We start from the raw sequence: 115,343 nt of genomic DNA, 5'->3' as shown, positions 1-115,343 counted from the left end.
TTTGATTAAAAGATTTTTTGAATATAGAAACATTATTAACAATATAAGAACCACAACTCAAAGAGAATATTGGCACAACCCTAGATTTATAATAAGAATTAATATCATTTTTTAAATAATATTCAGAAAGATGAACTCCAAACTTAGAAGTTATGTAATAGGGATCACTTGCTAAATTATAGTTAATGCTTGGGTAAAACTGCAAACGGTTACAGTTATCATTTAATGAATCTCTTTCATAACGAGATCTTATCAATCTTACCATATTAAAATCTAGATCAATACCTAGTTTGCCATACAAATCATTATATCTAACAAAAATTTCAGGAAGTCTTTTATAATAAAAATTGGTTTCAATACCATCTACCAATACTTGATAAGAAGATAATTTTACATAAGTATCAAAATTATCACCATGCCAACTTATTTTGCTAATCTGAGATAAATACTTACGTTCATCATTATCGCTATATCTAAAGGATAGATCTCTAAAGAAATAATTATCTGATACTCTTGAGATATCAAAATCTAATGACAGGTTATCCTTTATATAAAAACAGTTTCTAAACTTATAATACCAGCGGTCGAGACCAGTTATCTTATCTTTATATACATAACTACCATTAACAACGCCATAGTAATTATCATTAACATATCTAAACTCGTTTGAAAGGATAAATCCTCTTTGACTTGAAATTCTTTGGTAAATGGTTGCATCACAATAACTAGAAATATTAATATAGTATGGGAGAATAATATCGTAACCATTTCCAGATACCAAACTATAGGTTGGCATTAAAAATCCAGATTTAGGTTCAGGTCTTATTGGAAAACTAATATACGGCATGTAAAGAATAGGTATATTACATAAATATAAACGACCATTAATAAGATTAGCTATGTTCTTATCAAAGTCTAATATCATAGAACTAGACTTTGTATACCATGATTCTTTGTAGTTTTCTACTCCAGAATACACAACATTAAGTAATTTAATTTTTGATTGATTTATTATATCAACTCTATCTGCTTCAGCATAAACATCATTGTAGCATTTCCAAAATCTAACATTTTTTATATATCCATTAACAGGATATATATTTAGAAAAGCATCTGATCCGATTAATGTGCTATTACCTAATCTAATATATACATTACCATCTACATATATGTTACCGTTATCACGATAAAATTTAATATGATTTCCCTTAATAACAGAATCCATTCTGCGTAACTGAGCGTTTCCAACTAGACTAAATGAACCATCTGTATCATCATTAATATGATCCGCAATCAAAAACAATGGTAGATCATCAAACGGTAAATCAAATTTGCTAATAGTTGAAGAAATTTGTAGTTGACCTAAATCATCAGCAAATAAGCGATCAGTCTGCTGTGGAGTTTTTGACAATATTGTCGACGATGTTGCATCAAAAAAAGTTAGCAAACATACAATGCTAGAAGCTAGACTTATAAAAAAACGCACGGATCTTAATAAATTAAAAATATAGATAGTTTAAACAAAAATCATAAATAAAAAGTGCATTATGCATAATTGCTACGATAAAAAAGATCAGCTATAAAAACGCAAAGAACTATTTGGTGGGCTGTGAGTGGCTCGAACACTCGACCTACGGATTAAGAGTCCGCTGCTCTACCAGCTGAGCTAACAGCCCAATTTTAAGCTAGAGTTTTCATTCTACATAATTAATAAAATAGTTTCAATAAATTTTAATTCATTTTGTTTTAAACAATAAGATTCAAATATTATAAAAAATAATTTTTAATGCCTCTTGAATAAAAAAATATAGACCATACATAGTTCATATAGCTGGTATGCAACAGGCTGCCAGTAATTTTTGATTAATATAATTAAATTTAAACAGGAGTTTCTTATGGCTCTACGTCCCTTACACGATCGAGTGATCGTAAAACGTCTGGACAATGAAAGAAAAACTGCTTCTGGTATTGTTATCCCAGAGAGTGCGACAGAAAAACCTGATCAAGGAGAAGTACTCGCTGTCGGTCCAGGTAAAAAAACAGAAGATGGTAAAATTTTACCAGTAGACTTAAAAGTAGGAGACAAAGTATTGTTCGGAAAATATTCTGGACAGTCAGTTAAGGTAGATGGTGAGGAATTGCTAGTAATTAGAGAAGATGAAATTCTTGCTGTAATTAACTAAACCATATTTGTTTAATAAATTTATTTCCGAGGAAGCTAAAATGGCTGCCAAACAGGTTTTATTTGGAGATGACGCACGTGTTCGCATAGTGCGTGGTGTGAATACACTAGCTAATGCTGTAAAAACAACCCTAGGACCAAAGGGTAGAAATGTAGTTATAGAAAGATCTTTTGGTGCTCCAATTGTTACAAAAGATGGAGTATCAGTTGCAAAAGAAATAGAATTAAAAGATAAATTCGAGAATATTGGTGCGCAATTAGTTAAAGATGTTGCCTCTAAAACATCTGATAGTGCTGGTGATGGCACAACAACAGCAACGGTACTAGCCCAATCAATAGTACAAGAAGGATTGAAATATGTTGCTTCTGGTTACAATCCTATAGACTTGAAAAGAGGTATAGATAAAGCAGTTACAGCTGCTGTAGAAGAATTAAAGAAACAATCTAAACAAATAACAACAAATAAAGAAATAGCTCAGGTTGGTTCTATTTCTGCTAATAGTGATGAATCCATTGGTGAAATAATTGCAAAAGCAATGGATAAGGTAGGCAAAGAAGGTGTTATAACTGTCGAAGATGGTAAGTCTTTAGAAAATGAGTTAGATGTAGTAGAAGGCATGCAATTTGACCGTGGATATCTTTCTCCATACTTTATTAATAATGCTGACAAACAAGTTGCAGCATTAGAAAATCCTTATGTTCTAATATATGACAAAAAAATTAGTAATATTCGTGATCTTTTGCCTATCTTAGAACATGTTGCAAAATCTAGCAGGCCACTATTAATCATAGCTGAAGATGTTGAAGGTGAAGCTTTAGCAACTTTAGTAGTAAATAACATTCGTGGAATATTAAAGACAACTGCTGTTAAAGCTCCTGGATTTGGAGATAGAAGAAAAGCAATGTTAGAAGATATTGCTATACTTACTGGTGGTGTTGTAATCTCTGAAGAGACCGGAATGACCTTAGAAAAAGCATCTTTGGATGATTTAGGTCAGGCAAAACGTATAGAAATTGGTAAAGAAAATACCATAATAATAGACGGAGCTGGTGATAGCAAATCCATAGAAACTAGAGTTAAGCAAATTAGAGTACAGATAGAAGAATCTACATCTGACTATGATCGCGAAAAATTACAAGAAAGAGTTGCTAAACTAGCTGGTGGAGTTGCTGTTATACGAGTAGGAGCAGCAACAGAAGTAGAAATGAAAGAAAAGAAAGCAAGAGTAGATGATGCTCTGCATGCTACACGTGCTGCTGTAGAGGAAGGAGTTGTTGCTGGAGGTGGCGTAGCTTTGCTTAGAGCAAAACAAGCTATTGCTAACTTAAAGGGAGACACCCCAGATCAAAATGCAGGTATTAAACTCATTTTGCGTGCAGTTGAGGAACCTCTACGTACTATAGTTAATAATGCTGGAGAAGAAGCTAGCGTTGTGGTAAATAATGTATTAAGTGGTAAAGGCAATTATGGTTATAATGCAGCTACTGGAGAATATACTGATTTAGTTGCACAAGGAGTATTGGATCCAACCAAAGTAACAAGAACAGCCTTACAGAATGCAGCTTCAGTTGCTAGCTTATTACTGACAGCGGAAGCTGCTATTGCCGAGCTAGTTGAAGATAAACCAGCAGCAGCACCTTCTATGCCAGGTGGTATGGGTGGTATGGGTGGTATGGGCGGTATGGGCGGTATGGATTTTTAATTATTAAATAATCTATGCTTTAAATTACTGCTGTTTTGATACTTTATGATGCAATTTTTATTTTTCTAAAAATTGCATCATTTTTTATAAGAAAGCTCCTAAATGATTACTGCAATATATCCAGGAACATTCGATCCTTTAACATTAGGGCACGAGAATATAATTCTAAGAGCATCAAATATATTTGATAAGGTAATAGTTGGTATAGCTCATAGTAGAAAAAAAAATCCTTTTTTTAGTATAGAAGAAAGACTAACTATGGCTAAAAGCATATTAAAAAAACATCCAAATATTGAAGTTGAAAGTTTTAGTGGGCTATTAAAAGACTTTATACGCAATAAAAATGCAAAGTTGATAATAAGAGGATTAAGAACTACCTCAGATTTTGAATATGAATTCCAAATGGCAGGTATGAATCGGCAGCTAATGCCAGATATAGAAACATTTTTTATGACAACTTCCCCTGAGTATCAATATATTTCTGGAAGTATAGTTAGAGAAATAGCTAATTTCGGTGGCGATATTAGTAAATTCGTCTGCCCCTATGTTAATAATTGTTTCCAAGAAAAGAAATAGAATCTATTATTTGAGGCAAACTAAGCACTGAAAATCATAAATTACACTAAACATTAAATAGAAAATTCATTATATCTCCATCCTTCACAATATAATCCTTACCCTCGGAACGAACCTTGCCTGCTTCTTTAGCCTTTAGTTCTCCATTATATTTTATAAAATCATCATAAGAGACAGTTTGTGCTCGTATAAATCCTTTCTCAAAATCTGTATGTATAACACCAGCAGCTCTGCTAGCAGTAGAGCCCATAGGTATAGTCCAAGCACGAACTTCTTTAACTCCAACTGTAAAATAAGTATGAAGCCCAAGAAGAGAAAAAGCAGATCTAATCAATCTATCTAATCCTGGCTCCTGCAATCCCATATCCTTTAAAAAAACCTTTCGATCTTCCTCAGACATATCAGCTATATCTTGCTCTACAGATGCGCATATTGTAACCATCGGAATATTACGCTTTAAGGAAAAATCTTTTAGTTTATCTAATAGAGGATTATTTACAAAACCAGTTTCATTAACATTACCTACGTACATAATAGGTTTTATGGTTAGAAAAGAGAAATTTTTCAATAATGAAAAATCATCAATTGATAAATTCATGTCTCTAAGAGGTCTATTATTATCTAAATGTTTTAAACATCTATTTAATATATGTACTGGTATGTTAGTAGAATTCTTTTGATTTTTAGATAAAATTCTTTCTATGGAACTTAAATCAGCAAGAATTAATTCTGTCTCTATTATTTCTATTTCATTTATCGGATCAATTTTATCACTGTAATGAATAATATCTGGATCATCAAAGCAACGAACTACATTTAATATTGCATCAGTTTCTCTAATGTGAGACAAGAACTGATTTCCAAGACCCTCTCCTTGACTGGCTCCTGATACTAACCCAGCTATATCAACAAATTCTGCTGTTGCATGTATAATCTTTTCTGGATTTACTATTTTAGCTAAATTAATTAAACGAATATCTGGAACCTCAACAATACCAACATTCGGTTCGATAGTACAAAAAGGATAGTTTTCTGCTGCTATCCCAGCTCTTGTTAGAGCATTAAAAAGAGTTGATTTACCGACATTTGGCAGACCAACGATACCGCATTGCAGAGCCATTCAAACTCCTATAACAATTTTATCAAACTCGTAGATTACAATACTTTCTTTTAAATGACAAAAGTAGCAGTCTGGTTTCTTAAAAAGAACCACATAATAATAGCAGGAGCAGCATTAAATATAGAATGCAGCAATATAGAAGGTATTATTCCCTTAGTCAACCTAACCCATCCTAGTACAAGACCAGTACACCATTGAGGCAACACAAGCAAAGGAGCTAAATACCAATTATTAAAATCATAAAAAACAAAATTATAAATATGCAAACTAGCAAATATTATATTAGAGATATGAAATAAAACCGGGAAACAATTATAATTACTAATTACCTGATATCTGCATGATCTAAAAAAATATTTATTAAAAAACATATTAGCAATAGTACAGACAATAATGATGCTGTAAAAAAAACTAGGGCCTGTAAGCAATATAAAGATAAAGAATGGAGCTATCCATATAAAATTAATTGAGCTAAGCATCCAGTATCGAAACAACATTTCTTCTATTATAGGAGCCCAAATAATAGCAGAAAACAAAGGTATATTAGATTCAATCTTATGTTTAGCGCCTATGATATTAGCGACACTGCATGCTGTTGGGCCTAATATAAATATATTTAAAAACCATAACAAACAGGCCCATCGCATCAAGTTACTTATAGAAAAGCTTTTTATGAAATTACTTTCACTGCACAACAAATCTATATCTTTAAACACAACAGAACCAGGATTTCTTATAAAACAAAAGAAATCACGCAATTCTGAAATAAATTTAATGCTCATACATTAATTATTAAAATTTTAACTATTGTCTCAAACATTGTTGTAAAAAATCAAAATCACCTTTTATTAGGCTGTCAATTGATTTTCTAAAACAGTTTATGGAAGATTCAATAGAACATGACTCTTCATAATTTGGCCTGCCAAGGACAAAATCAGAAACATTCTGTCTTAGATTTAATGATCTTGGGTGTCCTATACCAACACGTATTCTCCAAAAATTACTACTAGAGATAGAACATTTAATAGATCGTAACCCATTATGTCCTGCAGAACCACCTCCTTGTTTAAGACGAATATCACCTGGTAAAATATCTAACTCATCATGGACAACTATCAATTGTTCTGGCATTAACTTGTAAAAATTCATTACAGAAGCAACTGAAATGCCAGAGTTATTCATATAAGTGATAGGCTTTAACAAGAATAAAGTACCGAATAACGTCTTTACCTGAGCTATTTGACCAAAGAAAGAGTTTTTGTCGCTAAATTTAACTTGAAAGTCTTTCGCCACACGATCCACAACATCGAACCCTATGTTGTGGCGAGTACCGTTATACTTTTCTCCAGGATTACCTAAGCCTACAAGCAATAATACCTTATAATTACTCATTTATAATAAATGAAATGGTTAAACATTAAAAATTTCTAATGTTTTATCACTCACTTGAATCAGAAGATTCAGGTGAGGTTTCAGATTCTGAAGACCCATCATCACTACTTACAGCAGAAGCAAGCAACGGATTAGTATCTATACCATGAGAATTATAACTAACGCCGTTAGGGAGATTAATATCAGACAAGTGCACGGAATCACCTAAACTGACACCAGATAAATCCACATCTATAAATTGAGGCAAGAGAGCAGGCATACAAGTAATATCAAGTTCCGTCATAACATGCCTAATAATAGCTCCACCAACCTTGACGGCTGGAGAAATATCTTCATTTAGAAAATGTAATGGCACTTTTGTACTGATTTCTTGATTGGATTCAACACGTTGAAAATCAATATGTAGAACTTGTTGCTTGTATGGATGCCATTGAACAGATCTCAATATGACTTGCTCAGTACCCTTGTTATTTATTGTGATTTTTAGTATTGAAGAATGAAATTTTTCCTTTCTTAAAGCATGGTATATTTCATTATGATCCAATTCTATAGTCATCGGTAAAGAACTGCCTCCATAAATTATAGCAGGAACCCTACCTACATGACGCAGGCGGCGGCTCGCACTCGTACCATGCATATCTCTCAATAAAGCATTAATTTCCACAAGGAACTCCAAATAATAATATTACTAATGAATAAAGCATTATGCCGCGACCAACATAATACCGAATAAAAAAAGAGCTAAATTAAAAACAAAGAAGCCAAAGATTCTGCTTTAGAAATTCTAGAAATAGTATCTCCTAAAAGAGAAGCACATGATAATTGCCGTATCTTTTTTGAAAATAAACCCTCTTCAGATAAAGGTATGGTATCTGTAACAACTATTTCATCTAACAATGAATTCTCTATTGACTTGATAGCATTACCTGATAAAACTGGATGAGTACAATAGGCATATACAGATTTTGCACCATGTTCTTTCAATGCTTGAGCTGCTTTACATAGTGTTCCAGCTGTATCAACAATATCATCAACCAATATACAAGATCTACCTTTTACATCACCTATAATATTCATTACCTCAGACACATTAGGAAAAGGTCGGCGTTTATCTATTATAGCTAACTCTACATCTAGATCTTTTGCCAATGCTCTGGCCCTAACTACTCCTCCTATATCTGGAGAAACAATTACTAAATCAGTTAGATTTTTAGTTTTAATATCATTTAAGAGTATAGGACTGGCATAGACATTATCAACTGGAATATCAAAAAAACCTTGAATTTGTTCTGAATGCAGATCCATAGTCAGGACATGATCAACACCAACTATCTGTATCATATCTGCAACTACTTTAGCAGATATAGAAACCCTAGATAGTCTGGATCTACGATCCTGTCTAGCATACCCAAAATATGGAATAACCGCACTAATACGAGAGGCAGAAGAACGCCTTAGTGCATCTACTATTACCATCAATTCCATAAGATTGTCATTAGTTGGGGCACAAGTCGATTGAATAACAAAAATATCTTTACCTCTGACATTTTCATTTATCTCAACCATGACCTCCCCATCTGAAAAACGACCTATTGTCATCTTCCCTAATAAACAATCTAAATGGTTAGCAACGTCCAAAGCTAATTTATCATTGGCAGTGCCAGTGAAGACCATAAAGTTACGTTTCGTCATGATAAGTACACAGTAATCGTTTTAACAATATAACAAAATAAACACCAATAAAAAGTGGCTGGGAAGGAAGGATTCGAACCTTCGAATGCCGGAATCAAAATCCGGTGCCTTAACCAGCTTGGCGACTCCCCAATTTTTACTTCGTAACCCAATACTTCAATGGATGTTCATCAAGACCAACATAAGAACCAGTAAAAAAGAACTTGGCAGGCCGAAAACTTCCACATACCTTGTTTATTATATTACCTATTTTGTTCAATGCCAAAATAGATTGTGAAATATTATCATACTCTATGAAAAAACAAGACCCAGAACCTGACATTTTAAAGGCAAAACCATGTTGTTTAAAAAAAACAACGGTGTTGCAAATATCAGGATATCTAACAAAGACAACATCCTCTAAGTCATTCTTTCCAAATAAGTAGCTAGGACTATCCATAAACTGACACATTGTAACACGTCTAGTATCTCTTTTCAAAATAGAATCTGAAAATATATCTTTAGTGTTTATACTAATACCTGGCTGCATGATAAGGTAATACTTTAATGGCAAATCAATCCTATGCAATATATTGCCTATCCCACTAGCAAAAGCATTATCTCCAAATATGAAAAAAGGAACATCTGCTCCTAGACAACTAGCTAATTTCATTAGTTCCTGCCTATTAAGGCCAGCAGACCATAATTTATTTAACGCAATTAAAGTACTTGCTGCATTACTTGATCCACCACCAAGACCTCCTCCTATAGGAATATTTTTTTCTAGAAAAATATGGGCTCCTTTATTACTTTTTACGTGCATTTTGAGTAATTTTGCAGCTTTTATAACCAAATTATATTCATTCGGAATATTGTTACTAGTCATTTCAAAACTTATGGTTCCATCATTACGCAAATTAAAACTTAAATTATCATGCAAATCTATTAGTCGAAAAACTGTCTGTAACATATGGTAACCATCTAAACGGCGACCAATAACATGCAAAAATATATTTATTTTTGCAGGAGCTTTAACATCATATAAATGGTTCAAATTAATTACCAATAATAAAACTAGTTCTTAACTATTAATTTTATAGTTATAGAACTATTTTCTTGTGTTTTTTGCAGAATTATTTTTCTAGGTCCAAATATATCATAGCTTGACAAATTAACTTCCCACTCAGAAAACATAAAAGAACTTGGTTTATTAAATTTGTCTGTTAGTAATTTTTCAGGAAAATCATTATATGCAAAGGAACCTTTTAGCCATAATCTTAGGCTATTCATAGGTATCTTGTAACCTAAAAATTGAGACACGAGACTATCAACATCTAAAGATTGCAGGTAGAAACCATCCGCGGTTCTTAGCAAGGCATTTTCATGGGAGACTTTAAGATAGACCTCTCTTTTGCCAAAAAAATTTGATAACCCCATTTCATAATATTCGTCGCAATCATTCCAAAAAAATGTACCTTGAAATGCTCTTAATATATTAGAGCTGTTTTTTTCAACTATATAGAAGCTACCAGTTCTTTCAAATACCTTATCGTTTATCAAAGTCTTATGCATACAAGAACTGGATAATAAACATAAAGCAGCCAAAAAAACAGAGTTTGCTGTATAAAATAATCTAGATAACATAATAATCTCATTTTAAACTATTTGGTTCATGCGTGTAGAAACATAGTAATAATAACATTATAGAATGTTAAATTAGATTTATTTACATTTGAATTTAAATAGCTTATAAAATACATAATTTAATTATAAAAAACCAAGTAAACGGTTAACATAGAGAACATATATGCCAGAACTTCCAGAAATAGAGCTACTTAAAAGAGAGATAGAACCCAAAATACAAAATAGAACAGTTTTAGAGTTTAAAATTAGGAATCATAAACTAAGATGGCCTGTGCCTGATCATCTTCCAAAAACTATAGTTAATCAAACCATTTTAAAATGCTCTCGTAGAGGGAAATATTTATTGTTTCATTTTAAGCACGGGGTACAAATAATACATCTAGGAATGTCTGGATCATTACGATTTATAAGAGATGAGTCTCCTGGTAAACATGACCATCTAGAATGGATTTTTAATGAATCAATAATACTAAGAATGAATGATCCTAGAAAATTCGGGGCAGTATTATGGCATGATCTAGAAAATGATGGTAAATTATATGACAATAAAGTTTTTAAAAATCTTGGTTTGGAGCCATTTTCAACAGAACTAACAGATCAGTATCTACACAAGAAACTTTCGAATAAAAAAAAATCTATAAAACAAGTCCTTCTAGATGGACATATTATAGTGGGAGTTGGAAATATATATTCATCAGAAAGTTTATTTAAATCAAGAATAAATCCATTAACACCAGCTTCAGAACTTTCAATGAAGAACTGTTCTGAGATTATTACATCTATACGTGAAGCACTTTGTGATTCAATTGATTCTGGTGGTAGCACTATAAGGAATTATGTCAATACCAATGGGGAAAGTGGTAACTATATGAAAAATTATGCTTCCGTTTATGGAAGAAACGGGTTGCCTTGCAATGTATGCAATTCTAAAATAATAAAAATAAAACAAAACGGTCGTTCCACTTACTATTGCCCCATTTGCCAAAATTTGGACAAAAAACGATCAAGCAACTTAAATATCTAAGATTTTTCCTGGATTCATTATGTTCTGTGGATCTATAGATTCTTTTATCATCCTCATCATTGATAACTCTGAAGCACTCTTGTATTTAGACAATTCATCTACCTTTAGAACTCCTATTCCATGCTCCGCGCTAATCGACCCTCCAAAATTAACCACCATGTTATGCACTATATTATAAATATCATATTGCGAAGATAACAGCTGATATTCACTTTGCCAGCTAGCTTTTGCTATATTATAGTGTAAATTTCCATCTCCAATATGACCAAAAATTATATGCTGCACTCCTGGAAACTCGGTTTGTATTAAACTATTTGTCTCCTTAACAAAGGAAGTAATACTAGATATTGGAATCGAGATATCATGTTTAATTGCTTTTCCAAGCTCTTTCTCTGCTATGGGAATACTTTCTCTCAATAACCATATTTCTTCATTTTGTTTCAGACTATTAGAGACTATAGCATCAATAATTAGATTATTGCTAACAGCGTTTTCTAAAAAACTACTTATCAAATCAACAATTTCATGATCATTGTTGTCATAAGAAATTTCTATTAACACAAACCACGGTGCCTTATAGATGAAATTTTTTGGCAAATCAATTAGTTTCTGCACAAGATCTATGCATAATGCACTCATTAACTCAAATGCTGTTATTTTCACACAAAAAAAACTACGGGAATATGAAAACAAACTCACTGCTTGCTCTAAAGAAGCAACTGAGACTAAGAGAACTTTCTTTCCAAATGGCTTTGGAAATAATTTTAGAGTAGCAGCAGTTATTATGCCCAAGGTTCCTTCGCTTCCAATATAAAGATCACGTAAACTATACCCAGAATTGTCTTTACGTAAACTCCTCAATGCATTAACTATATTTCCTTTTGGATTGACAAATTCTATACCTAACGTCAATTCTCTGATATTCCCATATCTTAAAACCTGAGTGCCTCCTGCGTTAGTGGCTAAATTACCACCTATTGTACAACTACCCTCAGAGGCAAGGCTTAGAGGAAATACTCTGTTATAATCTAGGGCAGCATTTTGAATATCCTTTAGAATACATCCAGCTTCTACCGTTATAGAGTTGTTAATCTCATCGAGATCTATAATTGAGTTCATTCTTGTAGTAGAGAGAACTATAGAGTCACCAGAGGTGTCTGGTGTAGCTCCTCCACATAACCCAGTGTTCCCTCCCTGTGGTACAATCGGCACATTGTAAAAAACACATAAATTAACTACCGCCGCTACATCACTAGATGTTCTAGGAAAAACTACTGCAATTGCATTCCCTTTGTATCGTTTTCGCCAATCTATCAAAAATTTCTGCATTAGGTTACCAGTAAGAACAAATTCATTACCAAGCAACAATTCAATATCTCGTAAGAAGCTCATAGATCAATTCATATTTTTTAGATTAAATAAGAATAAACTAGTATTATCCATGTAGAAATAATATAAAAACAACTAATTTTAAAAAACAAATAACTAATTAATGATCATCACTATAGCCAATAAGTTAATTTTGTCATAAATTTAGACATTATTTTCATAGATATTTTAGAAAAATAAGATAAATCATCTGCACCAGCATTATCAGCAACTTCCTTATGATGTATCTCATCTTCTTGCATTTGCAGAAGAATAGATCTTGATTTGGAATCAAAATGCGGTATTAAGTTTAAGTGTTTTTCCAAATGAGCCTCAACCTGTTTTTCTGTTTCTGACATAAAACCCAAATTTACAGAAGAGCCATAAAAACTGGCTATAAGTCCTAGTAAGAAAGAACTAATATACCAAAATGGACCTAATATACTAGTACGACCATCTAACTCCCTTATTCTCTGTCTACACCATACTAAATGGTCTATTTCTTCTATAGATGCACTTATAAATAAGTCTTTAATATTTTTATCTTTGCAGGCAAAAGCTTGACCCCTGTATAAAGCCTGAGCGCATATCTCACCAACATGGTTTATTCTCATAAGTCTAGACACAAGTAGCTTCTCTTCTTCAGATAATAGATATTCATCATTAATTTTTATAGAAGGATTAGGTCTATGTGACTGAACTTTTCCTGATAATATACTTAATGAAGACTCTAACTCGCAAATAATACTATCAAAAATACTAATTTCACGAAAATTTGTATTATCACTATTGTTTGGTAAAACTTCTTGCATGTGACCACCTTTTTAATAGACATATTTATCTATAATAAATTTCAGATGAGAGTTATTATTACTTTCATATTATTGGATATTAAAATAACAAAAATATATAAATAATATTAACAAATAAAAACACTCTATTACAAAAAATCAATATAATTAGTTTATTCCTCAAAAACAAACAATCCAGAACATATAAATGCAACAATATAAAGAATTTTTAAAACATGTCATTAGCAATGGTACATACAAAACAGATCGAACAAAGACTGGTACCATATCAGTATTTGGCTATCAAATGAGATTCAATCTTTCTAATGGATTCCCATTAATAACGACTAAAAAGCTGCATATTAAAAGCATTATTATAGAATTATTATGGTTTTTAATGGGAGGCAGAAATATAAATTGGCTTAGAGAACATGGTGTAACCATTTGGAATGAATGGGCTGATAGTAATGGTGATTTAGGACCAATATATGGTGTTCAATGGAGATCTTGGCCAACTTCGGATGGCACGAAACATATAGACCAAATATCCAATGTTATACATGAAATAAAGAAAAATCCGAATTCACGCCGATTAATAGTTTCCGCATGGAATGTATCAGAAATAGATAAAATGGCATTACCGCCTTGCCATATATTATTTCAATTCTACATTATTGATAATAAGATATCGTGCCAAGTATATCAAAGAAGTGCTGATATATTTTTAGGAGTCCCTTTTAATATTGCAAGCTATGCCTTACTTGTCAATATGGTAGCACAACAATGCAATCTTGGTTTGGGTGATCTGATATGGACAGGAGGTGATTGCCATATATACAATAATCATTTAACACAAGTAAATGTACAACTTTCACGTGATGTTCTGCCTTTACCCACCTTAATTATAAACAGACAACCAAAATCCATATTTGATTATAAATATGAGGATTTCACGATAATTAACTATAATAGCCATCCACACATAAAAGGAAATGTGGCTGTATAATAAACATTAAGGAAATCATGGAAATAATTATTATAGTTGCCTATTCTGACAACAGAGTAATAGGTAAAAACAATACACTACCATGGAAATTAACAAGTGATTTGAAATCATTCAAAAAACATACCATAAATAACACCATTATTATGGGTAGAAAAACTTGGGATTCATTACCTAAGAAACCATTGCCTGATAGAGAAAATATCGTTATAACAAGAAGAAATATAATAGATTGTGGAGCTCTTACAGCAAAATCTCTTAGTGAAGCTATAAGTTTATGTTCACCTGGTAAGAAAATTTTTGTTATAGGAGGATCTTCAATATATGAGCAATTTCTACCAATAGCATCACGTATATTAGCAACAGAAATACACTCATCGCTAAATGGAGATTCTTTTTTCCCTGAGATACGTTCAGATATTTGGTTAGAAATTGATCGCAAACCACAAATTCCCGAAAATAATTATAACTACGATTTTGTTACATATATAAAACAACCTAAAAATCTTATTGTTTTATAACTAAGCTAAGCAATCAACATAATAATTTTTATTGCCATTTTCATCGGTGTCTATAGTTAGACCATGCATATAATTCTCGAATCCTGGAAATTCATCATTAAAATCACGGACAAATTCCAAATAATTAACTATTGTTTTATTAAAACGTTCTCCTGGAATTAGCAACGGTATTCCTGGAGGATATGGTGTCAGCAATACACCTGTAATACGTCCTTCAAGATCAGATATTTTGACTTTCTCTACTTCACGATGAGCCATTTTGGCAAAAGCTTCTGATGGTTTCATTGCGGGAATCATTTCGCTTAAATACATTTCAGTCGTAAGACGAGCTATATCATACTCGCGATATGTATTATGAATTTGATGGCAAAGATCTCTAATTCCTAAACGCTCGTATTTTCTCTGAGACTTACAGAATCCAGGCAATATACGCCACATTGGTTGATTACGATCATAATCATCTTTAAATTGCTGTAAAGCAGTTAACAAACTATTCCATCGTCCTTTAGTAATACCAATTGTGAATAAAATGAAAAATGAATAAAGTCCTGTTTTTTCTACAACTACTCCATGTTCTGCTAGATACTTTGAGACTAATGAAGCAGGAATCCCAGATTCTCCAAAACTGCCAGAAATGCTCAATCCTGGAGTTACAATTGTAGTTTTTATAGGATCTAACATGTTAAATCCACATGCCAAATCTCCAAAACCATGCCACTGATCATCAGAATACAACATCCAGTCTTCGCGATTTCCTATTCCTTCCTGAGCCATCCTATTCGGACCCCAAACTTTAAACCACCAATCATTTTTTCCAAATTCTGACTCAACCTTACGCATGGCACGTCTAAAATCCATTGCTTCTCTTATGCTTTCTTCTACTAATGCTGTTCCTCCTGGAGGCTCCATCATAGCAGCAGCAACATCGCAAGAAGCTATAATTGCATACTGTGGAGATGTAGAAGTATGCATTAGATATGCTTCATTAAAAGCCGTATGATCAAATTTTCTATCAGCTGGTTCTTGAACAATTATTTGAGATGCTTGAGATATTCCTGCTAATAATTTATGTGTTGAATGCGTAGCAAAAATCATGGAGGTATTACCCCTAGGTCTATTTTCTCCAATAGCATGCATGTCTTGGTAAAAATCATGAAAGGATGCATGTGGTAACCAAGCCTCATCAAAATGAAGAGTATCTACATAACCATCAAGATGCTTTTTTATCATTTCAACATTATAAACAACACCATCGTATGTACTTTGAGTAAGAGTTAATATTCTTGGTTTTTTATTTGCTACTTTTTTTGCCAGCGGGTTCGATAATATCTTTTTATTAATATTATCAGGATTGAATTCATCCAGAGGTATTGGACCTATTATACCAAAGTTATTACGTGTTGGTCTTAAAAAAACAGGAATAGCTCCAGTCATAGTTATAGCATGTAAAATAGACTTGTGACAATTGCGGTCTACTAACACTATGTCATCATTCGCAACATTTGCATGCCAAACAATTTTATTAGACGTTGATGTGCCATTAGTAACAAAGTAACAACGATCAGCATGAAAAATACGTGCAGCGTTAAGCTCAGATTCAGCAACTGGGCCTGTATGATCCAGTAATTGCCCCAATTCATCTACAGCATTACATACATCTGCACGAAGCATGTTTTCACCAAAAAACTGATGGAACATTTGCCCAACAGGACTTTTCAAAAATGCAACTCCACCAGAATGACCTGGACAATGCCAAGAATAAGATCCATCTTGAGCATATTTAACTAACTCTCCGAAAAAAGGTGGAGCCAAAGAAGATACATAGTTATTTGCTTCTCTTATTATATGCCTAGCAACAAACTCCGGAGTATCTTCGAACATATGAATAAAACCGTGCAATTCTCTCAAAATATCATTTGGAATATGCTCAGAGGTTCTAGTTTCTCCATATAAATATATTGGTATATCTGCATTACGAAATCTTAATTCACCAATAAAAGCACGTAATTTTTTTATAATAATGGCAACATCTTCTGGAGAATCAACATCAAATTCCTCGTCATCAATAGATAAGATGAAAGCACTAGCACGACTTTGCTGTTGCGCAAATGAGCTTATGTCTCCGTAACCTGTAACGCCTATAACCTTCACTCCTTGAGCTTCTATAGCCTCGGCTAATGCTCTAATACCAAGACCAGAAACATTCTCAGAACGATAGTCTTCATCAATTATAAAAATAGGAAATAAAAATCTCATGTCTAGCTATCCAATAACAAAGTCACTACAAAAACAAACTAAATGCAAGGAACGGTAACACCATTTTGAAACTGATATTTACCTCCTCTATCTGCATAAGATACTTCACAAGTTTCAGAAGATTCCAAGAAAACCATTTGTGCACAACCCTCTTCAGCATATATCTTCGCTGGTAATGGTGTAGTATTAGAAAATTCTAGTGTAACATGTCCCTCCCACTCTGGTTCCAGAGGTGTAACATTTACTATAATTCCACATCTAGCATAAGTGCTCTTTCCTAGGCATATAGTAAGAACATTACGAGGGATGCGAAAATATTCTACTGTACGTGCTAAAGCAAAAGAATTAGGCGGAATAATACAAACTTCTCCATAAAAATCAACGAATGACTTTTCATCAAAATTCTTAGGATCGACAATAGCATGGTTAATGTTAGTAAAAATCTTAAATTCCTTTGCGCAACGAACGTCATATCCATAACTACTAGTGCCATAACTTACAATGCGGCTATTGTTTATCGCATTAACTTGGTAAGGTTCAAATGGCTCGATCATTCCACCTTCTGCGGCAGAACGAATCCAAATATCACTCTTAATACTCATAATAATTTCACAGTATAATTTTATTTATATATTAAGATAAGAGACTATCATAAAAATTAGCTATATATTGAATTATTCGAAAAATGAACGACAAATAAAAGCTGCTCCATTAACAGACCCTATTTTTATATCAAATGACCAAGAGTGCGATAATCTATAACTTATTCTACCAACTGTTTCAGTGCTAGCCAAAGACTGCTCTATACTCAAATCAACACCATTTGAAAATTTCTTACTGGCAACAACAAATTGTGTAGAAAGCCGATCATATTCATCACGTACTAAACTTCCAACAACTGTTTGACCTGGCAAAAGACTATCAAAACTGCCAACAGAACCATTCTTTATACTTACATCACTTAGACCCAATTGACGATACAATGATTGCCCTCTTCCTAGCAATGCAGTTCCAACAGAATATAATAAAGAAATATCGCTAGCATTATCTTCAGGACCTCGACCCAAAATCAACCATGAAAGTTTCTCAACATCACTAACATCGGGATAAGATACAAGTGTGACGACAGGTTTCTGCAATGTCCCTGAAACTCGTATACCAGATTCAATTAATTCTCCAGATTTTAAAGCTTCAACATCTATTAAGGGATTATCAAGTCTTCCTTGAAAAGTAAGACTACCGTGTTTTACCTTTAGTCTTTTCCCATATGCATCAACAATACCATCATTAGCTTTTAGAGTTCCTATGCCAACTAGACGGCCATCATCTTTCGAAGAAGTTCTAATAGATCCGAATAATCCTGTATTCAGACCTAGTACTGATATACGAAACTTATCACCAAGATCAAACAAAAGATCGATATTTGGTAATAAAAACGAATTATTTGATTGATTTTTTAATATCCCAAAATGCTGAACTATAACATCATCATCTAACGTTGAAGCCCGAAGCATATGATCCAAGTTAACCAAACCATTATCTGCCGTTAATTTACCGCTGAGAAAAAAAGTAGGGAATGCTATATCGATATCTATATTTCCAGAAACTGATGCATAACAATCAGACCTCTGTAGAACTGGAAATTTCTGTATGATTGAAAAAAACTTACCATTTAAGTCTTCTAGATCTAGATAACCATTGCAAAGAATATAACCATCCTTAATATTTCTATTATGCAAAATAGAATTACTATCGTAAGTTTCTTTATTCTTTATGCTATTTGTTGATGGAAAATTTAATTTATCGACTATAAATTTTCTTCCTTCTGAGTGTGATAATAGACAACCATTATCAAGATAAATTCCTTTATCTAACATAAACAATCGAAATTTTTCTATAGAAATGGAGCCATTTGTATTCCATCTCCCGTCTTCAGAACCAATGAAATTTATTATGGAATTTAAAGATCCTCCAATCTCCAGATCATCTCTTAGGAGCTTATTAACTATAGAAAGGTCATTTATATCCATATTTATATCTATGAAGCAATCTTTGTTTATTACAAAATTAATAAGATTATTATTGATACATGAAACTAATGACGCCTTAGCGTCCATAAATCCAATGGAAGAATCTTTCAGTTTCACATCAAGACTTATATCACTATATCTATTTGCTCTAGGCTTTGCTTTCAATAACACATTAAAAATAGGGGCTGAATTAGATATGGAATCTAGTAGAAATTTATCATAAGCGTTGATTTCAATATATCCTTGTAAATTATCAGAAAATGAAATATCCCATTCCCCATACATAGGGAATGCACTAGGTATACCCAATAAGTCTTTACTTAAATATGGCAGGTTAAACTTCATGCCTAAGAGCTTAGCTATATCTGAGAAAATTAAACTATCAGATAGTAAATTTTTAAATTTTGCTTTTGTCTCTAGATTACTGCTACTACCGCTAGACAAGATGTGCTCTAAGACTACTTCCCCATGCTTGTGTGATTTAAAGATCATGCAAAATTTTCCTAATCTCCATGTAAGATTTGAAAAATCAACATCAAGACTTAAATTAATATCCGAATTCTTATTTAAAGAAATTAAAAGATCATCGAAACTAGTGTTAATGTCATGAAGTCTAAAAATCAATAATCTATTAGAATCGTGATTAAACAAAATAGAGAAATATGATGATAAAGAGACATTTTTCCATCTAGCAAAATTACCAATTTTTACTTTATCTAATAATGTATTGAATCTAATTGAATGATTTTTTAATAAACCATTCATATCAATATCCAAATTAATAGAACCAGATAGTTTAGAGCACAAATCAGAAAGATTTGGCATTACAGCATTAATAGCTAAACAGTGTTGTGTTTCGTTGAAAACATTACTTACAAAAAATTTATTATTATTTATACTTAGATTAAGATCCATAGATCTAACAAAAACCTTTGATAAGTAATCTATAAATTTATTATCATTCGAATAATTATCTTTATTTGTAAAATTCATATCTGTTTTAAAAATACCAGATAGTTCTTTATCATTCCATTTACTATTATCTAAAATTTTAGCATCTAAAATTAATCTATAATAATCTTTTTCTAAAATCTCAAAATTAGCATTAGCAACTAAATTTAATAGCAAGGAAGGAACATTATTGTTAAATATCAAACCAAAATCTAAATCTTCTATGTTGCAATCCAGTGAAAAAAAATCACAGAATTCTTTATTTTTTCTTGAAATAGAAAAAAAAGCTCTTCCAGCAGAACTATGGCTATTAATATCTAGAAAACATGATAAAAGAGATAATTTATTACAAATAGAGAATACTGTTGAATTCTCAATAATAAAATCTTTATTACTGGCCTTAATATCAAAACAAACTCTATCTGAATCACCATTAGCTCGTATATTTAAAGAACAATTCATAAATTCTGGTCTAAGTATTTTGCAACTGGAAGGATTTTTTTTAAGGAGAATATCAGCACATGCAGAAAATAAATTATCAGATAATGTTATTTTAAATAATCCACTAACACTAGCATTAAAATGAAGAGAACATAAATCTAATCTTTCTAATACAATCCCTGATGAATTCTTCTCAGTATTAATTCTGGCTAATAAATCATGAGCCGAAACAATAAATTCATCATTTTCATTATATATAGCTGTAGAATCAATACTAAACAAATCAACTTTTAAGAATTTTGGAAATTTAAAATTTATTATATTATTCTTACTAAGATTTTCCTCATTACTCTTAAGATTTAAAACAGTTGAATGAATAGATAATTGACTAGCACGCAAAACTCCTTTAAGCAATGATTCCCATTTTATATGTAGATATAAGTCATTAATATTGCAACTCATACTCTTATTACTAATACTTAAGCTTCCAATCCTCAGACCATTGACAATTGTACCTTGAATATTTGTTGCGCTTCCATTAAACTTACCGGCTATTAATTTTATTACAAAACATGTGCCTTGATGGGATGCTACACACCAGAATGTCAATCCACAGATTATAGCTATTAAAATTGATATAGTAGGCAATAGTACGCCTACCAAATATCTAAAATTATTTTTTAACTTAATCAAAATGCAATTCCTAAAGAAAAATGCAACCGCAGATTTTCATATTTTTGCCCATAAGCAATATCAAAAGACAAAGGACCTGCTGGGGTCTTGATGCGTAAACCTGTACCATAACCAACAGCAAAACTTATATCCTTAAATAAGTTGAATGCATCCCCTAAATCCAAAAAAGCACTAATGCCAAGTTTATCATTCACATAATGGTTATATTCCATACTTAGTATTGTAATAGACAATGCCCCAACTACCGCTGAGCCTCTATGTGCCCCAATACTTTGATAATTATAACCTCTAATAGAATTAGCACCCCCAGCACGAAATCCAAAATCATCTGGTATTTTTACATTTTCACTAGACCAAACTTTTCCTAATTCACAACGAAATGTAAACACATCATTAAATCTAACTGGAAACCATTTCTGAAATTTAATTCTAGTACGAGCATATGGACTTATATTATCTAGAGATACACCTGCCCCTAAACCAACAATCAATAAATTTCCAAAATTAGGATCTAAATTATTATTCAATTCTCTCCTAACTATTTCTACTGTGCCAGTTGCGGAAGGTAATATAAAATCAGAATGCTCTCTTATCTTTATGTGATCATACGCTAACAATGCTCCATAATTTGCCTCATATCTAGCTCCTGTTATATTTATATTTTGTGCCGTGCTATTATATCCATTACTAGAGCGAGCAAAACCTATAGCGAAGCGTGTTATATTTAGTCCATGCAAATCAGAATTATCTAATGAGGCTCCTATAGAATTTTGTTTTCCATATATATCGTGTGGTAAATTAATATCTGCAAAAATTTTTTGTCTTACTCTATCTATACCAAGTCCTGTAGAAAAAATGATTGGTAAACGGAAAGGAACATTCTTGTTGTATAAACCTTCCATTTTAATTCCAGCATTATCGTCTATTCCAATAGAAGACGCTATCTTTTTTGATGGTGACTCAGCCACAACAATGTTCACAGGAAGAACGCATTTACAATCACCACTAAGAACTGAGGATGATTCTATATTTCCTTTTGTCATTTTTCTTATAAAATTGTCTGATACAGCTGGGTCAATAGTAACAAATACTCCATGAAAGAATGTTGTTGAATACAAATGCTGCTGCCAATCATTTAATTTATCCTGATCAAATGCATCACCTTCATGATATTTTACATACCTGTTGAGCAAACTCTCAGGAACTCTATTTAAGCCACTAACATTAAGAGCTCCCATAAGAACCCTAGGACCACTATCTATAACAATAGATAAGTAAGCTTGTGCATTTTCCTGATCTATTGTTGCCTCAGACCTAACGATTTTCGCGAAGAAAAAGTCATGTGATAATAGAGCATTTAGCATTTTGCTTTTCGTATTGCTCCACTCGCGATTAGTGAACTCCATACCAATTTTAAGTGGACAATTATCTATAAGAAGTTGAACTCTTTTCTCAAATTCCTTATCTGTAATACCACCTGTAAATAATATATTTAATTTAGCAATGGTCGTCCTTTTACCGGCAATTATAAATATATTCCATATTTTTTGATCATGTAAACCGTGTTCAATATTTATATCAACGCTCGGTGAAAAATATCCATCTGCTGATAACAAAGATAATACAGAATCAATAACTCTTCTATGATATCTGTCAATTTCTCCAGAATCATTTTCATTTATGCCCTTAAGCACTGATTCAATTGATTTTGTTATAGAAGTCATTAATTCTGATTGAATACCATCGCTCTTAACCAGAATTTTTTGGGAAGATGCTATTGCTAAAAATGATGCAAAAAACATGCTGAGAAACAAAAGCATTAAAGAAGCATTAAAACGATACATTTTGTAGTTGCTAAACTTTTTTAAACATTATTTTAGGGAATTTCATACCATTTTCTTTTGGTAATGACGCTACTGAAATAGATAGGCTTAATGCTATATCTAAATATGACTTAGCTATATCACTCATAGGATCATCTATAACTATAGGAAATCCGGCATCAGATTGCTTGCTAATCCTATAATCCAGAGGAATCATTCCAAGTATCGGTATATTATTTTGTTTAGCAAGACGCTGTCCCCCATATTCTCCAAATATATATTCCTTGTGATTGCATTTCGAGCAAATATGAAATGACATATTTTCCACAATACCTAAAACTGGAATATTAAGTTTTTTAAACATACTTAAGCATCTTCTTACGTCAATCAGAGAAACATCCTGAGGGGTTGTAATAACTATGGATCCAACAATAGGTACCTTTTTTGCTAGAGTAATAGCAATATCACCAGTTCCTGGAGGCATATCTATTATAAGATAATCTAAATTATGCCACTCTGTTTGATTTACTAATTGATCAATAAACTTGGATATAATTGGTCCTCGCCAAATGGCAGGAGATTTGTAATCAAACATAAATCCTATGGAGTTAGCTTGCAAACCATGTCCAACCAAAGGAGCAATATTACCATTATCTAGTATTGTTGGCTTATCAAATATACCTAACATAATAGGTATACTTGGCCCATATACATCTGCATCTAAAATACCTACATTTGCCCCTAAAACTCTCAAAGATAATGCTAAATTAACAGCTAAAGTACTTTTGCCTACACCTCCTTTCCCAGAAGAAACCATAATAATATTCTTAATGGAAGGTAAGGATCGAACATCACCACAAGAAACATGTGCCTCAACATTAAAATTAACATCAATAAATATATCTAAATGATATTCACAAAAATAAGATAAGATTTGCGATTTTAATCTAGATTTAATATTTTCAATTATCTCATTATTGGCATGGTAACCTAATTCTAGTTGTATAATAATTTTAGAATTTTCCGCCCTTATATTATAATTATTATAATTAATGTAATCATTTTTCTTTTCATTTTTTATTTTGTCTAAAAAAAATTTAATTTTCTCTGAAATTGTATTCATATTTATCTAAACCTATAATTATTATGCATAATACACAAAAACATAAAATTCTACGTGTTATAAAGGAATTTATATAAAATGGTTAATATATGTTCATATATTTAAATAATTCTACTTAGTTGATAAATACATAATAAATTATATATTCCAAAAAACATCTAAATAGATATAAAATAAATCATAAAATCTTACCGGGATTTAAATTTCTACTATGCATCGAACTATCTTTGTTACCACAGCGCTTCCTTACTCTAATGGGTCATTTCACATCGGACACATTATGGAGTATATACAGGCTGATATTTGGGTTAGATCAATGAGAATGTCTGGACACAAGGTGTACTTTGTTAGTGCTGATGATGCCCATGGAGCTCCTATAATGCTTAAAGCTGAGGCAATGGGAATAACTCCTAAAGAACTAACAAATATCTATAGCAAAGAAAGACCAATCTATTTAAATGGCTTTCATATAAAATTTGATCACTGGCATTCAACTGATTCAAAAGAAAATACATTACTATCGCATCAAATATACAAAAAACTTAAAGAAAATAATCTTATAGAAAGAAGAATTATTCAACAATTATATGATCCGGTAAAACAAATGTTTCTTGCTGACCGTTATATAAAAGGAACATGCCCAAAGTGTAAGTCTGATAATCAGTATGGTGATTCTTGTGAAGAATGTGGTAGCACATACAATCCTACTGAATTAATTAATCCACATTCCACAATAACTGGGGCAAAACCATTATTAAGGTCATCTGAACATTTGTTTTTTAAATTATCTGACTCTAGATGTATAAATTTTTTAAGAAACTGGATAGAAACTAAGAACATCAACAATAAAAAGAAACTACAAGATGAAGTTATAGCAAAAATAAGTGAGTGGTTAGGAAAAGATGAGAAAAATTCGAAATTAGAGGATTGGGACATATCAAGAGATGCCCCATATTTCGGTATAGAGATTCCAGACTTTAAAGGAAAATATTTTTATGTGTGGTTAGATGCCCCTATAGGTTATTTGTCATCTTTAAAATCATACTGTGAATTGCAAGATATAAACTTCGAAGAATTGCTAGATAAAAATAATTCAGTAGAGCAAGTACATTTCATAGGCAAAGATATCATTTATTTTCACACATTATTCTGGCCTGCTATGCTCCACTTTTCAGATAGAAAAACACCAGACTCTGTTTATGTCCATGGCTTTGTAACTATAGATGGAAAAAAAATGTCCAAGAGCCGAGGAACTGGAATATCTCCATTAAAATATCTAGATCTTGGGTTAAATCCTGAATGGCTAAGATACTATTTCGCGTCAAAACTTAACTCTAGAGTAGAGGACATAGATATAAATAAGGGTGATTTTATCAGTAAAGTAAATAGTGATCTTATTGGTAAATATATAAATATTGCAAGCCGGACTGCTCCTTTTATTACCAATTTTTTTGATGGAAAACTGAATTTTTATAATAAAAACGAATCACTTATAAGTGAAATAAAATTTAAGATAGATTTAATAAGTCAGTTATTTGAAAATCGCGAATATAATAAAGCGATAAGAGAAGTAATGAGCTATGCTGATTATACAAACCAAGTATTTGATATATCAAAACCTTGGGAAATGGCCAAGAAAGCAAAAAGTGGTGATTCTTCTTCCATGAAAGATCTTCATGAAATTTGCTCATTTACAATTGGCAGATTTAAGGCAATATCTGTGATGCTGGCTCCAATCTTGCCAGAGACTGCACTATATATCTGTTTAAATTTTTTTCAAATTGAATATCCATTAAATTGGAATGATGCCTTAATTTTGCCACAAAAAATAAAACCATTCAAACATATGATGAGTAGAATTGATGAGAAAATTTTTTCTAAGCTGTTTGAACAAAACCATAAAGAAAAGGAAAACATGGATCTAGTAACTAATAAAGAATTCATAAACATAGAAGATTTTGCAAGATTAGATCTTGTGGTAGCTAAAATCGTGAGATGCGAAAATGTAGAACAGTCTGATAAATTATTAAGATTAACACTGGATTACGGGGAAGAAAATTATAAAAATGTTTTTTCTGGAATTAAGAAATATTACAATCCAGATGATCTTATCGGAAAACTAGTAATCTTAGTTTCTAATCTAAAACCTCGTAAAATGAGATTTGGGATATCAGAAGGAATGGTGTTAGCTGCTAGCAGTAAGGATGAAATATCAAAAGAAATTTACTTGATAGAACCTCCAGAGTTTACTAAACCAGGAATGAGAATAACTTAAAAATAAAATGTTTGATAAACAGAAATAATAATTATTATTAAAACAGAAAATGAATGATTTTTTATCAGTTAATTTTGAAGATATTATAAAATCAGCTGAACGTATAGATAGATATATATACAAAACCCCAATATTAATATCACATGAGATTAATGAAAAATTTGGAGCTAATTTCTTTTTTAAATGCGAAAATCTGCAAAGAACCGGATCATTTAAATTTAGAGGAGCTATTAACGCATTAACACAATTAAACAATACACAACGTAACAACGGAGTAGCTACATTCTCTTCAGGAAATCATGCTAAAGCTATAGCTCTATCATCAAGAATTTTAAATATAAAATCTATAATACTCATGCCAATGGATGCCCCATTGGCAAAGTTAGAATGTACACGTAAATATTCTAACAAAGTAATCCTATATGATAGATATATTGATAATAGAGAAGAATTACTTGAGAAACTTGTCAAAAAATACAGGGTAACTCCAATTTCATCCTATGATAATTATAACGTCATATCTGGAGCAGGAACAGTTTGCAAAGAATTTCTCGAAGAAGCAAGAAATCTTGATGCTATATTTGTAGGTTTGGGTGGAGGAGGATTATTGGCAGGATCATCTTTAAGTGGAAGATCATTAGCTAAAAATTGCAAGATTTATGGAGTGGAGCCTTTACTTGCAAATGATGGGCAACAGTCATTTAAATTAGGTAAATTAGTAAAAATAGAAACACCAAAGACTATCGCTGATGGAGCCCAAACACAATGTTTAGGAGAAAAAGCTTTTGATATAATAAGGAAGTATACTGATGATATAGTAATTGTTACAGATGAGCAAATAACAGAGTGCATGAAAATAGCTGCTGATTATTTAAAACTAATAATTGAGCCAACTGGATGTTTAGGATTTGCTGCTGCAATAAATAACCGTGAAACATTTAGTAATAAAAATATCGGGATAGTGCTGACGGGTAGTAATATAGATATGAAAAATTTCTATAACTTAACAAATTAATCGTTATGTATCTTTTAATAAAATTCACAAGAGATCATTACCATACAATATAAGAATACATTAAACAAGAAACTATAATAAATTGCCGATACCTTTAATAGATCTAATCATCTTGGCTATACCACCCTTCTGCATTTTCTTCATAACAAGTTGAGCTTTTTCAAACTGACTTAGCAATTGATTTATATCCTGAATAGAGACACCAGCACCTTCAGCTATTCTTCGCTTCCTAGATGACTTTATCATATCTGATCTGGTTCTTTCTTCAATAGTCATAGAATTTATTATAGCCTCAGACTTTTTAATGAAATTTTCAGATTGATCTAAACTGAATTTTCTATTGGAACGAAAACTACTAGGTACACTTTCCAGTATGCTCTCTATACCACCTAGTTTCTTCATTTGTATTAGCTGCGAACGAAAATCATTTAAATCAAATTTATCTTTAGATCTAATTTTATTTACTAAACCACTGACATCAGATAAATTAACACTATTTTGTGCCTTCTCAACTAATGACAATATATCACCCATGCCTAGTATTCGCCTAGCCATTCTATCAGGAGAAAAAATCTCCAAGCCATCTATCTTTTCAGATGTTCCTATAAATTTTAATGGTACATTTGTAATTTGCCTTACAGATACAGCAGCACCTCCACGAACATCACCATCTAACTTTGTTAAAATAACTCCAGTCAAAGGCAACTTATCAGAAAAAGATTTAGCTGTATTTATTGAGTCCTGACCCTGCATAGCATCAACTACAAATAATGTCTCTATAGGTTTAGTAATTTCACTTAATGATTCAATTTCATCCATCATTAATTTATCAATACCTAGCCGTCCAGCAGTATCGATCAGCATAATGTCATAGTAATGCTTCTTAGCATAAGATAAAGCACTTTTGGCAATATCAATTGGATTATTGTTAATATCATTAAAGAAAAAATCAATTCCTATCTGTTGAGATATTATTCTCAATTGATCAATAGCAGATGGACGATACGTATCTACACTAGTAATCAGAATCTTTTTTTTTCCTGTCTTTTTCCCATATCTTGTATGATTACCATTAGATAACCAATATGCTAATTTCCCAACAGTTGTTGTTTTACCAACTCCTTGTAAACCCACAAACATAATAGTAGCTGGTGGTGCCACTGACAGGGATATTTCATTAGAAAATTCACCAAGATCTCCACCCATAATCGCAGTAAGTTCTTTATGTACAATACCAACTAAAGCCTGACCTGGATTCAAACTATCAAGAACATCACTACCTAATGATTTAGTTTTAAGGATATCTATAAAATTTTTTACTAATGAAAAAGAAACATCAGCTTCTAGAAGAGCGATTCTAATCTCTCTAAACATTTCTTTAGTGTTTGATTCTGTTAGACGAGCCTCCCCACGTATTCTTTTCAACACATGAGACATTTTACTTGTTAGATTATCGAGCATATAACCTCTATGAATTAAACATAATAAGACAAAATTGTGAGATAGCTAATATAATTAACTACCTCACAAACATATTATTAATTATTCAATAATATGTCATTTAACCTCTTAACAAAAATGTTTGGCTCTGATAATTGACCGCCACTTGTTAAAATCGCTTGATCTAACAATAAATTTGACCAGCTATCAAAATCTTTATCATTCATGTCTTCCAGTTTCTTTAAAAATTTATGATTAGCATTAATCTCAAGAATTGGTTTCGAATCTGGTGAATTTTGTCCAGCTGCTCGTAACATGCGTACTAGGTGCGGGCTTAGATCATTCTGATTTACTACTATGCAAGCTGGAGAATCAACCAACCTTGAAGAAACCCTAACCTCTTTAACTCTTTCAGAAAGACTTTTAAAAAGTCTATCAATAATAGGCTTCAACGATTCTGATGAACTAGTTAAATTCGTTCTCTCTTCAGTATCTGTTATGTCTTCAGAATTCAAACTATCTTTTGCTATAGACACTAGAGACTTATTTTCAAAAGACCTGAGATTTGATAACATCCATTCATCTATTCTATCTGATAATAATAGAACCTCTATTCCTTTTTTTCTAAAGATCTCTAAATGAGGACTACCTATTGCATTTTCAAAAGAATCAGATGTTATATAATAAATGTTGTTTTGATTAGGTTTTATTCTTGAAATATAATCATTAAGGGAAACTGTCTGGTTTTTATCATTATTATGAGTAGACGAAAATCTTAATAACTTAGCTATACGATCTTGATTTGAAAAGTCTTCACCAATTCCTTCTTTTAAAATTTGACCAAATTGATTCCAGAATATTGAATATTTATCAGTATCTTTACTTGCCATATCCTCAATAAGATTCAGTATGCGCTTTACAGATGAATCACGAATACTTCTAACCTCACGACTCTCCTGTAAGATCTCACGAGAAACATTTAGATCAATATCAGAAGAATCTATAATTCCACGAACGAATCTCAGATATCTTGGCAAAAGCTGATCTGAATCATCCATTATGAAAACTCTGCGTACATATAATTTTATGCTGTTGGATTTTTCACGGTCCCAAATATCAAATTGAGCATGTTTTGGTATATAAAGGAGTTGAGTATATTCATTAGAACCCTCTATCTTGTTATGAGTCCATATTAAAGGATCCTCAAAATCATGAAAAACTGTCTTATAGAATTCTTTATATTGATCTTCAGTAATTTCTGATTTTTGACGAGTCCACAACGCATTAGACTGGTTAACTACTTCAAGTTCACTAGTTTTAACATGCTTACCGGTTTTTTCATCCCATTCTTCTTTATACATCAAAATTGGCAAAGAAATATGATCTGAATATTTCCTTATTATCTCTCTTATCTTCCATCCATTTAACAGGTCGCTAAAATCATCCCTTAGATGTAATATTATTTCGGTCCCCCTATCAACTCTTTCTAAGTTGACTACAGTAAATTCTCCTAATCCATCTGAGCTCCAACAAACAGCTTGATCAACAGGAGCATCAGCACGTCTACTAATTACCCTGACATTATCTGAAACTATAAAAGCTGAATAAAATCCAACTCCAAACTGACCAATAAGATTAGAATCTTTTTGTTTATCACCACTTAAATTCTTAATGAAGTCTTTGGTGCCGGATTTCGCTATAGTTCCTAAGTTGTCTACAATCTCTTTAGATGACATACCTATACCATTATCTATAATTGATATGGTATGTAAATCACTATCATAAAATATCTTTATAGATAAATCTTGATCATTTCCTAATAGTTTTGGTTTGTCTATTGCTTCAAATCTCAATTTATCACAAGCATCAGACGCATTAGATATTAATTCGCGAAGAAAAATTTCTTTATTGCTATAAAGAGAGTGTATCATCAAATGTAACAGCTGCTTTACTTCTGCTTGAAAACTCATTGTTTCAGGTTCTTGATTTTTAACTTTACTCATAATGGGATATACAAATTAATTTATAAAAATTTTGAGAATATACAAAAACAGCAAAAAACTGCAAGTAATAATATTACCATGGAGACTTTATGTTATTTTTCAAGATAGTGTACAATTACACCTAAAACATATATAATTATCTCCTCTAAGCCCGGGTGGTGAAATAGGTAGACGCAGGAGACTCAAAATCTCCCGCCGAGAGGCGTGCCGGTTCGATTCCGGCCCCGGGCACCACTGTCGTATGCTAAGAATTTCAAATCTTCACTTGTGTATATGCATGCTAGTACTGTGAACCCACTCCCTCCATATAGCAACTATGAGAGCCATGAAAACAGGGCCGATGAATAACCCTATTATGCCCATGGTTTGTATACCTCCTATCAAACCAAAAAAAGTTGGTAAGAATGGTAGTTTCACTGGTCCACCAATAAGTTTCGGTCTAATAGTCTTATCTACAATAAATAACTCTATAGTCCCCCACAAAAATAAACAAATTCCTGACATGGTTTTATCTGAACCAATTAGATATAATGATATTGATGTAAATACCACTGGAGCTCCGCCAGGGACTAATGCCATAAAACAAGTCAAAACTCCAAGCAAGACAGGAGACGGTACATCAGCTATCCAATAAGCAAAACCTAAAATAACTCCTTCTCCCATTGCTATAAGAGCCATACCTGTTACGGTAGCACTAATCATGGCTGGAACAACTCTAGATAAACGCATCCATTTATTAGGTATAATACTCTCCCCTAATATATCAAGTTGCCTAAGCATGTTTTCTCCATCCTTATATACAAAAAATAAGGTGATCAACATAAATAACAATGTTAAAAGCAAATGAAAAGCATTTCCAGTTGCTGATAAAATCATCCTATATATATTTCCTAGATGTTCTCCGCTCACTAGCTGCACGAGTTTCCCTAATGCATGTGGTTCACCCAAATACAAACGCCAAAACTCTGAAAAGCGATCGCCAAATAACGGCATAGATAGTATCCAAGTTGGAACCTCTACACCATTTTTGTTAACAGCTATGGCCCATACAATAAAATTACCTGCTTCCTGTATTGCATAAGAAAATACAATAGTGATAGGAATTACTAGCAATAAAAGAACCAATATCAATAGAACAGAGGCTGATAATATGGTATGACCGCAACATAATATTCTTATACGGTGAAAAATTGGCCAACTGGCTATTCCTATAACTAAGGCAGTTAACGAAGGGACTAAAAAACCTTTGATAAAATAAATACCTATTACTATAACAATCAATAACAACCAACGAGCTATTAAAAAAAGCGGCAATACTGGCCTCATAATAAAACTCTATAAAAAATAAAAATCATTATTCTTAAGTATTGATAAAAAATAAAAGATCAAAATAACTACATGTATCCAGCATAAAATTATACCGGATACATTGCATAAACAATTACTTGTTAAGTTTCGATACGTCACGGACAGCGCCACGATCAGCTGAAGTCGCTAATAATGCATAAGCTTTTAATGCATTAGAAATCTTTCTCTCTCTATTAAGAGGTTTCCAGGCTTTCTCCCCTTTTTTATTCATTAATATGCGTCTTTTATCCAACTCATTATCAGGTATAACAAGACTTATTATTCTATTTGGGATATCTATGAATATATTATCTCCATCCTCTATAAGACCTATAGCTCCACCTTCTGCAGCTTCGGGAGAAGCATGTCCAATAACTAACCCTGAAGAACCTCCTGAGAATCGTCCATCTGTAAATAGAGCACAAGTCTTACCAAGCCCCTTAGATTTTAAATAAGATGTTGGGTATAGCATCTCTTGCATTCCGGGGCCACCCTTAGGTCCTTCATATCTAATAATTACTATATCACCGGGAAGTATCTCATCTTCTAGAATAGCTTTTACCGCAGAATCCTGACTCTCAAACACACGTGCTTTTCCATCAAAAATTAATTGAGATTCATCAACACCAGCTGTCTTAACTATACATCCCTTAGTAGCAATATTTCCATATAAAACAGCCAACCCTCCATCCTTTGAATAAGCATTTTCAAAATTTCGTATACAACCAGAAGATCGATCTAAGTCAAGAGAATCAAAAAATGAGTTCTGACTAAAAGCTTCAGTTGTGCTAATGCCGCCAGGTGCTGATTTGTAAAAATTAGTTATTTTTTCAGAACTATTATCAACAATATCCCATTGTTCAATCGTTTTTCCAAGAGTTCCTCCATATACATTACCTGCAGACATGTCTAACAGATTTGCCCTACCAAGTTCTCCCAGAATACCCATTACACCTCCAGCTCTATGAACATCTTCTATATGATATTTGTCAGTAGCAGGAGCTGCTTTACATAAACAAGGAACTCCTCTTGAAATCTTGTCTATATCTTCCATTGTAAAATCAACCTTGGCCTCTTGTGCTGCAGCTAACAAATGGAGAACAGTATTTGTAGATCCTCCCATAGCAACATCAAGAATCATTGCATTATGGAATGAAGCCTTAGTAGCTATATTTCTTGGCAATACAGACGAATCATCCTTATCATAATAACGATGGCAAAGATCTACTATTAACCTACCAGCTTGCTCAAATAAAGAACGTCTATTGGCATGTGTTGCCAATAAAGTACCATTGCCTGGTAATGCTAATCCTATAGCTTCAGTTAAACAGTTCATTGAATTTGCTGTAAACATCCCGGAGCAAGAACCACAAGTCTGACAAGCACTATGTTCTGTTATATCTACCTGAGCATCACTAACATTAGGATCACCGGCAACAATCATTGCATCAACCAGATCAATCTTAAAAACCTTGTCTTTCGAAACAATTTTACCAGCTTCCATTGGTCCGCCAGAGACAAAAACCACCGGAATATTTAGACGCATTGCTGCCATTAACATTCCAGGAGTAATTTTGTCACAATTTGAAATACATACCATGGCATCAGCACAATGTGCATTTACAACATATTCTACGGAATCTGCAATAAGCTCTCTTGATGGTAATGAATAAAGCATCCCATCATGTCCCATTGCAATACCATCATCAATAGCGATAGTATTAAATTCTTTGGCTACTCCTCCGCTAGACGCAATTTCTCTGGCTACCAACGCACCAAGATTGCGTAAATGCACGTGTCCTGGAACAAACTGAGAAAAAGAATTGACTACAGCTATAATTGGCTTACCGAAATCACCATCCTTCATGCCAGTAGCACGCCATAAAGCACGAGCCCCAGCCATATTCCGGCCATAAGTAGAAGTACGCGAACGATAATGTGGCATTATATTATTTTCACTTTTAAATTTAATTTATATTAACACTGATATATTACACAACAACATATAAACACCAGAAATGACGAAACTATTAATCTTACGATTTTACATTAATCCATGTATCCCATCCAGTTTTACGCAATATACACGCAGGGCAAGTCCCGCAACCATAACCCCAATCATAAAGATTATCTCGGCAACCTATATAACAAGTATGTGTATACTCTCTAATAATTTTAATTAGATCATTACCACCAATGTCCATTGCCATTTGCCATATTTCAGACTTATTCTTCCACATTAGAGGTGTCTCTATGTTTATAGGTCTATCTAGGCCAAGACTCAGGGTAACTTGTTGTGATTTTATGGTATCATCCCGACAATCCGGATAACCCGAAAAATCTACTTCACTCATACCTCCAATTATAGTGCCTATATTCATGTTATAGCATACTATTGCAGCAGTATTTAGAAATAATAAATTCCTCCCTGGAACAAATGTATTTGGAACTCTATCAGAAAATTTAATATCTAGTTTTCTTGTAAGTGCATTTTCGGTAAGTTGACTCATGAATCCAAGATCTATTATATGATCATTACCTAATTTTCCATTACAATAGGTTTTTTTCTGGAAATTAATAATATTCAAGATAGACAATCTACAATCCATTTCTATAGAATGCCTCTGTCCATATTGGAAACCTAAAGTTTCTACTATTTCATAATTATTTAATGCCCAAAACAAACATGTTGTGGAATCTTGTCCCCCAGAGAAAAGAACTAAAGCTTTTTCTCTCCTTTTACCAGAATTATTAGTCATCTTATCTATAAACCTTACATTCATATATACTAGCTAAGCAATCTCGAAACTCTAACAACCTATTAAGCTACGTAACAAACATCTAATATTAATTAAAATTTGCTTGAGAAGCTATAACCAAATACTATAAAATCACCTTATATTTTTAACACTACAAATAAGTGTTTATCCCAATACCATTAAGTACACAAAATGCAAATATCACCGCTACGTCAAGAGATTCGTTTACTAGGAAAGATGTTAGGAGAAATCATCTATAGCTGTGAAGGAAAACGTCTATTTGATACAATAGAATCAATTAGACGCTCTGCTATAAGACTTAGACAAAATAAGAAGGACCATGATAATGAATCATTAGAAGAATATATTAGTAAACTAGAAGGTAATGATCCAAACACAGTAGCAAGAGCTTTTAGCTATTTTATGCATCTGGTTAATATCGCTGAAGACAATGATCAAAATCGTAGACATAAAGAACACATTTCAGAACTTAATTACCCGATACGTGGAAGCTTAAAGGATGTAATAAAGAAATTGAACTCTAATGGAGTTAGTTCATATACTATTAGTGATTTATTAAATGAATCGTGCATAGTTCCAGTATTAACAGCTCACCCAACAGAAATACAAAGAAAAAGCACACTAGATGCCCATAGAAGTATCTCAAGAAAACTTATAGAAAGAAACAATGAAAAAGATGAAGAAAGCTTAAAAGAAATTGACTTAGAATTGCTTGGACATATTGCAATACTATGGCAAACTAGAATACTGAGATATTCTAGCCTTACAGTGAATGACGAAATAGAAAATGCTCTTTCCTATTATCGAAGTACATTCTTAATAACAATTCCTAAATTATACAGAGATCTTTCTAACTTACTAAATAATAGTGATAGTGGAAACTTTACAAGTATACCATTAAAACCTTTTTTAAGGATGGGGAGCTGGATAGGTGGGGATCGTGATGGGAACCCAAATGTAGATGAATTAACCTTAGAACAAGCTATGGTCAGACAATCTTCTGTTATATTCGAACACTATTTAAAGGAAATATTCGCATTAAAAACCGAATTGTCTGTCAGTAATTTATTAGTAGAGGTTGATAAAGAACTATTGTTATTGGCAGAGAAAAGCAAAGATATGTCACCTCATTTAAAAGATGAGCCCTATAGAAAAGCATTAGTAGGGATATATGCTAGATTAGCAGTAACATCAGAAAAATTAACCGGGAAAAATCTTGCTAGAAGAGCTATTCTCACAGCTTCTCCATATAAATCTTCTGAAGAATTATATGATGATTTAAATATAATCTCTAGTTCTCTAGAAAAACATCACGGCAATTTAATAAACTCACTAAGATTAAAAAATTTGCAACAAGCCGTAAAAGTATTCGGTTTTCATTTAACTACTCTAGATTTACGACAAAGCTCGGATGTTCATGAAAGAGTATTAACTGAACTTTTTATACAAGCAAATATAAAGCTAGATGATAAAAATCATAAATATTCTGAATTAAGCGAAGAAGATAAGATAAAAATTCTTAGATTCGAATTAATGCAAGGGAGACAATTAGTATCTCCTTGGTTTGAGTATAGTGCGGAGACTACTAGAGAATTAAAAATTTTCAGAGCTGCTGCAAAAATTAGAGCTAATTACGGAGAAGTTGCTATACAACAATCGATAGTTTCACATACAGAAACACTAAGCGATCTTCTAGAGGTTTTAGTTATCCAAAAAGAAACTGGATTAATAAAGCCAACATACTATTCCCCAAATGAGCATGAAGGATTAATGGTTGTGCCTCTATTCGAGACTATAACAGACTTACAAAATAGCGCTGAAATTATGTCTAAATGGATAGATTTACCTGAGGTTCGTTCTATTATTAGTAATTCACATGGCAATATACAAGAGGTTATGCTTGGATATTCTGATAGTAATAAAGATGGTGGTTTTTTAACTTCTAATTGGGAACTATATCAGGCTGAAAGAAATCTAGTGGAAGTATTTAGATCTAATAATATTAAACTGAGATTATTCCATGGAAGAGGAGGATCGGTTGGTAGAGGTGGAGGACCAAGTTTTGAAGCTATACTTGCTCAACCACCTGGGGCAGTATCAGGACAAATAAGACTTACTGAGCAAGGGGAAGTAGTCCATGGAAAATATAATAACGCAGAAGTGGGCAAATGGCATCTTGAACTATTGGTAGCAGCAACACTTGAATCTAGTTTGTATGTTAGTACAACAAACAAAAAAAACATGGATAATATTTATGTAGAGAAGTACGGTGAAGCCATGTCATTTATGTCTCGTTATGCAGAAAAGACATATCGTAATTTAATCTATGAAAAACCTGGATTTACAGAATATTTCTTTACATCTACCCCAATAAATGAAATAGCTGAATTAAACATAGGATCTAGGCCCTCATCTCGCAAAAATCTACAAAACATTGAGGATTTAAGAGCTATACCTTGGAGTTTCTCTTGGTCTCAATGTAGATTAATGCTAACTAGTTGGTATGGCGTTGGATCTGCAATTGAAAACTTTCTAGACAATGGATCTGGTATAATCTCAAAATCTAAAAATGATAGATTAAGCTTATTAAGAGTTATGGTAAAAGAGTGGCCAACATTTAAAACCTTAATATCTAATATGGAGATGGTTCTCATAAAGTCTGATCTTGGTATAGCTTCTTGCTACTCAAAATTAGTTCCTAATCAAACACTAAGAAATAATGTTTTTAATGCAATAAGTTTGGAATACAATAAAACTATAGAAATGCTAAGGTTACTAACGAATAGGGATCTTCTAGAAGATAATCCCACTTTATTAAACGCTCTAAAAGAACGTTTTACATATATAGATCCTTTAAATTATCTTCAAGTTGAACTACTTCGCAGGCATAGATATGGTTACAATTCACTATCTCAAAACTCTAAAGAAATGACAAAAAGAGATATACATATAACTATTAATGGTATTGCTGCAGGACTCAGGAATTCTGGATAACAAGTTAACAAGTAAGCATATAATACCGTACGTAACAATTTATTTGGATTATTCTTATGAACATATTTCCCAAAAAATTATCAGACGGATATTTTAGTTTCCTGTCCGGGAGATTTTTTAATGAGCAAAAAAAATATAAAAACCTAGCAACATCTGGTCAAAACCCAGAAATAATGGTTATAGGATGTTGTGATTCAAGGGTTTCACCAGAAGTTATATTTGATACGAGCCCTGGTGAAATATTTGTAGTCAGGAACGTTGCTAATTTAGTGCCCCCTTTCGAAAATGAGCATTCAACATCTTACCATGGGACAAGTGCAGCAATAGAATTTGCGGTAAATGGTCTTAATGTAAAACACATAGTTATACTGGGACATGCTTCATGTGGCGGGATTAAATCATTCATAGAAAACCAATATCCTCTTAGTCAAATGGATTTTATAGGAAAATGGATGTCACAAATTACACCAGTTGCTGAACAACTTAATATCAAAGTTGGTAATTACAAGCATGAGGATATCAAAAAACTAGAATTTGGTGTTGTTCAACATAGTATGAATAATTTATTAAGTTTCCCTTCAGTAAGGACTAGAGTTAATGAAGGGAAATTACATATACACGGAGCCTATTTCTTAATATCCACAGGAACTCTATTTATAAAATACGGTAAAAATTTTATTCCTCTAGTTAATAATTAAATACCTTTCCATACTGGTCCAGGAATATCTATATTCAATAGTTTAATTGCATGTATAACAGTATGGTCTACCATTTCTTCTATAGAAACTGGTTTATGGTAAAATGCAGGCATGGGAGGAAATATAATCCCACCCATCTCTGTGACGGAGATCATGTTGCGTAGATGAACCAGATTAAATGGCGATTCTCTTACCATAAGTACAATGCGCCTCCTTTCTTTCAAAGAAACATCTGCTGCTCTAACTATTAAATTATCTGATAAACCATTTGCTATTGCAGAAAGAGTTCTGATTGAACAAGGTACAATCAGCATACCATCCGTACTAAACGAACCACTGGCTAAAACATCACCAATATTTTTAACATTGTGAACAACACTAACCAGAGAGTAAAGTTCGTTAATTTTAAGATCCAACTCATTACGTAATGTCAAAACTCCTGATGATGAGACGATCAAATGGACTTCGATATCATTCAATGAGCTTAATATCTTCAAAAGCCTTAAAGCATATATTGAGCCTGTGGCACCTGTTATACCAACAATAATTTTACGTCTCATAATTATTTTCTATTAATAAAAAGTAGTATTCTATAGTAATTTTTCCAGCTCTCCTTTAGAATACAAGTCTGACACAATATCCGCACCTCCGATAAAATGTCCATTAATATAAAGCTGAGGAATAGTAGGCCAATCAGAATATTCCTTTATACCTTGGCGAATATTATCATCTTCAAGAACATTTATACATAGAATGCTTTTACTATTAAAACCACATTCTTTGAGAATCTTAACAACTTTTCCAGAAAAACCACACATAGGAAAATTTAATGATCCTTTCATAAATAAAACTATTTTATGCTCTTTGATTATTCCATCTATATATTTTTTAATATCTTTCATAATAATAAATATAAAATTATAATTTGTTTATTGAATACTTCTTTTAACTATATATTGCCACCAGTTACTCTAGCAATTCCAGATAAATCTAAAAAACTAGTCACGTTCCTAAATCCAGCTGATTTTAATAAATCTCTAACTTCTGTAGCCTGATTCCAACCATGCTCCAGCCATAAGAAAGCTTCTTTATTAAGATAATTTCTAGAATTATGTATAATATTGGTGATATGACGCAACCCATCTGAACCATCTGTTAGTGCTAATTTTGGTTCAAATCTTAAATCACCCAACTCTAAATGTTTATCTAACAAAGCTATGTATGGCGGATTTGATATTATTAGGTCAAACTTATCTATATTTATATCAAAACAATCAAACCAATTGCTATTAATTAAACTAATGTTAGCTCCTAATTTTCTAGAATTAATTTCTGCCACAGATAATGATTCTGAGTCAACATCACTACCTACTACATCAGCATCAGGTCTCATTAAACAGATAGATATTGCAATAGATCCACAACCAGTACCTAAATCTAATACTCTTGGTTTACTTAATGTCTTTATACTATTAATGGCAACATCTACTAGTATCTCTGTCTCTGGTCTAGGTATTAATACAGAATTGTTAACCAAAAATTTGTTACTCATGAACTCTTTATAGCCAATCAAATATGCTATAGGTTCTCCATCTAGTCTTCTTTTCCTAAGATCACTATATTTATAGAATGAGATATCAGAAATAATATTAAGATCATTAGCAATAATCCAAGTTCTTGATTTTTGCAAAACTTTCTCTAAAAGAATAAGTATCTCAATTTTTGGTAAACACCTGTCTGCCATCAAATTTCTTATGCTGATTTTCATTTCAAAAAACTAATAACTAGATTCTAAAGAAGCTAACTGTTCCGCTTTATATTCAGCTAATAAAGCCTCTATAAGATCGTCCAAGTCCCCATCTAGAACTTGTGATAATTTATACAATGTTAAATTTATACGATGATCAGTAATGCGACTCTGAGGATAATTATAAGTTCTTATACGCTCAGACCTATCTCCTGAACCAATAAGGCTTTTGCGCTCAGAAGCCTCTTTTTCTTGTTGTTCTCTGATTTCTAAATCCTTAAGACGCGCCGAAAGTACCTTCATAGCTTTTTCTTTATTACGATGCTGGGATCTGTCATCCTGACACTCTACTACAAGACCACTAGGCAAATGTGTTATACGCACAGCAGAATCAGTTTTATTTATATGCTGCCCACCGGCTCCACTTGCTCTAAAAGTATCTATACGTATATCACTGGGGTCTATAATAATATCATTAACTTCATCAACTTCTAGCATAACAGCCACTGTACAAGCTGATGTGTGAATCCTACCCTGATTCTCAGTTTCTGGGATTCTTTGCACTCTATGTCCACCTGACTCAAACCTTAATCTGCCATACGCTCCATTACCCTCAATACGAATTATAACTTCTTTATATCCACCCAAGTCAGATGAATTTGCTGATATTATTTCTACGGACCAGCCCATTCTTTCTGCATAGCGTATATACATTCTTAATAAATCAGCCGAAAAAAGTGCACTTTCATCGCCTCCAGTACCGGCCCTAATCTCTACAAAAAACCCTCGATCATCATTAATATCTTTAGGTAATAAAGACAGTAGCAAATCATTTTCTAATTTTTCTATTCGATTCCTAGAAATCTTAATCTCTTCCTCTGCCATTTCTTTTAAATCAGGATCTGAAATCATTTCATTAGCTGCTTCAAGATCTGATTCAGATAGTAAAAATGAATTAAATAACGTGACAATAGGCTCTATCTCTGATCTCTCGCAAGATAATTTTCTAAGGTAATCAATGTCAGATGCTATCTCCTGATCAGAGAGCAACATGTCTATTTCCAACAATCGATTAGAGATTTCCTCTAAACGCATACGCATTGACGATTTCATTATTTTTCTAAACTTATTGCTGTAAAACTAAATAATTTGTTAATAGGAAATAATATTCCTAACCATTAGTACTGCACCTAGAAAAAATATCTAAGATGCATGACAAAATATCCTTGTTGTAATCTACATTGTTATTAACAAATGATATTGGGCCATGTAAGAATTTCTTTGTTATTCTACGTGCCATACGCTCAAGAACTATCTCAGGAGGCTCTCCAGCCTTCAATGCTTTCTTAGCTATACCAACTTCATGAGAACTTATATCATTAGCTCTATTTATTAACTCTAATACTGATTGAATACTGTCACGAGACTTCATCCATTTTATGAAATCGTCTGTTTTCTTTTCAATAATCTCATTTGCATATGGTATAGTTGCACTACGACTAGCGAATCCTTTTTGTATAACATTTTGCAAGTCATCTATAGAGTATAAGGTTATGTTCTCAAAATCTGAAACACCTGTATCTATATCCCTAGGAACTGCTAAATCAATCATCACCACTGGCTTTATTTTTTTACCATTAAAAGCATTAGTAACATCACTTGAATTAATAATTGAGTTCTCACTAGAAGTGCATGAAACAACAACATCAAAATCATACAATCTATCGCTCAAACTTTTAAATGGAAGTAATCCTATAGAGAATTTTTTTGATAAATTCTCAGATCTATCAAAAGTCCTATTTGTCACTACGATATTATTATATTTGTATTTTATAAATGATTTAATACATAACTCAATGATTTCTCCAGCACCTATGAATAATACATTGAGATTTTCTAATTCTGGGAAAACTGTTTTTACTAAATCGATTGATGCAGAAGAGATAGAGATATGGTTTTTGCATAAATCTGTATGAGTACGAACTTCTTTAGATACTGAAAAAGAGAATTGAAATAGTTTATATAAGTATGTTCCCAATGAACCAGCTTCATTAGCAAGAGAAACTGATTTTTTCATTTGGCTTAAAATTTGAGGTTCACCAATTACAATTGAATTTAAACCACAAGAAACAGAGAAAATATGCTTAACAGCTGCATCGCTAACATAATTATAAAAATAAACTGGATCAACTTTCCCATAACCAGAAAACCAGAGTACTAATTCTTGTATGTATTCTTTTTTACAATAACAATACAACTCAGTACGATTACATGTAGACAAAATTACAGCTTCGGAAACAATGTCTCTAAATTTAGACAAGATACTAGACAACAATATACCAATAGTATCATTTGGTATAGACATACGCTCTCTAATCATCAATGGAGCAGATGTGTGATTCAATCCAATAACGCTTATAACAGAAGACATAAGGGCACTTTAGTGTAAAAAAACAACATTAAACCTAACAAAATGATAAATTATATTACATTCTCCAGCATTAATTAATAACTATCAACAATTACCTTATTGTTATATGTATATTTTTTATATATAGTTAACAATTGTGATGGCCCGGTAGCTCAGTCGGTAGAGCAGAGGACTGAAAATCCTTGTGTCGGTGGTTCAATTCCGCCCCGGGCCACCATCGTTACTATCAATAATGTATCAAAAGACTCCATATATCATCTATGTAATACATTAAATATCAAAACATATTAGCGTCATTGCTAATAATAATCTGGAAACTGTAAAAAAAATACTAGTTTTATCATTATCTAACATGTTAACTATTGGAATATCTTAATATGGCGGTCAATCTAACAATACCTAAAAAAGTGTTCGCAGTAGAGGGTATAGAAATAGGGGTAACAGAGGCAGGAATAAAAAAAGCCAATAGAAGAGATTTAACAGTATTTAAGCTAGACGAAGGAACCGCTGTAAGCGGAGTCTTTACAAAAAATCTATTCTGTGCCGCCCCGGTTCAAATTGCAAAAAAACATCTGCTGCTTGGCAAACCTATACGAAGTTTAATAGTAAATACAGGAAATGCCAATGCAGGCACAGGGCAAAATGGTTTAAAAAATGCCCAGGAAGTATGTAAGTCATTAGGAAGTTTACTAAAAATAGAAGATTGCCAAATATTACCATTCTCAACAGGAGTTGTATTAGAACCACTTCCTGTAGAAAAAATAATCGATAACCTAGATAGAGCCATTTTAAATATCGATAAAAATAATTGGATGGAAGCAGCATATGGGATTATGACAACGGATACTACTCCCAAAATTTTTTCAGAGCAATTTAATATTGATCAAGAAATTTTTACTATAACCGGGATTAGTAAAGGTGCTGGAATGATCCATCCTAATATGGCTACTATGCTTGGTTTTATTGGAACAGACCTTGGTATTAAACAATCTCTACTAGATAAGATTATTAAAGATATAGCAGATAAGTCATTCAATAGAATTACAATAGATGGGGATACCTCTACAAATGACTCCTTCATAATCATGGCTACAGGTAAATCTAGTATTCGGCTAGAATCAGAGAACGATATTAATTACACTAAAGTCGTTGAATCTCTATCAAAAGCAGCTTCAGATTTAGCTCAAAAAATAGTGCGGGATGCTGAGGGGGCAACAAAATTTATTACATTGCAGGTAGAAAAAGCCGCAAGTAAGGAAGAAGCATTATCTATAGCATACTCAGTTGCCAAGTCACCATTAGTAAAAACAGCATTCTATGCATCTGATCCAAATATAGGACGAATTTTAGTAGCTATAGGATATTCAAATACAAATATACCAATAAATAGGATAAGAATATGGCTTAACGATTTGTTGATCGTAGAAAATGGAGAGCTCAGTAAAAACTATACAGAAGAATCTGGTAAGAACGTTATGAAACAACTAGAGATAACAATAAAAATATCTCTAGATAATGGTTACTTTTCAGAAAAAGTTTACACTTGTGATCTCTCGCATGATTATGTAACCATAAATGCAGACTACCGCTCATAATAAATTCAATAGATTTACTTTGAAGATAAGACTGGATATTAGAAAATGAAAGAACTTTATCAGTTGGCAAAAAAGGTATTAAAGCAGGTTAGTGCTTGGCTGCCACCAGTACCTCCTGAAACAGACTGGAATGCTTTTGCCTATAAATGGAGAAAACAAGGGTCACAAGGTCATCTACAATCTATAAGAAATATATCAAAGATCGATTTAAATGATTTACAACATATAGAAAGACAAAAAATAATAATTGATAATAATACAAAACAATTCATAGAAGGCAAACCAGCAAATAACGTTCTAATGACAGGTGCCAGGGGAACAGGTAAAAGCTCATTGGTTAGATCTATGTTGGGAAAATATTCTGATCATGGACTTAGATTAATTGAGATAGATAAATCAGATCTCGGTGATCTACCACTTATTGTAGATATAATTAGTGATCGTCCAGAAAAATATATTCTATTCTGTGATGACCTTTCTTTTGAGAATGGTGAAGTTAGTTACAAAGCACTTAAATCTGTTCTAGATGGATCTATCTCCGCAAAAAGCGATAATATTTTAATCTACGCAACCTCAAATAGAAGACATTTAATACCAGAATATTTTCATGAGAATCTTCAATCATCAAAAGACTCAGATGGCGAAATACATCCTGGAGAAACAATAGAAGAGAAAACTTCTCTATCAGAAAGATTCGGGTTATGGGTATCCTTTCATCCATTTAATCAAGACTTTTACCTTGATATAGTAAAGCACTGGATTGATCAAATTAAGAATGATACTAATAAAAACGTTGATTATATTGATTTTCGCAATGAGGCCATAAGATGGGCTATAGAGAGAGGATCTAGATCTGGACGTATAGCTCAACAGTTCGCTCGTTATTGGGTTTCGAAAAATTATAACCATGAATAAAAAAAGATGAGACATAAATAATCATCGGCAGAAGGCGATTTTAAAAGCTATACTATCCCTGACAAGTAAGGATTTAAAATCGCTGTCTTGCATTGAGAATCTTATAGAGATCATATGTTTATTTGCACTTATCTCAGGAAATATTTCCTGCTCTTCATACAAACATAATCTTAATAACTGATATTCTCTACCTCCCAACATTTTTTGATACTCGCCGTTATTTGATGAAACACATTCCACAAAATTACCAGACTCTCTTAGCAAACTTAAAACCATTTTTAAAGATTCAAACAAAGGACTAATATGTGATGTCCAATTATTTAAATCTTTCCTCCTAATGGATTCATCTTTGTTTTGCCAAAAATAATAAGATGGCATATCAGCTTGTGCAGCACATCCAGAAACTAATAATTTCCCTCTAAGACTATTTAACCATTCATTTTCTCTAAGAGCATGTCCTGGCCTGCCAGAAGATATTAAATTAGAGCTAACAGTACTCAGCTCAGAAATAGCTAGCTCTAGCATTCTCTGATTAACATTTTTGTTTCTACGTAAATTTAACAAAAATAAGCGCTGTTTTTCTAAATCTTGCAAAATAGAACCTTTAACATCAGACCTATCAATAGCATCAATAATCTCAAATAGTGTAGAAATTGCAATCTGATGCAATCTATTCTCACTACTTTGAATAGTAAAGAATAGTCTGTCGAAAAGATATTCTAGTCGCAAGTAGATCCTAACTCGCTCATTAAATGGGTATTCAAAAAAATCACTATATTATAAAACCTATTGTATAAAATTAAATAAAATACATTAAAATCTTTCAGATAGCACGCACCAATAATCGTGATTCATCTTAACTTGTCTAAATAAATCATGTTTAGAGATACTATCATCGTTTATGATAATATCATCGGCAAAATTCAAACGCGTATAACGATCAGACTGTACAGATATAATTTTTTTTATAGTGCTTAGGCTCAAGTGACGTTTACTAACCCTTTTTATCTGAGTATCTTCATCACAATCGACAACGCATATACGATTAACCTTATCCAACCATATTGAAGAATCTACTAATAATGGGACAACAAAAACAACGTATAATCCTACAAATTCTTTAAGCATCAAGTCAGAATAATAATTAATCAAAGGATGCATTATCGATTCTAAATTGATACGGGCATTATTGTCAGAAAAAATAAGTTCACGTAACCAAGATCTATCTAATAGACCATTACTATCAATAACTTTTTCACCAAAAATCTCTACTATTCTTGGTATAGCCTCTCCACCAATATCTGTAAGTGATTTTGCAATCTCATCGGTATCTATTACGTAAGCACCTAGTTTTCTAAGAAAATAAGAGACAAGTGTCTTACCTGCGCCTATACCACCAGTTAAACCAATTTTTAACATATTTACTATTCTTAATACTATAAACTAAGCAAGATCATCATAAATTGTTTAAGAAACTATAGCAAGCATGTAATTTATGTCCATATTGATGATTAATAAAACCATTCAAATTAACCAATTAATATTAATATCAAAAAAAGAAAATCTTATATAAGTACTGATAATTTTCATAAAACTAACGATCTAAATATAGAAACACTATTAAACAAATAGAAAGAACATTCGTTATTATGGAAGATATTATAATATAGCAATTATTTTTTTACTCTTTAGCAACTCTTCCATTATCCTTATATCATGATTTTTATATAACAGAGAATCATGTAATAACCGAGGTATTGCTGGCAATATAGAAGGCAATTTCATGGCTTCATTTTTCAGTGAGTCATAAAAAGCATAAAGTCCAACCCTCTGTCGTAACCATTGCTCAAGATATGGTTTAGCAGTTTCCCATAAGTTTAATGATGGATCTAACTGAATTCCTAATGCCTCAACATTTAATAAAGTCTTTTGAAGAAGAACTAATTGCGGCTGTACTTCCATATTAAAAGATCGAGATACCTGAAATAGCTTTAATAATAACTTGCCTATCGATAACTCAGATAGCGGCTTACCAAAATATGGTTCACAAACAGTACGAATAGCACTTTCTAGGTCTTCGACTACAGTATCCTTTGATACCCATCCAGATTCAATATGCAACTTAGCAACACTCTTATAATCTTTATGAAAAAAAGCCACTAGATTTTGAGCAAGATAATTCTTATCAGAATCCGATAAACAACCAACTATACCAAAATCTAAAGCTATATAGCTACCTAAGGTACTCCTATTATAAGATACATATATATTTCCAGGATGCATATCAGCATGAAAAAAACCATCTTCAAAAACCTGTAAAAGAAAAATATGAATTCCTTTAGAAGCTATATCGGATGTATTAAGACCAACACTACGTAAATTATCTATTTGATTTATAGGAATTCCATACATTCTTTCCATTGTCAATACTAAGGAATTAGTTAACTCCCATATAATATTAGGGGCAATTAACATTCCTTTTCTATTATCATCATTATTAAAATTAGATCTAATTTGACTACAATTAGCAGCCTCACATCTTAGATCTATTTCTTTATGTAAATATTTGTCAAATTCATTAACAACCTCTATAAGTTTCAATCTGTTAGATTCTGACCAAAAGAAATTAATAATCTTAGACAAAAACCTGAGTAAGGATAAATCTCTCTCAATTACTTCTAAAATACCAGGTCTTAGAATTTTCACAGCAACTTCACGACCATCAAGCGTGATAGCAAAATGCACCTGTGCAACAGAAGCTGCAGCTGCCGGAATTCTATTAAAATTTAAGAATAAATTATCTATGGATTTACCAAACGAACTTTCTATACAACTAATAGCCTCATTAGAAGGGAATGGCGATACTTTGTCATATAGCATAACAAGCTCAGCCGTAATATCATCTGGCAATAAATCGTTTCTGCCTGACAATGATTGACCAAGCTTTATAAATAAGGGGCCAAGTTTTTCTAGTGCTAGTCTAAATGATTTACCTCGATCGATATTTCTTATAGAAAAAAGAGTAATTATTTTTATAAAAAAATTAGAAAGTCTAGAATTGCCACTACTAATTAATAATCTTGGCAACCCATGTCTTATAGAAACAAAGACAATATAAATTAAACGAAAGATTGAATACATTTTCTTAAGATTCAACTTTTATAATATTATTAATATTTTTGCATAAATTATTTATGCGAATACGTATTTTCTTTACATCCATATAAACAGATTGCAAATTATCCTCAAAATCTTGATATGCAAATTTATCAGCTAAAATATCAAACTCTTTATTGAATGATATATTAAAATTCTTTGATAAATTAGCACCAAAATCACACATGCTCTTATGGACCAATACAGTGCTGTTCACAAAGTCCTCAATAATTTTATAAAATTTATTTTTAATATCTCTCTCTATATTACTTAATAAGATTGACATGTCGTTCATAAACTGTAGATCACCAGATACGTGAACAAATTTAGACAAATAAGAAATATCGAAATTATTAGCAGATTTAAGCATCTTAATAATAGACTCATTACAAGTTACAACCATATTAGGATTTTTATGACTATAATCATTAACTTCAAACATACCTTCATTATTAACAATAAATCTTAATAAATAATTGTTAATATTGATCTCTAATACTTTACCAACATGTTGTCTCAAAATACTTGATAAATCATTATTTCTATTGAATAACTGATTAATTATAAAAACTAATTTATTTATAAATGAATGAGACATATTAAAAAACCCATAAAAATACTCGACTAATCATCAATATTTTTCTGGATTCCCGCTAAAATCCATCCAGAAGAGTTTCCTTTTTGGAAAATCCATATTTCATCAAAACTACTAACATCTGAATTATCATCTTCCTTAACAACTCCGAAAAAACGAATATTTGCCATAATATTACCATCACTATTCTCATTATCGATATTTAGAAATTCAGAATATAAAGATAACACTTGAACTTCTCGATTATAATTTTTGCATTTAAAATCATTTTCTATATTTCTAATCATTTCTTCTGTTAGATAAATATTTAATGAGTTTATATCACCATTTTTCCATAACTCTTGCATATGCAAGAAAAACCCTTTCGCTTGCTCTGAAAACTCTTTTATATTGAAATTACCGCTTAAATTTCTATCATCAGAAATATTTCTTTCTATATCATTATTAAAATAAGTACAATTACTATCATAGATATCTCTTTGTTTTCTACAATAATTAAATCTACTATTTTTCATAAAAAGATAGCTAAAAACAAGATATGTGGAAGACAGGATTAAGAAAAAAACTATTAATATAGAAACAAAATTCACAAAAAAACTACTCATTCCAAAGTATGACAATATGGTAGCCAAACCAAAACCTGCAATCATCGGTCCTATTATTCTAGAAAACAAACTATCTCTATTACTATTATTTAAAGATTTTTTTGATTCATTTTTGTACGAGCTATTATTAGAATTGGAATAATTTTTTTTGCATGGTGTTTTATACTGTTTCCCAATACTATGACCTCCTCCAATACGACGAGCCTCCACATGGCAAGATAGAGACATGGCTGCAAATATAATAAATATTAAAAATAATAAAAAACATCTACTCTTCAATGAGACAAGCATACACACTCCTTAAATTTTCTCTAATTTATTTTTATACCTTCATGCAATGCTACTATACCAGCACTTATATTAGAAAACTTTACTTTACGGAAACCAGAATCAGTCATCATTTGTGCCAACACCTCCTGTTTAGGATGCATTCGTATTGATTCTACTAAATATCTATAACTATCTCCGTCTCCTGTTATCTTGCTCCCTAACCAAGGTAAAAATTTAAAAGAATAATAATCATATAAAGCTTTTAAAGGTTCAATTATATGCGAAAACTCTAATATCAGCAGTTTCCCGCCAGGTTTAAGAACTCTTCTCATCTCCGACATAGCTCGCATCTTATCTGTCATATTACGTAAACCAAAAGAAACGCTGATTCTATCAAAATAAGATGAAGGGAAAGGTAATGCCTCTGCATCACAAGCAACAATAGGTAAAACATAACCACGATTTATTAATCTATTGCAACCTACATTTAACATATTTACATTAATATCGGTAAGCCAAACCTCAACATTTTTTCTATGTGTGTCAATAAACATTCTTGCTAAATCACCAGTGCCACCAGCTATATCAAGGATTTTCATCCCTGATCTTATATTTGATTTACTCACTAAAAATTTTTTCCATATATGATGTAATCCAAGTGACATTATATCGTTCATTAAATCATACCGATCTGCTACAGACTGAAAAACCCTTGACACTAGCATTTTCTTTTCAGATTTCTCAACAAATTTATATCCAAAATGTGTAGAATCTGTATCATTTAAAAAACCTTCATTAACTCCGTGTTCCATATAATTATTTGTTATCAATAAACTAAATTATTCTAATATTCAGAAAACTGATTATTCCTCTAGAAAAGTTAAAATCCCTATATATTAGTTATTCTATACTCTTTTGATAAAACGCCACTATAAAATCTTTATAGGATATAATGATCATGCTAAGCAACTTTGTTTTTCATACAACTTATATTCTTATAAACTTATGAGTATCTTTTGAAGCATAACAAACTTAACTTATCAATATAAATGAACTCACAATAATGAAAAATTTAAATACGCATAATACACTATGACTAATATAAATTTACTTAAAGACATTAGAGATTTATCCTCAAAAATTTTACGAGGAATAGAGAGGGAGTCATTAAGAGTAAACTATTCAGGAGATTTATCAAATCTAACTCACCCATATGCACTAGGCTCTGCCTTGACAAATAAAAATATAACAATGGATTACTCAGAAGCTTTATTAGAACTTATCACAGGAACTAATAATTCTGTTGAGTCTTTGATGGAAGAGCTACTTAGTATACATAATTTCGTTTATAGTTCGTTAGATAATGAAATGTTGTGGCACAATTCAATACCAGAACTATCCTCAAAAAAAGATAATGATATACCAATAGCATGGTTCGGAAAGTCTAATGCCGGCATGTATAAGCATGTATATAGAAAAGGCCTAGCAAGGCGTTATGGAAGGAAAATGCAGTGCATAGCAGGGCTTCATTATAATTTTTCATTAAATGAAGAAATAATAGAAAACTTAGGCTACAAGGCTAAAGATCAAGAAAATCTAAAAAATCAATCTTATTTCAAACTAATGCGTAATTTTATAAGGCACTCATGGTTAATAGTATATTTATTCGGATCAACACCTGCTATATCTCGCGATTTAATAGGAAGCAATGTCAATATAAAGGATCTTGAAGAAATAGATAAAAACACTTTTTACATGCCTTACGCAACAAGCCTAAGAGTAAGCAAATTTGGTTACTATAGCAAAGTTCAATCTACATTAGATATATCTTACAATAGCTTAGAAGAATTTCTTGTAGGGCTATATGAAGCTATCAGAAAACCTTGGCCTGATTATCAAAATATTGGTACTCGCTATAAAGATGAATGGATCCAATTAAATACTAATATCCTTCAGATTGAAAATGAATACTATTCCATGATAAGACCCAAATGCTTAATTGATAATAACGATAGATTAATAAATAGTTTAAAAAACAAAGGGGTTCAATATATCGAGGTAAGATGTCTAGATATCGACTTAGATTCTGCAATAGGAATAAGTGCTGAAACTTGTAGATTCTTAGATGCTTTTCTATTATTTTGCGCAACTGAAGATAGTCCTGTATTTATTAATAATGAGTATAAGGAGCATTATGAGAATTTTTCTAATGTTGCATGTAGAGGAAGGGAACCAAAATTATTAATTAAAAAAGCTGGTTCACAAGTTCCATTAAAACAATGGGCTACTGAAATAATAACCAAGGTAAGTGATATTGCTTCTCTACTAGATAAAGGAACACATAAAAACTTATACTGTGATTCCGTACTAAATCAACTTAGAAAAATAAATGATCAAGATCTTACGCCATCAGCAATGATTATTAAAAATCTAAGAGACAGAAAAATATCTTTGGCAGAATACTCATTAGAAATAAGCAAAAATTATGCATCTCTCTTAAAGAGCGAAAGAAATCTAAATTATTATAAATATAAGGAAAATGCTATTAAATCTCATGAGGAGTGTCAAGAATTAGATGAAAAAAATGAAATAAATTTCGATGAGTATATCAAATTTTTACAAGATGAACTTAATGAACACTTTAATACTCATTAATATTAAAAATTTAAAAAATCTGGCGCATCCGGCAGGAATTGAACCTGTATCATGAGCTTCGGAAACTCATATTCTATCCATTGAACTACGGATGCAATGTAGTAAGATACTACAAATAACCTTTATTTGTCTAAATATAATTTCATGCTCTTAAAAAATTATAATAAATATGATAGTTGATATTAATTTTGAGAATTTATCAGAATTATTCCAAAAAAGAAACCTAGATAGCAATAAGGGAGATTATGGAACAGTAGGGATTATTGGAGGTAGTAATGGCATGTTAGGATCTATATTACTTGCAGGACGGGCAGCTTTAAAACTTGGTGTAGGCAAAGTATTGATTGGTTTTGCCTACAATGAATCACCAATTTCAGTTGATTTTATGCAGCCAGAACTAATGATAAATACTGCTACCTACTGGCTAAAATCTCAAATTAAAGTTAATACATGGGTCATAGGATGTGGTCTAGGACAATCAATTTTTTCACAAAAATTAATTAATGAAATACTTATATTGAAAAGAAAGTCAACAATTGTATTGGACGCTGATGCATTAAATATTTTAGCTTCTAAAAATTTTTCTAAATCAAAATTGAATTGCGCAAATAATACAGTAGTACTAACACCACACCCAGCAGAAGCGGCTAGATTATTAGGTTGTTCGACACAAGAAATACAAAATAACAGACTAGATGCTGTCAGACTATTATCCAAAAATTTTAAAGCTTGGATCGTACTAAAAGGCAAAAATACTCTGGTATGCTCTCCTGATGATAAAACTATATTTCGCAATACAACCGGCAATCCAGGTCTTGCGTCTTCAGGAACAGGTGATGTTCTGGCAGGAATGATAGGTAGTCTGATATCACAGAAATTATGTTTGAAACAAGCCATATTAGGAGCTGTCTGGTTACACGGAAAAGCATCAGATGAATTATCATTAGAAAATATAGGGCCTATAGGATTAACTGCAAATGAAATAGCAGACTGCGCTAGAAAAATAAGAAATAAAATAACCTATAATTAATCATATTCACAATTCACATAAAATCAAATCTCTAGTGGATCAACTTCTATATACCACCTTATTTTCTTTTTATTAATTACTAAACCATTAACATGCTTCAACCATATTTTAAGGAAAGTTATTAATAATAATCTATGTTTGCTCTCTACTAATATTTGAGCACGCTCAACATCTGCAATACGCACTATTCTGGATGGGACAGGATCATAACAGGTTATAGCAGAAACATGGTCAAACTCAAGAGAAACTTTTTCTTTTATTATTTTTTTAGATCTGTGCAAAAAATCCATCACTGTACTTAGATTTTCTGACTCGGCACTCAATAATGCTTGATATGAATAAGGCGGAAGATTTGCTGTTGATCTTAGGTTGAGTGAGTATCTAGCAAAATCTTCATAATTTTGATCTATAACAAATTTATAAATCATATGATCAGGGAAAGAGGTTTGTATAAGAACTTCTCCTCCGTTTAAATGACGCCCGGCTCGTCCTGAAACTTGCATTAGCTGAGAAAATAAATGTTCTGGGGCACGGAAATCTTGACAAAAAATCATAGCATCAGAATCAATAACTCCTACTAAACTGACTCTTAGAAAATCATGTCCTTTTGCAAGCATCTGCGTACCAATCAATATGTCAACAGAACCATTATTCACATCATTTAATAAAGAAGCTGTACTACCTTTACGTCTAGTGCTATCAGCATCTATTCTGACAATGTTAGCATTAGGGAATAATCCTACTAAAGCTTCCTCTACTCTTTGAGTACCACTACCTATAGGTCTTAAATCCTGATCACCACACTCGGGACAAGATAATGGAACTATCATACAATAACCACAATGATGACAATGTAGCTTACCTTCCTTATTAACTGCGTCACTATGTAAAACAGTAAAAGCGGTACATCTAGTACACTTGCTAATCCAATAACATGAAAAACAACAAAATACTGGTGAGTATCCTCTTCTATTGATAAAAACCAAAGATTGTTCTTTCTTGTTTAAACGATCTTCTATGGCGTTTATTAACGGAACTGTTAAACCATTCTTAGGACGATATTTCTTAGTATTTATTAATTTTATATTAGGAGCACTGAATTCTCTTGCTTTTTTTCTTAAATAAATACGCAAATAATGGCCTATTTCTGCATTATTCCATGTTTCTAAAGAAGGAGTAGCAGATCCTAATATTATTGGAACGTTTAAATAACGAGCTCTCCAGACACCTAAATCCCTAGCTGAATACCTCAATCCATTTTGTTGTTTATAAGATGTATCATGCTCTTCATCTATAACTATTAAACCGATATTAGGAAATGGAGTAAATATAGACATTCTTGTACCTAATAGAACCCTAGCTTTTGAGTTTTGTGCTCTGGACCAAACATCTAATTTAGATTTCATAGTCAGTTTGCTATGCATTACTACTATTTCATCATCATTTACAATATCAGCAAGACTATTTCTTACAGCTTTTTCTAGTTGTGGAGTTAAATTTATCTCCGGTATTAAGAATAATATTTGCTTACTGGAATTATGCAATATATTACGAGCTACTCTAAGATAAACCTCTGTCTTACCACTTCCTGTGATTCCATACAACAAAACAGACTTAAACTCTTTTAATAAACTTATTATATTTACAGCTCTCTCTTGATCTTCATTTAATATCGATTCACGTTTATCAACGAAGGATGAGGGCACTATTGATATGCAATCATTTGACTTGTCTGACTTAATAACTGAACTAGCAGATGTACGTTTTTTACCCCTATATGAAGAAACACTACGCAATGGCGCTGGTATTACAGAGAAAACAACTTCTCCAAAAGGCCTTTGATAATAATCAGCAGTAAATTCAAGCAAATTTAACCAATCTGGGGAAAACGGTGGTAAATCATCTAAAACTTCTATAATTTCTCTAACAAGAGATACATCTATAGAAGGCCTCTCTAAAACATTAATTACTATTCCTATTAACGTCCTTTTACCAAAAGGAACAACTACTCTAGAACCAATAACAACACTATTAATACTTTTATAGTCAAAAGTAGAAAACAATGGCAAATTTAATGCTACAGACAGCCAATTATAAGAAATTGATAATTTATTCTGAACAGGCATTTAATATATTATTTGTTATCAGATTATTGAATAAAAGAAAATAGATTTAAACATAAAAATTCCCTAGATACACGTCTATGTTTGTGGATAACTCTGTGGAGAGGCCACATATATCTAGGGAAATAATCATAAAAAACATATAAGATTTAGCAAAAGAATATCAACTGATTTATTTATTGAAATTCAAATAATAACCATGTCTTAAGATTAAAAAATAATAATACCCAAACATATGCACAGTTGATATTTTGTGAATAAATACATCAAATATATAATCTAATCTATACGTGGAACAATCTGCTGTAAGAATGAACTTCTTCGATCAACTCTGCTACAGCATCTGGATCTGTACTTGGAGTTAATCCATGACCAATATTAAAAACATGACCACCATTACCAACAAAGCCGAATGATTCTATAATATTCCTAGCTTCTGCTCTTAATAGACTATGGTCGCCCAATAATGCTAATGGGTCTAAATTACCCTGTAAGGCAACAGCATCAGAAGTAATATGCCTTGCTTCTGACATGTCAATAGTCCAATCCAAACCTATGGCGTCACAACCACTTTTCACTATATCTTTCAACCATAGAGAACCTCCTTTAGTAAAACTAACTATCGGAATTCTTCTATCACCAACCGTTCTATTCAGACTATCAAATATTTTTTTATTGTAAGCCAAAGAAAAATCTTTAAAAGCAGTACCAGTTAGAATGCCTCCCCAAGTATCAAACAACATTACAGCATCTACACCAGAAGCAATTTGGGAATTTAGATACTGAATAATAGACTCAGTATTAATTTCTAATACTTTATGCAACAAATCAGGTCTTGAATATAACATCTTTTTTATATTACTAAAATCCTTGGATGATTGACCCTCAATCATATAGCAAGCTAAAGTCCATGGACTACCAGAAAATCCTATGAGAGGAACTTGTTGTTTTAGTTCATTTTTTACTAAATTTATAGTATCAAAAACATAGCTCAAAGAGTTCATGTCAGGAACAGACAAAAGTCTTTTTACATCATCCTCTGTTCTTATTTTACGAGAAAAGCTAGGCCCCAATCCATCAGTAAAACTTAAACCAAGACCCATAGCGTTTGGAATAGTAAGAATATCTGAAAATAATATAACAGCATCAAGATTATATCTTCTTAACGGCTGAAGAGTAACTTCGCATGCATAATCTGGATTCGTTAATAGACTCATAAAAGATCCAGCAAGTTCTCTTATTTTTCTATACTCTGGTAGATATCTGCCGGCCTGTCTCATTAGCCAAATTGGAGTATATTCAACATGTTCACGTAATAAAGAGCGCAATAGTATGTCATTTTTCAACATAAGGGAATACCACCTTTTATAAATCAATATGTATCTAATAGTAAGGTCAGTATATTCTAGCCTTACCGAACTTACGAACTGTTTTTGCCTGTACTGCAAGCATATTCAATTCCATCTCGACACTCGCTATATCAGCTCTGTCTTTATTATTTCTCAAAACTTCCTCAGCTTTTTTACGAGCTTCTATAATTTTTTCCTCATCTAACTCCATGGCCATAACAGCTGTGTCTGCTAAGACAGTTACCTCTTTCGGCTGAACTTCTAATATACCTCCAGCAACAAAAATACTATGCTCTGTATCATCTGGACAAATTATTTTTAGCATGCCAGTACGAATAAGCGATATTAAGGGAACATGACCAGGCAATACACCTATATCTCCAAATTCAGCTGGCAGTAGAACAAACTTAGCCTCACCTGAGAATAATAACTCTGATATGCTAACAACATTAACATTGATAGTATTATTCATGAAAAATCATCCATTTAATAACTTGTCAGATTTTTCAAATGCTTCATCTATAGAACCAACCATATAAAAGGCCTGCTCCGGAAGACTATCACATTCGCCATTAACTATCATACTAAAACCACGGATAGTTTCTGATAGGGGAACATATTTACCTGGAGAACCTGTGAAAACTTCAGCAACATGAAATGGTTGAGATAAAAATCGTTGTATTTTTCTTGCTCTTGAAACAGCTACTCTATCTTCTTGAGACAATTCATCCATACCTAAGATTGCTATTATATCTCGTAAATCCTTATATCTTTGTAATGTCTGTTGGACCTGTCTAGCAACTCTATAATGCTCATCACCTACAATTTGTGGGTCAAGTTGACGGCTGGTAGAATCTAATGGATCTACAGCAGGATAAATACCTAGAGCTGCAATATCTCTAGATAAGACGACTGTTGAGTCTAAATGCTGAAAAGTTGTAGCTGGAGATGGATCAGTGAGATCATCAGCCGGAACATAAACAGCCTGTATAGAAGTAATAGATCCTGTCTTTGTAGAAGTAATTCGTTCTTGTAGCTTCCCCATTTCTTCGGCCAATGTAGGTTGATAACCTACGGCTGAAGGCATTCTTCCTAATAAGGCTGAAACTTCAGTGCCTGCTAATGTATACCGATATATATTATCTATAAAAAAGAGTACATCTCTACCATCATCACGGAATTTCTCTGCTATAGTCAACCCTGTAAGAGCAACTCTCAGTCTATTGCCAGGTGGCTCATTCATCTGTCCAAATACCATAGAAACCTTATCTAAAACTTTTGATTCAGCCATTTCATGATAAAAATCATTGCCTTCTCTGGTACGTTCACCTACACCTGCAAATACAGATAAACCACTATGTTGTTTAGCAATATTGTTAATAAGTTCCATCATATTAACAGTCTTTCCAACGCCAGCCCCACCAAATAATCCAACCTTCCCTCCTTTCGCAAAAGGGCATACCAAATCTATTACCTTAATACCAGTTTCTAAAAGCTCTACAGATGGAGACAAATCTTCAAATAACGGAGCATTCTGGTGAATAGATCTTATTTCATCATGAACAATTGGACCTGCTTCATCAATAGGTCTGCCTAATACATTCATAATTCTACCTAAAGTACCATCCCCGACTGGCACAGAAATGGGGCTATTTGTTCTACTAATCTTCATTCCACGACTTAGCCCATCGCTAGAACCCAAGGAAATAGCACGTACTATACCATCACCTAGCTGTTGTTGAACCTCTAACGTCAATTTTTTTTCCATAAAAGAATTATTATCTATGACATTAAGCGCTTCGTATATACCTGGTATATTATTTTTTGGAAACTGAATATCTACTACTGCCCCAACACATTGAACGATGATTCCATTGTTCATTATAATTCCTTACTATAAGAATATTTATATTTAAACATACTTTAAACAGCCGATGCTCCGCTAACAATTTCAGAGATTTCTTTAGTAATAGCAGTTTGGCGATTCTTGTTATAAACCATCTGCAAATCATCAATAACTCTTTTTGCATTATCAGAGGCTGCTTTCATTGCTACCATTCTTGCAGACTGTTCTGAAGCCATATTTTCAACTACAGCCTGATATAACAAACAATCTACATAACGATCTAGAAGATTATCTATTACTGTTCTAGAGTCTGGCTCGTAAATATAATCCCAATTGTAAACTTTTGTGTCAGCTTTTGTATCAGTAATATGAGTTTTATTATCATTCTCATAATAGGGGTCTTCCAAGTTTTCTGATAGTGGCAAAAGCCTCGAAAATACGGGTTCTTGCTTCATTGTATTAACAAATCTGGTAGACGCAATATATAAGGAATCTATCTTCCCATCCATATAAGACTTTAACTGCACATCCATAACAGGCGACAATTTACCAATATCAGGAACATCACCAAGCTGAGTCTCTTGTGATAATAAATTACTACCTATGCGAGTAAGCAAATTAAGTCCTTTTTGACCGAAAGCAGATGTATATACCTCTATATTATCCTTACTAAATTCTTTAATTTTAGACAACACTAACCTACTTATGTTAGTGTTCATCCCTCCGCATAAACCCTTATCTGTAGAAACTAGAATTATTCCAACAGAAGAAACTTTTCTTTCATTCAAATAAGGATGAGAATACTCAGGATTTCCTTGCATGAGATGAACGGCCATCCTGCGCATATTACTAGCATATGGACGGAATATCTTCATTCTATCTTGGGCCTTTCTCATTTTAGAAGCGGCAACCATTTCCATGGCTCTAGTAATTTTGCGAGTGCTCTGCACACTTTTAATTTTACTACGAATTTCTTTAATCCCAGGCATTGATATTTCCTAATCAAAAATGCTAATAAGATCAATTAAAAAGTATTATGTTTTTTGAAATCTTGAATAGCAAAAGACAATTCTTCTTCATTTTTTTGACATAGATCTTTACTATTTTCAATTCTATCAACAAGCGTTGAATAGCTTTTTTTTAAAAAATCCTTTATAAACTTCTCGAACAAATTAATGTCCTGAACATTAACATCATCCATAAAACCTCTATTTAACGAGAACAATAATACTGCCTGCTCCCATACCTTTAACGGATGATATTGTGGCTGCTTAAGTAATTCAACTACTCTTTTGCCTCTATCTAACTGGCGACGTGTTGCCTCATCTAGGTCGGAAGAAAACTGAGAAAAAGCTGCTAATTCTCTATATTGAGCCAAATCTGTTCTAATCCCACCAGATAATTTTTTAATAATCTTTGTTTGAGCAGCCCCACCTACCCTAGATACAGATATACCAGCATTAATAGCTGGTCTGACACCAGCATTAAACAAATCAGTTTCTAAAAATATCTGTCCATCAGTGATTGAAATAACATTTGTCGGGACGAATGCTGAAACATCACCAGCCTGAGTTTCAATTATAGGTAAAGCAGTTAAAGAACCAGTCTTATTTTTAACTTTACCCTTGGTAAATTTTTCAACGTAGTTCTCACTAACTCTTGCGGCCCTTTCAAGCAAGCGAGAATGTAGATAAAACACATCTCCTGGATATGCTTCTCTACCAGGAGGACGTTTCAATAATAATGATATTTGTCTATATGCCCATGCTTGTTTAGTAAGATCATCATAAACTATAAGCGCATCTTCACCTCTATCCCTAAAGTATTCTCCCATAGTACAACCAGAATAAGGAGCTATGTACTGCATAGCAGCAGAATCAGAAGCAGTCGCTGCTACTATTATGGTATATTCCAAAGCACCATGTTCTTCTAATTTCCTAACAACATTATTAATCGAAGCTGCCTTTTGGCCAATAGCAACATAAATACACGTAACGCCACTATTTTTTTGATTAATAATTGTGTCAATAGCAACACTAGTCTTTCCTGTCTGTCTATCTCCAATAATAAGCTCACGCTGGCCTCTACCTATAGGGACCATAGAATCTATTGATTTGATACCTGTCTGCAAAGGTTGGGAAACTGTATATCTATCTATAACACCAGGAGCAACTTTCTCTATAATATCAGTAGATTCATATTTTATAGAACCTCTACCATCTATGGGCTCACCAAGTGCATTAACAACACGTCCGCGCAATCCGTATCCAACTGGGACTTCTAATATACGTCCAGTTGTTCTAACTATGTCTCCCTCAGAAACACCAGTATAATCTCCTAAAATAACAGCTCCTACAGAATCACGCTCAAGATTAAGAGCAAGACCTATAGAATTATTAGAGAATTCTAGCATTTCCCCTTGCATAACATCTGATAATCCGTATATACGAGCAATACCATCAGTAACGGAAACAACAACACCACTTGTACGAACATCAACTTCTGAATCCATACCCTCGATACGTTTTTTTATAAACTCGCTAATCTCTGAGGGATTTAGTTGCATATTAACTCCTGAAAATTTATTGTTTTACACAGTCGTCAAGATTTCTTGCATTTTATTCAAGCTATTTTTAACCGAAATATCAAATACCTTATCTTCAATAAAAATTTTGACTCCACCAATAAGTGACTCATCAATAAGAACCTTAGGTCTTAATTTTAAACCTATTCGGCTCTCTAATTTTGCGACTAGACTTTTAACCTGTTCTGTAGATAAAGAAAAAGCAGTAAAAATCTTAGCTATGCCAACACCTTCGTAATTATTTTTTAATTTTGAAAATTGTTCAGAAATACAAGGCAATATCATTAGATTATTACGCTCTATAAGCAATTCCAAAAGGTTAAAAAATATTCTAGGTGCTTCAGAACTTAACAAGCTTTTTAATACTTCTAGTTTTTCTTGCTTTCCTATAATAGGATGAGAGATAAATTGCTCCACATCCTTGTTAGATACAACCCTAGCAGCATCATCTAGAACCAAGGACCAAAAATCCAAAGATGATGTGCTCTTATCTTGGATCACAGAAAATAGTGCCTCAGCATACTTTCTAGATATTGTCAAAAACATTATCATAAAATCTATCCAAAAATTTATAACTCAGTCTTAAGATGATTCAATATATCTACATGTTCATTTAAATTAACTTCACGCCTAAGTATTTGCTCTGCCCCTTTTATTACTAGACTAGCAAGATCTTCTCTTAATACATCTCTGGCGTTACGAATAATAATCTCTGTATCTTGTCGAGCTTGGGCTATAATTTTTGACCTTTCTGTTTCTGCATCAAATCGAGCTTTGTTAATAATGTCAGAAACTTGTCTTTCTGCATTAGTTATAAGCTCATGAGCATCTTTCTTTGCATTCTCCGCTATTAATCTAACACGATCATTCACATTAGAAAGCTCAGCGATACTCTTCTCTGCAGCTGATAAACCGTCGGATATTTTTTTGCGACGCTCATCAATTACTTTTATAAGATTGGGCCAAACAAACACCATGGTTGCCCATCCCAAAATAAAAACACAATCATCTGGAAAAAAATCGTCGCATTTAAATTCACGGTTTAATATCTCCAATAACTTTACTTTTTAAAAAACGAACAAAACCAATAAAAATTTTGTAAATTTTTTCAAACATACTAAGCAATAAAAGGATTAGCAAAAGCAAATAACATAGCTATACCAACGCCTATTAAAAATGCAGCATCAATTAATCCAGCCAATAAAAACATTTTGGTCTGTAAAGCATTCATTAATTCAGGTTGACGAGCAGATGCTTCCAGATATTTTCCTCCCATAATAGCGATACCTATACAAGCTCCAATAGCACCCATACCTATTATAAAAGCACAAGAAATAGCAACAAGGGCAGCATTAGTCATAATAAACTCCTAAATTACAGAATAAATAAAAATAGAAAACTCAATAAAAACCACATGGAAAAAGTCTAATGACCTTCATGTGCTTGTCCAATATAAACAAGCGTTAACATCATAAAAATAAATGCCTGCAAAACTACTATCAAAATATGGAAAATAGCCCATATTGAACCGGCTAACAAATGAGCAAATCCTAATGTACAACTTAGGCTATTAAAACCAGTCCAGGACCCACCTAATAAAGCTATAAGCATGAAAATCAACTCACCAGCAAACATATTCCCAAATAATCTCATTCCTAAGGAAACAGTTTTAGCGAAATACTCTACCAGGTTTAACATTAAGTTAGCAGGAGCAATCAACAAATACAAGAGACCACTAGCATGAAACGGAGCAAAGAATAGATCTCTTAGGAATCCATTAGCATGTTTTATCTTTAACCCATAATACAATGTTAGCAATAAAACACCCAATGACATTCCAATAGGAATATTCAAATCAGCAGTGGGGAGTACTCGATGATAATAAAACAAGCTATCTTGATTATTGCCAATGCCTATAAATCTAAAAATACATGAAAAAAGATCAACTGGAAGAAAATCAAGGGCATTCATGAAAACAACCCAAATAAAAACAGTAAGCGCCAGTGGAGAGATGAATTTCCTGCTATCAGCATTATTAATAATAGAATTAGATTGCTCTTCAACCATATCTACAATCATTTCAACAAATGCTTGGAAACGACCAGGGACACCGCTGGTTGAACGCTTTGTTACTAACCATAATAAAAAAATAACAACGATTCCTGTAAATAATGACCAAAAAAGCGAATCATAATTTATTACATTGAATTGGACTATAGATTCTTGTTGCTTCCCAATACTATTCATATGCACTAAGTGATGCTGTATATAGGAAGACTGCGGTGACACTTCATAGGAAGAAACCATAACTAGGTCCTATTGCTCCGATTATAAAACAATATTTAACGAGTATTACATTCTACATAAATCTTTGAAAGAATAATAGTAACAAGTGACCTTTAAGAGAAAAAACAGACCAAGCAAATAAAAAAGCCAAAATATTCTCTCTGGATCTAGAAAAACAAAAAACCACAAAAGAAAAACAGATAAGATTATCTTAACAAAATTGCCTATCAAAAAAAATAAGACCTTAACCTATAGTCATCAGTGTTAGATAATAAATACAGAGATATTGCAAATATAAAGTTAGGAATTAAATATGCGGAGCAACCTAGAAAAAATGAAACTCCTATTCTCCATTCTGCTATGAAGCAAATAACTGAAAGGATAACTGATATAATCCATTGACATTTTATAACCCTAACAATAGAAGACATACTGCACTCTCCGTAAGCAAACATAATGGCAAATAATTAATAATAATTTAAAATATGGTAAACTCTTCCAAGGCTACATTATATCCTACAGCAAAGTCATAAAAATTATATTCCTTATCAAAAATTAATAAAATTATAAAAACATTCTAGTTATTAACTAAATAATTATGGAAAAATCAATAAACTATCAATTAGAGATATTTGATATTCCTGGACATAGATACAAAGTCCAAATAAAAATAAATAAACCAAACCAAAATGGACAAATTTTATCAATGCCTTCCTGGATCCCAGGAAGCTATACAATAAGAGACTTTTCTAGAAACATAGAGACCATATATGCTCGTTCAAATGGTTCTAATATAAATATAAAAAAAATCAACGATCATTCATGGAAAATAGATAAATCTGATAATCCAGTAACGGTAGAATATGTCATATATGCATTTGATAAATCAGTGCGAGGATCTTATATAGATGATGAAAGAGCATTTTTTAATGGATCCAGCATGTTTTTGAGAATAGATGGCCAACAAGACCTTAACTGCCTTCTTCAAATAAAAAAAATTAATAACTGGAACATATACACTAGTCTACCGACACTAGAGGCAGCATATATCAATGAAGATAAACAATTTTGGTTCTATTATTCTAAATGCTATGATGAACTAATAGACCATCCTATAGAAATAGGGAATCCTAAAACAAGCATCTTCTTCTCCGGGGGAACTATGCATGAGATAATATTATCAGGAGACTCTTTTAGAATAGATATAAACAGGATTAATCAAGATGCAAAAAAGATATGTGATTCTCAAGTAGAATTCTTTGATCCTATAGATAAAATATCTCCTTTTTCAGATAGTAGTGATAGATTTATTTTTTTTATAAACATAAATTCCAATTGTCATGGAGGTTTAGAGCATAGAACATCTTCTGCTTTATGCATAGGAAAAGAATGTTTGCCAATGATAGGAGAAAAAGAAACTCCTGAGAAATATATAGAACTACTAGAATTATTAAGCCATGAATACTTTCATGCATGGCTCATTAAAAGAATTAAACCAGAAATATTTATCGATTATAAGCTACAAGAATCTAATCAAACGTCACTATTATGGGTATTCGAAGGTTTCACCTCATACTACGAGGATATTTTCCTTCTTAGAACAGGGTTAATTAATCGCAATACATATGCAAACATTATATGTAAAAAAATTAATATATTAATAAATTCTCCTGGCAGAAAAAAACAAACCCTAGCACAGAGTTCTTTTGATGCATGGACTCGTTACTATAAACAGGATGAGAATTCCCCTAACTCCATAGTAAGTTATTATATAAAAGGATCAATTGTAGCACTGGGTCTAGACTCTATAATCAGAAAACAAAGTAATGAGAGATACTCTTTAGACGATGTAATAAAATTCATGTGGTATAAATATGGTTGTAACTTTTACAAAGGTATAAAACGGGGTATATCTGAAGATAATTTAGTTGAAATAATAAAAAAATCAACAAACATAAATACCGGGATATTTATAGAAAATTATATATATGGACTAGTAGAACTTCCAATACAAGATTGGCTAATGCAATTTAAAATTAAATTAGAGCTCATAGATACAGAAAAACCTACTTTACATGCGAAAACCAGTAGTAAAAATAATGGGATTCTGCTAGAAACCATACTAGAAAATGGAATAGCACATAAATCTGGACTATCATCTGGTGATTTGCTGATAGCAATAGATGGAATTATGGTAGACAACAGAAATAATGGAGCAAGCATGTTAAATGGGTACAGAATCGGTGATCATGCTAACATTTGTGTGTTTCGCAATAACAAACTAAAATTCTTTAACATTCATTTAGACGAATCAGAAAAAATCTATGAGGTAAAACTTATATAACTAAAAACCCAATTGATACATAAATGAATTAGAATCTTACAGCAATAATCAATCTTAATAGGATCTAAATAATGAGGTTTTCAAGAAAAATATTAATCTCTGATCTATTTATAAATTCCAGTATAGGTATATTGGAGAAAGAGATAAATAATAAGCAACGGATAAATATTCTGGCTATTCTAGAAGTAGAATCATCACCCACTACCGCAGATGACATTAACAATGTATTGGACTATAGGCATATAGTTGATACTATAACAAAAATAGCGAATAGCAGACATTTCGGTCTTATAGAAACTCTATCTTACAATATATCTAGCACCTTGCTGAGCACTTTCTCGGAAATAATATCTTTAAAACTGACAATAAGCAAATTCGATGTTTTTGATAACTGTAAAAGCATATCCATAGAGGAAGAATATCATAAATAGTTATGAAAAATTAATTTTTAGAAGCATAATCTACTATTATTGGCTTAAGGAAAAATGCCTTATTGATAAGAGATAATCCGCAATTTCGGGCTATTTTAACTGGAAGAAGTTTGCTACTAAAAATCTTATGTAAACCATCAGTCACAATACGCATGCGAGATATGTGTCGTTCTCTGACCTTACTATAATTATTTAATAGTTCTATATCACCGAAATTCTGATTCTGACTTTTCGATGTAAGGGTATCGCACAAAAATTCTGAATCTCCAAGACCGATATTTAATCCTTGTCCTGCTAAAGGATGCAATCTATGAGCGGCATCTCCTATAAAAACCATACCAGGAGCAACAAGGTTGGATTTTTCTAGTGTCAGATTAAATTTCGATATTCTCTTACTCACTATCTTCATACAACCCAGTCTTCGATCAGTAATATCAACTAATCTATCTTCTATATATAATTTTTGCTTGTCATTATTCATGCTATCTAAGAAATTAATAATATCTCGATTGACAGACCAAACCATTGACACTTGATTTCCAAAAGAAAGATCAGGTAAGGGTAATAATGCCAGAACGCCATGTTCTCCAAACCATTGAAAGGCTTTACCCCTATGCGCACCATGAGAACATATATTTGCAATTATTCCTGTTTCATTATAATCCTTAATTGAACGAGCAATCCCTGATAAATTACGTAACGTAGAGTTATAGCCATCTGCTCCAACAAAGAGTTCCGCAGATATCCTTTCTCCCCTTTCTGTGATAATTATATTATCCTTATAATCAAAACAGCGATCGTCAATCCATGGCACATCTATATTAAGGATTTCCTTAACTAATGATCTCTCAATCTCTGCTGCTTCTACTATCCAAGATAGTTGTGATACAGATGATTGCCAAGCGCTCAATTCAAGTACAGAGCGATAAGCATCCCCATAAATCTCCATGCCAGTAACAGATGTTAAACGACTATTTGGCATGTTGGACCAACAACCTATTTTTTCTAAGAATTTTTTACTGGATTCAGATATGGCATATATCCTTGATCCATATTCATCATTATGCGTAGAAATATCCCTATAATGAGGCGCAATTATCATAACATTTTGTTTTTTTTGGCTAATGCTAAAGCAGTAGAAAGACCAACTATACCTGCACCACAAATAACTATATCTTTTTATTCATAATATTTAATTTGTATATTAAACTTTTGGTAGCAAAATCCACATTTTACATATTTGCTTTAATTTACCAGCAATAAGTCCTGAATCTAAACTGCTACCGATAAATAAATCTAGCCGTCCAGGACCTCTTATTGCTGATCCAGTATCTTGTGCAAACACAAAATGTTGAAATAAGGAATAATCTGGAAGATTAAATGATATAAACATTGGCATACATAAAGGTATGAAAGTACTATCAACAGCAACAGAACGCATTGCTTTAAGCTCTATGCCGCAAGCACCTCTAGGGCCAATTTCTGATTTAGGATTATTTCCCTCAGAAAAAAACACGAATGATGGGTTTGTATTTAATAATTTAGTTATTTTTTCTGGATTTTGCTCAGCCCAATTCTTCAGAAAAGATACAGATATCTTATCTCTTTCTAATGCTTCTTCTTTTACTAACCAATCACTAATTGATATATATTGATGACCATTATGCCCCGCAAATGATAATCTAATAATTTCACCCAAATTATCTTCATCCATTAATACAAGACGTCCAGAGCCCTGAATTCCAAGAAAATAGTTATCTATCAAATCATCAGTCCAAGCTATAACTGGGAAATATTCTTCTTTCAATATAATCTCTGACCTTGAGTAATATGGGACAACTTTCCCTTCACTAATTCTTCCTCTAATTATCTTTCCTTTTAATTCCGGATAAATTGATGATAAATCTATGTTAAGCAGATCATCAGGTATACCAATGATTGGCCATTTATAAGAATCATGTTTATATCTAGAACCTCTTAACAACGGCTCATAGTACCCTGTTAGTAATCCAATTGTCTGGTTACCAGCCATATCAGCAAACACCCAAGGCTGTAGATATTTTTTCAGAAATTTCTTTATTTTATTGCTGCTATTCGATAACTCAGCATTACATGAATTCGCAATAGAACATATTTTTTTCCATTCGGTTGATTTTACATAATTATTAATAGAATTCGTTGACTCATGATCAATTATGCAATGACAATTCCTCAAAAACATATCCCAGAATTGCAAAAGGTCATCCTCTTCCCAATTAGGAATATTGTTCCAATCTGATTCTTGGAAATTTTTCAATGTATCATCATGTATATGAAGTGTACTTCCATGTGACTCTAATATAGGATAGAAAAATATATTAGCAATAGCAAAAAATAAAAAACAATTCTCATTTATAACTCTTAACCAATATTAAAATTCTAAAATAGCTGATTTTATAAAAATAAATGTTATAAAATCCAATTAAAGACAATAGTCTTACACAACAAATACTTATAAGATTAACATCTTCAATAAATAAAAAACATTAGGTATATGTTCATGAATACAAAAAAAACACCTATTATAATTGCTCCTAGCATTCTATCAGCTAATTTTGCCTACTTAGGCATAGAAATAGAAAAAGTTATTACATCCGGTGCTGATTGGATACATATAGATGTTATGGACAATCAATACGTGCCAAACCTAACCATTGGTCCAATGATATGTCAATCTATAAGACCAATAACCAAAGCTCCATTAGACGTACACCTAATGGTTGAATCACCAGATACTATTATTCCAAAATTCGCTAAAAGCGGAGCTAATATAATAACTGTCCACCCAGAAACAACAAAACACTTGGATAGAACATTATCTATAATAAGGGACCATGGATGCAAATCAGGATTAGCATTTAATCCATCAACACCATTGAATTACCTAGACTACATAATGGATAAGGTTGATTTGATACTAATAATGTCGGTAAATCCAGGATTCGGTGGTCAAAAATTTATACCATCTGCCATCTTAAAACTACAAGAAGCATCGAGTAAAATAAAGCACTGGGAAGAAATTAACGATTCTTCTATACTACTGCAAGTTGATGGAGGAATTAATGCAAATAACATAAGAGAAGTATATGCTGCTGGAGCTAATGTATTTGTTGCAGGGTCAGCAATATTTAATTCAAAAGATTATGCTGCTACCATTGATTTAATGAGATCTAATGCTTTACTAAAAATTTATGACTAAAATTAATTCTGTATTAATTGATTTAGATGGAACTATGATTGATTCCATATCAGATATATCATATGCCATAAATATTATGTTAGAAAAAATGTGTTTAAGTAAAATACCTGAAAATATAGTAAAAAAATTTATTGGGAAAGGTATAAATAATCTTATAAATAAATCATTAATACATACTTCTAACAATATAGATTTGAGCAATGATTATTTTGAAAAAGCAAAAAAATTATTTTTTAATAGCTACAGAAAAATAAACGGAGATAAAACTTTAGTTTATAGTGGGGTATTTGATGGGTTAAGTATGCTAAAGAAAATTGGGATTAGATTATCTGTAGTAACTAATAAACCGACAGAATTAGCGATACAAATATTACAAAATACTAACCTGTTACCATTTTTTGAATATGTTATATGTGGAGACACTTGTGAAAGATGCAAACCTTTTCCTGATCAAATACTACTAGCATGTGAAAAAATGGATATTAAACCACAACAAGCCGTAGTAGTTGGAGACTCAATGAATGACATATTATCTGCTAAAGCGGCAAATATCACGGCCATCATGTTAGTTTCATACGGGTACAATAATAACTCAAATATATACTCAATGGGAGCTAATGTCGTAATAGATAACTTGACAAAAGTTTCTCAATGGGTTCATCATTACAATGAAGCTATCTTTTAGTATTTTAAGCATTTAAATTAACTGTATCTAATTATAAAATTATGAATTGTAACTACCTGGACAAAACACATGACGCTTTATGGCGCTGGTGGCGTATTCCGTCCGGGTAAATGATCACTTTAGATCATAATCAAATAATTTGCATAAATAAGCAATATCTAAATCAACCCGGAACAATTTATTATAGTTCTGGGTTTTTTATTAATAGGCATGGAAAAAGCATGACAGAAATAGAATTTAATTCATTAGTATCTCAAGGGTATAATAGAATACCACTAATATCAGAAACTTATGCTGATCTAGATACACCGTTATCTTTATATCTTAAACTTGCATATTCTAATAATAATTCTGGAAAGATGAGCTGTCTTTTAGAATCAGTCATGGGTGGCGATCGTTTTGGAAGATATTCTTTTATAGGATTACCAGCCGAAACAATTTTACGATCTATTGGTAAAACAACTGAAGTTATTACAAATGGTAAAGTTTTAGAAAAATATGAAGGAAATCCTCTTGATTTTATAGAAGAATATCAATCTAGATTTAGAGCTGCCCCACTGCCAGGAGTACTGCGTTTTTGCGGTGGATTAGCTGGGTATTTTGCTTATGATGTGGTTCGCAACATAGAACCATGTTTAGGACCAGCAGTGAAACCTTTTCCACCAGGAATGGAAGAAGGCACACCTGACATAATGTTATTACACATAGACGAATTAGCAGTAGTTGATAATCTAGCAGGGCGCATTTACCTAATAGTATATGCAGACCCTAATAAACCAGAAAGCTATTCAAAAGCACAAAAGAGATTAACAGAACTAAAAAATAGACTAAAAAAACCTATAGAGACACCTTACTCTCACAACAGCATGCAAACTAGTGAGCAACGCAACTTCACTAAAAAAGAATACATGTCTGCCGTAAGAAAAGCTAAAGAATATATTGAGGCTGGTGACCTTATGCAAGTAGTTATTGGCCAAACAATTACTAAATCATTTAGAGATAATCCTCTATCGCTATATAGGTCATTAAGATCAATAAATCCTTCTCCGTATATGTATTTCTGGAACTTTGATGATTTTCATGTTGTTGGATCATCACCAGAAATATTAGTTAGGCAAGAGAAAATTATAAACAATGGAATAAAAAAATCACAGATTACGATAAGACCACTAGCAGGAACTAGAAAAAGAGGTGGTACTCGTGAACAAGATCTTGAGCTAGAACAATCTCTTAAATCTGACACAAAAGAAATTGCAGAGCACGTGATGCTTATCGATCTAGCTAGAAATGATATAGGTCGAGTTGCTGAAATTGGATCAGTTAAAGTTACTGATACTATGGCTATAGAACGATATTCACATGTTATGCACTTAGTATCTAATGTTACAGGTATATTAAAATCAGATATGGGAAATATGGATGTTCTAAAAGCTGCATTCCCGGCTGGGACATTAACAGGAGCACCAAAAATACGAGCAATGGAAATAATAGATGAATTAGAGCCAGTAAGGAGAGGGGTATATGGTGGAGCAGCTGGTTACTTGAGCTATAACGGAGAGATGGATGTTGCAATAGCGATACGTACTGGAATCATTAAGAATGGAATACTCTATGTGCAATCTGCTGCTGGAATAGTGGCAGATTCTGATCCTGAATTAGAATGGGCAGAAACTGAAGCCAAGGCCAGAGCAATACTTAGAGCTGCTGAACAAGTACAGAATGGTTTAGATTAACGGACATTTTAGGAATAAAAAATGCTTTTAATGATAGATAATTATGACTCATTTACATATAACATAATTCAATATTTTGGAGAACTTGGAGAGGATGTAAGTGTATACAGAAACGATGAAATTGATATTCAAGGTATTGAGAATTTAAAACCAGATAGAATATGTATATCTCCAGGACCTTGCTCCCCTTCTCAAGCTGGAATTAGCATATCTACTATATTAGAATTTTCTGGAAAGATACCTATATTAGGTATCTGTCTAGGACATCAAGCTATCGGTGAGGCGTTTGGCGGAAGAATTGTTAGATCTAACCATGTTATGCATGGAAAAACAATACAAATATCACACAACGGACTTGGTGTTTTTAATAATATACCATCACCATATACAGTAATAAGGTACAATTCATTGACTATAGACCCTTCAATGGTACCTGAATGCCTGGAAGTTACAGCAACAGCTCCGGACGGAGATATTATGGGAGTGAGACATAAACAACTACCAGTCTTCGGTGTACAGTTTCATCCAGAATCCATACTTAGTGAACATGGGTACCAGTTGTTAAAAAATTTTCTTATGATAAATTAAAATCGGAGAATAATCAGTGTCTATTACTGTAACTGAAGTATTAACTAGATGCATTGAACATAGAGAAATATTCCATGATGAAATGTTCAGCTTAATGAGTATGATGATAAATGGAGAACTATCTCCCCAAATCTCAAGTGCAATACTTATCGGATTAAGAGTCAAGAAAGAAACTATAGATGAAATAACAGCTTCTGCTTTGGCTCTGCGAGAATTTTCTAAACAAGTTCCTGTTAAGAACAGAGAAGATCTTTTAGATATGTGCGGTACTGGAGGAGATGGTAGTCAAACTTTTAATATATCTACTGCTGCTATGTTTGTTGCAGCTGCTGCAGGTGTAAAAATAGCCAAACATGGAAATCGCGGCGCATCTTCTTCTTCTGGCAGTGCAGATGTTTTGGAAGAATTAGGAGTAAATATAGAATTAGAACCATCACATATTATTGAATGTATAGAAAGGACCGGTATAGGATTTATGTTTGCTCCATTACATCAGAAAGCAATGGATAATATTTCCATGGTTAGAAAAGAAATTGGGGTTCGTACAATATTTAATATATTAGGACCACTAACCAATCCAGCATGTGCGGCTAATCAGCTAATGGGAGTTTTTCATCCTGATTTAGTAGGCATTCAAGTTAGAGTATTAAAAAAACTTAAATCTCGTCATGTGCTTACCATATATGGTAAAGAAGGCATGGATGAAGCTGCATTGGGTAGTGCAACAATGGTTGGCGAATTAAAAAATGGAGTAATAACGGAGTACGAAATTCATCCTGAAGACTATAATATTCCAATGGTATCTAATCGTAATATCAGAGTGTCAAACAGGGGGGAATCAGCTCAACTCATACTAGATTCTTTAAATGATCTAGATGGCTCTGCTAGAGATATTGTTGCCCTAAATGCCGGTCTAGCTATATACGCAGGAAATAGAGCTAATAGTATTAAACAAGGTGTTTCATTAGCTTTTGAGGCTATAAAAAATGGATCGGCAAGGGATAAGTTAGAAGAATTTAGAGCCTACACTAGGAAGTTCTCAAAATGAATGACATACTAAAAAAATAGTTTTTGCAAAAAAAGAAGAAGTATCTATAGCTAAACAAAAAATAGCAGCTCTGTTCTCATGGAAAAAATATGTAAACAAGACCCTACCAGGGGATTTGCTGACGCAATAGAAAATAAAATTAAACAAGGATTGCCTAGTGTTATAGCAGAGATAAAAAAAGCCTCCCCGTCTAAAGGAATACTTAGGAATGATTTTGATCCAAGAAAATTTGCTATTACTTATGCTAAAAATGGCGCGGCTTGCATATCAGTATTAACCGACACACAGTTTTTTCAGGGATGCTGTGAAGACCTGTGTAAAGCTAGATCTGCTTGTAATTTACCAATTCTACGAAAAGATTTTGTAATAGATCCCTATCAAGTGTTAGAAGCACGTTCCATAGGAGCTGATTGTATATTGTTGATAGTATCTATACTAGATTCTAAACAATTAATAGATTTAGAAGCAGTAGCAATGGAATTAGGGATGGATGTTTTGGTAGAAACACATACAAAGCATGAAATTGATCTAGCGCTAAAATTGAAAACAAGACTCATAGGAATTAATAATAGAAATCTAGGAAGTTTTCACACTGATATAAATAATACATTAAAACTAAAGGAATATGTTCCCAATGAAAAGATAATAGTTACTGAAAGTGGATTCTCCTCAAAAAAAGATATAGAAACAATGAGAAATTCTAATATAAATGCATTCCTAATTGGAGAAACATTTATGAAATCTATAGATCCTGGGCATAAATTAAGTGAACTAATTTCTTAACACAAGTATTTATTCTACTGTTACGCTTTTCGCTAAATTTCTTGGCTTATCAACATCTGTTCCACGTATACATGCTGTATGATAAGCTAACAATTGTAAAGGAATAGTATGTAGAATCGGTGATAGCATACCATAATGCTCAGGCATTCTTATTAGGTTTATGCTATCATCGTTGATCTTGCTATCAGCATCAGCAAAAACATATAATTTACCACCTCTTGCCTGCACTTCCTGCATGTTAGATTTTAACTTTTCTAATAAAATATCCTTTGGTGCAACCACCACAACAGGCATATTATCAGTAACCAAAGCTAAAGGACCATGCTTCAATTCTCCAGCTGGATATGCTTCCGCATGTATATAACTAATCTCTTTCATTTTTAAAGCACCCTCAAGTGCTATTGGATAGTGCATTCCACGACCAAGGAATAGAGCGTTCTCTTTATTGGCAAAATGATTAGCCCATTTGACGACTAAAGGCTCCAAATCCAAAACAGAAGATAAAGCAGCTGGCAAATGACGCAAAGCTTTTAAAAAGAGCATTTCGTTATCTCTACTCAGAATAGAACGATTTTTTGCAAGAGTAATAGATAATAGGAATAACACTGTTAATTGAGTAGTGAACGCCTTAGTTGAAGCAACTCCAATTTCTATTCCTGCTCTAGTTAGATAACAAAGCTTACACTCTCTAACGATGGCACTAGTTTGGGAATTGCATATTGCCATATTATAGTTCATACCCAAGGACATAGAATGTTTGAGTGCCGACAAAGTATCAGAAGTCTCACCTGATTGAGATATTACTAGTACTAGTGACTTGGGATTTACAACACTATCTCTATAGCGATACTCACTAGCAATCTCGACAGAAACTCTAATTTTAGCAATAGATTCTATCCAATATTTTGCAGTCATTCCAGCATAGTAACTAGTGCCACAAGCAATTATTAAAACAGAATCTATATTCCTAAATATTTCCTCAGCATCGATTCCAAAAATATTTTCTGATACTATGTTAACTTCTTGCAAAGTATCTGCGACAGCTCTAGGCTGCTCAAATATCTCTTTTTGCATGTAATGGCGATAAGTTCCCAACTCCACAATACCTATAAAACTACTCTTTGGATATCTTTTCCTATGCGCTAGAGAATTATCAGAATCTACAATTAGAAAATTATTGCTTTCTATATCAACTATATCACCATCTTCTAAGTATATGACTTCATTGGCCCTACCTGCCATAGCTAAAACATCAGAAGCTAAAAAATTTTCACCATCCCCTAAACCTAATACTAAAGGAGCACCCTTACAAGAACCTATTATCCTGTATGGTTCATCTGCACAAAAAACAGCTATAGCATATGTTCCAGTCAATAGCTTAGTGACTTTTTGAACAGTTCTAAGAATATCACCGTCATAATTATGATTTATAAGGTGGACCAAAACCTCTGTATCGGTCTGACTCTCAAATAGATATCCAGATTCCTGAAGCTCTACTCTTAGTTCATCATAATTTTCAATTATTCCATTATGAACTAAAGCAATTCTTGGTTTTCCAGAATCTAAACTAGAGAAATGCGGATGAGCATTATAAGTAGATGGCATTCCGTGCGTTGCCCACCTTGTATGAGCCAAACCAATAGAACCATATAAATTATGCTCTATTATTTGCTTACTTAAGTCATATACTCTCTTCATGCTACGAACCCTTCTTAGGTTCTTTTTTCCATAAATTGCGATACCACAAGAATCATAACCTCTATACTCCAAACGTGACAAACCATCTATCAACATAGAAGTTACATCTCTGCAAGAAACAGCACTTATTATGCCGCACATAATGACTACTCCAGCTAATCATATAAAAAACTGTATAACAAAACACATGATATTCAGATAGATACAACGCTATCAATATTATTAATAAATATCAATTAACAAGATATAGAATATGATTTTCATTTTTAGGTAGGCAACAAATATTTATTTTTTTGTCAACCCTAATTTTACTAAAAGAAAGGGTATTATAAAGTACTTCCAGTTTATTTTGGAATATGGGCATGTCAAAACGATTAATAACTATAAAACAACTTAGAATATATATAATAAATTAATAAAATTGTCAGTTTTTCTTTGGTCTCTTCCAGTTAACTATGGTTTTCTGCCTAGCTCTAGCTATTGTTAATTTGCCAGCAGGAGCATCATCAGTCAATGTTGTTCCTGCGCCTATGGTTGCACTTTGACCTACTTTTATAGGGGCTATTAATTGAGACCCAGACCCAATAAAAGCATTGTCTTCTATAATTGTTTGAAATTTATTGGCCCCATCATAATTGCATGTAATAACCCCTGCTCCTATATTAACATTCGATCCAACATTAGAATCGCCAATATATGCCAGGTGATTAGCCTTGCTTTTATTTCCAAAATTTGTATTTTTTATTTCTACAAAATTACCTATTTTGGAGTTACTTTTTATATGAGAACCTTTACATAATTTAGCAAATGGACCTATAGAAACATTATTCTCTATAGTACTATTGCTTATATGACTGTAAGCTTCTATTCTAACATTTTTTTCTATAGTAACATCTCGCAAAATAGAATATGGTCCTACATAAACATCATCTCCTAACTCAACTAATCCTTCAAAAACACATCCAACATCTATAAAAACATCGCTGCCAAATCTTAAAGAACCACGCACATCAAAACGACTAGGATCAGATATAGTTAATCCTTTAGACATATAATTTTTAGCCTGTTCGTATTGATATACTCGCTCAATGTTTGATTGTTGAATATGATCATTAATACCAAAAACTTCCCAAGATTTTTTAGGAGAAACAGAGTTAACAATTACACTATTAGTAACAGCAATTTTCACTAAATCTGTGAGATAATACTCCATTTGTTCATTATTGTTAAATATCATACCTATCCACTGTTTTAGTTTTGTTGTCTGAATAGCAATGATACCAACATTAACTTCCTTAATGGCTATTTGTTCATTATTAGCCTCTTTATGCTCAACTATCTTAACAATATTACCAGTCTTATCTCGAATAATGCGACCATAACCATCAGGATTATCAGATACACTAGTCAATATAGACATTCCTTCACAACAAGAATCTAATAATGATCTTAATGTATCAACACTTACTAATGGAACATCACCATATAAAATAAGTGTATTGCTATCTTCATTATCAAAAGAAGATATCATTGGCATAGCGCACATTACAGCATGAGCTGTACCTAATTGAGACTCCTGTAATACAATATTTAGATTATCATTGCTTATATATGACTTAACAAGATCAGCTTCATGACCTAAAACAATTGTTATAGAATCAGGATTAAGATTTTTCGCGCTTTCTATTACATACTCTAACATGGGACGACCTGCAAATGTATGTAAAACTTTAGGAATTTTGGATTGCATCCTCTTTCCAGATCCAGCGGCGAGTATAATAATATTTAGCATAAAATTATTTAGATAGTTAATGGCATATGAAATGATACTTAAAAATTACAGGTAATTTAAACTATAAACAAGCAAAAAAACTTAATGAAAACAATAACTGAATTTAAATTAAATTATAAATATGAATAACAGATCTATCAACGAAATTAATCATTTGAGAAACATTTTTTACAAGCTATGTTCTCCATCAAACCCTGAAAATGAAAAGAACTTCTTGATTGTGATAATCAATAAAAAAGAATGCGGAATTTCTAGTATAGAAACATGTGAACTATTGCAGCAACATAGATTGGGTTATATAAAAAAAAATAAATTTCAAATTGGTGATGACACAATAAATAGACATATTCTGAAAGAGCTGTTGTTGAATGTAACCCAAATACTAAAATCTAAATGTAATATCAAAAAATGGAATAGTGAGATTTTAGATATTATAGGTCCAAATTATGAAGTGTTAGGACATATAGAACGCTCTGCTGCTCGCTTGCTAGGACTCAAGACAAGATCAGTTCATATGAATTCTTGGTTAAATAACAAAGAATTATGGATCTCAAAAAGATCATCTAAAAAATCCATAAACCCAGGAAAACTAGAAACAATAGTTGGAGGATTAGTTAGCAAAGGTGAGAAACCAGAACAATCTTTAATCAGAGAGTGCTATGAAGAAGCAAATTTAATAGAGAATGATATTTTAACAAAAGGAAAACTTTATAAAATTCTTGATATAAAAAAAATCACGGATGAAGGTTATCAAATAGAAGAACTTTTAAGCCAAACAAGCTTGCTAAAAAAAGACTTTTGTCCGATAAATAATGATGGAGAAGTAGATTCTTTTCAAAAATTTAGAATAGAAAACATAACCCACGAAATATTATCCGATAATTTCACAACAGAGTCATCCATTATAATATTATCGGATATTATCAAGTTTATAAAGATAAGAAACTACTTAAATATTATTCCTGGTTAATATTGTAATTCGACCTTTGCCTCCAGGTATCTATTGCTATTCTTCTTTGATTTACCACACTTTCTATACGACATCGTAGCTCTGAGTCTTTTTCTAATAAAATACCAAGATCTTTAGAGTTTAGTAGAAGCAATTTACTGTATCCTAGAGAAGTTACTTTTAAAACTAATGGATCTTTACCAAATAAATCCAACTCCCCAAAAAATTCACCGCTACCCAACTCTACAACAGTATCATCAGGCAAATGCATAGCTACAGCTCCAGAGGCAACAAAATACATTTCTCTACCTTGCTTCCCTTTTGTTATAACTATTTGATCAGGTAGAGCTAATCTAGGTTTTAACAGTTTGCATATAGACTTAAGCGAATTCAGACTTAGATCATGAAATAACGGCACTTTCTTTATTAATTCAGCTGCACTTAACTCAATATCAAGAGGTGGATGCCTATCTATATAATGCCAACGAGCATGTGCTTTTTCCATAAGATCATCATAAACCTCTCCACTAATTAGGAATTTACTAAGCATATCACTATATCTTATACACTCTAATTCTCTGGCTGCTCTTCCAAGGTAAATCTCCTGCAACCAAGTTGCATACAAAGGATATTGTAAATTCATAGCCTGTAAAGCATTTTCTATAAGACCTAAGCGACGCTTATGTGCTTTTATTATAACCTCGGTGGCTTCATCACCTAAAATTGGAGAAACTTTCTCGCTAGCAAACAATATTAATTTTTGTTCTATTGACCTTTTGCTCATCAAGTTTGAAAAACGATAACCTAATTTCTCAGAAAGCCATTCGTTATAACCAAATATATTATGAAACCATAAAGCTACTCTAATCATTTTTGAGTAACGTAAATCATTTTCAACTGCATATTCGAAACCATTTAAACCACCAGTTCTAATAGCATCCTCCAGGTACTCAGCACGAGACAATAGAGACTCAGCAACTCTTTCATCTACAATCTTTGCCTTGAGTATATCAAAAAGCATTTCTTCTTCTCTTTGAGCTAAAATCGCCAAGCCTGCTGACACACGCTCAGATTTACTCATCTGTGAAACAGGAACATCATGTAATCTTGATAAACTAGACTTAAATACGGCTTGTATGCGCTCCAAAGAATCTTGACCTATATGCTCTGTCCTTGCAACATCCTCTATGTGAACCTGTAACTCTTTTAAGGTAACCCCTAGAACTTGATTTCTGATAGTAGTATCAATTAATGATAGTTCATTTAATTTTAAAAACCTTATTAATGGCCTTAAAGTAACTCCATTAATAAACAGCGTCATAAGAACAAATCCGGTAGTAGCAATTGCAATAAAATGTCTCAGCTCTTCTGGGACAGAATTATTTTCTGTAACAGCTAGAGCAAGTGCTAGCGAAACAGCACCTCTAAGCCCACCCCACAACATAACTAACTTGTAAGAAAGACTAACTGTAGTACCTAATCTTGTTATTCGAAGAATAGGAAGCAAACCAAATATTACTACTGCTCTAGCAACAAGGGTAATAGCAAAAACTATAAGTATCAATATACATGTCTGCAAGTTTAAAGTACCCATAAAACGTGGTATCAACATAGCAGAGAAAAGAAAAATTAGTGAGTTTGCCCAAAAACCGAATTGCTCCCAAAATTTAGATAAATACTCAGAAGTAGTTGGAGACATCCTCGTACGACCAGTAGATCCAACAACTAGTCCTGATATAACTGTAGCTACAACTCCAGAAACATTAAGATAGTGCTCAGAAATAAAAAAAGAAAGATAAGCTAGCGTTAACGTAAGCGTAATCTCAGCCGCATGGAAACCCCTTAGCCAGGTAAACAAGAAACAGGCGGCTTTACCCATAAAATAGCCTGCAAATCCACCGCCAATAAACAAAATGACAAAATCATTTATTACATTACTAATACATAGTTCGCCGCTACCAGCTAAAACTGCTAATAATACTGTGTATAAGGCTATCGAGGCTGCGTCGTTAAATAAACTCTCACCCTCTACTAATGTGGTAAGACGCTTTGGTGCTCCAACTTCTCTAAAAACACCAACCACAGCTACGGGATCTGTAGTGGCCACAATAGATCCTAGTAAGAGACATGCTACTAAACCGTAAGATGATATAGCATTAAGAGTAAATCCTACCACTATTGTACACACGATAACAGCAACGATTGCCATCATTAGTATAGGACCAATATCATCTAATAATCTTCTAACATTCATAGATAGAGCAGTCTCAAACAGTAAGACAGGCAGAAAAACCATCAAGAAAGTCTCGGAAGATATTTCTAAAGATCCTAAGGAATCTAAAAAATCAGCGACAACAAATGGAGCCCAACTATGTGGACCATAAACCAATATACCTAGAATGCATCCAACTATCGCTAATATAACAGAATATGGAAGCTTAATACGTACAGACAGAGGAGACAGAAAACAAACCAATGTTAATAAACCTGTCAATCCAAAAACTATAAAACCAACATTCATGAACTAAGCTTCCTAACTATAAATAAAATATTATTAAATTAGAAATTTAATCAAATGCATATCATTTTAACAAGAAACTCTTCATTTTTTTCATAGCAGCTGATTCTATTTGACGAATCCTTTCAGCTGATATTCCAAACTCATCTGCTAATTCTTGTAAAGTATGATTATTTTCGTCTTGCAACCAGCGCGATTCTACTATTTTGCGCGAACGATCATCCAAAATTTCTAACGCTTCTTTTAAGCCAACCGATTGCATAAGATCATAATCTCTCTTATGTAAAATATTATCTGGCTCATCCATAGATTCAAATAAATATTCAGAAGGATTATAACTATCATCACTATCCTCTTTATAATCTATGGAAATATCACATCCAGAGAGACGAGTTTCCATCTCTCTTATATCATTACTACGAACGTTCAGGTTATTTGCTATCTTATCTATTTGTCCTGAATCAAGATAATTACCATTAGGGCGCATACTACGCAAGTTAAAAAATATTTTGCGCTGAGCTTTTGTAGTTGCAATTTTAACTAAACGCCAATTTCTTATAACGAATTCGTGGATCTCTGCTTTTATCCAGTGCACCGCAAACGACATGAGACGCACACCTCTTTCTGGGTCAAAGCGCCTTATCGCCTTCATTAATCCAATATTACCTTCCTGTATCAAATCGGCATGAGGCAAACCATAGCCTAAATATTGCCTAGCTATAGATATTACCAAACGCAGATGTGAAAGCACCAATTCTTTAGCAGCATTTAAATCACCTGTATCTCTCAAACAACGAGCCAATTCTACTTCGCGATCAGCTGATAGAACAGGCATTCTATTAGCATTAGCAATATAGGCCTCTATAGTTCCAATACCGCCGATATTAAAAGAATCTAGGACTAATGAGGTGCTAGCAGCATGTGTCAAAAAACCACCGTTAGATTCAGTCATAATTACACCTCTATACTAACTGTAAAATTACCTAATACTATGATTGTAGTGTACCATTGTAGCTTTTAGCAATTTTTTTAAAAAACCCATGTGTTTTATCGGGCTAAATAACTATCAGATATAGCTGCTCAGGATACATTATTTATATAAAATTTGCAAAAATTAATAAAGATTAATTTCAATCTGATATTATGAGCTCAAAATGTTGATTATATACTGTTAATTATGCATGATAGTGCCACCTTGTTAATTAAACAATCATTAAGATTTTTATGAAAAAAGATAATGAGATTATATTATCCATACAGGACTTAACAGTTGGATATGGAAAATCAATCATATTAAACAATATCTCTATGGATGTACGCAAAAAAGAGATTATTGCAATAATGGGTAACTCTGGATCTGGGAAAACTACCTTGTTTAAATCAATCACAAATCAGATACCAATAATAAGCGGAAAAATAAAAATATTTGACCAGGATATAAGATTATTACCAGATAAAGATCTTAAAAAACTAAGAAGAAAAATGGGCGTATTATTTCAACATGGAGCACTATTTACAGATTTGAACGTATTCGATAATGTTGCATTTCCTTTAATAGAACTTACAAAAAGATCTTCTGACGAAATAATAAAGATAGTTTTAGAAAAGCTGAACTCAGTTGGTTTAAGAGCAGCAGCTCATATGCCAGTGACAAGCTTATCAGGAGGAATGGCTAAGAGAGTTGCTCTAGCGAGAGCAACCGCATTGGACCCTTGGATTATGCTATATGATGAGCCATTTTCTGGTTTAGATCCAATTTCAATTGGAGTAATAGCTAAACTTATAAAAGAATTATCTAATACTCTACAATGCGCATCCATATTAATTACACATGAGATGCAAGAATCTTTTAAAATAGCAGATAAAATAAATATAATTGGAAGTGGTTCTATAGTAGCATCAGGGTCACCAGAATCATTGTCTAAATCAGAGGATCCTTTTATTAAACAGTTTATAAACGGAGCTCCTACAGGACCAATACCCTTTGACTATCCTGAAACAAGTGATTTTAAAGAGTGGCTAATAAAGCTAAGGCAACAAACATGATTCAATTAAATAAAATTTTAAATCGTGCTTATGAATTTACCTTAAATACAGGAAAATTATGCTGCTTATTGTGTAAAATAGTGATTAGAAGCAGTTTTACAAAAAAAAGGACAGATTTAATTATTGATCAGATTTACCTTATTGGTAATAACTCTGTTTTAATAATTTCAGTCTCAGGATTATTCGTAGGATTCGTTCTAGGTCTTCAAGGTTATTTGATGCTTAGTAAATTTAGTGCTGAAGATACACTTGGTTTAATGGTAACTGTATCACTAACAAGAGAATTAGGACCTGTAGTGACTGCGCTTCTCTTTGCAGGTAGAGCCGGTACATCAATGACAGCAGAGATAGGTTTAATGAAATCTGGTGAACAAATATTAGCAATGGAAATAATGGCAATTGATCCAATAGAAAGGCTTCTAGCCCCACGTTTCTGGGCAGGAATATTATCCATGCCTGTACTAGCTATAATATTCTCAACAGCTGGCATCATAGGGAGTTGGTTTGTAGGAGCCTTAGTTGTAGGAATAGATTCTTGTCGATTCTGGTCACAGATTCAATGTGGATTCGATGTATATTCTGATATTATATGCGGAACTATATTTAAGAGTTTGATTTTTGGTCTATCGACAGTTACAGTTTCATTAAATGAAGGATGGCAATGTAAACCTACTCCTGATGGAATATCAAGAGCCATAACCAGGACAGTTGTAAGTGGATCTATACTTGTTTTTTATTAGATTTTTTTATGACTTCTATTTTGTTTGTAAACTAACTTTTTAATTATAATGAACTCTAAAACTGAACTTTTGGTTGGTTTGTTTGTTGTTATAGGAATAGCATCTCTATTTTTCCTTGTTCTACAAACAAATAATTTAAGAAATAAGCCATTTGCATCAACCTATGTAGTTAAAGCAAATTTTGATAACATTGGATCTTTGAAAATTAATTCGCAAGTAAAAAGTGCTGGCGTCACCATTGGTCGAGTAAAAAATGTAACATTAGATGCAAAATCTTTTCTTGCTAGCGTTACTATGAATATAGATAAGAAGTATTTGTTGCCTATAGATACTTCTGCATCAATACTAACGTCTGGTTTACTGGGAGAACAATATATAGATATTAATCCAGGTAATGAGGAAGAAAATATTAAAAATTTAGGATGCATAGTATATACTCAAGGTTTTATATCTATTGAACAATTAATGAGCAAATTCTTATATAGTTCTAATGAAAAAAATATAATTGGATTACCTGTGAATGATACTGATCAGTTCGATTATCAGTAAACGGCATTTTCATAACAAATAAAAACTCAATGAATAAAAGAAATCTCTTTGCTATAATTGTGATATCATTTTCTCTTATGTTATCAGCTTGCAGCACTTTAAACTTTAATAAAAAAATGAATTTGAAGATAACCATTCAGAAAAAAATAAGTAGATTTTTTAAAATTAACCAGAGTATCGATAACTTAGTCTTTATTCCAATAGTTGGTTGCTACAACTTAGTAATTCCAGAATACGTCAGAGACTGCATCCATAATGCATTGGATAATACCAATAATATAAATTCTGCTTTTAATAGCATTCTTCAGGGCAATTGCCATGATGCTATTAATACATTAGGAAGATTTATGTTCAATACAACTATGGGGATAGGTGGATGTTTTGATGTTGCTTCTAAAAGTGGAGCAATGAAAATACAAAATGACTTTGGAACGACCCTAGCGGTTTGGGGAGTAAAACCTGGTCCATATATTGTTCTGCCATTGATTGGCCCTAGCAATTTACGTGATAGCGCAGGAACTCTTTTTGACATTTTGTCAAGCCCAGTAAATATAATACCTTGCAGCAAATCATGTAAAATTGGCTTTGCTTCTTTACTAGCTTTAGATTCTAGGGCAGATCTCTTATATGCAACAGACTTACTGAATAATATTGCAATTGATCAGTATACTTTAACAAGAGACTCATATATGGGGAAACGAACTATAATCGACCAATGTGCAGATGATATAAACGTACCATATTACGAAGATTGAATAAAATATTTGTCAAAAGGAAAATTATCGCATGTTTATTTCATCAGAGAAAAAGATAAAAAAATGCTGTTTTTTTATTTTGTATTCCAATAATATTGCTCTCTAATACGTCATATTCTCAGAATAGCAATATTAACAACCCAGATAATTTTATAACTAATGTTACAAATCTTGCTTTAATAGAAATACAAAAAACCATAGAATCTGGCAACATGGATTTAGAAAGTATTAATATAGTAGTTGATAACTATATACTTCCTCACGTAGATTTTTTTAAAACGACTAAACTTACAGCAGGTAAAAACTGGAAGAATGCCTCTGAAGAACAGAAAAAAGCTTTAATAAAAGCATTCCGTAATACACTAATTAAAACATATAGGAGCGCATTCAGTCTAATCTCAAAAAACACAAAAATAAAAGTATTACCATATCGTGGAGAGGCAACATCCAGTGATGCTGTAATAAAATCATTTATACAGCAAAACAATGGAAAGCAGATACAAATCAACTATAGGCTAACAAGGCACGGAAATACTTGGAAGATTTATGATGTAAGCATTGAAGGTATGTGGCTGATAGAGAGTTATCGAAATCAATTTAACAATGAAATTCATAGCAATGGTATAAATTCACTTATAGAAAAATTAGATAAAATTCATAAATAATCACCATCCTGTTCATCTATTTAAAAATAATATGTTTTCAATATCCATAGAACAATTATGTAAGACTTATACACCGAAAGGTAAATCTAACAAATCAACTAAAGCTCTAGATAATATTAACCTACAAATTAGACCTGGGGAATTTTTTGGACTTCTCGGGCAAAATGGTGCCGGTAAAACTAGTCTTATTTCTATATTATCCGGACTTTCTTTTCCCACCTCTGGTAATGTTAAAATATACGGTCACGATGTTATAAGAGATTATCGTAAAGCAAGAAATCTAGTAGGTACTGTCCCGCAAGAATTAGTATATGATCCATTCTTTACAGTTAGAGAAACACTATTTATACAATCAGGATATTTTGGGATAAAATCAAACGACTTGTGGATAGAAGAGTTACTTGAGAATCTATCTCTTTCTGATAAAGCAGATCACGACATGAGATCTTTATCAGGAGGAATGAAAAGAAGAGTACTGATAGCACAAGCACTAGTACATCGACCTCCTCTAATAATATTAGATGAGCCAACTGCTGGTGTGGACATAGAACTACGTCATACATTATGGAAATTTATATCACGCCTAAATAAAGAAGGACATACCATCCTATTAACGACACATTACATCGAAGAAGCTGAGGATATGTGTAATCGTATTGCTGTTCTTAAATCTGGAAATTTAATAGCATTGGATGAAACAAAAAACATAATGTCAAGATTCGGAGGAAAAGACCTTGAAGAGGCTTTTGTAAAGATAATAGCTTGCAATGAATTATCCTCTTTCAATAAGGAAATATAATTAGTCATGGAATTTGAAACACAAAACAATAAGAATCAAGATATGATAATAATAGAGCGAAAAAATAACATGATTGGCTTTATTACCTTACTAAAAAAAGAGATACTTCGTTTTTATAAAGTTTTCTTTCAAACTGTAGCTGCGCCAGTTACAACTTCTCTTTTATATCTTGTAGTATTTAATCAAATACTACAAGATAGAGTGACTGTTAATAATGTTTCTTATACTAGCTTCATAATTCCAGGTCTCATAGCTATGAGTATGATGCAAAATTCTTTTTCTAATACATCCTCATCTCTAATCCAGAGTAGAGTTACAGGGAGTATAATATTCATGTTGTTATCACCAATGTCTCATGTAGAAATCTTCTTTGCGTATGTTTTGGCAGCAGTAGTCAGAGGACTAACTGTAGGAATTTTTGTATGGTTCTTTTCTGTTGCTATTCATCCTGTAAATGCTGTCAATTATTTTTGGATAATTATATTTGCTTTATTAACATGTAGCATAATGAGTGTTCTTGGTATGATTGCCGGTATATATTCTGAAAAATATGATCAGTTAGCTATGTTCCAAAATTTCTTAATAGTACCTTCTACTTTTTTGTCAGGAGTATTTTATTCAGTACATACATTACCAGAATTTTGGCAAAAAATATCGTACTATAATCCTATGTTTTATATGATAGATGGACTACGTTATGGTTTTTTTGAAAAATCAGATACTTCACCTTATATTTGTTTAGCAATAGTAATAGCTGTACTTCTGTTTTTATCTATTTTTGCTCTGCGCCTCATGTCTACTGGTTACAAATTAAGGTCATAACAAAAACATAGTGCATAAATACCAGAATTAGTTAATTTGTTTCAATATAAGAACTAATAAATAACAATATAAAAGATTTATCATGCTCTCAATGGAAGAATTACAAATTATAGGTGGTTCAAAACTTGAAGGAGATGTAAGTATATCTGGGGCCAAAAATGCTGCATTACCCATTTTATGTGCTGGATTGCTAACATCAGAAACAATTTTGCTGACAAATGTTCCTGATCTACATGATGTTTCTACAACTATTAAGCTGTTGAGTCAACTAGGATCAGTAACTAGAAAACATGGTCAAAATGAAGTATCTATAACATCGAATAACATAGAAAACTTAAAAGCTCCTTATGAGCTTGTTAAAGCAATGAGAGCATCTATTTTAGTTCTTGGTCCGCTTTTAACCAGATTTGGAGAAGCCATTGTTAGTATGCCCGGAGGATGTGCGATAGGTCAAAGACCAGTAGATCAACATATAAAATGTTTATCAGCATTAGGGGCTGATATAAAAATAGAACATGGATTTGTTATAGCTAGGGCAAAAAAGCTTAAAGGAACTCTAATTCGTCCAGATGTGATAACAGTTACTGGTACCGAAAATATTATCATGGCAGCAACTCTTGCTGAAGGCGAAACAATCATAGAAAATGCTGCTTGTGAGCCAGAAATAGTAGATTTATCTAATATGTTAATAAAAATGGGGGCTAATATAAAAGGACATGGCACAAACAGAATCATTATAAAAGGAGTTGATAAATTACATGGAACAAGCCACAGAATACTGCCAGATAGAATTGAGGCAGGAACTTTTTTGTGTGCGCTAGCTGCAACAGGTGGTAATATAAGGATAAAAGATGCTAACCCTTATAACATGTTAGCCACTATAGACAAGATAAGATTATCTGGGGTTAACGTGAAACAAGATAATGGAAATCTAATATGCAGCATGAGTAAAAGACCTGAATCTGTAGATGTAATAACCAGAGAGTATCCTGGATTAGCAACTGATATGCAAGCTCAATTTATGGCTCTTAACTGTATAGCCAGAGGCACTTCTATAATAGTTGAAAATATATTTGAAAACAGATATCTTCATGTACAAGAACTAAATAGACTAGGCGCTAATATAACAATTAATGGAAATTCTGCTACAGTTCATGGCGTTGATTTTCTTTCTGGAGCAACTGTAAAAGCAACAGACCTGAGAGCATCGGCAAGTTTAGTTATAGCTGGATTAGTTGCTCAAGGAAAAACAACTATAGAACAAATTTATCATCTGGATCGTGGTTATGAAAATATGGAGTTAAAGCTTCAAAAGCTAGGAGCTAATATTAAACGCGCTACCAATAGGAATGACGAATGAAAGAAACTGTAAATAAAAATATCACTTTGGCCCTATCCAAAGGAAGAATTTTCGAAGACACTTTGCCTCTATTGGAAGAAGCAGGTATAAAAGTCAGTGAGAGCCCTGAAAAATCTCGTAAGCTAATAATACAAACCAGCGATCCTAATTTAAGAATACTTATACTAAGAGCATCAGATGTTCCTACTTATGTTCAGTATGGCGCTGCAGACCTGGGAATTGCTGGCAAAGATGTTCTTATAGAACACTCTGCACAACAACCTGGTGGCTTATATCAACCAATAGATCTAAATATAGCCAGATGTCGCTTAGCAGTTGCTGTACGAAAGGATTTTAATTATAAAGATGTTGTTAAACAAGGATCTAGGTTGCGAGTTGCTACAAAATATATTCAATCAACTAGAGAACATTTTGCAGCAAAGGGAGTGCACATTGATCTAATAAAATTATATGGATCAATGGAATTAGCTCCACTTGTTGGGCTTGCTGATGCTATTGTTGATGTGGTCTCAACTGGAGATACACTTAAAGCTAATGGTCTAGTAGCAGTCGAGGATATAATGCCTATATCTTCTAGATTAGTAGTTAATCAAGCATCACTGAAAAATCGTGGAGTATTTCTACAGCCACTCTTAGATGCCTTTTCTAGAGCCACTAATCTACATGAATGAATTTTATATAACAATATACCCTAACCCCTTTCGTTAAACTAAAAATTATTAATGATATGACTACGATTAAACGTCTTGATTCTCTTGATCCAAATTTCAACTCCTCTCTCTCTTCTATATTGGAATTCGACTCTAGTGAAGATAAATCAATTGAGGAAACAGTAAATCTAATACTAAAAGATATAAAGAATGATGGGGACAAAGCTTTATTAAATTATACTAAAAAATTTGATAGACTTGATATAAACTCTCCAGATAAATTGGAAATCCCAAAAGAAGAATGGGTAAAAGCACTAAACAACGTTCCTAAGAAGCAACGTGAAGCATTAGAAATTTCTGTCAGTAGGATCAGGGAATATCATGAAAAACAAAGAGCATCTACTTGGAGTTACGAAGACTCGGATAATAATATACTTGGCCAGAAAATAACCCCTATCGACAAAGTTGGTTTATACGTACCAGGTGGTAAAGCTTCATACCCATCATCTGTTCTTATGAATGCAATACCTGCTAAAATAGCTGGCGTTCCTGAGTTGATTATGGTATCTCCTACTCCAGATGGTCATGTTAATAGTATGGTTCTAGCTGCTGCTGCATTAGGCAATGTAGACAGAATATTTGCCATAGGTGGTGCACAAGCTATAGGTGCTTTGGCTTATGGCACAGAAACAGTTACTCAAGTAGATAAAATAGTTGGGCCAGGAAACGCTTACGTAGCATATGCAAAACGTAAAGTTTTTGGAACTGTAGGCATAGATATGATAGCTGGCCCTAGTGAAATATTGATTATATGTGATGGAAATACACCAGCAGAATGGATAGCTATGGATTTATTTTCACAAGCAGAACATGATGAACTAGCACAATCAATAATGCTATGCCCAGATTTAGATTTTATAAACGAAGTAGAATACCAAATTAATAAACTACTTTATAAAATGCCTAGATTTGATATTTTAAAGAAAAGTCTATCTAATCGAGGTGCTCTGATTAAAGTTAGAGATCTATATGAAGCTTGTGATATAGCAAATATGATTGCTCCAGAACATCTAGAAATATCTACAGAAAATGCTAATGAACTAGTACAATTCATCAGACATGCAGGAGCAATATTTATAGGACGTTTTAGTTCAGAATCATTGGGTGATTATTGTGCTGGACCTAATCATGTTTTACCAACATCTCGTACAGCAAGATTTTCTTCACCACTAGGTGTGTATGATTTTCAAAAACGTTCTAGCCTTATTAATATTTCAGAAAAGGGATCTATAAATTTAGGGAAAACGGCATCAATTTTGGCAACTGGTGAAGGACTACAAGCTCATGCATCAAGTGCCCAATATCGCATAGATGGAAATATATCATGATAGTATACAAGGACTTATTGGATCTTATTAAAGTTACAGTTAGAGAAGATATCCAGCGTATTAATGCTTATCCTGTTAGTAAATCTGCTAACTATATAAAATTAGATGCTATGGAATCACCTTATGATTTACCAAAAGATATTCTTGAACATGTTATTAACAATCTAAGAAAAGTTCATTTAAATAGATATCCAAGTACCGATAAATCTCAATTAATACAAACCATAAAAGAGAAATTTAATATACCTTGTGAGGCTGATCTATTGTTTGGAAATGGATCTGATGAACTTATACATTTAATAATTCAAAGTTGCTGTAGACCTGGAGATGTTGTTTTATCACCATCGCCTTCTTTTGTGTTTTTTGAAATGGCATCACAATTCAATCATGCAAAATTTGTTAAGGTTGATCTTACTGAAGACCTTCAATTAGACACAAATAAAATGCTAGAATCTATAAAACAACATTCTCCAAAAATTATATTTTTAGCAATGCCAAATAATCCAACTGGAGGATTATGGGATGATGATGATGTACTATCAATAATAAATATGGCTCCTGGTCTAGTAATAATAGATGAAGCTTATTATGCTTTTAACAAAAAATCATGGATGAGTCGTTTGAATGAGCTAAAAAATGTCTTAATTCTAAGAACAGTTTCGAAAATTGGTCTGGCTGGCATAAGATTTGGTTATCTAGCAGGACACCATGAATGGATAAGTCAAATAAATAAAATAAGACCTCCGTACAATATAAATACTCTAACAGAATCAGTTATTCTTAGCGTGTTGGATAAGAAACATATCCTAGATGAGCATTCTAGTAAAATTTTATTAAACAGAAACAAGCTGTCAGAATCATTAAAGAAATTAGATCATGTTAAAGTATACGAGTCTTATGGCAATTTCATTTTAATTAAATTTGATAGTAATGTTAGTGCAACAAATGTTTTCAACGAGTTAAAATTTAGTAATATCCTAGTTAAGGATATGTCTACTTCTCATACTTTGCTAAGTAATTGTCTGAGGTTATCTGTTGGCACTGATTCTGAAAATGAATTGCTTATTGAAACTATTTCAAAAATTATTTCTAAAAAATAACTATTATGCGTACAGCTCAGGTCACACGTAATACAAATGAAACACAAATAAATTTATCAATTAATCTTGATGGGTCTGGTAATAAATCTATAGATACTGGAATACCTTTCTTAGATCATATGATAGATCAAATATCACGTCATGGATTAATTGATATAATGATAAAATCTCATGGGGATTTACATATAGATGATCATCATTCCGTTGAGGATATTGGAATAACATTAGGAATGGCTATTAAAGAATCACTAGGTGATAAGGTTGGTATTTCTAGATACGGTGAATCGTTTGTGCCGCTTGATGAATCATTATCAAGGGTAGTTATAGATTGCTCAGGCAGGCCACATCTTGAATATAACGTCATATTTACTAGGCCACATATTGGTAAATTCGATGTAGATTTAATAAGGGAGTTTTTCCAAGGATTAGTTAATCATGCATTGATAACACTACATATTGACAATATACGTGGTAGTAATTCACATCATCAGTGTGAGTCAATATTTAAAGCATTTGGAATAGCCTTGCGCAAAGCTATAACTAAGGATGTACGCATGGCTGGGATTATGCCATCTACAAAAGGCGTATTATAAATCATATAAACTTAATAAGAAACTTAAAGTGTCTAATATTGCTATTATCGATTTTGGAATGGGGAATCTCCATTCAGTAGCTAGGGCCATGCAATATGCAGCTCCAGAAGCTAATATTAAAATTTGTAGTTCGGCTGAAGAGATAAAAAAAGCTGATAAATTAGTTCTCCCAGGTCAAGGAGCAATGCTGGACTCCATGAGAAACATTGAAAAACTAAATTTAATAGAATTAATTAAAAACTCTGTTTCAGAAAAACCAATGCTAGGTATTTGCGTAGGTGAGCAAATGTTGTTTGATTATAGTCTGGAAAATGGATGTGTTAAATGTCTCGAACTATTAAGAGGATCTGTAAAACAATTTAGTGGGGACCATTTTTTTAATTCTGATAATTTGCAGGAGAAACAAAATGCTAATCGCTTAAAAGTCCCACATATGGGATGGAACAAGGTTCATCAAAAACAAGATCATTATCTGTGGAAAGATATCCCTCAAAATACTCATTTTTACTTTGTTCACAGTTATTATGTTTGCCCAGAAGATAAGAGAATTGTAGTAGGAGAAACAGATTATGGTTTGTCTTTCACTTGTGCCATAGCTTCTGATAATATATTTGCAGTACAGTTTCATCCAGAAAAAAGTTCAAAGTATGGGTTAATACTTTATCGTAACTTTGCTAACTGGAAGATTTGAAATAATGTTTTTTAATTAACTTAATTTATAATATATATATGTTACTGATTCCCGCTATCGACCTTAAAGACGGACAATGCGTTAGACTACGCCAAGGAGACTTGAATGATGTTACAATATTTTCAGAAGAGCCGTCTATAGTAGCAAAAAAATGGCTAGAAAATGGAGCTCGTCGTATTCATTTAGTAGATCTTAATGGAGCAGTTGCCGGAAAGCCTAAAAATGGCATACCAATAAAATCAATACTAGATACTATTGATGATGAAATTCCTGTGCAAATAGGGGGAGGTATTCGTGATTTGAATACTATTGAATACTACCTAGATGCTGGAATATCTTATGTAATTATAGGGACAGCGGCTGTAAAAAATCCAGGTTTTTTAAATGAAGCCTGCGTTGCTTTTCCTGGACACATAATAGCAGGATTAGATGCCAAAGACGGTAAGCTCGCTACTGATGGATGGAGTAAACTTACTAAACATAATTTGATAGATCTCGCAAAAAAATTCGAAGATTATGGATGTGATTCAATCATTTACACTGATATAAGTAGAGATGGAATGTTATCAGGTGTTAACATAGAATCTACTGTTGAACTTGCTAAGAGCATAAAGATTCCTGTATATGCATCAGGAGGCATAGCAACAATTAAAGATATTGAACAATTATGCGAAGTTGCTGAAGAAGGTATAGCAGGCGCTATCTTAGGAAGAAGTATATATGAAGGATCTTTAGATTTTAAATCAGCGCAAAGACTAGCCGACGAACTAACGAAATCAAAGTAAAATGCTAAATTTCCTAACAAAAAGAATTATACCGTGTCTAGATGTTACCGGTGGGCGTGTAGTAAAAGGAGTAAATTTTGTTAATCTAACTGATGCAGGAGATCCAGTAGAAATAGCAAAACGTTATGATGAGCAAGGTGCTGATGAAATAACATTTCTTGATATTACAGCAACCAGCGAGAATCGTGATTTAATTCTACCAGTAATAGAAAAAGTTGCTTCCAAGGTATTCATTCCGTTAACAGTAGGAGGCGGGGTCAGAAAAATAACTGACATAAAAAAACTGCTGAATGCTGGAGCAGACAAGGTAAGCATAAATAGCTCTGCTGTGGAAAATCCGAGTCTTGTAAAAGAAGCATCAGAATATTATGGTTCACAATGCATAGTTGTTGCTATAGATGCTCGTCGTGTTTCTAAAAAAGGTGATTATCCTAAGTGGGAAGTTCTGATAAAAGGAGGCAGGCAATCAACGGGTATGGACGCTGTAGAATGGGCAAAAAAGATGTCCTCATACGGTGCTGGTGAGATCTTATTAACAAGTATGGATAAGGATGGAACGAAAACCGGATTTGATCTAGAGCTTACAAGAACAATATCTGATAGTTTGCCAATCCCAGTTATAGCTTCTGGCGGTGTGGGGAACTTACAACATTTAGCTGACGGAATAATAGAAGGACACGCGAGTGCTGTGCTTGCGGCAAGTATTTTCCATTTTGGAATTCATACTATAAATGAATGTAAAGACTTTATGGCAAATCTCGGTATCCCTGTTAGGTAGAAATATTTTATGCTAAGTGACTCAATATCTTGGATAAAAAATCTTCAGTTTGATAAAAATGGATTGCTACCAGCGATTGCTCAAGACTATAAAACAAACTCGATTCTTATGCTAGCCTGGATGAATGCTGATGCTTTGTACGAAACAGTAAGGACGAAAAAAGCAGTCTACTGGTCCAGGTCTCGTAATCGCCTATGGCGTAAAGGTGAGGAATCAGGACATGTACAAATTATCCATGAGATAAGGACGGATTGTGATAAAGATGTAATATTAATTAAAGTAGAGCAAACTGGTGGAATATCTTGCCATACAGGAAGAAACAGTTGTTTCTTCCTTAGGTTAGATAAATCTAAAACAGATATAAGTGAGGATATAGATAGATTAATATGGGAAGAAACTGATACCGTATTAAAAGACCCTAAGTATATATATAAATAAACATGAATACTATAAAAAATAAAGAACAAGAAGTGTTGTCAAGACTAGCTGATACATTAGAAACTAGAAAACCTAATGAAAATAACGAACTCAATAATAATTCTTACGTAGCAAAATTATTTACAAATGGTCCAGATTCTTTTCTTAAGAAAATAGGTGAAGAGGCTACAGAGTTGGTTATGGCAGCCAAAGATGGTCAATCTAAATTTATTATCAATGAAACAGCAGACCTATGGTTCCATTGTATTGTATTACTGACATATTATAATCTCAGACCAGAAGATGTTTTAGCAGAGCTAGCAAGAAGAGAAGGATTATCTGGCATAGAAGAAAAAGCTAGGCGTGTAAATAAAAAGGATTCTAATGGTTGATACTTGCGTTTTTTGTAGAATTATAAAAAAGATTTGCCAGCAAAAATAGTTTTTGAGGATAAAGAGTTCATTGTTTTTCATGATAAAAATCCTATTGCTAAATTACACTTGCTATTAGTAACAAGAAAACATATAGAGTCGTTACGGAATATATCTACTAATGACTCTGAATGGTTAGGCAGAATGATGGCAATCATACCAAAAATAGCTATAGATAATGGTTACATAGATGGTTTCAGGATAATTAGCAATTCAGGGACTAATGCTGGACAAGAAGTGCCTCATTTGCATTTTCATATACTTGGAGGAAATCGTCTATATAGAGAAATGTTATGATTTGCCAGCAAATAACTTATAAGCAAAAAGTGATGTGTGCAAAGTAGCATATATATTTAGAAGAATAGATGATGAAATATATAACATCGCAGGTTTTATCTGATTGGTTAAACTCTGTACTCAATCCTGAAAAATATAAAGATTATTGTCCTAATGGGCTACAAATAGAAGGAAAAGAGAGGATATATCACATTGCTTTAGGAGTAACTGCATGTGAGTTATTTTTACAAAAAGCTATTGATTCTAATGCAGATGCCGTTATAGTACATCACGGATTGCTATGGGAAAATGATAATTTATCCATAACTGGGATAAAACGTAGACGTATTGAATTGTGTTTAAGCAATAATCTAAATGTTTTTGCATATCACCTACCTCTAGATGATCATCCAGAGGTAGGTAATAATATAACTCTTGGGACTCTACTTGGGTTCAGAAATATAAGAAAAAATATTAAAAATAATTCTATGTTATGGTTAGGTAATTCTAAAAATTTATATAACATGAAAGATTTGAATACAGTTATAAGTAATAAATTGAATCGTAGTGCATTACTGATAGGAGATCCTAAGAAAAACATAAAAAATATTGTATGGTGCTCTGGAGGTGGACAAAAGATGTTTCAAGAAGCAATTGATATAGGTGCGGATGTTTATGTTACTGGAGAAATATCTGAATCAGTAGTTCACATAGCTAGAGAAACAAATACAGGATATATATGTGCCGGACATCATGCTACAGAAAGATATGGTATACAAGCTTTAGGAAACGTATTAAAAAAAACGTTTGATATCGAAATAGAATACATAGAAATAGACAATCCTGTTTAGTAATAAATTACTATTGATATATGAATATATCAATTATAATTACTCCAATACTAAGTTGATTTAATTTATGAGTTATTGTTATTAATATCAACAATAACTGTGACTAACTTGAAGGTAATTCTTAAAAATGATGGTGCTTTACTCGGGAACAACGTGTCCTTTCTCTCAGAGATGCCGTTTTGTTTTGTTTGAGAAATGGATGGATTTTGAAATCCGTGATGTTGATATAAATAATAAGTCTGAAAATATTCTTGCTATGAATCCCTATGGTAATGTGCCGATTCTAGTAGAAAGAGATCTTGTATTATATGAATCTAATATAATAAATGAATACATAGATGAGAGATTCCCACATCCTCAGTTAATGCCTGCAGATCCAATAACAAGGGCAAGAATTAGATTGTTCCTGCATAATTTTGAAAAGGAATTATTTTCTCAAGTTAAAATACTAGAGAATAAGAATACTAATCATTATAATACAGCTGTTACAGAGGCTCGCACAAAAATTAAGGATAGACTAACTCAACTTGCTCCTATATTAGCAAAAAACAAATTCCTCTTAGGAGATGATTTTTCTATGCTAGATATCTCGATAGCTCCACTATTATGGAGATTGGAACATTATGAAATATCACTATCAAAAAATGCTGCCCCATTACAAAAATATGCAGAGAGAATTTTTTCAAGGCCTGCGTACATAGAGTCCTTGACTCCTTCAGAAAAAATTATGCGTAGATAAAATTAGGATAGACTATGCAATTAAATTCAACTAAGCCTTATTTAATAAGAGCTTTATATGATTGGTGCACAGATAATAACTATGATCCTTATATTTTAGTTAAAACTGATGATGATACTAAAGTTCCAAGATCATATGTAAAGAATGGTGAAATTACGTTAAATATCAGTACAGAAGCAATAGATAAATTACAAATAAAAAATAATACTATAACTTTTCAAGCTAATTTTAATAATAAAATAGAAAATATTTTTGTACCAATAGCCAATGTTATAGCTATATATTCTCCTGAAACAGGAATGGGTATGGAATTCCCATTATCAGATATCAATAACGCAAACAAATCAAAAGATGATAAAAGAAAACTGTTTTCTATAGTCAAATAATTAATATGTTATTATTGGCTTTTTAGCAAAAATTCATTACAATATACAATCATTGTTTTATTAAGCCGACTTAGCTCAGTTGGTAGAGCAGCGCACTTGTAATGCGAAGGTCGGGGGTTCAACTCCTCTAGTCGGCACCACATGATGGCATTATCATATTTTAAATAATCTCATTTAGCTATTGACATATGGTTAATTTGTAAATATCATTTGATGGTGTTGTTTTTAATTTTTAAGTTAGAGTCATTTTTCCCTGATAGCTCAGTCGGTAGAGCGACGGACTGTTAATCCGCAGGTCGCTGGTTCGAGTCCAGCTCGGGGAGCCAATTTTTATTTTGAAATTCCTTTCCGTTGGTCTTTTTCTTGTTTACTAGATCTTTGGTAACTAACAAAATTATAATATTTAAAATCACTTATAAGAAAATGCAATGAAGGATATTGCTAAAGAAGTTAAAAGAAGAAGAACTTTTGCTATAATCTCACATCCTGATGCTGGAAAAACTACTCTTACAGAAAAGATACTCTTGTTTGCTGGGGCTATACAGATAGCTGGAAGCGTAAAGTCTAGAAAATCTTCCCGTTATGCAGCTTCTGATTGGATGGAAATAGAAAAACAAAGGGGCATTTCAGTAGCCTCATCAGTAATGCAAATAGAATACCGAGATTGTGTAATAAACCTACTAGACACACCAGGACATCAAGATTTTTCTGAGGATACATACAGAGTACTGACAGCCGTAGACGGCGCATTGATGGTAATAGATGCAGCAAATGGAATTGAATCACAAACAATAAGACTTCTGGACATATGTAGAGCCAGAAAAACTCCCATTATAACATTTATAAATAAATTTGATAGGGAGGTTAGAGAACCATTAGAATTATTATCAGAGGTGGAGAATAACTTAAAGATTGAAGCCATACCATTTTCATGGCCTATCGGTATGGGCAAGTCATTTAAGGGAGTATTTAATCTTAAAGATGATAAAATACTAGTGTTCAAACCTGGACAAGAAACATATTCTAAACCAGAAAACATCCTATCTAATTCGTCAGGTGATAAAAGATTTAATAATTTTTTTGCGCCAATATCTCAAGAAATCGATTTAATTCGTAACGCAACTCCACACTTTGAACAAGAAAAATTTATTAATGGTGAACAAACACCGATATTCTTTGGTTCAGCAATAAATAATTTTGGAGTTCAGGAAATATTAGACTCTATAGTAGATTATTTTCCTTCACCTTCACCTGTTAAGGCTATAAGTAGGATTGTGTATCCTGAAGAAGAAAAATTATCGGGATTAGTATTTAAAATACAAGCAAATATGGATCCATCTCATAGAGACAGGGTCGCTTTTATAAAAATAAATTCTGGACAATTCAATAGAGGTATGAGTCTAAAAAACATAAGAACAAAAAAGGAAATAAAGACTAACAATGTTGTTTCTTTTTTATCTCAACGTCGAGAAATAGTAGAAGAAGCATTTGCTGGTGATATTATTGGAATACCTAACCACGGAACCATACATCTAGGAGATGTTATAACAGAAGGAGAGTATCTAGAATTTACTGGATTACCATTTTTTGCCCCTGAGATGTTTTGCTCTGTAGAACCTAAGGATCCATTAAAAACAAAACAACTATATAATGGGTTGCGTCAACTTGGAGAAGAAGGAGCTATACAGGTTTTCCAGTATTACTCTGGAGGTCCATTGTTACTAGGTGCTGTTGGAAAATTACAATTTGAAGTTGTAGCACATAGATTGAAAAATGAATATAGTGCCGATGTTATAATCAACACTACTAAATATAATATGGCAAGGTGGGTTACATCTAGCAATAAAAAGATACTCGATAGATTCATTAATTCAAATATTACGAATATAGTCTTTGATATCACCAACTCACCAGCTCTATTAATTAGCTCTGGGGCTCAGCTCAGGTCACTCTTAGAACTCTACCCTGATATAGAATTCCATAAAACAAGAGAACATAATAAAACATTTGCAAAACAATAGAAAATATATGTTAAAAATCAATAGAATAATATTATTATTTACATTAATTTTTATGACAATTTTGTGTATTTTTTTTATTGATAAATGGTTAACAAATAATAATCCGTTAGCTATGGAAATTAATAATAAAAGTGGTGGTGTCATGTGTTTAAATGCAGATGGTAAACAACATATAGCGCAACCACCTCAACCAAGTTCTAATAAGTTATTAGAAAAAAATAATGTTGTGGAAACAAAAAATTCAATAACTATAAATGTATCCAACAAAGAAATTTCTCAGACAGATCAAGATATAACAGAAAAAATAAAAGAATCATATTTGATGAGATGTCAAAAAATATAAGAACTATAGATCTAACAGAATAAGTAGTCTTATTATGAAATTATAAGAAATATCAAAATTTTAAAAAATACCCAAATAATAGATAACATATGACAACAATCTTATATACTTACGTGATAATATAGTCTACGTGATATTATTAAAGATTCTCTATTTGACTTAATGACAACTGATTATAGGTTGTGTCTATGAATCTTATATAAATTAAGTGTCAAGTACTTTTCTGTAAATACTTAACGTATATAGTTAAAAATAGTCGATGCTATTTGTCAAAATAATTTTATAATAAATATGGATATAAAATATGATTACCAAACCAGCCACTAAATATGTGCCATTTCGCCCTTTTAAAGAAGATTACTCCGATAGAACTTGGCCAAGTAAATCTATAACAAAAGCTCCTATTTGGCTAAGTACTGACCTGAGAGATGGTAATCAATCACTTATTGAGCCAATGAATATTGAGCGCAAAATAAGTTTTTTCGAGCAATTACTAAAAATTGGATTCAAAGAAATAGAAGTTGGATTCCCTTCTGCGTCAAAAACTGAATTTGATTTCACTCGCAAACTAATAGAAGACGACTACATACCAGACGATGTGACAATTTCAGTTCTAACTCAATCAAGAGAAGACTTAATAAGAAAAACTATAGAGGCTGTTTACGGAGCAAAACATGCAATAGTTCATTTATATAATGCATGTGCACCATCCTTTAGAAAAATAGTATTCAACATGAATCGTGATGATATTAAACAAATTGCCGTAAATGGGGCTAATCTTACTAAAGATTTATTTGCTCAATATTCAGATAAAACAATTTGGCAATATGAGTATTCAATAGAAGTTTTTAGTTCAACAGAATTAGAATTTGCACTAGATGTTGCTAATACTGTAATAGATATTTTTCAACCTACAGCTACTAATAAACTAATATTAAATTTGCCTGCAACAGTAGAAGCATCAACACCAAATATATACGCTGATCAAATAGAATGGATGAACAGAAATATAAACAATAGAGATAATGTTATACTAAGCGTACATCCTCATAATGACCGTGGAACTGCAGTAGCATCAGCTGAATTAGCGATCATGGCAGGAGCAGATAGAGTCGAGGGATGTTTATTTGGACATGGTGAAAGGACTGGTAACGTCGATCTCATAACATTAGCTCTGAATCTATATACTCAAGGTATTAATCCAGAATTAGATTTCTCTGATATAGATGAAGTAAGAAGATGTGTTGAGCATTGTACACAAATGATCACACCTCCTAGACATCCATATGCTGGAGATCTTGTGTTTACAGCATTTTCAGGATCACATCAAGACGCTATAAAGAAAGGGATGTCATTACAAAAAACAGATGCTATATGGGAAGTTCCTTATCTTCCAATAGATCCAGCTGACTTGGGAAGAAACTATGATGCGGTAATACGTGTTAATAGTCAATCTGGTAAAGGAGGAGTTGCATACCTACTTGAAAGAGAATATGGATTAGTATTGCCAAGAAAATTACAAATAGAATTCAGTAGGGCTGTTCAAAGATTTACAGATAAAACTGGAAGAGAAGTTACAGCAGAAGCTGTTTATAATATATTTAAGTCAGAGTATCTAGATCAAAACTCACCATGGAAACTAATTCGTCATCGTATAGATGGTGACCCTCAAGCTGCAGAAGCTAAGCATTTTTCAGTTGAGGCTGAAATAGAGTGTAGCGGAGAAAAACGTATTATACATGGAGAAGGAAATGGTGCAATCTCTGCTTTTATATCAGCATTGGGATTACCAGCAAGAATAATGAACTATCATGAACATTCTCTAGGATCAAATACTAACACACGTGCGGCATGTTATGTGGAATTACGCATTGATCATAATAATTCTGTATTTGGAGTAGGAATTGACAGAGATATTGTAACCGCATCTTTTAGAGCAGTGCTTGGTGCAATAAATAGACATCTTAAATCAGAAAAAAATCTTAATAATATTTGTAGATTTGCTATAGGGGTAATTTTTCCTAGCATTACCTCTATAGATTAATAGAACATTAACATACATAACATTACAGAAATATATCATGCTCTCAGGGCACAAAAAACAAATAATCTCATCTATCCAATATTTAATAAATAAATATTTTCCAGAAACTAAAATAGAAATTCTACTAGAAAAACCCAAAATACAAACACATGGTGATATTTCAACTAACATAGCAATGCGAATCTCTAAGATAGCAAAAACTAATCCAAATAATATTGCTAAACTACTAGTAACAAATTTATTAATTGATAAAGATTTATCAAAAATAATTGATAAAATCGAAATAGCTGAGCCCGGTTTTATAAATTTCTATTTATCTCAAAATGCCATACTTGAAGTTATACCTTTAATTGAAAAACAGAAAGAACTGTATGGTTATAGCAAAAATATAAATAAAAAAATATTAATAGAGTATGTCTCTGCTAATCCTACTGGACCACTACATGTAGGTCATGCTAGACAAGCAGCCATAGGAGATGCTATATGCAAACTATACAAAGCGATAGGATGGACCGTATTTAACGAATTTTATTATAATGATGCAGGCAATCAAATTAATAATTTAGCTATTAGTGTACAGAAAATTGCAAAAGGAAGTGATTTTACTGAAAACAATATAGATGATAATGATTTATATAAAGGAAATTATATTTCAGATATTGCGAATGATTTTATTAATAAAAAATCTGTTCAAATAGACGAATCAAATTGTATAACAGCAAGCGGTGATGTAAATTCTTTAGATGATATAAAAGACTTCTCTGTAGCTTATTTAAGAAGAGAACAAGATCTGGATTTAAGATCATTTGGGACCGAGTTTAATAGTTATTATTTAGAAAGCTCTCTGTACACTTCTGGTAAAGTATCAGAAATAGTAAAAAAAATTGAAAATAATGGATACTCTTACGAAAAAGATGGAGCCATTTGGTTACGCACTACTGATCTAAACACCGGTGATGATAAAGATAGAGTAATGCGAAAAAGTACTGGCGAATACACATACTTTCTCCCTGACGTTGCCTATCACAAGACTAAATGGGATAGAGGTTTTCATAATGCTATTAATATACAAGGTAGTGATCATCATGGAACAATATCAAGGGTAAGAGCTGGATTACAAGCACTTAATATAGGGATACCTAAAGAGTACCCTAATTATATATTACATAAAATGGTTAAAATAGTTCGCGATGGAGAAGAAGTTAAGGTTTCAAAAAGATCTGGGAATTACGTGACAATGCATGATCTTGTTGAATGGGTTGGTCGCGATGCTGCTCGTTATTTTTTAATACAACGACGTTCTGATACTGAATTCATATTTGACATAGATCTAGCCGTATCAAAATCAGAAGACAACCCGGTATTTTATATACAATACGCATATGCTCGCATAAACTCTGTAGTGAACAAAGCAAATATGAACTATGAAGATATATATGAAGCAGATACCTCCTTGCTTAATAGCACAGAGGAATTAAATTTAATAAAAAGACTGTCAGAATTCCCTGAGATTATATATCAATCCGCTGTAGATCTTTCTCCTCATAATTTAGCCTTTTGGTTACGAAACTGTGCTTACGACTGCCACACATGGTATAACTCAAAGCATATTATATCAGAACAATTAGATATAAAATTATCTAGACTAAGATTAGCAAAGGCTGCTTTACAAATTCTTAAAAATGGACTAGACATGCTTGGAATATCTGCCCCAGAAAAAATGTAGTGCATAAATTACATCTGTGTATTTCAATAATACTATACATTATTGAAATACTTATAAATAAATTTATAGCTGTAAATAAAATTTTAATAAAAACCCCACTATTCAAATATTGAACTTCAAAATCTATTATGCAATGATGAAGCTTTATAAAAAATATCAATCATTAATTAAAATAAGTTTTTTTATTATAATTTTTCTTATATCAAATAATTGTAATTCTCAAAATAAATACGAGATTCTTAAAAGCAAAATTGAGAACATTAGCCAAAACAGTACAGATAATAGTAAAAGTAGTATAGAGATAATAGAGTTCTTGTCTTACATGTGCCATCATTGTACAGCAATAGAAAATATCCTAAATCAATGGCAATCTTCGATTCCAGCAGACGTCATTCTAATAAAAATTCCTATATGCTCTAATAAAAAATCCGAAGTGTTACAAAAACTTTATTTAACTATAAATGAAATTAATAAACCATATCTACATTGTGAATTGTTTCATATGTTCGCTAAAGAAAAAAAATCAATAACACATATAAAAGACCTAAATGATTGGCTAATCAGTAAAAATATAAACGTAAAAGAATTTTTAGAATTATACAATTCTTTCTATATACAATCTAAATCAAATAGAGCTAATCAGTTAGCCAAACTATGTAGAATAAAAGGAATACCTACTTTTGTAGTAGGAGGAAAATACACTACATCACCTGCTATAGCAGGTGATGAGTATGAATGCACGATAAACACAATAAATTATCTTATAGAAAAAATTCGAAAAGAATAATTTTTAAACTATCGTTTTAATATTTTTGAAATAAGATTATCTAGCATTTCTAACATTAACGAAATTTCATCCTTTGAAACATTTAATGCAGGCATAAATCTTAAAAGATTACTTCTAGGTGCATTTAATAGCAAACCTGTCGGCCCGGAATTTCTTGCAAGTTCTACAATAGCTGGAGCATCGTCACTATTTAACACTAAAGCACGCAAAAGGCCCATTCCTCTCTCTCCATTCATATCATATTTATCAGATATATTAGATAATCCTTGAGATAAAAAATCAGAATTAACAACAACTGATTTCATAAAATTAGAATTGTTTATTGCATTCAATACAGACAAGCCAACTGCAGTACACAAAGGATTACCATTATATGTACCTCCTTGATCTCCATGTGAAAATACACAAACACTATCTCTAGCAAGAAGAGCAGATAAAGGTATACCACCTCCTATACCCTTACCTAAAGTCATGATATCTGGCACTATATCATACTGCTGATAAGCAAATAATGTGCCTGTTCTACCCATTCCTGTTTGAACTTCATCAACAATAAGAAGCAAATTATTAAGATCAGCAATTTTGCGTAAATCTTGCATAAATTTCTTATCTGATGGTATTACACCTGCTTCTCCCTGAACTGGTTCAAGCATGATAGCTACTACATCATCATCAATTAATTCCTTTACTGACTCAATATCATTTAATCCTGCTTTTATAAAACCTTCCATTCTAGGTGGGAAAATACTATCCCAACCCGGTTTCCCAGATGCTGACATAGTAGCTAAAGTTCTGCCATGAAAACTATCTTTCATAGTGATGATCTTATATGCTCCTTTTTTATGAACCTTTCCCCATTTGCGAGCTAGTTTTATTGCTCCTTCGTTTGCCTCCGCTCCACTATTAGCAAAAAAAACATGATCGAAACAAGATGCATCAACTAGACTAGTTGCTAGTTCTACTGATGGTTTATTATAGAAAGCTGGTGAAGGATTTATTAGCAATCTTGATTGTTCTGATAAAGCATTGACTACTTCCTTAGGACTATGTCCTAGGCAATTAACAGCCCAACCTTGTATAAAATCAAGGTATTTTTTTCCAGTATCATCCTCTAACCAAGAACCATGTCCACGTAAAAAGACTAAATCTGGGCGCGCTGTTATATCCATTAATGAGGATACTTTAAATTTATTAAATTCCATAAAATAATAACCACTAAAGTCAAAAAATGTTGATAAAAGATCCTATTATTGATAAGTATAGTACCGCTAATAATGAAAAACTATAAAAAAACAAATTACAGCAAGAATAGACAATAAATATAAAACACTAGACAATTGACAATTTATTTGAAAACATCCTTAATATCATAAATTAAATAACAAAATATACAATATACGCTTAATACTTACAAAAACATGAATAAACAGCTGATAATTGCAGAAAAACCATCCGTTGCGAATGATATATCAAAAGCTTTAGGTGGCTTCAAAAAGGATAATGATTTTTATGAAAATGAAGAATATGTTATTGCATCAAGCATAGGACATTTACTTACTCTGTCAGCACCAAATGAACCATCTAAAGGCAAATGGAATCTTTCTAGTTTGCCTATTATACCTAATAAGTTTGAATTAGTTCCCATTGATAAAAAATCCTCAGAACGTTTAAAAATTCTAAATAAAATTATTAAACGAAAAGATATTACATCAATCATAAATGCATGTGACGCAGGAAGAGAAGGAGAGCTTATATTTAGATATATTATAGAATTTTCTAAAACAAAAAAACAAATTTATAGATTATGGTTCCAGTCTATGACCAAAGATGCAATACAAACTGCATTTAAAAATTTGAAAAATGATGAGCAACTAAAATCTCTTGAGTACGCTGCTCGTTCTAGAGCTGAGGCTGACTGGCTAATTGGTATTAACGGTACCAGAGCAATGACAGCATTTAATAGCAAAGATGGTGGTTTTTTTAAGACTACTGTTGGTAGAGTACAGACTCCTACTCTTGCTATAGTTAGCAAACGCGAGAAACAAATAAAAGAGTTTATACCTAAAAATTATTGGGAATTATTAGCTATTTTTGTAGCTAATAATGGGTCCTATGAATCCAAATGGATTAATAGTTCTTTTAAAAAAGATGAAAAAGATCCAGAAAAAAAAGAATCAAGGATATGGTCATATGAAAAAGCTGCTGATATAAAAAAAGAATGTGAAAACTCTACTGGTTTAGCTTATGATAAATCTAAAAAATCTACCCAATTGTCACCTATTTTATTTGATCTAACCTCACTACAAAGAGAAGCAAATACTAGATTTGGACTTTCTGCAAAAACAACTCTTAATTTAGCCCAATCTTTATATGAGAAACATAAAGCTTTAACATACCCAAGGACTGATTCACGCCATTTACCAGAAGATTATATATCAATAGTTTTTGATACTATTCAGTCGTTATCTAATGTTAACACTGAGATAATTGACGATATTACATCAAATTGTGCAAAACAGATTATTCAGAATAAATGGATAAGACCAAACCAAAGAATTTTTAATGACAAAAAAATTTCTGATCACTTTGCAATAGTTCCTACTTTGCAAATTCCAAACAAATTAAGTGAGCTAGAAACAAAAATATATTTTATGGTACTGAAGAGATTTCTTGCTGTTTTCTTTCCAGCAGCTGAATATTTAAATACCATAAGAATAACAGAGATTAATAAAAATAAATTTAAAACGGAAGGAAAGGTATTAATTAATCCTGGATGGTTGTCCGTATATGGTAAAGACAGCCAAATTACTGATGTGAACTTGGTTAGTATCAATAATAATGAAACAGTTATCAATAAATCTATTACTATAAAAAATTTAAACACAAAACCACCAACTCGTTATAACGAGGCTACTCTTTTATCAGTAATGGAAGGAGCTGGAAAACTAATAGAAGATGAGGATTTAAGAGAAGCTATCTCCGAGAGAGGATTAGGAACCCCAGCAACAAGAGCATCTATAATTGAAGGACTTATAAGTGAACAATATTTACGACGTGATGGAAAGGAATTAATACCAACAGCAAAAGCTAATCAATTAATGACACTGCTATCAGGTTTAGATATAAAAGAACTAACATCACCAGAGCTAACAGGAGAATGGGAGCAAAAATTAAAAGAAATAGAGCAAAATAGACTTGAAAGTTCTATTTTTATGAATGAAATCATTGGCATGACTGAAGTTATTGTAAAAAAAACTAAGGAATACGATAGTAAAACTATACCAGGAGATTATGTTGTTTTTGAAAATCCTTGCCCGAAATGTGGAGGAAAGTTTGCTGAAAACTATCGAAGGTATAGCTGTTTACAATGTGATTTCTCTATAAGCAAGCATCCAGGTAGCAGAACTTTCGAATTACAAGAGGTTGAGGATTTATTAAAAATAAAAATAGGTCCTCTAGATAATTTTATCAGTAAATCATTTAGATCGTTCTCTGCAACCTTATATATTAATAAGGATTGGAAATTAGAGTTTGATTTTGGACAAAATAATGATGATGTGATTTTTAATACATCTGAACAAGAAATATTAGGTTGCTGTCCAAAATGCTCTAGTAATATTTTTGAAAATAAAAGTAGCTACATATGCGCAAATAATATCAATGAAGATAAAAAATGTGATTTTCGTATAAATAAAAACATATTACATCAAGAAATATCAAAAGACCAGATGATTAAACTGCTAAGTACAGGATCCACAAATCTTCTTGATGGTTTTATTTCTGCTAAAACAAAAAGAAAATTTAAAGCATATCTAATACTAAATAATGGAAAGATATCATTTAAATTTGAAAAAAAACAAAAAACTAAAAACTAGATATGATAAAACTACATTTAATGATTATAGATCCACAAAATGATTTTTGTGATATACCTAAAAATAAGTATCAAAATCCAGCTTTACCGATAAAAGGATCTAATAATGACATGAAAAGACTTGCAAAATTTATACTTGCTAACATAAACAATATATCTGAAATAACAATAACTTTAGATAGTCATTATAGAATGGACATAGCCCATACATGTTTCTGGAGAAGAGGAGATAATAATTTAGAGCCTTTTTCTAAAATCACATCTGATGACATCATAAGAGGAAGTGTTACCCCAAAAACTAAAGACAATAAAAAACAAATAATTAGGTATTTTGAATACATAGAAAAATCAGAAATAACAGGATTAACTATATGGCCAGTACATTGTGAAATTGGCACATGGGGTAATAATATTAATAAACACATACAAGTGTCACGCAATCTATGGGAGGATAAAAACTCAAAGAAGGCCAATATTCTCTTAAAGGGATTAGATCCATTAAGAGAACAATTTAGTATCTTTTCCAAAGATACTAGGAAAAACAAAAAATGCATAAATAGAAAACTAATAAAAAATTTAGACAAATATGACATTCTATTGATAGCAGGAGAATCTAGTAGTCACTGTGTAAAAAGAACCATAGAAGATCTTATCTATAATAGTAATAGAAAAGATCTTCAACGTATAATGGTACTAACTGACTGCATGAGTCCTGTTCATGGTTATGAAAAAAGAACAAGAGACTTCATGTCAGACATGGAAGATATCGGTGTCACTATAACAAATAGCATTGAAGTAATGAGTATTCTAAAATGAATCACATGGCATTATATATCTATATTTGATGCATATAATGCGTTATTTTCAATAAACTCTCTCCTAGGAACCACATCATCACCCATTAGGGTTGTAAATAATTGATCTGCAGTTATAGCATCATTTATACGCACTTTTAATAACCTACGAGCCCTAGGATCCATAGTTGTTTCCCACAACTGATCTGGATTCATCTCTCCCAAACCCTTATAACGTTGTTTTGAGATAATACTTTCAGCTTCATTAAAGAGCCAGGTCATTGCTTCTTTAAGACTAGAGATTTTCTTTTCCTTACGTTTTTCAGCATCTCCTCGATATACGATGGAACCATCCTCGATCAAACCAGAGAACTGATTACTTAAATCACGTAAAAATATATAGTCTGATGTTTTTATAAAATCACTGTCTATTATACAAATTTTTTCGTTACCATGAGTCTTTCGGCTAATTTTAATAGCATTACCATTAATAACAGAAACATTTAAAAAGTCATTAGGTATTGATGATTTCATTAATATATTTAATAAAGATGCAGCAGATTTTCTAGCACTACATTCCGTCTCTATATCAATATCTACTCCATTAATAATGGCATATAACACATGTGTATCAAAATCACGAGATAAACGTCTAATAATGCTCTCTGCGGCAACATATTTACGAGCCAAATCTAAAAAAGCATCCCCGCTAATAGAAGTATTTACTCCATTAGTCACTAATCCTGCATTTTTTAGTGCAAGCTTAAGCATGAATTCAGATTCATCATCATTATCTTTCAAGTAATATTCATCACGACCAACTTTAACCTTATATAATGGTGGCTGAGCGATATATATATAACCTCTCTCGATTAATTCTGGCATCTGTCTATATAAAAACGTTAATAATAGAGTTCTTATATGAGCTCCATCTACATCAGCATCAGTCATGATTATCAAACGATGATAACGCAGTTTTTCAATATTAAAATCAGTTCCTATACTTGTACCCAAAGCTGTTATTAAAGTAGTGATTTGTTCGCTAGCAATTAACCTATCAAATCTAGCTTTTTCTACATTTAAAACTTTTCCACGAAGTGGTAAGACAGCTTGAAATTTTCTATCCCTTCCCTGTTTTGCTGATCCACCAGCAGAGTCCCCTTCGACAATGTATAATTCACATAAAGATGGATCCTTCTCTTGACAATCAGCAAGCTTTCCTGGTAAACCACTTCCCTCAAGAACACTTTTCCTACGAGTCATTTCACGAGCCTTGCGTGCAGCTTCTCTTGCCCGTGCTGATTCTATTATCTTAATGCATAAAGCCTTAGCATCTGTTGGGTTTTCTAACAACCATGATTCCAAAGTATGAGATATAACATCTTCAACAGCTGGTCTTACTTCACTTGAAACCAGTTTGTCTTTTGTTTGACTGCTAAATTTAGGTTCAGGTACTTTAACAGATAAAACACATACTAGACCCTCTCTCATATCATCACCAGAAGTATCCACTTTAGCCTTCTTGGTGAGATCATTATCAGACATATACTTATTTAGCACACGTGTCATAGCGGCTTTCAGACCAGTTAAATGTGAACCACCATCACGCTGAGGTATGTTGTTGGTAAAACAAAGAACATTCTCTGTATATGTATCATTCCACTGCATTGCAATTTCTATATTTACAGGAACACCACCAGCAGCTGAATCAGCTATTGTGTTAAATATATTTTTATGCAAAACTGTTTTGTTTCTATTAATATACTCAACAAAACCCTTAGCTCCACCGGAAAAAGAAAAATTCTCACTCCTGTTTTTTATCAAATCCACAAGACGAATCTTAATTCCATTATTAAGGAATGATAATTCCCTTAGTCTTTTAGACAAAATATCATAGTTATATTCAATATTAAGAAAGATATCTGAGTCCGCTAAAAAACAAACTTCTGTACCAGTATCTTTTGTCTCACCACAAACTAACATTGGAGAAACACAAGTTCCTTTTTTAAACTCTAATTTGTAAATATATCCATCACGATAAATAGTCAAATGCAACCATTCTGATAGAGCATTAACACAAGATACACCTACACCATGTAGACCACCAGATACCTTATAAGCATTTTGATCAAATTTTCCACCTGCATGTAATTCTGTCATGACTATCTCAGCGGCACTACGCTGAAATTCATCATCCTTATGGATACCAACAGGAATACCTCGACCATTATCTTTTACAGATATAGATTTATCAGAATTAATGGTAACTACGATATCATCACAAAAACCAGCAAGAGCTTCATCTATGGCATTATCAACCACCTCAAAAACCATATGATGCAAACCAGTACCGTCAGAAGTATCACCTATATACATACCAGGTCTTTTTCTAACGGCTTCTAGGCCTTTAAGCATCTTTATTGATCCTGCACCGTAATCACTGCTTTCTTTTATCATCGATTTAGCGTTTTTTTATCTGACATTTTAAAAATAACTTTTTTATTAATAGGTTGACTAAAACTATATAAGCTGCTTCTTCTATATACGCATTGGCATAACAACATATTTAAAATTTGGGGTATCTGGAACTGTAATTAAAACAGAAGCATTACTATCAGGAGTTATAGACCATATTAAATTCTCACTTTTTAAGTTAGATATAACATCCAATAGGTAATTTACATTAAAACCAACATCAAAAGCATCTCCTCTGTAAATTATCTCCAATTCTTCCTGAGCCTCTTCATGATCTGTGTTTGATGAAGAAATTTTAAGGTTATCATCCTCGAAGTGAAATCTAACGCCTTTAAATTTATCATTTGTTAAAATAGCCACTCTCTGTAGACTTCCTTGAAAATACTCTCTTTTAATAGAGAAGCTTATAGGATAATTGTTAGGTATAACTTTCCTAAAATCAGGAAACTTTCCCTCTACTAATTTAGATATGAATTCGATATCACGAAAACAAAATTTTATCTGAGAGCTTGAAACATCTATACGAATAATATCATCAGAGTCTTGTAACAAGCGTTGCAGTTCTAGTATTGTCTTTCTAGGAACAATAACCTCCTTACAACCTTCAAATTCATTTGCGGTTGTAGAATTATAAGACAACCTGTGACCATCGGTAGATACTGCAACAATGCAATTATCTTTAAATACCAGAAACATACCATTTAAATAATAACGAATATCCTGCTGTGCCATAGAAAAATATACCATACCAAATAAATTTTTAGTATCTCTTTGTGGTAGATTTATAGATATATCCCAATTATCAGGACATGACATCATAGGAAACTCTTCAGAACTAATAGTCTGTAAATTAAATCTACTTTTTGATGATTCAATATAGAGCTTATTATCATGTAATTCAACGTTAATACTACTCATATCAGGTAAAGCTTTCAATATATCCAGAAATTTACGAGCAGACACAGTCGTAGAAACTTCACTATCACCAGAACCACAGTCTGCATATGTAGTCATCTGGACCTCAATATCAGTTGTAACAAAAGCAACCTTATTTCCTTTATATTTACGGATCATTATATTTGACAATATTGGCATAGTATTACGTCTTTCTACTATCCCTACTATATTGGAAAGTGTTTTTAATAATGATTCACGAACCACATATAAAAATCTCATTATCATCCTTTTAAAGTTTGTTCTAGCACGTGAAGATTATGATTCAACTCAGTTTGTTTGATACGAGCATCCGAAATTTTTCTAACAGCATGCAGTACAGTCGTATGATCACGACCACCAAACAGATCACCAATTTCTGGTAAACTTTTCTGAGTAAGTTCTTTAGACAAATACATGGCTATTTGACGCGGTAAGGCTATATTGGCTGGTCTTCTCTTTGAATACATATCAGCAACTTTAATTTTATAGTAGTCAGCAACAGTCTTTTGTATATTTTCTACAGTAATCTGTCCATTGGAAACAGATAATAAGTCTTTTAAAGCTTCTTTACAAACATCAACTGTTAAAACATTTCTACCATGAAAACGAACATAAGCCAAAACTTTACGTAATGCCCCCTCTAATTCTCTTACATTGCTTCTTAAGTGCTTAGCTATAAAAAAAGCAACTTCTTCCGGCATTGGCAAATTTTCTGATTTTGCTTTCCTTAATAAAATAGCAACTCTCATTTCCAACTCTGGAGGCTCTATAGCTACAGTCAATCCAGAATCAAATCTTGATATTAACCTACTGTCGATGCCAGACAACTCTTTAGGATATGTATCACTAGTTATTATTATTTGTTTATGTTGAGCAACCATAGCCTCAAAAGCATAAAAAAATTCTTCTTGTGTTCTATTTTTACCAGAAAAAAACTGTATATCATCTATAAGAAGTAAATCTAAAGAATGATAATATTTTTTAAATTCATCAAAAGCTTTTCTTTGATATGCTTTAACAACATCTGAAACATACTGGTCAGCATGAACATACCTAACCTTAACATCATTTCTAGCACACAACATTGCATTACCGACAGCATGTATTAAATGTGTCTTACCCAATCCTACTCCACCATATAAAAAAAGTGGATTATAAGAGACTCCAGGATTTTCTGAAACTTGTAAAGACGCTGCTCTAGCTAATTGATTTGCCTTGCCGGTAACAAAACTATCAAAAGTTAAAACAGTATTTAGCCTAGATCGTTCATACGCCCTATTAGTAGCTTCGTTAGATAACGATACATCAACTTTTTGGTTAATTAAGCCAATACTATCATCTGTTTTGCCATTATAAATATAATTACCAATAACTGGCGTTAATATGTCATTTTTTTTATGAACTATTCTCTCGTTATTAACTACCGGTAATTCAAATATTACATTCACCGGCTTTTTAAACCAATCCGAAGCTAATATCTCAATTTGACTAGCGAATTTTTTTTTGACCAAATCAAGTTTAAATCTATTCGGAGCCAATATACGCAAAATACTTTTAGATTCATCAAAAGAGATAGGGATCAGCGGCTTAATCCAAGCACTAATTTGCTGATGGGGAAGTTCCTTTTCTAAATTAGAGATAAAAGACAACCAAAAATCTTCCAT

The 115,343-nt window shown here is 32.3% G+C and carries 100 protein-coding genes, 7 tRNA genes and 4 pseudogenes (1 of these 111 running past the window's edge); 55 read left to right on the top strand and 56 right to left on the bottom strand.

From position 1 onward, the window contains the following. A protein-coding gene (locus ST1E_RS00550; protein ID WP_015389313.1) for an LPS-assembly protein LptD crosses the window boundary here: on the bottom strand, window positions 1-1,486 show its 5' portion. Its footprint begins 830 nt before the window's first position; only the first 1,486 of its 2,316 coding nucleotides appear in the window; it begins with the start codon at window positions 1,484-1,486; its stop codon lies off the left edge, out of view. Window positions 1,487-1,600: 114 nt separating this feature from the next. Further along, a tRNA-Lys gene (locus ST1E_RS00545) sits at window positions 1,601-1,676 on the bottom strand. A gap of 219 nt (window positions 1,677-1,895) precedes the next feature. Here ST1E_RS00545 and ST1E_RS00540 point away from each other — a divergent pair. The 3 genes from ST1E_RS00540 to coaD all read left to right on the top strand — a co-directional run bounded on the left by ST1E_RS00540 (window position 1,896) and on the right by coaD (window position 4,461). Next, window positions 1,896-2,183, top strand: a complete 288-nt coding sequence (locus ST1E_RS00540) for a co-chaperone GroES (protein WP_015389312.1) — start codon at window positions 1,896-1,898, stop codon at window positions 2,181-2,183. 40 nt (window positions 2,184-2,223) lie between these two features. Further along, window positions 2,224-3,885: a chaperonin GroEL gene (gene groL, locus ST1E_RS00535; protein ID WP_015389311.1), complete on the top strand. Its 1,662-nt coding sequence runs from the start codon at window positions 2,224-2,226 to the stop codon at window positions 3,883-3,885. 102 nt (window positions 3,886-3,987) lie between these two features. Beyond that, window positions 3,988-4,461 (top strand): pantetheine-phosphate adenylyltransferase, encoded by a 474-nt coding sequence (gene coaD / locus ST1E_RS00530; protein ID WP_015389310.1) that lies wholly within the window; start codon window positions 3,988-3,990, stop codon window positions 4,459-4,461. Between the two features lie 46 nt (window positions 4,462-4,507). Here the strand turns inward: coaD and ychF are convergent, their stop codons facing one another. The 8 genes from ychF to ST1E_RS00490 form a co-directional block, all read right to left on the bottom strand. Further along, entirely contained in the window at window positions 4,508-5,581 is a 1,074-nt protein-coding gene (gene ychF, locus ST1E_RS00525; protein ID WP_015389309.1) for a redox-regulated ATPase YchF, read from the bottom strand. Between the two features lie 50 nt (window positions 5,582-5,631). Next, window positions 5,632-6,363, bottom strand: coding sequence for a CPBP family glutamic-type intramembrane protease (locus ST1E_RS00520; protein ID WP_015389308.1), 732 nt, complete (start codon window positions 6,361-6,363; stop codon window positions 5,632-5,634). A 22-nt stretch (window positions 6,364-6,385) separates the two neighbouring features. Beyond that, entirely contained in the window at window positions 6,386-6,973 is a 588-nt protein-coding gene (gene pth, locus ST1E_RS00515) for an aminoacyl-tRNA hydrolase (protein WP_015389307.1), read from the bottom strand. Between the two features lie 46 nt (window positions 6,974-7,019). Then, the gene (locus ST1E_RS00510; protein ID WP_015389306.1) at window positions 7,020-7,637 is read right to left on the bottom strand and encodes a 50S ribosomal protein L25/general stress protein Ctc; all 618 of its coding nucleotides are present in this window, start codon (window positions 7,635-7,637) and stop codon (window positions 7,020-7,022) included. Between the two features lie 77 nt (window positions 7,638-7,714). After that, entirely contained in the window at window positions 7,715-8,665 is a 951-nt protein-coding gene (locus tag ST1E_RS00505) for a ribose-phosphate pyrophosphokinase (protein WP_200858648.1), read from the bottom strand. Window positions 8,666-8,720: 55 nt separating this feature from the next. After that, window positions 8,721-8,797: transfer RNA gene (locus ST1E_RS00500), tRNA-Gln, on the bottom strand. A gap of 4 nt (window positions 8,798-8,801) precedes the next feature. Then, a complete protein-coding gene (gene ispE, locus ST1E_RS00495) occupies window positions 8,802-9,698 on the bottom strand; it encodes a 4-(cytidine 5'-diphospho)-2-C-methyl-D-erythritol kinase (RefSeq protein WP_041185949.1) in 897 nt (298 codons plus the stop codon). Window positions 9,699-9,718: 20 nt separating this feature from the next. After that, window positions 9,719-10,288, bottom strand: coding sequence for an outer membrane lipoprotein LolB (locus ST1E_RS00490; RefSeq protein ID WP_015389303.1), 570 nt, complete (start codon window positions 10,286-10,288; stop codon window positions 9,719-9,721). 163 nt (window positions 10,289-10,451) lie between these two features. On the opposite strand from ST1E_RS00490, the gene mutM reads away from it, so the two are divergent. Further along, window positions 10,452-11,312 (top strand): bifunctional DNA-formamidopyrimidine glycosylase/DNA-(apurinic or apyrimidinic site) lyase, encoded by an 861-nt coding sequence (mutM, locus tag ST1E_RS00485; protein ID WP_015389302.1) that lies wholly within the window; start codon window positions 10,452-10,454, stop codon window positions 11,310-11,312. On the opposite strand, the gene ST1E_RS00480 is transcribed toward mutM, so the two are convergent. After that, a complete protein-coding gene (locus ST1E_RS00480; protein ID WP_015389301.1) occupies window positions 11,301-12,704 on the bottom strand; it encodes an FAD-binding oxidoreductase in 1,404 nt (467 codons plus the stop codon). The two genes, mutM and ST1E_RS00480, sit on opposite strands and share 12 nt — an antisense overlap. Before the next feature lie 110 nt (window positions 12,705-12,814). After that, window positions 12,815-13,492 carry a 2-polyprenyl-3-methyl-6-methoxy-1,4-benzoquinone monooxygenase gene (gene coq7, locus ST1E_RS00475; RefSeq protein WP_015389300.1) on the bottom strand — a complete coding sequence of 226 codons (678 nt, stop codon included), beginning with the start codon at window positions 13,490-13,492 and terminating at the stop codon, window positions 12,815-12,817. A 187-nt stretch (window positions 13,493-13,679) separates the two neighbouring features. Here coq7 and ST1E_RS00470 point away from each other — a divergent pair, with 187 nt between their 5' ends. Then, window positions 13,680-14,477 (top strand): thymidylate synthase, encoded by a 798-nt coding sequence (locus tag ST1E_RS00470; RefSeq protein ID WP_015389299.1) that lies wholly within the window; start codon window positions 13,680-13,682, stop codon window positions 14,475-14,477. A gap of 17 nt (window positions 14,478-14,494) precedes the next feature. Further along, the gene (locus ST1E_RS00465) at window positions 14,495-14,995 is read left to right on the top strand and encodes a dihydrofolate reductase (protein WP_015389298.1); all 501 of its coding nucleotides are present in this window, start codon (window positions 14,495-14,497) and stop codon (window positions 14,993-14,995) included. Here ST1E_RS00465 and ST1E_RS00460 read toward each other — a convergent pair whose 3' ends face one another. From ST1E_RS00460 to ST1E_RS00440, 5 genes are all read right to left on the bottom strand, one after another. Continuing rightward, window positions 14,996-17,251, bottom strand: a complete 2,256-nt coding sequence (locus tag ST1E_RS00460) for an arginine/lysine/ornithine decarboxylase (protein WP_015389297.1) — start codon at window positions 17,249-17,251, stop codon at window positions 14,996-14,998. A gap of 38 nt (window positions 17,252-17,289) precedes the next feature. Further along, window positions 17,290-17,853, bottom strand: a complete 564-nt coding sequence (gene dcd / locus ST1E_RS00455) for a dCTP deaminase (RefSeq protein ID WP_015389296.1) — start codon at window positions 17,851-17,853, stop codon at window positions 17,290-17,292. 72 nt (window positions 17,854-17,925) lie between these two features. Next, entirely contained in the window at window positions 17,926-21,366 is a 3,441-nt protein-coding gene (locus ST1E_RS00450; RefSeq protein WP_015389295.1) for a translocation/assembly module TamB domain-containing protein, read from the bottom strand. Further along, window positions 21,363-23,210, bottom strand: coding sequence for an autotransporter assembly complex protein TamA (locus tag ST1E_RS00445; RefSeq protein ID WP_015389294.1), 1,848 nt, complete (start codon window positions 23,208-23,210; stop codon window positions 21,363-21,365). The genes ST1E_RS00450 and ST1E_RS00445 overlap by 4 nt, the downstream gene beginning before the upstream one ends. Before the next feature lie 10 nt (window positions 23,211-23,220). Continuing rightward, entirely contained in the window at window positions 23,221-24,312 is a 1,092-nt protein-coding gene (locus ST1E_RS00440) for an Mrp/NBP35 family ATP-binding protein (protein ID WP_015389293.1), read from the bottom strand. A gap of 211 nt (window positions 24,313-24,523) precedes the next feature. Here ST1E_RS00440 and metG point away from each other — a divergent pair, with 211 nt between their 5' ends. Further along, window positions 24,524-26,587, top strand: a complete 2,064-nt coding sequence (metG, locus tag ST1E_RS00435) for a methionine--tRNA ligase (protein ID WP_015389292.1) — start codon at window positions 24,524-24,526, stop codon at window positions 26,585-26,587. A gap of 49 nt (window positions 26,588-26,636) precedes the next feature. Continuing rightward, window positions 26,637-27,602 carry a pyridoxal-phosphate dependent enzyme gene (locus ST1E_RS00430; RefSeq protein ID WP_015389291.1) on the top strand — a complete coding sequence of 322 codons (966 nt, stop codon included), beginning with the start codon at window positions 26,637-26,639 and terminating at the stop codon, window positions 27,600-27,602. A 72-nt stretch (window positions 27,603-27,674) separates the two neighbouring features. On the opposite strand, the gene ffh is transcribed toward ST1E_RS00430, so the two are convergent. Beyond that, entirely contained in the window at window positions 27,675-29,063 is a 1,389-nt protein-coding gene (ffh, locus tag ST1E_RS00425; protein ID WP_015389290.1) for a signal recognition particle protein, read from the bottom strand. A 77-nt stretch (window positions 29,064-29,140) separates the two neighbouring features. Next, the gene (gene htpG, locus ST1E_RS00420; RefSeq protein WP_015389289.1) at window positions 29,141-31,045 is read right to left on the bottom strand and encodes a molecular chaperone HtpG; all 1,905 of its coding nucleotides are present in this window, start codon (window positions 31,043-31,045) and stop codon (window positions 29,141-29,143) included. Window positions 31,046-31,194: 149 nt separating this feature from the next. Between htpG and ST1E_RS00415 the strand changes: the two genes are divergently transcribed. Beyond that, a tRNA-Leu gene (locus tag ST1E_RS00415) sits at window positions 31,195-31,279 on the top strand. 27 nt (window positions 31,280-31,306) lie between these two features. On the opposite strand, the gene ST1E_RS00410 is transcribed toward ST1E_RS00415, so the two are convergent. From ST1E_RS00410 to queC, 3 genes are all read right to left on the bottom strand, one after another. After that, complete coding sequence (locus ST1E_RS00410) at window positions 31,307-32,371, bottom strand: AI-2E family transporter (protein WP_015389288.1); 1,065 nt, start codon at window positions 32,369-32,371, stop codon at window positions 31,307-31,309. A gap of 115 nt (window positions 32,372-32,486) precedes the next feature. Continuing rightward, the gene (ilvD, locus tag ST1E_RS00405; protein WP_041185948.1) at window positions 32,487-34,337 is read right to left on the bottom strand and encodes a dihydroxy-acid dehydratase; all 1,851 of its coding nucleotides are present in this window, start codon (window positions 34,335-34,337) and stop codon (window positions 32,487-32,489) included. A gap of 91 nt (window positions 34,338-34,428) precedes the next feature. Next, entirely contained in the window at window positions 34,429-35,175 is a 747-nt protein-coding gene (gene queC / locus ST1E_RS00400; RefSeq protein ID WP_015389286.1) for a 7-cyano-7-deazaguanine synthase QueC, read from the bottom strand. Window positions 35,176-35,343: 168 nt separating this feature from the next. Here queC and ppc point away from each other — a divergent pair, with 168 nt between their 5' ends. Both ppc and ST1E_RS00390 read left to right on the top strand, forming a co-directional pair. Then, window positions 35,344-38,166, top strand: a complete 2,823-nt coding sequence (gene ppc, locus ST1E_RS00395) for a phosphoenolpyruvate carboxylase (protein ID WP_015389285.1) — start codon at window positions 35,344-35,346, stop codon at window positions 38,164-38,166. Between the two features lie 62 nt (window positions 38,167-38,228). After that, window positions 38,229-38,864 carry a carbonic anhydrase gene (locus ST1E_RS00390; protein WP_200858649.1) on the top strand — a complete coding sequence of 212 codons (636 nt, stop codon included), beginning with the start codon at window positions 38,229-38,231 and terminating at the stop codon, window positions 38,862-38,864. On the opposite strand, the gene ST1E_RS00385 is transcribed toward ST1E_RS00390, so the two are convergent. From ST1E_RS00385 to hemA, 5 genes are read right to left on the bottom strand one after another with little or no spacing between them, the layout of a single operon-like run. Next, entirely contained in the window at window positions 38,861-39,424 is a 564-nt protein-coding gene (locus tag ST1E_RS00385) for a UbiX family flavin prenyltransferase (protein WP_015389283.1), read from the bottom strand. The genes ST1E_RS00390 and ST1E_RS00385 overlap by 4 nt on opposite strands. A 30-nt stretch (window positions 39,425-39,454) precedes the next feature. Beyond that, window positions 39,455-39,766: a Grx4 family monothiol glutaredoxin gene (gene grxD / locus ST1E_RS00380; protein ID WP_015389282.1), complete on the bottom strand. Its 312-nt coding sequence runs from the start codon at window positions 39,764-39,766 to the stop codon at window positions 39,455-39,457. 47 nt (window positions 39,767-39,813) lie between these two features. After that, window positions 39,814-40,608 carry a peptide chain release factor N(5)-glutamine methyltransferase gene (gene prmC / locus ST1E_RS00375; RefSeq protein WP_235043590.1) on the bottom strand — a complete coding sequence of 265 codons (795 nt, stop codon included), beginning with the start codon at window positions 40,606-40,608 and terminating at the stop codon, window positions 39,814-39,816. Between the two features lie 33 nt (window positions 40,609-40,641). Beyond that, complete coding sequence (gene prfA / locus ST1E_RS00370; protein ID WP_015389280.1) at window positions 40,642-41,724, bottom strand: peptide chain release factor 1; 1,083 nt, start codon at window positions 41,722-41,724, stop codon at window positions 40,642-40,644. A gap of 58 nt (window positions 41,725-41,782) precedes the next feature. Then, window positions 41,783-43,042, bottom strand: a complete 1,260-nt coding sequence (gene hemA, locus ST1E_RS00365; protein WP_015389279.1) for a glutamyl-tRNA reductase — start codon at window positions 43,040-43,042, stop codon at window positions 41,783-41,785. Between the two features lie 141 nt (window positions 43,043-43,183). Between hemA and ST1E_RS00360 the strand changes: the two genes are divergently transcribed. From ST1E_RS00360 to ST1E_RS00350, 3 genes are all read left to right on the top strand, one after another. Next, window positions 43,184-43,259, top strand: a tRNA-Phe gene (locus tag ST1E_RS00360). Window positions 43,260-43,419: 160 nt separating this feature from the next. Beyond that, a complete protein-coding gene (gene argJ / locus ST1E_RS00355) occupies window positions 43,420-44,637 on the top strand; it encodes a bifunctional glutamate N-acetyltransferase/amino-acid acetyltransferase ArgJ (protein ID WP_015389278.1) in 1,218 nt (405 codons plus the stop codon). A 45-nt stretch (window positions 44,638-44,682) separates the two neighbouring features. Further along, window positions 44,683-45,552 carry an ATP-binding protein gene (locus tag ST1E_RS00350; protein WP_015389277.1) on the top strand — a complete coding sequence of 290 codons (870 nt, stop codon included), beginning with the start codon at window positions 44,683-44,685 and terminating at the stop codon, window positions 45,550-45,552. 21 nt (window positions 45,553-45,573) lie between these two features. Here ST1E_RS00350 and zapD read toward each other — a convergent pair whose 3' ends face one another. From zapD to ST1E_RS00320, 6 genes are all read right to left on the bottom strand, one after another. Then, complete coding sequence (gene zapD / locus ST1E_RS00345) at window positions 45,574-46,287, bottom strand: cell division protein ZapD (RefSeq protein ID WP_051026040.1); 714 nt, start codon at window positions 46,285-46,287, stop codon at window positions 45,574-45,576. Between the two features lie 78 nt (window positions 46,288-46,365). Next, a complete protein-coding gene (gene coaE, locus ST1E_RS00340) occupies window positions 46,366-46,971 on the bottom strand; it encodes a dephospho-CoA kinase (RefSeq protein WP_015389275.1) in 606 nt (201 codons plus the stop codon). 240 nt (window positions 46,972-47,211) lie between these two features. Continuing rightward, window positions 47,212-48,693 carry a 2-polyprenylphenol 6-hydroxylase gene (gene ubiB, locus ST1E_RS00335; RefSeq protein ID WP_015389274.1) on the bottom strand — a complete coding sequence of 494 codons (1,482 nt, stop codon included), beginning with the start codon at window positions 48,691-48,693 and terminating at the stop codon, window positions 47,212-47,214. A 4-nt stretch (window positions 48,694-48,697) separates the two neighbouring features. Beyond that, on the bottom strand, window positions 48,698-49,306 hold the full coding sequence (locus tag ST1E_RS00330; protein ID WP_015389273.1) for a hypothetical protein: 609 nt from the start codon (window positions 49,304-49,306) through the stop codon (window positions 48,698-48,700). A gap of 26 nt (window positions 49,307-49,332) precedes the next feature. Further along, complete coding sequence (locus tag ST1E_RS00325; protein WP_041185947.1) at window positions 49,333-50,199, bottom strand: Tim44 domain-containing protein; 867 nt, start codon at window positions 50,197-50,199, stop codon at window positions 49,333-49,335. 20 nt (window positions 50,200-50,219) lie between these two features. After that, complete coding sequence (locus tag ST1E_RS00320; protein ID WP_015389271.1) at window positions 50,220-50,990, bottom strand: class I SAM-dependent methyltransferase; 771 nt, start codon at window positions 50,988-50,990, stop codon at window positions 50,220-50,222. Between the two features lie 280 nt (window positions 50,991-51,270). On the opposite strand from ST1E_RS00320, the gene gshA reads away from it, so the two are divergent. Next, entirely contained in the window at window positions 51,271-52,833 is a 1,563-nt protein-coding gene (gene gshA / locus ST1E_RS00315) for a glutamate--cysteine ligase (protein WP_015389270.1), read from the top strand. A gap of 20 nt (window positions 52,834-52,853) precedes the next feature. On the opposite strand, the gene ST1E_RS00310 is transcribed toward gshA, so the two are convergent. Continuing rightward, a tRNA-Arg gene (locus ST1E_RS00310) sits at window positions 52,854-52,928 on the bottom strand. Window positions 52,929-53,002: 74 nt separating this feature from the next. Between ST1E_RS00310 and ST1E_RS00305 the strand changes: the two genes are divergently transcribed. Then, on the top strand, window positions 53,003-53,863 hold the full coding sequence (locus ST1E_RS00305; RefSeq protein WP_015389269.1) for an NAD(P)H-hydrate dehydratase: 861 nt from the start codon (window positions 53,003-53,005) through the stop codon (window positions 53,861-53,863). A 23-nt stretch (window positions 53,864-53,886) separates the two neighbouring features. Here the strand turns inward: ST1E_RS00305 and priA are convergent, their stop codons facing one another. The 11 genes and pseudogenes from priA to ST1E_RS03970 form a co-directional block, all read right to left on the bottom strand. Further along, a complete protein-coding gene (gene priA / locus ST1E_RS00300; protein WP_015389268.1) occupies window positions 53,887-55,989 on the bottom strand; it encodes a replication restart helicase PriA in 2,103 nt (700 codons plus the stop codon). 281 nt (window positions 55,990-56,270) lie between these two features. Further along, on the bottom strand, window positions 56,271-57,335 hold the full coding sequence (hemE, locus tag ST1E_RS00295; RefSeq protein ID WP_015389267.1) for a uroporphyrinogen decarboxylase: 1,065 nt from the start codon (window positions 57,333-57,335) through the stop codon (window positions 56,271-56,273). 46 nt (window positions 57,336-57,381) lie between these two features. Beyond that, the gene (locus tag ST1E_RS00290; protein WP_015389266.1) at window positions 57,382-57,807 is read right to left on the bottom strand and encodes a F0F1 ATP synthase subunit epsilon; all 426 of its coding nucleotides are present in this window, start codon (window positions 57,805-57,807) and stop codon (window positions 57,382-57,384) included. 6 nt (window positions 57,808-57,813) lie between these two features. Then, the gene (atpD, locus tag ST1E_RS00285) at window positions 57,814-59,217 is read right to left on the bottom strand and encodes a F0F1 ATP synthase subunit beta (RefSeq protein ID WP_015389265.1); all 1,404 of its coding nucleotides are present in this window, start codon (window positions 59,215-59,217) and stop codon (window positions 57,814-57,816) included. Between the two features lie 41 nt (window positions 59,218-59,258). Beyond that, window positions 59,259-60,170: a F0F1 ATP synthase subunit gamma gene (atpG, locus tag ST1E_RS00280; protein WP_015389264.1), complete on the bottom strand. Its 912-nt coding sequence runs from the start codon at window positions 60,168-60,170 to the stop codon at window positions 59,259-59,261. Window positions 60,171-60,205: 35 nt separating this feature from the next. After that, window positions 60,206-61,747 (bottom strand): F0F1 ATP synthase subunit alpha, encoded by a 1,542-nt coding sequence (atpA, locus tag ST1E_RS00275; protein WP_015389263.1) that lies wholly within the window; start codon window positions 61,745-61,747, stop codon window positions 60,206-60,208. A gap of 24 nt (window positions 61,748-61,771) precedes the next feature. Then, complete coding sequence (locus ST1E_RS00270; RefSeq protein WP_235043589.1) at window positions 61,772-62,317, bottom strand: F0F1 ATP synthase subunit delta; 546 nt, start codon at window positions 62,315-62,317, stop codon at window positions 61,772-61,774. A 17-nt stretch (window positions 62,318-62,334) separates the two neighbouring features. Then, window positions 62,335-62,804 (bottom strand): annotated as a pseudogene (locus ST1E_RS00265) (F0F1 ATP synthase subunit B). A 78-nt stretch (window positions 62,805-62,882) separates the two neighbouring features. Next, on the bottom strand, window positions 62,883-63,125 hold the full coding sequence (gene atpE / locus ST1E_RS00260) for a F0F1 ATP synthase subunit C (protein WP_015389260.1): 243 nt from the start codon (window positions 63,123-63,125) through the stop codon (window positions 62,883-62,885). Between the two features lie 65 nt (window positions 63,126-63,190). Next, window positions 63,191-64,072: a F0F1 ATP synthase subunit A gene (gene atpB / locus ST1E_RS00255; RefSeq protein ID WP_015389259.1), complete on the bottom strand. Its 882-nt coding sequence runs from the start codon at window positions 64,070-64,072 to the stop codon at window positions 63,191-63,193. A 206-nt stretch (window positions 64,073-64,278) separates the two neighbouring features. Then, on the bottom strand, window positions 64,279-64,482 hold the full coding sequence (locus tag ST1E_RS03970) for an ATP synthase subunit I (protein WP_041185946.1): 204 nt from the start codon (window positions 64,480-64,482) through the stop codon (window positions 64,279-64,281). Window positions 64,483-64,649: 167 nt separating this feature from the next. Between ST1E_RS03970 and ST1E_RS00245 the strand changes: the two genes are divergently transcribed. Both ST1E_RS00245 and ST1E_RS00240 read left to right on the top strand, forming a co-directional pair. Then, the gene (locus tag ST1E_RS00245) at window positions 64,650-66,395 is read left to right on the top strand and encodes a M61 family metallopeptidase (protein ID WP_015389258.1); all 1,746 of its coding nucleotides are present in this window, start codon (window positions 64,650-64,652) and stop codon (window positions 66,393-66,395) included. A gap of 71 nt (window positions 66,396-66,466) precedes the next feature. Beyond that, window positions 66,467-66,826 (top strand): dihydroneopterin aldolase, encoded by a 360-nt coding sequence (locus ST1E_RS00240; RefSeq protein ID WP_015389257.1) that lies wholly within the window; start codon window positions 66,467-66,469, stop codon window positions 66,824-66,826. Between the two features lie 10 nt (window positions 66,827-66,836). Here ST1E_RS00240 and ST1E_RS00235 read toward each other — a convergent pair whose 3' ends face one another. Genes ST1E_RS00235 through mltA form a run of 3 tightly spaced genes read right to left on the bottom strand, consistent with a single transcriptional unit; the run spans window position 66,837 to window position 69,122 of the window. Beyond that, window positions 66,837-67,928: an FAD-dependent monooxygenase gene (locus ST1E_RS00235; RefSeq protein ID WP_148283596.1), complete on the bottom strand. Its 1,092-nt coding sequence runs from the start codon at window positions 67,926-67,928 to the stop codon at window positions 66,837-66,839. Beyond that, on the bottom strand, window positions 67,925-67,978 hold the full coding sequence (locus tag ST1E_RS03965; protein ID WP_235043598.1) for a hypothetical protein: 54 nt from the start codon (window positions 67,976-67,978) through the stop codon (window positions 67,925-67,927). Before ST1E_RS03965 ends, ST1E_RS00235 begins: the two co-directional genes overlap by 4 nt. A 52-nt stretch (window positions 67,979-68,030) precedes the next feature. After that, on the bottom strand, window positions 68,031-69,122 hold the full coding sequence (mltA, locus tag ST1E_RS00230) for a murein transglycosylase A (RefSeq protein ID WP_015389255.1): 1,092 nt from the start codon (window positions 69,120-69,122) through the stop codon (window positions 68,031-68,033). Between the two features lie 243 nt (window positions 69,123-69,365). Here mltA and rpe point away from each other — a divergent pair, with 243 nt between their 5' ends. The 6 genes and pseudogenes from rpe (at window position 69,366) to trpC (ending at window position 74,901) form a co-directional block, all read left to right on the top strand. After that, window positions 69,366-70,064, top strand: coding sequence for a ribulose-phosphate 3-epimerase (gene rpe, locus ST1E_RS00225; RefSeq protein WP_041185945.1), 699 nt, complete (start codon window positions 69,366-69,368; stop codon window positions 70,062-70,064). Continuing rightward, window positions 70,057-70,749, top strand: coding sequence for an HAD-IA family hydrolase (locus ST1E_RS00220; RefSeq protein ID WP_015389253.1), 693 nt, complete (start codon window positions 70,057-70,059; stop codon window positions 70,747-70,749). Before rpe ends, ST1E_RS00220 begins: the two co-directional genes overlap by 8 nt. Window positions 70,750-70,970: 221 nt before the next feature. Further along, on the top strand, window positions 70,971-72,482 hold the full coding sequence (gene trpE / locus ST1E_RS00215) for an anthranilate synthase component I (protein WP_015389252.1): 1,512 nt from the start codon (window positions 70,971-70,973) through the stop codon (window positions 72,480-72,482). A 21-nt stretch (window positions 72,483-72,503) separates the two neighbouring features. Next, window positions 72,504-73,070, top strand: a complete 567-nt coding sequence (locus ST1E_RS00210) for an aminodeoxychorismate/anthranilate synthase component II (RefSeq protein WP_041185944.1) — start codon at window positions 72,504-72,506, stop codon at window positions 73,068-73,070. A 16-nt stretch (window positions 73,071-73,086) separates the two neighbouring features. Continuing rightward, the gene (trpD, locus tag ST1E_RS00205; RefSeq protein ID WP_015389250.1) at window positions 73,087-74,118 is read left to right on the top strand and encodes an anthranilate phosphoribosyltransferase; all 1,032 of its coding nucleotides are present in this window, start codon (window positions 73,087-73,089) and stop codon (window positions 74,116-74,118) included. Continuing rightward, window positions 74,115-74,901: pseudogene (trpC, locus tag ST1E_RS00200) on the top strand (indole-3-glycerol phosphate synthase TrpC). The gene trpD and the pseudogene trpC overlap by 4 nt, the downstream one beginning before the upstream one ends. Before the next feature lie 9 nt (window positions 74,902-74,910). On the opposite strand, the gene glmS reads toward trpC, so the two are convergent. Further along, window positions 74,911-76,740, bottom strand: a complete 1,830-nt coding sequence (gene glmS / locus ST1E_RS00195) for a glutamine--fructose-6-phosphate transaminase (isomerizing) (RefSeq protein ID WP_015389248.1) — start codon at window positions 76,738-76,740, stop codon at window positions 74,911-74,913. A gap of 283 nt (window positions 76,741-77,023) precedes the next feature. Next, window positions 77,024-78,391, bottom strand: coding sequence for a bifunctional UDP-N-acetylglucosamine diphosphorylase/glucosamine-1-phosphate N-acetyltransferase GlmU (glmU, locus tag ST1E_RS00190; protein WP_015389247.1), 1,368 nt, complete (start codon window positions 78,389-78,391; stop codon window positions 77,024-77,026). 121 nt (window positions 78,392-78,512) lie between these two features. Here glmU and ST1E_RS00185 point away from each other — a divergent pair, with 121 nt between their 5' ends. Continuing rightward, on the top strand, window positions 78,513-79,361 hold the full coding sequence (locus tag ST1E_RS00185) for an NUDIX domain-containing protein (RefSeq protein ID WP_015389246.1): 849 nt from the start codon (window positions 78,513-78,515) through the stop codon (window positions 79,359-79,361). On the opposite strand, the gene ST1E_RS00180 is transcribed toward ST1E_RS00185, so the two are convergent. Beyond that, the gene (locus ST1E_RS00180; RefSeq protein ID WP_015389245.1) at window positions 79,348-81,861 is read right to left on the bottom strand and encodes a cation:proton antiporter; all 2,514 of its coding nucleotides are present in this window, start codon (window positions 81,859-81,861) and stop codon (window positions 79,348-79,350) included. The two genes, ST1E_RS00185 and ST1E_RS00180, sit on opposite strands and share 14 nt — an antisense overlap. 61 nt (window positions 81,862-81,922) lie before the next feature. Then, a complete protein-coding gene (gene rpoH / locus ST1E_RS00175; protein ID WP_015389244.1) occupies window positions 81,923-82,810 on the bottom strand; it encodes an RNA polymerase sigma factor RpoH in 888 nt (295 codons plus the stop codon). 272 nt (window positions 82,811-83,082) lie between these two features. Between rpoH and ST1E_RS00170 the strand changes: the two genes are divergently transcribed. From ST1E_RS00170 to ST1E_RS00035, 28 genes and pseudogenes are all read left to right on the top strand, one after another. Continuing rightward, complete coding sequence (locus ST1E_RS00170; RefSeq protein WP_015389243.1) at window positions 83,083-83,904, top strand: ABC transporter ATP-binding protein; 822 nt, start codon at window positions 83,083-83,085, stop codon at window positions 83,902-83,904. Further along, window positions 83,901-84,679, top strand: a pseudogene (gene mlaE, locus ST1E_RS00165) (lipid asymmetry maintenance ABC transporter permease subunit MlaE). The gene ST1E_RS00170 and the pseudogene mlaE overlap by 4 nt, the downstream one beginning before the upstream one ends. A 13-nt stretch (window positions 84,680-84,692) precedes the next feature. Next, window positions 84,693-85,193, top strand: coding sequence for an outer membrane lipid asymmetry maintenance protein MlaD (gene mlaD / locus ST1E_RS00160; protein ID WP_015389241.1), 501 nt, complete (start codon window positions 84,693-84,695; stop codon window positions 85,191-85,193). 29 nt (window positions 85,194-85,222) lie between these two features. After that, window positions 85,223-85,948, top strand: a complete 726-nt coding sequence (locus tag ST1E_RS00155) for an MlaA family lipoprotein (protein WP_015389240.1) — start codon at window positions 85,223-85,225, stop codon at window positions 85,946-85,948. 95 nt (window positions 85,949-86,043) lie between these two features. Next, window positions 86,044-86,613 carry an MlaC/ttg2D family ABC transporter substrate-binding protein gene (locus ST1E_RS00150; RefSeq protein ID WP_015389239.1) on the top strand — a complete coding sequence of 190 codons (570 nt, stop codon included), beginning with the start codon at window positions 86,044-86,046 and terminating at the stop codon, window positions 86,611-86,613. Window positions 86,614-86,644: 31 nt separating this feature from the next. Then, window positions 86,645-87,412 (top strand): ABC transporter ATP-binding protein, encoded by a 768-nt coding sequence (locus ST1E_RS00145; protein ID WP_015389238.1) that lies wholly within the window; start codon window positions 86,645-86,647, stop codon window positions 87,410-87,412. 42 nt (window positions 87,413-87,454) lie between these two features. Next, on the top strand, window positions 87,455-88,234 hold the full coding sequence (locus ST1E_RS00140; RefSeq protein WP_235043597.1) for an ABC transporter permease: 780 nt from the start codon (window positions 87,455-87,457) through the stop codon (window positions 88,232-88,234). A 91-nt stretch (window positions 88,235-88,325) separates the two neighbouring features. Then, complete coding sequence (murA, locus tag ST1E_RS00135; RefSeq protein ID WP_015389236.1) at window positions 88,326-89,594, top strand: UDP-N-acetylglucosamine 1-carboxyvinyltransferase; 1,269 nt, start codon at window positions 88,326-88,328, stop codon at window positions 89,592-89,594. Then, window positions 89,591-90,265: an ATP phosphoribosyltransferase gene (hisG, locus tag ST1E_RS00130; protein ID WP_015389235.1), complete on the top strand. Its 675-nt coding sequence runs from the start codon at window positions 89,591-89,593 to the stop codon at window positions 90,263-90,265. Before murA ends, hisG begins: the two co-directional genes overlap by 4 nt. A gap of 56 nt (window positions 90,266-90,321) precedes the next feature. After that, window positions 90,322-91,632 carry a histidinol dehydrogenase gene (gene hisD / locus ST1E_RS00125; RefSeq protein ID WP_015389234.1) on the top strand — a complete coding sequence of 437 codons (1,311 nt, stop codon included), beginning with the start codon at window positions 90,322-90,324 and terminating at the stop codon, window positions 91,630-91,632. Then, complete coding sequence (gene hisC / locus ST1E_RS00120) at window positions 91,629-92,732, top strand: histidinol-phosphate transaminase (RefSeq protein WP_015389233.1); 1,104 nt, start codon at window positions 91,629-91,631, stop codon at window positions 92,730-92,732. The genes hisD and hisC overlap by 4 nt, the downstream gene beginning before the upstream one ends. Before the next feature lie 5 nt (window positions 92,733-92,737). After that, window positions 92,738-93,325 (top strand): imidazoleglycerol-phosphate dehydratase HisB, encoded by a 588-nt coding sequence (hisB, locus tag ST1E_RS00115; RefSeq protein ID WP_015389232.1) that lies wholly within the window; start codon window positions 92,738-92,740, stop codon window positions 93,323-93,325. Window positions 93,326-93,353: 28 nt separating this feature from the next. Next, on the top strand, window positions 93,354-94,016 hold the full coding sequence (gene hisH / locus ST1E_RS00110) for an imidazole glycerol phosphate synthase subunit HisH (RefSeq protein ID WP_041185941.1): 663 nt from the start codon (window positions 93,354-93,356) through the stop codon (window positions 94,014-94,016). Window positions 94,017-94,054: 38 nt separating this feature from the next. Continuing rightward, window positions 94,055-94,801, top strand: coding sequence for a 1-(5-phosphoribosyl)-5-[(5-phosphoribosylamino)methylideneamino]imidazole-4-carboxamide isomerase (gene hisA, locus ST1E_RS00105; RefSeq protein WP_015389230.1), 747 nt, complete (start codon window positions 94,055-94,057; stop codon window positions 94,799-94,801). Window position 94,802: 1 nt separating this feature from the next. Beyond that, window positions 94,803-95,579 (top strand): imidazole glycerol phosphate synthase subunit HisF, encoded by a 777-nt coding sequence (gene hisF / locus ST1E_RS00100; protein ID WP_015389229.1) that lies wholly within the window; start codon window positions 94,803-94,805, stop codon window positions 95,577-95,579. 9 nt (window positions 95,580-95,588) lie between these two features. Then, entirely contained in the window at window positions 95,589-96,017 is a 429-nt protein-coding gene (hisI, locus tag ST1E_RS00095) for a phosphoribosyl-AMP cyclohydrolase (protein WP_015389228.1), read from the top strand. A 2-nt stretch (window positions 96,018-96,019) separates the two neighbouring features. Further along, on the top strand, window positions 96,020-96,388 hold the full coding sequence (locus ST1E_RS00090; protein ID WP_015389227.1) for a phosphoribosyl-ATP diphosphatase: 369 nt from the start codon (window positions 96,020-96,022) through the stop codon (window positions 96,386-96,388). Next, window positions 96,381-96,724, top strand: a pseudogene (locus ST1E_RS00085) (histidine triad nucleotide-binding protein). The gene ST1E_RS00090 and the pseudogene ST1E_RS00085 overlap by 8 nt, the downstream one beginning before the upstream one ends. 71 nt (window positions 96,725-96,795) lie before the next feature. Further along, window positions 96,796-97,554 carry a Nif3-like dinuclear metal center hexameric protein gene (locus ST1E_RS00080; RefSeq protein ID WP_041185940.1) on the top strand — a complete coding sequence of 253 codons (759 nt, stop codon included), beginning with the start codon at window positions 96,796-96,798 and terminating at the stop codon, window positions 97,552-97,554. Between the two features lie 127 nt (window positions 97,555-97,681). Next, window positions 97,682-98,293: a glutathione S-transferase N-terminal domain-containing protein gene (locus ST1E_RS00075; protein ID WP_015389224.1), complete on the top strand. Its 612-nt coding sequence runs from the start codon at window positions 97,682-97,684 to the stop codon at window positions 98,291-98,293. Window positions 98,294-98,307: 14 nt separating this feature from the next. After that, the gene (locus ST1E_RS00070; protein ID WP_015389223.1) at window positions 98,308-98,679 is read left to right on the top strand and encodes a ClpXP protease specificity-enhancing factor; all 372 of its coding nucleotides are present in this window, start codon (window positions 98,308-98,310) and stop codon (window positions 98,677-98,679) included. A 64-nt stretch (window positions 98,680-98,743) separates the two neighbouring features. Then, window positions 98,744-98,819: transfer RNA gene (locus ST1E_RS00065), tRNA-Thr, on the top strand. A 110-nt stretch (window positions 98,820-98,929) separates the two neighbouring features. Beyond that, window positions 98,930-99,005 (top strand) — tRNA-Asn (locus tag ST1E_RS00060). A gap of 102 nt (window positions 99,006-99,107) precedes the next feature. Continuing rightward, the gene (locus ST1E_RS00055; RefSeq protein WP_015389222.1) at window positions 99,108-100,700 is read left to right on the top strand and encodes a peptide chain release factor 3; all 1,593 of its coding nucleotides are present in this window, start codon (window positions 99,108-99,110) and stop codon (window positions 100,698-100,700) included. A 52-nt stretch (window positions 100,701-100,752) separates the two neighbouring features. Further along, window positions 100,753-101,043: a hypothetical protein gene (locus tag ST1E_RS00050; protein WP_235043588.1), complete on the top strand. Its 291-nt coding sequence runs from the start codon at window positions 100,753-100,755 to the stop codon at window positions 101,041-101,043. A 304-nt stretch (window positions 101,044-101,347) separates the two neighbouring features. Beyond that, a complete protein-coding gene (leuA, locus tag ST1E_RS00045; protein WP_015389220.1) occupies window positions 101,348-103,087 on the top strand; it encodes a 2-isopropylmalate synthase in 1,740 nt (579 codons plus the stop codon). Window positions 103,088-103,124: 37 nt separating this feature from the next. Then, the gene (argS, locus tag ST1E_RS00040; protein ID WP_015389219.1) at window positions 103,125-104,813 is read left to right on the top strand and encodes an arginine--tRNA ligase; all 1,689 of its coding nucleotides are present in this window, start codon (window positions 103,125-103,127) and stop codon (window positions 104,811-104,813) included. Between the two features lie 133 nt (window positions 104,814-104,946). Continuing rightward, entirely contained in the window at window positions 104,947-105,600 is a 654-nt protein-coding gene (locus ST1E_RS00035) for a thiol:disulfide interchange protein DsbA/DsbL (protein ID WP_015389218.1), read from the top strand. An 8-nt stretch (window positions 105,601-105,608) separates the two neighbouring features. On the opposite strand, the gene ST1E_RS00030 is transcribed toward ST1E_RS00035, so the two are convergent. Further along, window positions 105,609-106,802 (bottom strand): acetylornithine transaminase, encoded by a 1,194-nt coding sequence (locus ST1E_RS00030; protein ID WP_015389217.1) that lies wholly within the window; start codon window positions 106,800-106,802, stop codon window positions 105,609-105,611. A gap of 216 nt (window positions 106,803-107,018) precedes the next feature. Between ST1E_RS00030 and ST1E_RS00025 the strand changes: the two genes are divergently transcribed. Continuing rightward, window positions 107,019-109,475, top strand: a complete 2,457-nt coding sequence (locus ST1E_RS00025; protein ID WP_015389216.1) for a DNA topoisomerase III — start codon at window positions 107,019-107,021, stop codon at window positions 109,473-109,475. Window positions 109,476-109,477: 2 nt separating this feature from the next. Continuing rightward, entirely contained in the window at window positions 109,478-110,290 is an 813-nt protein-coding gene (locus tag ST1E_RS00020) for a cysteine hydrolase family protein (protein ID WP_041185938.1), read from the top strand. An 11-nt stretch (window positions 110,291-110,301) separates the two neighbouring features. Here ST1E_RS00020 and gyrB read toward each other — a convergent pair whose 3' ends face one another. The 3 genes from gyrB to dnaA all read right to left on the bottom strand — a co-directional run bounded on the left by gyrB (window position 110,302) and on the right by dnaA (window position 115,343). Continuing rightward, window positions 110,302-112,725 (bottom strand): DNA topoisomerase (ATP-hydrolyzing) subunit B, encoded by a 2,424-nt coding sequence (gene gyrB, locus ST1E_RS00015; protein WP_015389214.1) that lies wholly within the window; start codon window positions 112,723-112,725, stop codon window positions 110,302-110,304. An 81-nt stretch (window positions 112,726-112,806) separates the two neighbouring features. Next, window positions 112,807-113,919, bottom strand: coding sequence for a DNA polymerase III subunit beta (gene dnaN / locus ST1E_RS00010; RefSeq protein ID WP_015389213.1), 1,113 nt, complete (start codon window positions 113,917-113,919; stop codon window positions 112,807-112,809). A 2-nt stretch (window positions 113,920-113,921) separates the two neighbouring features. After that, the gene (gene dnaA / locus ST1E_RS00005) at window positions 113,922-115,343 is read right to left on the bottom strand and encodes a chromosomal replication initiator protein DnaA (protein ID WP_015389212.1); all 1,422 of its coding nucleotides are present in this window, start codon (window positions 115,341-115,343) and stop codon (window positions 113,922-113,924) included.

It is taken from the genome of Candidatus Kinetoplastibacterium galatii TCC219, from assembly GCF_000340905.1.
GTDB classification, from domain to species: domain Bacteria; phylum Pseudomonadota; class Gammaproteobacteria; order Burkholderiales; family Burkholderiaceae_B; genus Kinetoplastidibacterium; species Kinetoplastidibacterium galati.
The sequence above is the reverse complement of the archived record's forward strand: the minus strand, read 5'-3'. Positions and strand labels throughout refer to the sequence as shown.

Excerpts from the sequence above, each read along its gene's own strand:
- hisG (WP_015389235.1), top strand. The coding sequence starts at position 89,591 with ATGAAAGAAACTGTAAATAAAAATATCACTTTGGCCCTATCCAAAGGA.
- ffh (WP_015389290.1), bottom strand. The coding sequence starts at position 29,063 with ATGCTCGATAATCTAACAAGTAAAATGTCTCATGTGTTGAAAAGAATA.
- ST1E_RS00430 (WP_015389291.1), top strand. The coding sequence starts at position 26,637 with ATGAATGATTTTTTATCAGTTAATTTTGAAGATATTATAAAATCAGCT.
- atpA (WP_015389263.1), bottom strand. The coding sequence starts at position 61,747 with ATGCAACTAAATCCCTCAGAGATTAGCGAGTTTATAAAAAAACGTATC.
- grxD (WP_015389282.1), bottom strand. The coding sequence starts at position 39,766 with ATGAAAGATATTAAAAAATATATAGATGGAATAATCAAAGAGCATAAA.
- prfA (WP_015389280.1), bottom strand. The coding sequence starts at position 41,724 with ATGAAATCGTCAATGCGTATGCGTTTAGAGGAAATCTCTAATCGATTG.
- rpe (WP_041185945.1), top strand. The coding sequence starts at position 69,366 with ATGAATACAAAAAAAACACCTATTATAATTGCTCCTAGCATTCTATCA.
- dnaA (WP_015389212.1), bottom strand. The coding sequence starts at position 115,343 with ATGGAAGATTTTTGGTTGTCTTTTATCTCTAATTTAGAAAAGGAACTT.
- ST1E_RS00055 (WP_015389222.1), top strand. The coding sequence starts at position 99,108 with ATGAAGGATATTGCTAAAGAAGTTAAAAGAAGAAGAACTTTTGCTATA.
- ppc (WP_015389285.1), top strand. The coding sequence starts at position 35,344 with ATGCAAATATCACCGCTACGTCAAGAGATTCGTTTACTAGGAAAGATG.
- coq7 (WP_015389300.1), bottom strand. The coding sequence starts at position 13,492 with ATGCAAGAAGTTTTACCAAACAATAGTGATAATACAAATTTTCGTGAA.
- glmU (WP_015389247.1), bottom strand. The coding sequence starts at position 78,391 with ATGCTAAATATTATTATACTCGCCGCTGGATCTGGAAAGAGGATGCAA.
- coaE (WP_015389275.1), bottom strand. The coding sequence starts at position 46,971 with ATGTTAAAAATTGGTTTAACTGGTGGTATAGGCGCAGGTAAGACACTT.
- ST1E_RS00445 (WP_015389294.1), bottom strand. The coding sequence starts at position 23,210 with ATGTATCGTTTTAATGCTTCTTTAATGCTTTTGTTTCTCAGCATGTTT.
- ST1E_RS00170 (WP_015389243.1), top strand. The coding sequence starts at position 83,083 with ATGAAAAAAGATAATGAGATTATATTATCCATACAGGACTTAACAGTT.
- ST1E_RS00245 (WP_015389258.1), top strand. The coding sequence starts at position 64,650 with ATGGAAAAATCAATAAACTATCAATTAGAGATATTTGATATTCCTGGA.
- ST1E_RS00070 (WP_015389223.1), top strand. The coding sequence starts at position 98,308 with ATGCAATTAAATTCAACTAAGCCTTATTTAATAAGAGCTTTATATGAT.
- ST1E_RS00350 (WP_015389277.1), top strand. The coding sequence starts at position 44,683 with ATGAAAGAACTTTATCAGTTGGCAAAAAAGGTATTAAAGCAGGTTAGT.
- hemA (WP_015389279.1), bottom strand. The coding sequence starts at position 43,042 with ATGTCTTCTGTTATAAGCGTTATTGGATTGAATCACACATCTGCTCCA.
- hisB (WP_015389232.1), top strand. The coding sequence starts at position 92,738 with ATGCGTACAGCTCAGGTCACACGTAATACAAATGAAACACAAATAAAT.
- ST1E_RS00090 (WP_015389227.1), top strand. The coding sequence starts at position 96,020 with ATGAATACTATAAAAAATAAAGAACAAGAAGTGTTGTCAAGACTAGCT.
- ST1E_RS00465 (WP_015389298.1), top strand. The coding sequence starts at position 14,495 with ATGGAAATAATTATTATAGTTGCCTATTCTGACAACAGAGTAATAGGT.
- ST1E_RS00410 (WP_015389288.1), bottom strand. The coding sequence starts at position 32,371 with ATGAGGCCAGTATTGCCGCTTTTTTTAATAGCTCGTTGGTTGTTATTG.
- gyrB (WP_015389214.1), bottom strand. The coding sequence starts at position 112,725 with ATGATAAAAGAAAGCAGTGATTACGGTGCAGGATCAATAAAGATGCTT.
- mlaD (WP_015389241.1), top strand. The coding sequence starts at position 84,693 with ATGAACTCTAAAACTGAACTTTTGGTTGGTTTGTTTGTTGTTATAGGA.
- ST1E_RS00480 (WP_015389301.1), bottom strand. The coding sequence starts at position 12,704 with ATGAGCTTCTTACGAGATATTGAATTGTTGCTTGGTAATGAATTTGTT.
- ST1E_RS00520 (WP_015389308.1), bottom strand. The coding sequence starts at position 6,363 with ATGAGCATTAAATTTATTTCAGAATTGCGTGATTTCTTTTGTTTTATA.
- ST1E_RS00320 (WP_015389271.1), bottom strand. The coding sequence starts at position 50,990 with ATGGAACACGGAGTTAATGAAGGTTTTTTAAATGATACAGATTCTACA.
- ST1E_RS00440 (WP_015389293.1), bottom strand. The coding sequence starts at position 24,312 with ATGAATACAATTTCAGAGAAAATTAAATTTTTTTTAGACAAAATAAAA.
- ST1E_RS00460 (WP_015389297.1), bottom strand. The coding sequence starts at position 17,251 with ATGAGATTTTTATTTCCTATTTTTATAATTGATGAAGACTATCGTTCT.
- ST1E_RS00540 (WP_015389312.1), top strand. The coding sequence starts at position 1,896 with ATGGCTCTACGTCCCTTACACGATCGAGTGATCGTAAAACGTCTGGAC.
- ST1E_RS00180 (WP_015389245.1), bottom strand. The coding sequence starts at position 81,861 with ATGAATGTTGGTTTTATAGTTTTTGGATTGACAGGTTTATTAACATTG.
- ST1E_RS00290 (WP_015389266.1), bottom strand. The coding sequence starts at position 57,807 with ATGAATAATACTATCAATGTTAATGTTGTTAGCATATCAGAGTTATTA.
- ST1E_RS00025 (WP_015389216.1), top strand. The coding sequence starts at position 107,019 with ATGAATAAACAGCTGATAATTGCAGAAAAACCATCCGTTGCGAATGAT.
- hisA (WP_015389230.1), top strand. The coding sequence starts at position 94,055 with ATGTTACTGATTCCCGCTATCGACCTTAAAGACGGACAATGCGTTAGA.
- atpB (WP_015389259.1), bottom strand. The coding sequence starts at position 64,072 with ATGGTTTCTTCCTATGAAGTGTCACCGCAGTCTTCCTATATACAGCAT.
- ST1E_RS03970 (WP_041185946.1), bottom strand. The coding sequence starts at position 64,482 with ATGTCTTCTATTGTTAGGGTTATAAAATGTCAATGGATTATATCAGTT.
- rpoH (WP_015389244.1), bottom strand. The coding sequence starts at position 82,810 with ATGACTGAATCTAACGGTGGTTTTTTGACACATGCTGCTAGCACCTCA.
- ST1E_RS00080 (WP_041185940.1), top strand. The coding sequence starts at position 96,796 with ATGAAATATATAACATCGCAGGTTTTATCTGATTGGTTAAACTCTGTA.
- atpG (WP_015389264.1), bottom strand. The coding sequence starts at position 60,170 with ATGCCTGGGATTAAAGAAATTCGTAGTAAAATTAAAAGTGTGCAGAGC.
- ST1E_RS00075 (WP_015389224.1), top strand. The coding sequence starts at position 97,682 with ATGATGGTGCTTTACTCGGGAACAACGTGTCCTTTCTCTCAGAGATGC.
- hemE (WP_015389267.1), bottom strand. The coding sequence starts at position 57,335 with ATGTTGAAAAATGACATACTATTGCGCTCTTTATTACGTGAACATGTT.
- leuA (WP_015389220.1), top strand. The coding sequence starts at position 101,348 with ATGATTACCAAACCAGCCACTAAATATGTGCCATTTCGCCCTTTTAAA.
- ST1E_RS00050 (WP_235043588.1), top strand. The coding sequence starts at position 100,753 with ATGACAATTTTGTGTATTTTTTTTATTGATAAATGGTTAACAAATAAT.
- dcd (WP_015389296.1), bottom strand. The coding sequence starts at position 17,853 with ATGAGTATTAAGAGTGATATTTGGATTCGTTCTGCCGCAGAAGGTGGA.
- argJ (WP_015389278.1), top strand. The coding sequence starts at position 43,420 with ATGGCGGTCAATCTAACAATACCTAAAAAAGTGTTCGCAGTAGAGGGT.
- ST1E_RS00325 (WP_041185947.1), bottom strand. The coding sequence starts at position 50,199 with ATGCTTGTCTCATTGAAGAGTAGATGTTTTTTATTATTTTTAATATTT.
- dnaN (WP_015389213.1), bottom strand. The coding sequence starts at position 113,919 with ATGAGATTTTTATATGTGGTTCGTGAATCATTATTAAAAACACTTTCC.
- ychF (WP_015389309.1), bottom strand. The coding sequence starts at position 5,581 with ATGGCTCTGCAATGCGGTATCGTTGGTCTGCCAAATGTCGGTAAATCA.
- ST1E_RS00305 (WP_015389269.1), top strand. The coding sequence starts at position 53,003 with ATGATAGTTGATATTAATTTTGAGAATTTATCAGAATTATTCCAAAAA.
- ST1E_RS00210 (WP_041185944.1), top strand. The coding sequence starts at position 72,504 with ATGCTTTTAATGATAGATAATTATGACTCATTTACATATAACATAATT.
- argS (WP_015389219.1), top strand. The coding sequence starts at position 103,125 with ATGCTCTCAGGGCACAAAAAACAAATAATCTCATCTATCCAATATTTA.
- hisD (WP_015389234.1), top strand. The coding sequence starts at position 90,322 with ATGACTACGATTAAACGTCTTGATTCTCTTGATCCAAATTTCAACTCC.
- ubiB (WP_015389274.1), bottom strand. The coding sequence starts at position 48,693 with ATGTATTCAATCTTTCGTTTAATTTATATTGTCTTTGTTTCTATAAGA.
- ST1E_RS00145 (WP_015389238.1), top strand. The coding sequence starts at position 86,645 with ATGTTTTCAATATCCATAGAACAATTATGTAAGACTTATACACCGAAA.
- mutM (WP_015389302.1), top strand. The coding sequence starts at position 10,452 with ATGCCAGAACTTCCAGAAATAGAGCTACTTAAAAGAGAGATAGAACCC.
- groL (WP_015389311.1), top strand. The coding sequence starts at position 2,224 with ATGGCTGCCAAACAGGTTTTATTTGGAGATGACGCACGTGTTCGCATA.
- ST1E_RS00505 (WP_200858648.1), bottom strand. The coding sequence starts at position 8,665 with ATGACGAAACGTAACTTTATGGTCTTCACTGGCACTGCCAATGATAAA.
- glmS (WP_015389248.1), bottom strand. The coding sequence starts at position 76,740 with ATGTGCGGCATAATAAGTGCTGTTTCTTGCAGAGATGTAACTTCTATG.
- ST1E_RS00020 (WP_041185938.1), top strand. The coding sequence starts at position 109,478 with ATGATAAAACTACATTTAATGATTATAGATCCACAAAATGATTTTTGT.
- ST1E_RS00030 (WP_015389217.1), bottom strand. The coding sequence starts at position 106,802 with ATGGAATTTAATAAATTTAAAGTATCCTCATTAATGGATATAACAGCG.
- ST1E_RS00155 (WP_015389240.1), top strand. The coding sequence starts at position 85,223 with ATGAATAAAAGAAATCTCTTTGCTATAATTGTGATATCATTTTCTCTT.
- ST1E_RS00240 (WP_015389257.1), top strand. The coding sequence starts at position 66,467 with ATGAGGTTTTCAAGAAAAATATTAATCTCTGATCTATTTATAAATTCC.
- queC (WP_015389286.1), bottom strand. The coding sequence starts at position 35,175 with ATGAATGTAAGGTTTATAGATAAGATGACTAATAATTCTGGTAAAAGG.
- ST1E_RS00140 (WP_235043597.1), top strand. The coding sequence starts at position 87,455 with ATGATAATAATAGAGCGAAAAAATAACATGATTGGCTTTATTACCTTA.
- ST1E_RS00330 (WP_015389273.1), bottom strand. The coding sequence starts at position 49,306 with ATGTCTCATTCATTTATAAATAAATTAGTTTTTATAATTAATCAGTTA.
- ST1E_RS00270 (WP_235043589.1), bottom strand. The coding sequence starts at position 62,317 with ATGATAATGTTTTTGACAATATCTAGAAAGTATGCTGAGGCACTATTT.
- atpE (WP_015389260.1), bottom strand. The coding sequence starts at position 63,125 with ATGACTAATGCTGCCCTTGTTGCTATTTCTTGTGCTTTTATAATAGGT.
- ilvD (WP_041185948.1), bottom strand. The coding sequence starts at position 34,337 with ATGCCACATTATCGTTCGCGTACTTCTACTTATGGCCGGAATATGGCT.
- coaD (WP_015389310.1), top strand. The coding sequence starts at position 3,988 with ATGATTACTGCAATATATCCAGGAACATTCGATCCTTTAACATTAGGG.
- ST1E_RS00385 (WP_015389283.1), bottom strand. The coding sequence starts at position 39,424 with ATGAGACGTAAAATTATTGTTGGTATAACAGGTGCCACAGGCTCAATA.
- atpD (WP_015389265.1), bottom strand. The coding sequence starts at position 59,217 with ATGAACAATGGAATCATCGTTCAATGTGTTGGGGCAGTAGTAGATATT.
- pth (WP_015389307.1), bottom strand. The coding sequence starts at position 6,973 with ATGAGTAATTATAAGGTATTATTGCTTGTAGGCTTAGGTAATCCTGGA.
- ST1E_RS00220 (WP_015389253.1), top strand. The coding sequence starts at position 70,057 with ATGACTAAAATTAATTCTGTATTAATTGATTTAGATGGAACTATGATT.
- hisI (WP_015389228.1), top strand. The coding sequence starts at position 95,589 with ATGCTAAGTGACTCAATATCTTGGATAAAAAATCTTCAGTTTGATAAA.
- ST1E_RS00470 (WP_015389299.1), top strand. The coding sequence starts at position 13,680 with ATGCAACAATATAAAGAATTTTTAAAACATGTCATTAGCAATGGTACA.
- ST1E_RS00490 (WP_015389303.1), bottom strand. The coding sequence starts at position 10,288 with ATGTTATCTAGATTATTTTATACAGCAAACTCTGTTTTTTTGGCTGCT.
- prmC (WP_235043590.1), bottom strand. The coding sequence starts at position 40,608 with ATGGCAGACAGGTGTTTACCAAAAATTGAGATACTTATTCTTTTAGAG.
- ST1E_RS00235 (WP_148283596.1), bottom strand. The coding sequence starts at position 67,928 with ATGATAATTGCGCCTCATTATAGGGATATTTCTACGCATAATGATGAA.
- gshA (WP_015389270.1), top strand. The coding sequence starts at position 51,271 with ATGACTAATATAAATTTACTTAAAGACATTAGAGATTTATCCTCAAAA.
- trpE (WP_015389252.1), top strand. The coding sequence starts at position 70,971 with ATGACAGAAATAGAATTTAATTCATTAGTATCTCAAGGGTATAATAGA.
- murA (WP_015389236.1), top strand. The coding sequence starts at position 88,326 with ATGGAAGAATTACAAATTATAGGTGGTTCAAAACTTGAAGGAGATGTA.
- htpG (WP_015389289.1), bottom strand. The coding sequence starts at position 31,045 with ATGAGTAAAGTTAAAAATCAAGAACCTGAAACAATGAGTTTTCAAGCA.
- ST1E_RS00185 (WP_015389246.1), top strand. The coding sequence starts at position 78,513 with ATGAATAACAGATCTATCAACGAAATTAATCATTTGAGAAACATTTTT.
- ST1E_RS00035 (WP_015389218.1), top strand. The coding sequence starts at position 104,947 with ATGATGAAGCTTTATAAAAAATATCAATCATTAATTAAAATAAGTTTT.
- priA (WP_015389268.1), bottom strand. The coding sequence starts at position 55,989 with ATGCCTGTTCAGAATAAATTATCAATTTCTTATAATTGGCTGTCTGTA.
- hisF (WP_015389229.1), top strand. The coding sequence starts at position 94,803 with ATGCTAAATTTCCTAACAAAAAGAATTATACCGTGTCTAGATGTTACC.
- hisC (WP_015389233.1), top strand. The coding sequence starts at position 91,629 with ATGATAGTATACAAGGACTTATTGGATCTTATTAAAGTTACAGTTAGA.
- metG (WP_015389292.1), top strand. The coding sequence starts at position 24,524 with ATGCATCGAACTATCTTTGTTACCACAGCGCTTCCTTACTCTAATGGG.